A 113051-nucleotide genomic window follows, 5' to 3' on the forward strand; every position below is an offset into this window, starting at 1 on the left:
GCCCGCAAGGACGTCAACCCGGACGAAGCTGTTGCCATGGGTGCTGCCATCCAGGGTGCGGTACTGGCCGGCGACGTGAAAGACGTACTGCTGCTGGACGTCAGCCCGCTGACCCTGGGTATCGAAACCATGGGTGGCGTGATGACCGCGCTGATCGAGAAAAACACCACGATTCCTACCAAGAAATCCCAAGTGTTCTCGACTGCCGACGACAACCAGGGCGCAGTGACCATTCACGTCCTGCAGGGCGAGCGCAAGCAAGCCGCGCAGAACAAGTCCCTGGGCAAGTTCGACCTGGCCGACATTCCACCAGCTCCACGTGGCGTGCCGCAGATCGAAGTGACCTTCGACATCGACGCCAACGGCATCCTGCACGTAGGTGCGAAGGACAAGGCTACCGGCAAGACTCAGTCGATCGTGATCAAGGCCAACTCGGGTCTGTCGGATGAGGAGATCCAGCAGATGATCCGTGACGCTGAGGCCAACTCGGAAGAGGATCGCAAGTTCGAAGAACTGGCCACCGCCCGTAACCAGGGTGATGCGCTGGTGCACTCGACTCGCAAGATGGTGGCTGACGCCGGTGACAAAGTGACCGCGGAAGAGAAAACCGCAATCGAAGCCGCCGTGGTTGCCCTGGAAGCTGCCGTCAAAGGCGACGACAAGGCCGCCATCGACGCCAAGGTCGAAGAGCTGTCGAAAGTCTCGGCCCCGGTTGCCCAGAAGATGTACGCCGAACAGGCCCAGCCTGCAGAAGGCGCGGCACCGCACGCCGAGTCCGCTGAAAAAGCCGACGATGTCGTCGACGCCGAGTTCGAAGAAGTAAAAGACCACAAGTAATGGCTTGTTGGTCGGCCGGTTGACTGCCTTTGGGCGGTGACTGGTAGGATGTCGCCGCGCGGGAGCTTGCTCCCGCGTTGGCGTGTCTGGAGTCAGCGAAATTTTGACGGCGTACAAGCTCCGTTTGTGCGCTGGCGGTCGGGTCGGAGAAGCTCCTGCTTTCCGGCTGTGATGACCGCAATGGTCGGCCCGCAACCGGGTTGGCTTTCCAAGACCAGGATCGTTGAATTGACGTGAGTTGGGTCCGGGCCTGTATTGGGGCTCAGCGAGTTTGGCAGAGCTCAGGAGGGTTTGCCGGACGTCCTTAAGAGTGCAAAGACTTATGGCAAAGCGTGACTATTACGAAGTGTTGGGTGTGGAGCGTGGCTCCAGCGATGCGGAGCTGAAAAAGGCTTACCGTCGCTTGGCGATGAAGCATCACCCGGACCGTAATCCCGGCGACAAAGCGTCGGAAGACATGTTCAAGGAGGCCAACGAGGCCTACGAAGTACTGTCCGATTCCAGCAAGCGTGCCGCGTATGACCAGTACGGCCACGCTGGTGTCGACCCGAGCATGGGTGGCGGGGGGGGCGGCTTCGGCGGGCAGAACTTCTCCGATATCTTCGGTGACGTGTTCAGTGATTTCTTCGGTGGCGGTCGGGGCGGTTCCCGTGGCGGTGCGCAACGCGGCAGCGACCTGCGTTACACCCTGGAGTTGAACCTGGAAGAGGCGGTGCGTGGCACCACGGTGAATATCCGTGTGCCGACACTGGTCAACTGCAAGCCATGCGATGGTTCGGGCGCCAAGAAGGGGTCTTCCCCTGTCACTTGTCCGACCTGTGGCGGTATTGGTCAGGTGCGCATGCAGCAGGGTTTCTTCTCGGTGCAGCAGACCTGCCCGCGCTGCCATGGCCAGGGCAAGATCATTTCCGATCCGTGCGATTCGTGCCACGGCGAAGGTCGGGTCGAAGAGTACAAGACGCTGTCGGTGAAAGTGCCGGCAGGTGTCGATACCGGCGACCGTATTCGCCTGTCCGGCGAAGGCGAGGCGGGGACCCAGGGTGGCCCGACTGGCGACCTGTATGTGGTGATCAATGTGCGTGAGCACGCGATCTTCCAGCGCGACGGCAAGCACCTGTTCTGTGAAGTGCCCATCAGCTTCGTAGATGCGGCGTTGGGTGGCGAGCTGGAGATTCCGACCCTGGATGGTCGGGTCAAGCTGAAGATTCCCGAAGGAACTCAGACCGGCAAGCAGTTCCGGATTCGTGGCAAGGGCGTTGCTCCCGTGCGTGGCGGCGGTGCTGGCGACCTGATGTGCCGGGTTGCGGTGGAGACGCCAGTGAACCTGAGTCGTCGTCAGCGCGAGCTGCTGGAAGAGTTGCGTGGTTCGCTGGATGACGACAACTCTCACTCGCCGAAAACCACCGGCTGGTTCGAGGGCGTCAAGCGCTTCTTCGGTGACCTGTAAGGAGTAACGCATGCGACGTATAGCAGTGATGGGCGCCGCCGGGCGCATGGGCAAGACCCTGGTCGAGGCCGTGCAGCTGCGTTCGCCGCTCTCCGGGCTGACCGCGGCGATCGTCCGTCCGGGCAGTTCTCTGGTGGGGGCGGATGCGGGTGAGCTGGCATCCCTGGGGCGTCTTGGCGTGCCGATGTCCGACAGCCTGGAGAAGGTGGTTGATGAGTTCGATGTGCTGATCGATTTTACCTTGCCGGAAGTGATGCTCAAGAACCTGGCGTTCTGCCGCAAGGCAGGCAAGGCCATGGTGATCGGTACCACCGGCCTGGGTGCCAGGGAAAAGCAATTGCTGGCCGAGGCGGGCAAGGAGATTCCGATCGTCTTCGCTGCCAACTTCAGTGTTGGGGTCAACCTGTCGCTGAAGCTGCTGGATATGGCGGCTCGGGTGCTGGGTGATGATGCGGATATCGAGATCATCGAGGCGCATCACCGACACAAGATCGATGCGCCATCGGGCACCGCCCTGCGCATGGGTGAGGTGATCGCCAGCGCCCTGGGGCGCGATCTGCAGCAGGTCGCGGTGTATGGTCGTGAAGGCCATACCGGCGCCCGTGAGCGTGAAACCATCGGCTTCGCCACGGTTCGTGGTGGCGATGTGGTGGGGGATCACACCGTGCTGTTTGCCACAGAGGGCGAGCGCCTGGAGATTACCCACAAGGCCTCCAGTCGCATGACCTTCGCCAAGGGCGCGGTGCGTGCCGCGCTGTGGCTGGACGGGCGCGAGGCCGGCCTATACGACATGCAGGATGTGCTGGATCTGCGTTGAGATGCATCTGATGCAGGGTTGAAGCGCAATGCTTGGACCCTGCTTCAAACCGCCAAGCGATGACCTGTCGCATTCCTCTGCCTTTAGGGCTCATTAGCGGTGGACCGAAAAAGCCTTTTTCTGTAAGCTACAGCTTTAGTGTGTCCACTAAAAGCGCGCAGATAATTCGACGAAGAAGCGGGGTGACGTGTCTATACGTCATTCCGCTTTTTTGCAACCTGCGATCGCCCTTTCAGGCTCTATTTACGGGAGGTCTTCTTGACTAAGCCAGCCATACTCGCCCTTGCTGATGGCAGCATTTTTCGTGGCGAAGCCATTGGAGCCGACGGTCAAACCGTTGGTGAGGTGGTGTTCAACACCGCAATGACCGGCTATCAGGAAATCCTTACCGATCCTTCCTACGCCCAGCAAATCGTTACCCTGACTTATCCCCACATCGGCAACACCGGCACCACGCCGGAAGATGCCGAGTCCGACCGTGTGTGGTCGGCTGGCCTCGTCATCCGTGACCTGCCGCTGGTGGCCAGCAACTGGCGTAACACCCTGTCTCTGTCCGATTACCTGAAAGCCAACAACGTGGTGGCAATCGCTGGTATCGACACCCGTCGCCTGACCCGCATCCTGCGTGAGAAAGGTGCACAGAACGGCTGCATCATGGCCGGTGACAACATTTCCGAAGAAGCGGCGATCGCAGCAGCGCGCGGCTTCCCTGGCCTCAAAGGCATGGACCTGGCGAAAGTCGTCAGCACCAAGGAAAGCTACGAGTGGCGTTCGACTGTCTGGGATCTGAAGACCGACAGCCACGCCACCATCGAGGCTTCCGAGCTGCCGTATCACGTGGTTGCCTACGACTACGGGGTCAAGCTGAATATCCTGCGCATGCTGGTGGAGCGCGGTTGCCGCGTCACCGTGGTGCCTGCCCAGACCCCAGCGAGCGATGTGCTGGCTCTCAAGCCTGACGGTGTGTTCCTGTCCAACGGCCCAGGTGACCCCGAGCCTTGCGACTACGCCATCAAGGCGATCAAGGAAATCCTCGAAACCGAGATTCCGGTGTTCGGTATCTGCCTGGGTCACCAACTGCTGGCCCTGGCCTCTGGTGCCAAGACCCTGAAAATGGGCCACGGCCACCACGGTGCCAACCACCCGGTCCAGGACCTGGACAGCGGCGTGGTCATGATCACCAGCCAGAACCACGGTTTTGCGGTGGATGAAGCCACGCTGCCGGGCAACGTCCGGGCGATCCACAAGTCGCTGTTCGACGGCACCCTGCAGGGTATCGAGCGTACCGACAAGAGCGCGTTCAGCTTCCAGGGCCACCCGGAAGCCAGCCCGGGCCCGAACGATGTGGCGCCGCTGTTCGACCGCTTCATCAACGAGATGGCCAAGCGACGCTAAACGCTCGCCTTGAAAGTGTAGCGAGCAGCGCTTGAGGGCGGCCCCGGCAAATCCGGCGGAACCCCTCAGGCGCCTCAGAGAATGTTCAAGACGGCTTGCCGACTGACCTGCGGATTTGAGTGACAACCCATGCCAAAACGTACAGACATTAAAAGCATCCTGATTCTTGGCGCTGGCCCGATCGTGATCGGCCAGGCTTGCGAATTCGACTACTCCGGCGCCCAGGCTTGCAAGGCCCTGCGCGAAGAGGGCTACCGGGTCATCCTGGTGAACTCCAACCCGGCCACCATCATGACCGACCCGGCCATGGCCGACGCCACCTACATCGAGCCGATCAAGTGGCAGACCGTTGCCAAGATCATCGAGAAAGAGCGTCCGGACGCGCTGCTGCCGACCATGGGCGGCCAGACTGCGCTGAACTGCGCCCTGGACCTGGAGCGTGAAGGCGTCCTGGAGAAGTTCGGCGTAGAGATGATCGGCGCCAACGCCGACACCATCGACAAGGCTGAAGACCGTTCGCGCTTCGACGCTGCCATGAAGTCCATCGGCCTGGCGTGCCCGCGTTCCGGTATTGCCCACAGCATGGAAGAGGCCAATGCAGTCCTCGACAAGCTGGGCTTCCCTTGCATCATCCGTCCGTCCTTCACCATGGGCGGCACCGGTGGCGGTATTGCTTACAACCGTGAAGAGTTCGAAGAGATCTGCGCCCGCGGTCTGGACCTGTCGCCGACCAAGGAACTGCTGATCGACGAATCGCTGATCGGCTGGAAAGAGTACGAGATGGAGGTGGTCCGCGATAAGAAGGACAACTGCATCATCGTCTGCTCCATCGAAAACTTCGACCCGATGGGTGTGCACACCGGTGACTCGATCACCGTGGCTCCGGCACAGACCCTGACCGACAAGGAATACCAGATCCTGCGTAACGCCTCCCTGGCGGTACTGCGTGAGATCGGCGTGGAAACCGGCGGTTCCAACGTGCAGTTCGGCATCTGCCCGAACACCGGCCGCATGGTCGTGATCGAGATGAACCCGCGGGTGTCCCGTTCCTCGGCGCTGGCTTCGAAAGCCACCGGTTTCCCGATCGCCAAGGTTGCGGCCAAGCTGGCTGTCGGCTACACCCTGGACGAGCTGTCCAACGATATTACCGGCGGCAAGACCCCGGCGTCCTTCGAACCGTCCATCGACTACGTCGTGACCAAGCTGCCACGCTTCGCCTTCGAGAAGTTCTCCAAGGCCGACGCGCGCCTGACCACCCAGATGAAGTCGGTGGGTGAGGTCATGGCCATCGGTCGGACCTTCCAGGAATCCCTGCAGAAAGCCCTGCGCGGTCTGGAAGTGGGCGTTTGCGGCCTGGATCCCAAGCTCGACCTGAGCAGTCCGGAAAGCATGAACGTGCTCAAGCGCGAACTGACCGTGCCCGGCGCCGAGCGTATCTGGTACGTGGCTGATGCCTTCCGTGCTGGCATGACCGTCGAGCAGATCTTCGGCATGAACATGATCGATCCTTGGTTCCTGGTGCAGATCGAAGACCTGATCAAGGAAGAAGAGAAGGTCAAGACCCTGGGCCTGTCGGCCATCGACCGCGACCTGATGTTCCGCCTCAAGCGCAAAGGCTTCTCCGACCAGCGTCTGGCCAAGTTGCTGGGCGTGACCGAGAAGAACCTGCGCACACATCGTCAGAAGCTGGAAGTGTTCCCGGTCTACAAGCGCGTCGACACCTGCGCCGCCGAGTTCGCCACCGACACCGCGTACCTGTACTCGACTTATGAAGAAGAGTGCGAAGCCGCACCTTCGACCCGTGACAAGATCATGATTCTGGGCGGTGGTCCAAACCGTATCGGCCAGGGCATCGAGTTCGACTACTGCTGCGTACACGCCGCCCTGGCGCTGCGCGACGATGGTTACGAAACCATCATGGTCAACTGCAACCCGGAAACCGTTTCTACCGACTACGACACTTCGGATCGCCTGTACTTCGAGCCAGTGACCCTGGAAGACGTGCTGGAAATCGTCCGTGTCGAGAAGCCAAAAGGCGTGATCGTGCAGTACGGCGGTCAGACTCCGCTGAAACTGGCTCGTGCCCTGGAAGCCGCCGGCGTGCCGATCATCGGCACCAGCCCAGACGCTATCGACCGCGCCGAAGACCGTGAGCGCTTCCAGCAGATGGTCGAACGCCTGAACCTGCGTCAGCCACCAAACGCTACCGTGCGCAGCGAAGACGAAGCAATTCGTGCCGCCGCCAAGATCGGTTACCCGCTGGTGGTGCGTCCGTCCTACGTGCTGGGCGGCCGGGCGATGGAAATCGTCTACGAGGAAGATGAGCTCAAGCGCTACTTGCGCGAAGCGGTGCAAGTGTCCAACGACAGCCCGGTGCTGCTGGACCACTTCCTCAACTGCGCCATTGAAATGGACGTGGATGCGGTCTGCGACGGCACCGACGTAGTGATCGGCGCCATCATGCAGCACATCGAGCAGGCTGGCGTTCACTCCGGTGACTCTGCGTGCTCGCTGCCGCCGTACTCGCTGCCGGCGCACATCCAGGACGAGATGCGCGAACAGGTCAAGAAAATGGCCCTGGAACTGGGTGTGGTTGGCCTGATGAACGTGCAGCTGGCCCTGCAGGGCGATCAGATCTACGTCATCGAAGTGAACCCGCGCGCTTCCCGGACCGTGCCGTTCGTTTCCAAGTGCATCGGTGTCTCCTTGGCGATGATCGCTGCTCGTGTGATGGCCGGTAAGACCCTGAAAGAGCTGGGCTTCACCAAGGAAATCATTCCGAACTTCTACAGCGTCAAGGAAGCGGTATTCCCGTTTGCCAAGTTCCCGGGCGTCGACCCGATCCTCGGCCCAGAGATGAAGTCCACCGGCGAGGTGATGGGCGTGGGCGACACCTTCGGCGAAGCCTTTGCCAAGGCCCAGATGGGTGCCAGCGAAGTGCTGCCGACCGGCGGTACTGCGTTCATCAGCGTGCGCGACGATGACAAGCCTCTGGTTGCAGGCGTGGCCCGTGATCTGATCAACTTGGGCTTCGAAGTGGTCGCTACTGCGGGCACCGCCAAGCTGATCGAGGCGGCCGGTCTGAAAGTGCGTCGTGTGAACAAGGTGACTGAAGGTCGTCCGCATGTGGTCGATATGATCAAGAACGACGAAGTCACTCTGATCATCAACACCACCGAAGGCCGTCAGTCGATTGCTGACTCTTATTCCATTCGTCGTAACGCCTTGCAGCACAAGATCTACTGCACCACCACCATTGCTGCTGGCGAAGCTATCTGTGAAGCGTTGAAGTTCGGTCCGGAAAAGACCGTGCGTCGCTTGCAGGATCTACACGCAGGATTGAAGGCATGAATAAATACCCAATGACCGTCCAGGGCGCGCGCGCCCTGGAAGAAGAGCATGCTCACCTGACCAAGGTCGTGCGTCCGAAGCTCAGCCAGGACATCGGTACGGCCCGCGAGTTGGGTGACCTGAAGGAAAACGCCGAATACCATGCCGCTCGCGAACAGCAGGGCATGGTAGAGGCGCGGATCCGCGATATTGAAGGCCGCCTGCAGAACTCGGTGGTCATCGATGTCACGACCATTCCCCATACCGGCAAGGTGATCTTTGGCACCACGGTAGAAATCGCCAACGTCGAAACTGACGAAAGCGTCACCTACCAGATCGTGGGTGAGGACGAGGCTGACATCAAACTCGGTAAAATTTCCGTCGGCTCGCCGATCGCTCGCGCCTTGATTGCCAAGGAAGAGGGTGATGTGGTGGCGGTCAAAACGCCTGGTGGCGTTATCGAGTACGAGATTGTCGAAGTCCGTCACATCTGAAAGAAGGCGCCCGCTGCACGCGGGCGCCATGCTTTGGCAGCTGGCCCAGATGTTGTGGGTCGGCGGCTTGTGGTTGTTGCATCTCGGCTTGCTGCCCGCCCTGGGGCAGATTGGCCTTGCCCCCTTACTGATCGAAGAAATCTCGTCACTGCTCAGTGCGTTGCTGGTAGGTTTTTCGGCGGCGTGCCTGGTCCTGCAGATACTGGTATTGATCCAGTCCGAAGGGCTGAGGAGCTTGTGGCGGGATATTCGGGGGCAACTGCTATTGATGGCGATGTATGCGTGTGCGATGTATTTCGTCGTACGCATCTTGTTGCCGGAAGCTCAGCGCTGGCAGTTGTTCAGCTATCTGGTCCTGGGTTTTTCCGGGCTGGTACTGGTGTTGCAGCCAGTGCCGGGATGGGGTGGCAGGGTGCGCCAGGCACACCCTTGACCCGAGTCGACGTCAGTGGAAACGATGGACGTTCGACAATTGCTTGTTTACCTTGGCGTTCTTGCGGTAGATCAGCGCCATCTTGCCGATGACCTGCACCAGATCCGCTTTGCCGGCCTTGCACAATTGGGCAATGGCTTCCAGGCGCGACTCGCGCTCGAGGATGTTGAGCTTGATCTTGATCAGCTCGTGATCGCTCAAGGCGCGTTCAAGTTCGGCTAATACACCTTCGGTCAAACCGTTGTCAGCCACAGTCAATACTGGTTTCAGATGGTGGCCAATGGATTTGTACTGTTTCTTCTGCTCTTGAGTGAGCGGCATAATCTGACCCCTGCGTCTGATCTTGTAAAAAGCGGCGGCCAGTTTACCCGAGCGAGTCCGGGACCGCCCAGTTAATCACGACCCGTTTTATTTTGAGGTGGCCCGTGGCCCGTTCCAAAACTAGCCATAACTGGCTGAAAGAGCACTTCAACGACCCATTCGTCAAAATGGCGCAAAAAGATGGGTACCGTTCCCGTGCCAGCTACAAACTGCTGGAGATCCAGGAAAAGGACCGCCTTATCCGTCCTGGCATGAGTGTGATCGACCTGGGGGCCGCCCCGGGTGGCTGGTCGCAGGTGACCAGTCGTCTGATTGGTGGCCAGGGGCGCCTGATTGCCTCGGACATTCTGGAAATGGACAGCATTCCCGATGTGACCTTTATTCAAGGGGACTTCACTGAGGATGCAGTACTGGCGCAGATCCTCGAGGCGGTCGGAAATTCTGAAGTTGACCTTGTGATTTCCGATATGGCCCCCAATATGAGTGGGTTAGCAGCCGTGGATATGCCGCGAGCGATGTTCCTGTGCGAGTTGGCGCTGGATCTTGCTGGTCGGGTCTTGCGTCCAGGTGGTGATTTTCTGATCAAGATCTTCCAGGGTGAAGGCTTCGATGAGTACCACAAGAGCGTGCGGCAGATGTTCGAGAAAGTGCAGATGCGCAAACCGTCATCATCTCGTGACCGTTCTCGGGAGCAATACTTGCTGGGTCGCGGCTTCCGTGGTCGTAGTGAGTAAGTAAGAGTTTTGACTGGGGTGATAGGATTTTCGTATTTCGCCCCGTCAGATTAAGCGCATATTGTGTAGTCTAAGTTTCACATAGGGTTACAGACAGCGCCTGCCAGAGCTGTAGGTAATGTAGTAAGTTAGGCCGGTGAATATCATGCGAAGCGCGCGCCAGTAGCGGAGCTTGCTTCAGAGGGTAGTTAATTGAACGACATGGCAAAGAATCTGATCCTGTGGTTGATCATCGCCGCCGTCTTGGTGACGGTGATGAACAACTTCTCCAGCCCTAACGAGCCGCAGACCCTCAACTATTCCGACTTCATCCAGCAAGTTAAGGATGGCAAGGTCGAGCGCGTAGCGGTTGATGGCTACGTGATTACCGGCAAGCGCAACGATGGCGACAGCTTCAAGACCATTCGTCCTGCCATTCAGGACAATGGCCTGATCGGCGATCTGGTGGACAACCACGTGGTGGTCGAAGGCAAGCAGCCTGAACAGCAAAGCATCTGGACTCAACTGCTGGTGGCCAGCTTCCCGATCCTGGTGATCATCGCGGTGTTCATGTTCTTCATGCGCCAGATGCAGGGTGGTGCCGGAGGCAAGGGCGGGCCGATGAGTTTCGGCAAGAGCAAGGCGCGCTTGCTGTCTGAAGATCAGGTGAAAACTACCTTGGCTGACGTTGCCGGTTGCGACGAGGCCAAGGAGGAAGTAGGTGAGTTGGTTGAATTCCTCCGCGACCCAGGCAAGTTCCAGCGTCTGGGCGGTCGTATTCCTCGCGGCGTGTTGATGGTGGGCCCACCAGGTACCGGTAAGACGTTGCTGGCCAAAGCCATCGCTGGTGAAGCCAAGGTGCCGTTCTTCACCATTTCCGGTTCCGACTTCGTCGAGATGTTCGTCGGTGTGGGTGCCAGCCGCGTCCGTGACATGTTCGAGCAAGCCAAGAAGCATGCTCCTTGCATCATCTTCATCGACGAGATCGACGCCGTCGGTCGTCACCGTGGCGCCGGCATGGGCGGCGGTCATGATGAGCGTGAGCAGACCCTCAACCAGTTGCTGGTTGAGATGGATGGCTTCGAAATGAACGACGGCATTATCGTGATCGCCGCGACCAACCGTCCTGACGTACTGGACCCGGCCTTGCTGCGTCCGGGCCGTTTCGACCGTCAGGTCGTGGTTGGCCTGCCGGACATTCGCGGTCGCGAACAGATTCTCAAGGTGCACATGCGTAAAGTGCCAATGGGCGACGACGTCGCACCTGCGGTAATCGCCCGCGGTACCCCGGGTTTCTCCGGTGCCGACCTGGCGAACCTGGTCAACGAGGCCTCGCTGTTTGCGGCGCGTACCGGCAAGCGCATCGTTGAAATGAAGGAATTCGAACTGGCCAAGGACAAGATCATGATGGGCGCGGAGCGCAAATCCATGGTCATGTCCGAAAAAGAGAAGCAGAACACGGCTTATCACGAAGCTGGCCACGCCATTGTTGGTCGTGTCGTGCCCGAGCATGACCCGGTCTACAAGGTGTCGATCATTCCTCGCGGCCGGGCCTTGGGTGTCACCATGTTCCTGCCGGAAGAAGATCGTTACAGCCTCTCCAAGCGTGCCTTGATCAGCCAGATCTGCTCGCTCTACGGCGGTCGTATCGCCGAAGAAATGACCCTTGGCTTCGACGGCGTGACCACCGGCGCCTCCAACGACATCATGCGTGCCAGCCAGATTGCGCGGAACATGGTGACCAAATGGGGTCTTTCCGAGAAGCTTGGTCCGCTGATGTATGCCGAAGAAGAGGGTGAGGTGTTCCTGGGGCGCAGCGCGGGTAGCCAGCATGCGAGCCTGTCTGCGGAAACGGCGAAACTGATCGACTCCGAGGTGCGCAGCATCATCGATCAGTGCTACGGCACCGCCAAGCAGATCCTGACGGACAACCGCGACAAGCTGGACGCCATGGCAGACGCCCTGATGAAGTACGAAACCATCGACGCCGATCAGATCGACGACATCATGGCAGGGCGTACTCCACGCGAACCTCGTGATTGGGAGGGCGGCTCGGGTACTCCTCCTCCAGTAGTGCAGAATGAGCGTCCGGAAACACCCATTGGCGGCCCAGCAGCCGACCACTAAGGTTTTAAATGACTTCTGTTCCTTCCTCCACCCGGTTGCCTTGCGGCAACCGGGTTCTTGATTTGGCCCATGCACATGTCATGGGCATCTTGAATGTAACTCCCGACTCCTTCTCTGATGGTGGCCGCTTCAGCCAGCTTGATCTGGCTTTGCAGCATGCCGAGGCCATGGTTGCGGCCGGTGCTACGCTGATTGATGTCGGTGGCGAATCCACTCGCCCGGGTGCCCGTGCGGTATCGCCGCTGGAGGAGTTGGAGCGAGTCGCGCCTGTGGTCGAGCGCATCCACCGTGAGTTGGATGTGATCATTTCTGTTGATACCTCGACACCGGCGGTGATGCGTGAAACCGCTCGCCTCGGCGCAGGGCTGATCAATGACGTTCGTTCATTGCGCCGGGAGGGTGCCCTGGATGCGGCGGCGGCCACTGGCTTGCCGGTGTGTCTGATGCACATGCTGGGTGAGCCCGGTGATATGCAGGACAACCCGCATTATCAGGACGTGACCCGAGAGGTTGCCGAGTTCCTGGTTGAGCGCATGGCCCAGTGTGCGTCAGTGGGCATCGGTCCAGAGCGGATTGTGCTCGATCCGGGCTTTGGCTTTGCCAAGACCCTGCAACACAACCTGAGCCTGTTCAAGCATATGGATGCCTTGCATGCACTTGGGCGCCCGTTGTTGGTTGGGGTGTCGCGCAAGAGCATGATTGGCCAGGCCTTGAATCGCCCCGTAGGTGAGCGATTGCACGGCAGTCTGGCGCTAGCGGCCCTGGCAGTGGCCAAGGGCGCGAAAATTATCCGTGTCCATGATGTCGCCGAGACCGTGGATGTGGTGCGAATGATTGCGGCAGTGGAATCCGCCGAATAAGAATGATGGAGTACTTATGACTAAAAAATACTTTGGCACCGACGGCATCCGCGGCCGTGTAGGCGAATTCCCTATCACTCCTGATTTCATGCTCAAGCTCGGCTGGGCCGCCGGCATGGCATTTCGCAGCATGGGCGCCTGCCGCGTGCTGGTGGGCAAGGACACACGTATCTCCGGGTACATGTTCGAGTCTGCACTGGAGGCCGGGTTGTCTGCAGCCGGTGCCGATGTGATGCTCCTTGGGCCGATGCCGACTCCGGCCATTGCTTACCTGACGCGTACTTTCCATGCGGAGGCGGGGATCGTTATCAGTGCCTCGCACAATCCTCATGATGACAATGGCATCAAGTTCTTCTCGGGCGAAGGCACCAAACTGCCTGACGAGGTCGAGCTGATGATCGAGGAGTTGCTGGATGCGCCGATGACCGTGGTCGAGTCGAGCAAGCTTGGCAAGGTGTCGCGGATCAACGACGCATCAGGACGCTACATTGAGTTCTGCAAAAGCAGCGTACCATCGAGCACCAGTTTTGCCGGCTTGAAGGTCGTCCTGGACTGCGCTCACGGTGCCACCTACAAGGTCGCGCCGAGTGTATTCCGCGAGTTGGGCGCACAAGTCACGGTTCTGTCTGCGCAGCCTAATGGCTTGAACATCAACGAGAACTGCGGTTCGACTCATATGTCGCAATTGCAGGCGGCGGTCCTGGCCGAGCATGCGGACCTGGGAATTGCCTTTGATGGCGATGGTGACCGGGTGCTGATGGTCGATCAGACTGGTGCGATCGTGGACGGTGACGAGCTGCTGTTCATCATCGCTCGCGACCTGCATGAGCGTGACAAGCTGCATGGCGGCGTGGTCGGAACGCTCATGAGCAATCTGGGGCTGGAGCTGGCCCTGGCGGATTTGGGTATCCCCTTTGTCCGGGCCAACGTCGGTGACCGTTATGTGATCGCCGAGCTTTTGGAGCGCAATTGGCTGGTAGGTGGCGAAAACTCCGGGCACATCGTGTGCTTCCGTCATGCTACTACCGGTGATGCGATCATTGCCGCACTGCAGGTGCTGATGGCGCTCAAGGCTCGTGGTGAAAGCCTGGCCCAGTCCCGTCAGGGGTTGCGCAAGTGTCCTCAGGTGCTGGTCAATGTGCGCTTTGGCGGCGGTGAGAACCCGGTCGAGCATCCTGCGGTGAAAGAGGCTTGCGAGCGTGTCACGGCCGCTATGGCTGGGCGTGGTCGGGTTCTGTTGCGCAAGTCGGGTACCGAGCCTCTGGTGCGCGTGATGGTTGAAGGCGACGACGAAGCTCAGGTTCGCGCTTACGCCGAAGAGCTGGCGAAACTGGTTGCTGAAGTTTCTGCCTGATTTCGGCTTGCCAGTGTTGTTTTGGTTGGGTAACATCTGCGCCCACTTTGACCGACGAGGTACAGCATGCGTCGCCCTATGGTAGCTGGTAACTGGAAGATGCACGGTACCCGCGCCAGCGTCGCTGAGCTGATCAACGGCCTTCGTCATCTGGCCTTGCCAAGCGGTGTTGATGTCGCGGTATTCCCGCCTTGCTTGCATATCAATCAAGTGATTGATGGCTTGAAGGGTAAGTCGATTCAGGTCGGCGCGCAGAACTCTGCGGTGGAATCCATGCAAGGTGCATTGACGGGTGAGATCGCCCCGAGTCAGTTGGTGGATGCAGGTTGTTCCCTGGTGCTGGTTGGGCACTCCGAGCGCCGCCTGATCATGGGTGAGCGTGACGCGACTCTCAATCGCAAGTTCGCAGCGGCGCAGGCCTGTGGCTTGAAGCCGGTTCTGTGTGTAGGGGAGACCCTCGAGCAGCGCGAAGCCGGGAAGACTCTAGAGGTTGTCGGGCGTCAGCTGGGCAGCATCATCGAAGAGTTGGGTGTTGGTGCGTTCGCCAATGCTGTTATCGCTTACGAGCCGGTCTGGGCCATTGGTACCGGGCTGACTGCGACACCGCAGCAGGCGCAGGATGTGCACGCAGCTATCCGCGCGCAGTTGGCGGCAGAAAATTCTGAAGTGGCACGAGGTGTGCGGCTTCTATACGGCGGCAGCGTGAAGGCGGCCAATGCGGTCGAACTGTTCGGCATGCCGGATATCGATGGGGGGCTCATTGGTGGAGCTTCCCTGAATGCAGATGAGTTCGGTGCGATCTGTCGCGCCGCGGGAAACTGAAAAAATGCTGGAAACAGTCGTAGTCGTTTTTCATCTGCTGGGTGCCCTGGGCGTAGTTGCTCTGGTTTTGCTGCAGCAGGGTAAAGGTGCGGATGCTGGCGCGTCTTTCGGTGCAGGTGCTTCAAATACTGTGTTCGGAAGCCAAGGTTCCTCTACCTTTCTTAGTAAGTTTACTGCTATACTTGCCGCCGGTTTCTTCATAACCAGCTTGGGGTTAGGTTACTTTGCTAAAGAGAAAGCTCACCAGCTGACTCAAGTAGGTTTGCCAGATCCAGCAGTGCTTGAAGTACCAAAGCAAAAACCGGCTTCTGATGATGTCCCGGTGCTCCAAGAGCAAAAGTCGGCCAACAGCGCGACTGACGTACCTCCAGCTCCAGAGCAAAAGTAAGAAGAGTTTCACGCAGTAACGTAGTCTATGCCGAGGTGGTGGAATTGGTAGACACGCAACCTTGAGGTGGTTGTGCCCATAGGGTGTAGGGGTTCGAGTCCCCTTCTCGGTACCAATTATCAGGAGAGCCCGCTGTTGCGGGCTTTCTTGTAGGTGGAAGGTTACATTGACCCAAAAAGGGATCAGTCGTATACTTCCGCCCCAGCTTTGTCGCGGGGTGGAGCAGTCTGGTAGCTCGTCGGGCTCATAACCCGAAGGTCGTCGGTTCAAATCCGGCCCCCGCAACCAGTTTTAGCGGAGCCCCTTTTCAGGGGCTTTTTGTTAGCTGGACACTTTACAACGCCGCTATTCAACGGCGTTTCCGGGATGGGCGCTTCGCCCATTTTTTATTTGCACAAGCATGCACGAGGGGGTTCAGGTGTCGAGCAAGCTAGAACAGTTGCAGGCCTTGTTGGCCCCGGTGGTCGTGGCCCTTGGCTATGAATGCTGGGGTATTGAGTTTTCGGCTCAGGGTCGCCACTCATTGTTGCGCGTTTATATCGATAAAGAAGGCGGCGTGCTGGTGGACGATTGCGCCATCGTCAGCCGTCAGATCAGTGGTGTTCTCGACGTAGAAGATCCGATCTCCGTTGAATACACCCTTGAAGTTTCCTCTCCTGGCATGGAACGCCCACTGTTCACTCTTGAACAGTTTGCCAAGTATGTCGGTGAGCAAGTGAAGATCAAGCTGCGCTCGCCCTTCGAAGGTCGGCGTAATTTTCAGGGCCTTCTCCGCGGGGTGGAGGAACAGGATGTCGTGGTGCAAGTGGATGACCATGAGTTCCTGTTGCCGATCGATATGATCGACAAGGCCAACATAATTCCCAGTTTTGACTGAGACGCGGATCCCGCGGATCCAATGGCTTGCGAAAGGCGAGGCGTACGATGAGCAAAGAAGTACTGCTGGTTGTTGAGTCGGTATCCAATGAAAAGGGTGTACCGGCAAGCGTAATTTTTGAAGCGCTGGAGCTGGCCCTGGCCACTGCTACCAAGAAGCGTTTTGAGGACGAAGTAGACCTGCGTGTGGAAATCAATCGCCACACCGGTTCCTACGAAACTTTCCGTCGCTGGACGGTGGTCGAAGAAGCCGACCTGGATGATCCAGCGGTCGAGACCTGGTTGAGCAAGGCTCGCGAAACCCATCCCGACGCCAAAGTCGGTGATGTGATCGAAGAAAAGATCGAATCCATCGAGTTCGGCCGCATCGCTGCCCAGACCGCCAAGCAGGTCATCGTGCAGAAGGTTCGCGAAGCCGAGCGTGCACAGGTAGTTGATGCCTATCGCGAGCGCCTGGGGGAAATCATCTCCGGCACCGTGAAAAAAGTGACACGTGACAACGTGATCGTCGACCTGGGTAACAACGCCGAGGCGTTGCTGGCCCGTGAAGACATCATCTCCCGTGAGACTTTCCGGGTTGGCGTGCGCCTGCGCGCGCTGCTCAAGGAAATCCGCACCGAGAACCGCGGCCCGCAGCTGATCCTGTCGCGTACCGCGCCGGAAATGCTGATCGAGCTGTTCCGTATCGAGGTGCCGGAAATTGCCGAAGGCCTGATCGAAGTAATGGCCGCCTCCCGTGATCCGGGTTCGCGGGCCAAGATCGCAGTTCGCTCCAAGGACAAGCGCATCGACCCGCAGGGCGCGTGCATTGGTATGCGCGGTTCGCGCGTCCAGGCCGTTTCCGGTGAGTTGGGTGGCGAGCGTGTGGATATCGTCCTGTGGGATGAGAACCCGGCGCAGTTCGTGATTAACGCCATGTCGCCGGCCGAAGTCGCGGCAATTATCGTCGACGAAGATGCCCATGCCATGGACATCGCCGTTGGCGCAGACAATCTGGCTCAAGCCATCGGTCGTGGTGGTCAGAACGTGCGTCTGGCCAGCCAACTGACTGGCTGGACCCTGAACGTGATGACCGAATCGGACATCCAGGCCAAGCAGCAAGCAGAAACCGGCGACATCCTGCGCAATTTCATCGACGAGCTGGAAGTCGATGAAGAACTGGCACAGGTTCTGGTTGATGAAGGCTTCACCAGCCTGGAAGAGATTGCCTACGTACCGCTGGAAGAAATGCTCAACATCGACGGCTTTGACGAAGACATCGTCAACGAGCTTCGCGCTCGGGCCAAGGATCGCTTGTTGACTAAAGCCATCGCTACTGAGGAAAAGCTGGCAGACGCCCATCCGGCCGAAGACCTGCTCTCGCTTGAGGGTATGGACAAGGATTTGGCGATGGAACTGGCGGTGCGCGGCGTAATTACCCGCGAAGACCTGGCCGAGCAGTCTATTGACGACCTGCTCGACATCGACGGCATTGACGATGATCGTGCCGGCAAGTTGATCATGGCCGCCCGAGCCCACTGGTTCGAGTAATTAGGCGCGGCCTGAGGAGAGAAGTGCATGACGCAAGTCACGGTGAAACAACTGGCCGATGAGGTCAAAACACCGGTAGAGCGCCTGCTGCAGCAGATGCGTGAGGCAGGTCTGCCGCACACCGCCGCCGAGGAACATGTGAGCGACAGTGAGAAGCAGTCGTTGCTGACTCACCTGAAAAGCAGCCACAAGGCGAAAGTGGAAGAACCACGCAAAATCACTTTGCAGCGCAAGACCACCAGCACCCTGCGGGTTGCTGGGAGCAAGAGCATCAGCGTTGAAGTGCGCAAGAAGAAAGTCTTCGTACAGCGCAGCCCGGAAGAAATCGAAGCCGAGCGTCAACGTGAACTGGAAGAACGTCGCGCAGTAGAAAATGCTGCTCGTCAGAAGGCTGAAGAAGAAGCCAAGCGTCGCGCCGAAGAAGAAGCGCGTCGCCAGCCTGCTCCGGTTGCCGAGCCGGTGGCTGCGCAAGCAGCAGCTCCTGCTCCAGCGCCTGTAGTCGAGCCTGTGCAGGAAGCTCCGGTGGCCACTGCGGCTCCAGCAGCTGACGCGCGCAAGAAAGACGAACAGCGCCGTCCGGACAAGACCCGCAACGACGACAACCGTCGTGGTGGCGATGGCGAGCGCAAAAATGCTCCGCATCGTGCTTCGGTCAAGGAAAAGGCGCCAGCTCCGCGCGTTGCCCCACGTACCACCGACGAAGAAAGCGATGGCTTCCGTCGTGGTGGTCGCGGCAAGGCCAAGCTGAAGAAGCGCAATGCTCACGGTTTCCAGAGCCCAACCGGGCCAGTGGTACGTGACGTGCAGATCGGCGAGACCATCACTGTGGGCGAACTGGCCCAGCAGATGTCGGTCAAGGCTGCCGAAGTCATCAAGTTCATGTTCAAGCTGGGTACTCCAGCCACCATCAACCAGGTTCTGGACCAGGAAACTGCCCAGCTGGTTGCTGAAGAACTGGGCCACAAAGTGACCCTGGTCAGCGACACCGCCCTGGAAGATTCCCTGGCCGAGTCCCTGAAGTTCGAAGGTGAAGCGGTTGCCCGTGCGCCGGTCGTGACCGTAATGGGCCACGTTGACCACGGTAAGACCTCGTTGCTGGACTACATCCGTCGCGCCAAAGTGGCCGCGGGCGAGGCCGGCGGCATCACCCAGCACATCGGTGCCTACCACGTAGAAACCGAGCGCGGCATGGTCACCTTCCTCGACACCCCAGGTCACGCCGCGTTTACCGCCATGCGTGCCCGTGGTGCCAAGGCCACCGACATCGTGATCCTGGTGGTTGCAGCGGACGACGGCGTGATGCCGCAGACCGTTGAAGCCGTTCAGCACGCACAAGCTGCCGGCGTTCCGCTGGTGGTTGCGGTGAACAAGATCGACAAGCCGGGCGCCGACCTGGACCGTATCCGCAGTGAGCTTTCGGTTCACGGCGTGACGTCGGAAGACTGGGGTGGTGATACTCCATTCGTACCGGTCTCCGCGAAAATGGGTACTGGCGTCGACGACCTGCTGGAAGCTGTTCTGCTGCAGGCCGAAGTCCTGGAACTCAAGGCGACTCCTTCGGCCCCGGGCCGTGGTGTCGTGGTCGAGTCCCGCCTCGACAAGGGCCGCGGCCCGGTAGCTACCGTGCTGGTTCAGGACGGTACGCTGCGTCAAGGCGACATGGTGCTGGTCGGCTCGAACTATGGCCGCGTGCGCGCCATGCTCGACGAGAACGGCAAGCCAATCAAGGAAGCCGGTCCTTCCATTCCGGTCGAGATCCTCGGCCTGGACGGTACTCCGGACGCTGGCGACGAGATGAGCGTGGTTGCCGACGAGAAGAAAGCCCGTGAAGTGGCGCTGTTCCGCCAAGGCAAGTTCCGCGAGGTCAAGCTGGCCCGTGCTCACGCCGGCAAGCTGGAAAACATCTTCGAAAGCATGGGTCAGGAAGAGAAGAAGACGCTCAACATCGTCCTCAAATCCGACGTCCGTGGTTCGCTGGAAGCTCTGCAAGGCGCTCTGAACGGCCTGGGCAACGACGAAGTGCAAGTGCGCGTAGTGGGTGGCGGCGTCGGTGGTATCACCGAAAGCGACGCCAACCTGGCACTGGCCTCCAACGCTGTACTGTTCGGCTTCAACGTGCGTGCCGATGCCGGCGCACGGAAGATCGTCGAGCAGGAAGGTCTGGATATGCGTTACTACAACGTGATCTACGACATCATCGAAGACGTCAAGAAAGCCCTGACCGGTATGCTGGGCAGCGACGTTCGGGAGAACATCCTGGGTGTTGCCGAAGTTCGCGACGTGTTCCGCTCGCCGAAGTTTGGCGCGATCGCCGGTTGCATGGTCATCGAAGGTGTCGTGCACCGTAACCGTCCAATCCGCGTACTGCGTGAAGACATCGTTATCTTCGAAGGCGAGCTGGAATCCCTGCGCCGCTTCAAGGATGACGCCTCTGAAGTACGTGCCGGCATGGAATGCGGTATCGGCGTGAAGAGCTACAACGACGTCAAAGTCGGCGACAAGATCGAAGTCTTCGAGAAGGTCCAGGTTGCTCGCAGCCTCTAACTCGCGCACTTCAAGAGCCCTGATGGCCGCTCGCATGCAAATGCACGGCGCCCTCGGCGGCCTCTAAACGCAACGCCCGGTCTGGCTTCTGCCAGGCCGGGCGTTTGCCGCTTTCAGACCACACGGGTTTCACCGTGAGGCAGTAACAGGTAACAAGACATGGCAAAAGAATACAGCCGTACCCAACGTATCGGTGATCAGATGCAGCGCGAACTGGCGCAACTGATCCGTCGTGAAGTCAAGGATCCACGCGTCGGCCTGGTGACCATCACCGCCGTGGAAGTCAGCCGCGACGTCGGCCACGCGAAGATCTTCATCACCGTGATGGGCCAGGAAAACGCCGAACAAATTGCCCAGAGCATCAAGGTGCTGAACTCGGCGGCAGGTTTCCTGCGCATGCAATTGGCCAAGGAAATGAAGCTGCGTAGCGTGCCGCAACTGCACTTCCATTACGACGAGAGCGTCGCCCGCGGGGCGCACCTGTCGGCCCTGATCGAGCGTGCCGTGGCTGAAGACAGCCAGCATGGCGACGCGCCTGCCCCTGAAGACGCCAAGGAGTAAGCGGTGGCTCAGGTCAAGCGTATCCGTCGTAACGTCAGCGGCATCATCCTCCTGGACAAGCCGTTGGGCTTCACCTCCAACGCGGCGCTGCAGAAGGTCCGTTGGCTGCTCAACGCCGAGAAGGCCGGCCACACCGGTAGCCTCGACCCCCTGGCCACCGGCGTTTTGCCGCTGTGCTTTGGCGAGGCCACCAAGTTCTCGCAATACTTGCTCGATTCCGACAAGGGTTACGAAACCCTGGCTCAGTTGGGCAAGACCACCACCACCGCGGACGCTGAAGGCGAAGTTTTGCAGACCCGCGAAGTGACCGTTGGTCGTGCCGATATCGAGGCGGTATTGCCGGAATTTCGTGGCGAAATCAAGCAGATACCGCCGATGTACTCGGCCCTCAAGCGCGATGGCCAGCCACTCTACAAACTGGCTCGTGCAGGGGAAGTGGTGGAGCGCGAACCGCGTTCTGTTACTATTGCGCGCTTGGAATTGCTCGCCTTCGAAGGTGACACTGCTCGCCTGGCGGTGGACTGCAGCAAAGGCACCTATATCCGCACCCTGGTGGAAGATATCGGTGAAAAGCTCGGCTGTGGTGCCTACGTTGCAGAACTGCGACGGACCCAGGCCGGACCTTTCAGCCTGGCGCAGACGGTCACCCTGGAAGAGCTTGAAGCAGTGCACGCCGAAGGCGGCAACGAAGCGGTAGACCGCTTCCTGATGCCATCGGACAGCGGTCTGCTGGATTGGCCGCTGCTGCAGTTCTCGGAGCACAGCGCGTTCTACTGGCTCAACGGCCAGCCGGTACGTGCCCCGGATGCACCGAAGTTCGGCATGGTGCGGGTACAGGATCACAACGGTCGCTTCATCGGTATCGGTGAAGTGAGCGAAGATGGGCGCATCGCGCCGCGTCGACTGATTCGGTCAGAATGACCGGACGAGGGTGGCTGTTAACAGGCACGGTCACTACTCATTTATAGATACAGGGATTTGTCCCTGGCCTGTTGAAACTGTTCTTGAACAGTTTCCTGATATAAGGATTGCCCACATGGCACTCAGCGTTGAAGAAAAAGCTCAGATCGTAACCGACTACCAGCAAGCTGTTGGTGACACTGGTTCGCCAGAAGTGCAAGTTGCACTGCTGACCGCCAACATCAACAAACTGCAAGGTCACTTCAAAGCCAACGGTAAAGACCACCACTCCCGTCGTGGCCTGATCCGCATGGTAAACCAGCGTCGTAAGCTGCTGGACTACCTGAAAGGCAAGGACCTGAGCCGTTACAGCACCCTGATCGGTCGTCTGGGTCTGCGTCGCTAATCAGCGATTGCGCTATGAGGTTGGTTGTTTGCCATGCGTCAGCGGTTTTTCCGCCGGCGTATGGCAGGCTTCCAGCCTCAAGTTTTATCTGCTGCACTGTTTTACCTGGACAATAAAGGCTGGGCCGATTCCCCGCATTGCCCAAGAATTTCGCAAGAATCAAGTTTCCCCAAGAGCCACAAAGAAGGTAGGACACCGTGAACCCGGTAATCAAAAAATTCCAGTTCGGTCAGTCGACCGTAACCCTCGAGACTGGCCGTATCGCCCGTCAGGCCTCCGGCGCAGTATTGGTCACCGTTGACGACGACGTCAGCGTATTGGTGACCGTGGTTGGCGCCAAGCAAGCCGATCCAGGCAAGGGCTTCTTCCCTCTGTCTGTTCACTACCAGGAAAAGACTTACGCTGCCGGTAAGATCCCTGGCGGTTTCTTCAAGCGCGAAGGCCGTCCTTCCGAGAAAGAAACCCTGACCTCGCGTCTGATCGACCGTCCGATCCGCCCTCTGTTCCCAGAAGGCTTCATGAACGAAGTGCAGGTAGTCTGCACCGTGGTTTCCACCAGCAAGAAGACCGATCCGGACATCGCTGCGATGATCGGTACCTCGGCTGCCCTGGCGATCTCCGGCATTCCTTTCGACGGCCCGATCGGCGCCGCTCGCGTGGCATTCCACGAAAGCACCGGTTACCTGCTGAACCCGACCTACGAGCAACTGGCTGCTTCGAGCCTGGACATGGTCGTGGCCGGTACCGAAGAAGCCGTACTGATGGTTGAATCGGAAGCCAAAGAGCTGACCGAAGACCAGATGCTGGGCGCTGTACTGTTCGCCCACGACGAATTCCAGTCGGTGATCAAGGCTGTCAAAGAGCTGGCCGCCGAAGCTGCCAAACCTACCTGGGACTGGGCTGCTGCCCCAGAAGCCACCGAACTGCTGGGCGCTATCCGTGCCGAGTTCGGCGAAGCCATCTCCCAGGCTTACACCATCACCGTCAAGGCCGACCGTTACGCTCGCCTGGGCGAGCTGAAAGACCAGGTCGTCGCCAAGCTCTCCGGTGAAGAAGGCCAGCCTTCGGCGTCCGACGTCAAAGCCGCTTTCGGCGAGATCGAATACCGCACCGTTCGCGAAAACATCGTCAACGGCAAGCCACGTATCGACGGCCGCGACACTCGCACTGTACGTCCGCTGAACATTGAAGTCGGCGTACTGCCCAAGACTCACGGTTCGGCCCTGTTCACCCGTGGCGAAACCCAGGCCCTGGTGGTTGCGACCCTGGGTACTGCCCGTGACGCACAGCTGCTGGACACCCTGGAAGGCGAGAAGAAAGACCCCTTCATGCTGCACTACAACTTCCCTCCGTTCTCGGTGGGCGAGTGTGGTCGCATGGGCGGCGCTGGTCGTCGTGAAATCGGTCACGGCCGTCTGGCCCGTCGTTCGGTCCAGGCCATGCTGCCAGCCGCCGACGTGTTCCCTTACACCATCCGCGTAGTATCGGAAATCACCGAGTCCAACGGTTCCAGCTCCATGGCTTCCGTGTGCGGTGCTTCCCTGGCGCTGATGGACGCTGGTGTACCAATGAAGGCGCCGGTTGCCGGTATCGCCATGGGCCTGGTCAAGGAAGGCGAGAAGTTCGCAGTCCTGACCGACATCCTGGGTGACGAAGACCACCTGGGCGACATGGACTTCAAGGTAGCCGGTACCGCCAAAGGCGTCACCGCGCTGCAGATGGACATCAAGATCAAGGGCATCACCGAAGAGATCATGGAGATCGCCCTGGGCCAGGCCCTGGAAGCTCGCCTGAACATCCTCGGTCAGATGAACCAGATCATCGGTCAGTCCCGTACCGAGCTGTCGGCCAACGCTCCGACCATGATCGCGATGAAGATCGACACCGACAAGATCCGTGACGTCATCGGTAAAGGCGGCGCCACCATCCGCGCGATCTGTGAAGAAACCAAAGCTTCGATCGACATCGAGGACGACGGCTCGATCAAGATCTTCGGCGAAACCAAGGAAGCTGCAGAGGCCGCGCGTCAGCGCGTTCTGGGCATCACCGCGGAAGCCGAGATCGGCAAGATCTACGTCGGCAAGGTTGAGCGCATCGTTGACTTCGGTGCCTTCGTCAACATCCTGCCGGGCAAGGACGGTCTGGTGCACATCTCCATGCTGAGCGACGCTCGCGTTGAGAAAGTCACCGACATCCTGAAAGAAGGCCAGGAAGTGGAAGTGCTGGTACTGGACGTGGACAACCGCGGCCGTATCAAGCTGTCCATCAAAGACGTGGCAGCAGCCAAGGCTTCGGGCGTTTAATCACCCTTTAGCCTTACGCTGAACAAGCAGATGCCCCGACTGGTTCGGGGCGTTTTGCTATCTGCGATAAAAGCCGCTCGGTTGCCGGCCCGGGACGCTGGTGCTAGGTTTTAGCCCACGCCGGTGTAGCTCAGTCGGTAGAGCAGCGCACTCGTAACGCGAAGGTCGCAGGTTCGATTCCTGTCTCCGGCACCACATTTCGGGTTGAGAGCAGTTTATGGCTGTCTAAACCCACCCTCCCAACAAAGTTCGCCAGGCTTTGAATGAGCACCCTTGAAAGGCAGGAAACTACGAGGCACCCGCAAAAGTGTGCCCTGGAAGTTTCAGAGGTTCCCGGTGCTATTCAATTGAGCGCTCCTATAGTTGTTTGTGGGCGTGCGCCTCATTGTTTATGCGGATTTAGCAGCCAGAGAGACTTGTATCAACGAAGACTTTCCGCGCCTGTACTCAGCATCCTGTACCGAGTTTTAAGCGGTTTGCTCGGGGTTATCTGGTTTCGGTGTTTTTGTGTCTGGACGAGGTTAGTGCCCAGTTGCTCACACCTGTGCGGGTCATGAACCGGGTGGTAGCAGCCAGGGGCATTGCGCATAATGACGCCCGCAAATCATGGAGTGACCGGTGTGAAGAAGTGGAAGTTGGCTTTGGCCGGCGTAGTGTCGCTGTCCCTTGCAGCCTGTGAGAAAGGACCCTCTTATGAGTTTGAGGGGGAATATTTTGCCGCTGAAGGCGAAGACTGCACGACGCCAACGAATACCAAAGACCTGGAGCAATATTTCTTAAGAATAACCAAGCAGGTACAGGGTGGAAGTGTGTTGTATTCCGCTGAGTTTCCTGCTGCTTCAAGGGCTCGGCTGCCTGTTGTCAGCGCGCAAAGCGTTTCACCAGGCGATGATAATGAACTGACTTTCAATTTCACTGAGACCAAGGTGCCGGAGAGTCGTCCAGAGAGTCCGAGATTGAATTTCGTAGTTACTGTCATCCCTAATCAAAGCAAGGAAGGGTATCTATGGCTGACTAGAGCCGGGATCCTCATAGCCAAGGATGGAGAAGTAAAGGAGTTCGATATTCTCGATAATCTAAGAAGGCTTATCGATGTCGGGCAGACAGGAGCTTGCTTGAGAAAAGGAACAGCTACGGCTGTGGGGTCCTAGCTCCGTAACCTGGTGAAACACCGGCATGAAATATCGCTGCGGCTGCATTTGCGAAATCTCGTTCTCTGAGGGGTCTGCCGGGCTGGCGTCTGCCGATGGCTTGGAAAACCCGGAGTTTTTCTCCAATGGGTGCATCAGGTCATATAAATCGTGGACCAAAGGTCCTATATTCGGTCCCTGTCTGAGTACCAGCATGCTGTTTTCAGATGATCCAGAATGGTTCTGAAGGCCAGATAAATCGAAGTTCACAACGGTTTTTTGCGGCAGAGAGATCCCAACGATCCAGATCCATCTTCCATTCCCACGATCAGAGAGAACGAGATGATTCCTAAAGAGGCAAGAATCGACGTAGCGCTTGAAAGGTACCTGGCTGCCACGCCTTCCTTGCAAGAGGAAATCAGCGCCCTGAGCCCGGAAGAGCAGAAGCAGCAGGCGCAATGGGCGTTCGAGGACGAGGCGGAATCCCGCGGCATAGAGCCATGGGAACTGGTGCTCGATCTGGTGGCAGAAACACCGGAGGAACTGAAGGCCATGCGCCTGGAGGTGCATCAGGAAGTTGCTGAAGCGCTGGGCATGGACCTGGAGGACTATCTGCAGCTCAACGAGATCGACGGTTGAGCACGACGCCAGCCTGAACCAGGCTGGCGTTTTTCATGGCTCAGAGGCTCAAGCGCATGGACAGGTCCAGCGCTTTCACGTCCTTGGTCATGGCACCGATGGAAATGTAATCCACCCCGGTCTCGGCGATCGGGCGCAGGGTGCTTTCGTTGATCCCGCCACTGGCTTCCAGCTTGGCCTTGCCGGCGTTCAGGCGCACGGCCTCGCGCATGTCGTCCAGGCTCAGTTCGTCGAGCATGATGATGTCGGCCCCGGCGGCCAGGGCCTCCTTCAGTTCCTCCAGGCTTTCCACTTCCACTTCCACCGGCTTGCCCGGGGCGATCCTGTGGGCGGCGCTGATGGCCTGGGCGATACCGCCGCAGGCAGCGATATGGTTTTCCTTGATCAGGAAGGCGTCATACAGGCCGATGCGGTGGTTGTGGCAACCGCCGCAGGTGACCGCGTACTTCTGTGCCAGGCGCAGCCCCGGCAGGGTCTTGCGGGTATCCAGCAGCTTGACCTGGGTATCGGCGACAAAGTCCGCCAGGTACCGCGCGCGGGTGGCCACGCCGGACAGCAGTTGCAGAAAGTTCAGGGCACTACGCTCGCCGGTGAGCAGCGAGCGGGCTGGGCCTTCGAGGTGGAAAAGCACCTGGTTGGGCACCACCCGCTCACCGTCGGCCACTTGCCAGTGCACAGCGACCCGCGGGTCCAGCTGGCGAAAGACCGCATCGACCCAGGCGGTGCCGGCGACTACTGCGGCTTCGCGGGTAATGATGGTGGCCTTGGCCAGACGTTCGGCCGGGATCAGTTGCGCGGTGATGTCGCCGCTGCCGATGTCTTCCAGCAACGCACGGCGCACGTTGGCTTCGATTTCGGCGGTCAGGTCGGCGAGGCGTAGATTCGGCATAACGGGCTCCACAAACAAAGTGCGCCGATTATAGGGCCAGGGGATCAGCGAACCCAAGGTGGCAAATGCCTGCAAGGCATTGGCGAACCTGTCCTGGATGGCTTTGTCTGATGAATAGGAGTGACTTTTCTTGAGTCGCTAGGGGTTATTTCGGAGGAGGCCACAGAGTCTGCTGGCGCAAGAGGGGACTTTTACAAGATAATATGACTTGTAATTGACGTCATAGCTTTGACGTGTCTTTGGCTTCCCCCTAAATGAAGTGCAGTGGAGTGCATGCGCCTCCGCTGAGAGCCGGCTGTGAGCGTCGTCGGCTTGACTGAATCTTGATCTCGAACCGAAGAAACACCTTTCCAGGAGGCTTGGATGCACAACGACGGGAATGTAGTGCCTTTGCACAAGGCCGCTACAGATCAGGCGACCGCTTCGCCGCTTGCCCGCCTGCCTGTGATTCTGCTTCAGGTCCGAGACAAGGCCGCCCAGCAATTGCGCCACGGCTTGCAGGAACTGTTCGATAACGCTGATGACACCCTGTTCGAAATGGCCGATCGGGCCCGCAACAACGTCGAGCAAAACACCCTCTTCGAAGCCATGCGCGACCTGCGGCTGAAGCGCAAGAGCATCGAGCGCGGTTTCTTGGAGGCGTTCTTCCAGGCTTTTGCCTGCCTGGTGCAGTATGACCCGGCCCTGGCCATTCCCCATGCCGTGGTCTACGACCCATCACTGGATCCGTCCCACGATGACCTGGAAAAGACCGTCGCGGTGGATGCCATGGTGGCCAAGGTGCTCAACCGTGATGGCTTCGCCCTGGGGCAGTTGACGGAGCGCCTGAGTGTGCTGCTGGGACGGCGCCTGGTGGATGGGGACAACCCCCTGGGGCCGGCGCTGCTCTGCGAGTATTTCCTCCAGGCCGGGCGCAGCCTGGGGGTGGAAATCAAGGTCAAGCTGATCATCCTCAAGTTGTTCGAGCGTTATGTGCTCAGCGATGCCGAACAACTCTATGCCGAAGCCAACCAACTGTTGATCGCCACCGGGATCCTGCCGGAACTGATGCCTGCTCCGGCCCGCCGGGCGGCCGATCGAGCCCAGGCCGAGGCCCGTGCGGCAGCGACCGAGGGGGGCACGGCGAAATCCAGCCAGTCGCAGCTCGACGAGAGCGTGCAGGAAGTTTTCGCCGCCCTGCAGACCCTGCTGTTTCATGTGCGTGGCAGCGTGGCGCCGACCCTGGAGGCCAGCGCCGAAACCCAGCCGATTTCCACCCGCGACCTCATGCGCCTGCTGTCGCACCTGCAGCAATACGTGCCGGCGCCCAGCGCCCAGGACGATTTCGACCTGCGCAACCAGTTGGAACAATTGCTCACCCGGGTCAGCGTCAAGAGCGGCAAATCCCGGGTGGTGGATGTGGCCGATGAAGACGTGATCAACCTGATCGCCATGCTCTTCGAATGCATTCTCGATGACCGCAACCTGCCCGACTCGCTCAAGGCGCTGATTGGCCGCCTGCAGATTCCCATGCTCAAGGTGGCGGTGCTGGACAAGAGTTTCTTCAGCCGCGGCAATCACCCGGCCCGGCGCCTGCTCAATGAGATCGCCGCTGCAGCCATGGGCTGGGGCGGTTGCGATGACCACCAGCGTGACAGTCTGTACCTGCGGATCGAGCAAGTGGTGCAACGCCTGCTCAGCGAGTTCAGCGATGACCCGGCGATCTTCTCCGAGCTGCTGGCGGACTTCCTGGCCTTCACTGCCGACGAGCGGCGTCGCGCCGAGTTGCTGGAGCAGCGTACCCGTGACGCCGAGGAAGGGCGGGCCAGGGCCGAGCTGGCCCGGCGCCGGGTAGAGCAGGCCCTGAATGACGCCCTGCTGGGCAAGGTGTTGCCGCAGAAGGTGGTGGATTTTGTCCGCGAAGCCTGGAGCCAGGTGATGCTGCTCAGTTGCCTCAAGCACGGCGACGACTCGCCAGAGTGGCAAACTGCGGAGCAGACCCTGCTGGAGCTGATCTGGAGCGTGCAGCGCCATGAACAGCCGGATACTGCCATGCGCTTGCTGGCGCTGGTGCCGGGGTTGCTCAAGGGCCTGCGCGATGGTTTGAGCGCGGCGGCTTTCGATCCTTTCGCTACCAGCGAGTTCTTCAGCCAGCTGGAGCTCCTGCATTTGCAGGCATTCGAGCGCGAGGCTCAGGCCCCGCAACTGCAGGGTGCCGTCCTGGAAGCAGACCCTGCACACATGATCGTGGTGGCCGAAGAGATTGTCCTGCCCAGTGCTGAAGAGGGCCCGCTGGAAGTCGCGCCGCTGGCGTTGCCGGCCAACGACCCCAGCGTGCAATGGGTGGACCAACTGCGGCTTGGGGCCTGGGTCGAATTCCTGGAGGACGAGGACAACACCCTGCGCTGCAAACTGGCGGCGATTGTTCCCCATCCGGTGGCCAAATACGTGTTCGTCAACCGCACCGGCATGAAGGTGCTGGAGCGTACGCGCATGGGCCTGGCCCTGGAGTTCCAGCGCGGCGCAGTGCGCGCCCTGGATGACACCCTGCTGTTCGACCGCGCCCTGGAATCGGTGATCGGCAACCTGCAGCGACTCAATCACGGCAAGTGATCGCAACCCGAGGGGATAACGCGGCATACTGGACCACCCAAGGCTTTAGTTGAAGGAATCGGTATGCGGCTGGACCCTGCCACGGGGTGGTGTCATGGCGTACGGCATTGCCCGTCACCCAATTTCAATGAACGTCCGGCGGGCGAGATTTCCCTGCTGGTGATTCACAACATCAGCCTGCCGCCGGGGCAGTTCGGCACCGGCAAGGTGCAGGAATTCTTCCAGAATCGCCTTGATGTCACAGAGCATCCCTATTTTACCGGGATCGCCGATCTGCGTGTCTCTGCGCATTTTCTGATCGAGCGTGACGGCGCCATCACCCAATTCGTTTCCTGCCTGGATCGGGCCTGGCATGCCGGTGTCTCGAGTTTCCAGGGGCGTGAGACGTGCAACGACTTTTCCCTGGGCATCGAACTGGAAGGCACCGATGATCAGCCTTTCAGCGATGCTCAATATCACTCGTTGATCAGCCTGAGCAGGCAGCTGCGCCGGGCCTTCAGCGACATCACGCCACAACGGATCTGCGGGCATAGCGACATCGCGCCCGGGCGCAAGACCGACCCGGGCCCGGGATTCGACTGGGCACGCTTTCGTGCCGCCTTGGAGAAGGGGGAAGGACAATGAGTTTTCTGGTGTTGCTGTTGGCGGTGTGGATCGAGAAGTTCTCGGCCCTGCGCCAGCGGGTACAGCGTGATGGCTGGTGGCTGGGGGAATTGGCGCGTCTGGAGTCGAGCCCGCGTATGGCCGAGCATCCGTGGTGGCTGCTGATCGTCATGGTGTTGCTGCCGGTGGCGCTGCTCGGGCTGTTGCTGCTGGTGCTGGAGCCCATCGCCTATGGCTTGCTGGCGCTGCCGGTGCACCTGCTGGTGGTGATCTACGCCCTGGGTCGCGGCGACCTGCTGGGTGAACTGGGCCCGTTCCGTGACGCCTGGCGGCGTGAGGATCTGCAAGCGGCAGCCCATGTCGCAGAACGTGACCTGGGCATCTGCGCCGAAAATGGCGAACAACTGCTGGAGCGAGTGCAGGGCCACCTGCTGTGGCAGGCCTTCCAGAGTTTCTTCGCGGTGATCTTCTGGTACTTCCTGCTGGGGCCGGTAGCGGCCCTGAGCTATCGCCTGTTGGCTCTCGCCGCCGAACATGGCAAGAACCCCGCCCTGGTCGAACGCGCGGGGCAGTTGCGACATGCCTTCGACTGGTTGCCGGTGCGCCTGCTGGCGGCGAGTTTTGCCCTGGTGGGCAACTTTGTCGCAGTCGGCCGGGTGATGCTCCACGAGTTGCTCAACTGGCATATCGGTGCCGCGCAGTTGGTGGAAAAGGTCGGCCTGGTGGCCGCGGAAATCCCGCCGCCGGAAGTCGGGCCCGAAGGTATCAACAGCCTGGATCGTATCTGGGAGCTGTTGTTGCGGGCGGCGGTGCTCTGGTACGCCGGCTTTGCCCTGTGGACCGTCCTGGCCTGAGGTGAGCAAGGGCTGGCCCCAACCGCCCACCGAGGGTTTTCTGGCGCAGCGCATCGCAGAGAGTGCGACGGCTGCGCCGTCGATCGGCAGCAAGCTCCCTCGCTACAGCCCGCGAGCTGTCCCCTGGATGCCGCGCTGGCGGTTAACTTTAAGTTACAAAACCTCCCACGAAATTGAGCTATACAGACGGAGCGCCGAATAGTGGCTATCTGCTGCCTTCGCCTGCCTGCCAATAACAATAAAAGAAAAGGGAGACTTCTTTGTGAAGAGCTTGCTCTATCCCGCTGTCGCGCTGATGAACCGCCTGAGCTTCGGCATGAAGTTCAGCCTGATCAGCGTGCTGTTCTTTCTACCCATGCTGGTGACCAACTTCTATCTGGTGCGCGACTCCTACCGCGAATTCCAGGGCACCCGGGTCGAACTGCAAAGCCTCGACCTGCTGGGCAGCAGCCTGGCCCTGCGCCGAGACCTGGAAACCCTCAATAACCTGGTGCAGATCAACGCCAGCCTCGGTCAGTCCGGCAAGGCAGGGGACCTGGAAGGCAAGATCGTGGCTCTGGAGAAATCCGTGCTGGAACGCCTGCAGGCCTTGCAGGCGGTGACCACGGACCCACAGCAGGTGGAAGTCTTCAACGCCAAGCGCGATGAACTGATTGCCGCCTTCAAGACCCAGCAAGTGGAAAGCTCGCTGCTGAACAAAAGCGGCCTGATCGGCAAGTTGCTGGGCAGCGCGCAGTTGTTCAGCCAGATCATCGCCAGCCAGTCGGGCCTGAGTCGCGATGGCCAGGGTGACATTCGCCAGCTCAGCGAGCTGATCACCAGCGTCACCCCGCAGGTTACCCAGCTCCTCGGTGAAGGCCGGGCCATGGGCGCCTACTCCCTGGGCCAGGGGTTCCTCAATTCCTCGTCCAGCACGCGTTTCGACGAATTGCTGGTGCAAATCGAAAAGCTCCAGGCCGAATACGGGCTCAAGTTGCAGGATGCCCTGGGGGCCAGCCGCGCTGCCCACGATGCTCTCGACACGCTGGCCACGACCAGCAAGGGCAGCCTCAAGCAGGCCAGCGAGCTGTTCGAGGAGCAGGTGGTGATGGCCGATACCCTGGATGCGCCCTGGCAGGCCTTCTACGACCAGGTCAGCGGGCTGATGGCGCAGACTTACCAGCTCAATGAAGGCACCTTGAAATTCCTGGATGTCGAGTTGCAAAAGCGCCTGGAGCAGAATCGTCGCCACATGGTGCTGCTGGTGGCGGCCCTGGCCCTGGTGTTTCTCTCCATCGTCTACCTGTACGGCGGTTTCTACGCTTCCACCCGCACCACTCTGCGGCGCCTGGGGGTGATGATGGACAAGGTAGCGGCGGGGGACATGACCGTCAGCTTCACCGCCCACAGCCGCGACGAACTGGGGGAACTGGGCAGTGTGTTCAACGGCACCGTGCTGAAAATCCACGACCTGATCGAGCGGGTTGGCCACACCGTCAGTGAGGTGGAACGCCAGGCCGGGCAAGTGCAGAGTGTATCGGCCCAGAGCAATCAGGCCGTGGCTGGCCAGCGCACCCAGATCGAGCAAGTGGCCACGGCGATGAACCAGATGTCCGCCACCTCCCAGGAAGTGGCTCGCAGCGCCGCGGCGGCGGTCAGCAGCGCCCACAGCGTGAATGACGAAACCATCAGCGGCCGCGGGCTGGTGGAATCCCAGCAGGGCAGCATCGCCCGGCTGGCCAGCGAGATCGACCAGTCGGTGCTGGTGATCAACCAGCTGGCCAGCGACAGCCAGTCCATCAGCCGGGTCCTGGAGGTGATCAAGAGCATCGCCGAGCAGACCAACCTGCTGGCCCTCAACGCGGCCATCGAGGCGGCGCGCGCCGGTGAGCAGGGGCGGGGCTTTGCGGTGGTGGCCGATGAAGTGCGGACCCTGGCCAAACGCACCCAGCAGTCCACCGAGGAGATCGAGGACATGATCGGCAAGCTCCACGGTGGCGTCAGCGCGGCGGTCAAGGCCATGGGCAGCAGCCACGCCATGGCCAACGGTACGGTGGACCAGTCGGAAAAGGTCCAGCAGGCGTTGGAAAATATCCTTGGGGCGGTAGGCATGATCGTCGATCAGAACCAGCAAATCGCCGCGGCCGTGGAGCAGCAGACCGCGGTGGCCCACGACATCGACCAGAACATCGTCGAGATCAATCGTGCCGGTGAGCGCACTGCCGAGGGCGCGCACCAGACCGAAGATGCCAGCCGGCAGTTGTCGGCCCAGGTGGTGCAACTGAAGCAATTGATCGGCGCTTTCCGCGTCTGAGCAACGTGCACCGGCTCTCGGCGAGGCCCCGGAAACCAGGGGCTTCGCTGCTTTGCATACAATCGGTAGTAAATGAATGCTTTGTTTGTCGCGTGTTTCCTGTTTTCCTGCGCGTCTGATTTTTCAGCCCCGGTGATCCCGCAGGCTGTTCGACCAGTTGGCCATGTGCCTTGCATGGCCCTGAGGAAATACGTTGATGACTGCCACTTCTGGAATCCAGGGCCGTTGCGCCCATTGCCAGACCCTCCTTGAACTCGAACCCTGGCAACTCAATGCCATGGCGTTGCAGGAAGCCTTCAACTGCAACCATTGCCACAAACCGCTGAAGCTCAATTGCCCCGAACAGATCAAGCGCCTCAGGTCTCTGGGTTCGCTGGCCACCCTGCGCGCGACCATGATCGTGCTCTGTGCCACGGTGATATTGGTGACGCTGGTGCTGGAGTGGGTCGGGCTGGTAAGCCTGGCTCAGCAACTGAGCGTTTCGGCATTGATGCTGGTGAGCTACCTGTTGGTGATGATGGCTGCCCGCCGGCGCCAGCGCCGACCGTTGCAGCTACAGGCCGGCTGAAGACCAGCCGAACAGTTCGCAGGCGTTGCGGGTGCTGGCGCTGGCCAGTTGCTCGGAGGTGATGCCGATGATCTCTGCCAGGGCGGCGCAGATGGCCGGCAAATGCTGCGGGCTGTTGCGCTGGCCGGGAAACATGGCAGGCGCCATGTCCGGCGAGTCGGTTTCCAGCACCAGGGCGTGCAGCGGCAGCTCGGCGATCACCTTGCGCAGGCGCAGGGCCTGGGGCCAGGTCGCGGCGCCCCCCAGACCCAGCTTGAACCCCAGCTTGAGGTATTCCCGGGCTTCCTCGCGGCTGCCGGCGAAGGCGTGGATAATGCCGCCACGCTTGAGCTTGAAGCGCTTCAGGCTGGCGATCACCGCCGCGTGGCTGCGCCGGACATGAAGCAGGGCGGGCAACTGGAAATCTGCCGCCAGCTGCAATTGCGCTTCGAAGAGTGCCTGTTGGCGCTCGCGATCCAGGTGCGCAAGAAAGTAGTCCAGGCCGATCTCGCCCACCGCGCACACTTGCGGGTGCCCTGCCAGCCGGGTCAGCCAGTCACCCAGTTGCTGGAGATGTTCCGGGCGGTGATCGTCCAGGTACACCGGGTGCAGGCCAAAGGCCGCGTATAACCTGGCATCGTTCTGCACCAGGTCCCAGACCCGCTGCCAATTGGCCTGATAGACCCCCAGCACCACCATTCGCGAGACTCCCCGGGCGCGGCTGTCCGCCAGCAGCGCCTCACGGTCGTCGTCGAAATCCGGAAAATCCAGATGGGTGTGGCTGTCGATCAGCTCCACGGTTCAGCCCTGTTGGATACGCTGTTTGAAGGTCCGCGCGATGGCCTGAACGCCAGGCTGGTAATGCGCTTCTTCAATCGCCGCCAGGGCCAGTTGCAGGGCTTTTTCGGCGATCAGTTGATGCTGCTGGGCCATGGCATTGACCGGCAGCGGCAGGAAATCCAGCAACTGGGTGTCGCCAAAGGTGCCCAGGCGCAGTGGCCGGGATTTCAGCGGGAAGTCGTGCAAGGCATCGAATACCCCTTGCAGCAGGACATAGGAGGTGGTCACCAGGGCGTCTGGCAGATGGCCCAGGCGCTGCAGCAATTCCTCCATCAGCTGGCGGCCGCAATCGCGACTGAAGGCTTCGCCGTGCTCGATCAGCACCTCGCCGCCGAAACCCTCGAGGGCCTGGCGGAAACCGGCGGCACGCTCCTGGCTGATGCTCAGTTCCGGGCGCGCGCCGATCAGCACGATCTGCTTGGGCTCAGGCTCAAGCAGGCTCTGGGTCAGGTGCAGGCTGGCTTGCAGGTCATCGCTGATCACCGAGCAGAACAGCTCGGGCGGCATCACCCGGTCGATGGCGATGATCGGCAGGCCCTGGGCCTGCAACTGCTGGTAGCTGTCGTCTTCCGGCGGCAGGCAGCTGGCGACGAATAGCGCGTCGCAACGCCGGGCGCGGAACAGCTGGAGCAATTGTCGCTCGCTGTCCGGAGCGTCGTCGGAACTGGCGATCAGCAGCTGATACCCTCGGGCCCGGGCGCCTTGCTCCAGCAGCTTGGCGATGCGTGCGTAGCTGGGGTTCTCCAGGTCCGGGAGAATGAAACCCAAGGTACGGGTGTGCCGGCTGCGCAAGCCGGCCGCCTGGGGGTTGGGCGTAAAGCCGTGTTCTTCCACCACCGCCCGCACCCGTTCCACGGTGGCGTTGCTGATGCGTTGTTGTTCGGCCTTGCCGTTGATGACGTAACTGGCGGTGGTCACAGACACACCGGCCAGGCGAGCGATATCACTGAGTTTCAACCCGGGATTTCCTTGTTTTTGGTGCTTGCCCCGATATTTTCGCCAATCCTACCTGATCTGGGCAGGCGACCAACGTCGGAACCGGCAATCGACCAGAAGGACTTCAAGCGCTCGAGATTATGGAGTAACGTACCAAACTTGCTAGATTAAACGTTTCAGCAAGCGTATTTTCTAGGCCCAAGCCCGAACGGAAAACGCCCCTGCCAGGCACCGAGTCCCGTTTGTGGCAGTAAAGACGCCTACGCTGCTTACTTAAAACAATACCTAGCGCCGCCCCCTGCCGCGCTAAATAGGAGAAGCCATGCTCGAGCTCACTGTAGAGCAGATATCCATGGGCCAGTCGGCTGTGGATAAGTCCGCGGCGCTGCACTTGCTGGCCGACAAACTGGTGGCGGACGGCCTGGTGGCCGAGGGTTACCTGGCTGGTCTCCAGGCCCGCGAAGCCCAGGGCTCGACCTTTCTTGGCCAAGGCATCGCCATTCCCCACGGCACCCCGGAAACCCGCGACCAGGTCTTTGCCACCGGCGTGCGCCTGCTGCAGTTTCCCGACGGCGTGGATTGGGGCGACGGGCAGATCGTCTACCTGGCCATCGGCATCGCGGCCAAATCCGACGAGCACTTGCGACTCCTGCAACTCCTGACCCGCGCCCTGGGTGAAACCGACCTGGGCCAGGCCCTGCGTCGCGCCAGCTCCCCCCAGGCCCTGCTCAAGCTGTTGCAGGGCGCACCCCAGGAACTGGCGCTGGACGCACAGATGATCGGCCTCGGTGTGGCGGCGGAAGATTTCGAAGAGCTGGTCTGGCGCGGCGCTCGCCTGCTGCGCCAGGCCGAGTGCGTGAGCAACGGCTTTGCCGCGGTGCTGCAACAGGTGGAGGCGCTGCCCCTGGGTGACGGCCTGTGGTGGCTGCATAGCGAGCAGACCGTGCTGCGCCCGGGGCTGGCGTTCGTCACCCCGGACAAGCCCATCCGCTACCTGGGCCAGCCCCTCAGTGGCCTGTTCTGCCTGGCCAGCCTGGGGGAAGCCCACCAGGCCCTGCTGGAGCGCCTGTGTGCGCTGCTGATCGAAGGCCGTGGCCAGGAATTGGGCCGCGCCACCAGCAGCCGCGCGGTGCTGGAAGTGCTCGGCGGTGAGTTGCCGGCGGACTGGCCCAGCGCCCGTATCGCCCTGGCCAACGCCCACGGCCTGCATGCGCGCCCGGCCAAGGTGCTGGCGCAACTGGCAAAAAACTTTGAAGGCGAGATCCGCATCCGCATCGTCGATGGCAAGGATTCTGCGGTCTCGGTCAAAAGCCTGAGCAAGCTGCTGAGCCTCGGGGCCCGACGTGGCCAGGTACTGGAACTGATCGCTGAACCCAGCATTGCCGCCGATGCCTTGCCCGCGTTACTGGCAGCCATCGAAGAGGGCCTGGGCGAAGAGGTCGAGCCATTGCCGGCTGTCAGCACGCCTCGGCAAGCGCCACAAGAGGTCGTCGAGCCGCTCAGCGCCCCGGCCTCCGGCAGCCTGATCCAGGCCATCGCCGCTGCGCCCGGCATCGCCATCGGCCCGGCCCATATCCAGGTCCAGCAAAGTATCGATTACCCACTGCGGGGCGAGTCCACCGCCATCGAGCGCCAGCGCTTGCAGCAGGCCCTGGCCGAGGTCCGCGAGGACATCCAGGGGCTGATCCAGCGCAGCCAGGCCAAGGCCATCCGCGAAATCTTCATCACCCATCAGGAAATGCTAGACGACCCCGAACTGAGCGATGAAGTGGACACCCGCCTCAAGCAGGGCGAAAGCGCCGAAGCGGCGTGGATGACCGTGATCGAAAGCGCCGCCAAACAGCAGGAAGCCCTGCAGGACGCCTTGCTCGCCGAGCGCGCCGCCGACCTGCGGGACATCGGCCGCCGGGTGCTGGCGCAACTGTGCGGCATTGAAACCCCGGCCGAGCCGGACCAGCCCTACATCCTGGTGATGGACGAAGTCGGTCCCTCGGACGTCGCACGCCTCGATCCGACCCGGGTCGCCGGCATTCTCACCGCCCGCGGCGGCGCCACCGCCCACAGCGCCATCGTCGCCCGGGCCCTGGGGATTCCGGCCCTGGTGGGCGCGGGGGCCAGCGTGCTGCTGATCAAGTCCGGCACGTCCTTGCTGCTGGACGGCCAGCGCGGTCGCCTGCATGTCGACGCCGATAGCCACACCCTGCAGCGGGCCGCCGAGGAGCGCGACAACCGCGAGCAACGGCTCAAGGCGGCCGCCGAACAACGCCATCAACTGGCCCATACCGCCGATGGTCACGCGGTCGAGGTGTTCGCCAATATCGGTGAAAGCGCCGGTGTCGCCGCCGCCGTGGAAAACGGCGCCGAGGGCATCGGCCTGCTGCGCACCGAACTGATCTTCATGGCCCATCCCCAGGCCCCGGACGAAGCCACCCAGGAAGCCGAATACCGCCGTGTACTCGACGGCCTCGCCGGGCGTCCGCTGGTGGTGCGCACCCTGGATGTGGGCGGCGACAAACCGCTGCCTTACTGGCCCATCGCCAAGGAAGAAAACCCCTTCCTCGGCGTGCGCGGCATCCGCCTGACCCTGCAACGGCCACTGATCATGGAAGCGCAATTGCGCGCCTTGCTGCGCTCGGCGGACAACCGCCCGCTGCGGATCATGTTCCCCATGGTCGGCAGCGTCGAAGAGTGGCGCCAGGCCCGGGACATGACCGAGCGCCTGCGCCGGGAAATCCCCGTGGCCGACCTGCAACTGGGGATCATGATCGAAGTGCCGTCCGCCGCCCTGCTGGCGCCGGTGCTGGCCAAGGAAGTGGACTTCTTCAGCATCGGCACCAACGACCTGACCCAGTACACCCTGGCCATCGATCGTGGCCACCCGACCCTTTCCGCCCAGGCCGATGGCCTGCACCCGGCAGTGTTGCAACTGATCAACATCACCGTGCGTGCCGCCCACGCCCACGGCAAGTGGGTCGGGGTCTGCGGCGAGCTGGCGGCCGACCCGCTGGCGGTGCCGGTGCTGGTGGGCCTGGGGGTGGATGAACTCAGCGTCTCCGGACGCAGCATCGCCGAGGTCAAGGCGCGGATCCGCGAACTGCGCCTGGCCCAGGCACAAACCCTTGCTCAACAGGCCCTGGCCGTCGGCAGCGCCAACGAAGTGCGCGCCCTAGTGGAGGCCATGTAATGGCGAAGATTCTTACCCTGACCCTCAACCCGGCGCTGGACCTGACGGTGCAGCTGGCGCGCCTGGACACAGGGCAGGTCAACCGCAGCGACGCCATGTACACCCACGCCGCCGGCAAGGGCGTGAATGTGGCCCAGGTGCTGGCTGACCTCGGCCATCAACTGACCGTCAGCGGCTTTCTCGGGGAAAACAATCCACAGGCGTTTGACGCGTTGTTTGCCCAGCGCGGGTTTGTCGACGCCTTTATCCGTGTGCCCGGGGACACCCGCAGCAACATCAAGCTGGCCGAAAGCGACGGGCGCATTACCGACATCAACGGCCCTGGGCCCGAGGTCAGTGAAGCCGCGCAACAGGCCCTGCTTGAACGCCTGGAACAGATCGCTCCCGGGCATGACGCGGTGGTGGTGGCCGGCAGCCTGCCGCGCGGGGTCAGCCCCGAATGGTTCCAGGCCCTGCTGCTGCGTTTGAAAAACCTCGGTCTTAAAGTCGCCCTCGACACCAGCGGCGCCGCCTTGCGCGCCGGCCTGGCGGCAGGCCCCTGGCTGGTCAAGCCCAACACCGAAGAGCTGGCGGACGCCTTGGGCAGCCCGGTGGTTTCAGTGGCCGGGCAGGCCGAGGCTGCGCGCCAGTTGCACGCCCAGGGCGTCGAGCATGTGGTGATTTCCCACGGCGCCGAGGGGGTCAACTGGTTCAGCGCCGCGCCGTCCCTGCAAGCCTTGCCGCCCAAGGTCCGCGTGGTCAGCACCGTAGGCGCCGGCGACTCGCTGCTGGCGGGCATGCTCCACGGCCTGCTCAGCGCCCAGCCGTTTGAACAGACCCTGCGCACCGCCACGGCGATTGCCGCCATGGCCGTGACCCAGATCGGTTTCGGCATCAGCGACAGGGTGCAACTGGCCCGGCTGGAGCAGGGGGTGCGCGTGCATCCCCTCCTAGAACAATAAGAGGGTTGCCCATGAAGTTAGCCATAGTTACCGCCTGCCCCAACGGCATGGTCACCAGCGTGCTCTGCGCCCGCCTGCTGGACGCCGCGGCGCAGCGCCAGGGCTGGAGCACCAGCGTCGAAGTGCACGATGAAACGCACCCGGAACGCCAACTCTCGGCGGCCACCATTGAGGCCGCCGAGTGGGTGCTGGTGGTCAGCACCGGGCCTGTGGATATGTCGCGTTTTGTCGGCAAGCGGGTGTACCGCAGCAGCCCGTCCCAGGCCCTGCAGGATGTCGATGCAGTGCTGCGTCGCGGCGCTGAAGAGGCCCAGGTCCATGTCGCCACCGAGGCCAGTGCCGAGCCGGTGCTCGAAACAGGCAAACGCGCCCCGCGGCTGGTAGCGATCACTGCCTGCCCGACTGGCGTGGCTCACACCTTCATGGCCGCCGAGGCCCTGCAGCAAACCGCCAAGCGCCTGGGCTACGACCTGCAAGTGGAAACCCAGGGCTCGGTGGGCGCGCGCAATCCGCTGAGCGCCCAAGCCATTGCCGAGGCCGACGTGGTGCTGCTGGCGGCGGACATCGAAGTGCCCACCGAGCGTTTTGCCGGCAAGCGCATTTATCGCTGCGGCACCGGCGTGGCCCTGAAACAGTCCGAGGCGACCCTGAACAAGGCCCTGGCCGAGGGCCGGCTGGAGTCCTCCACAGCAGGCGCCCAGACACCGGCCAAACAGGAAAAGACCGGGGTCTACAAACACCTGCTGACCGGGGTGTCGTTCATGCTGCCGATGGTGGTGGCGGGCGGTTTGATGATTGCCCTGTCCTTCGTCTTCGGCATCACCGCCTTCAAGGAGGAGGGCACCCTGGCCGCGGCCTTGATGCAGATCGGCGGCGAGACCGCCTTCAAGCTGATGGTGCCGCTGCTGGCGGGTTACATCGCCTACTCCATCGCCGACCGCCCAGGCCTGGCGCCGGGAATGATCGGTGGCATGCTCGCCAGCACCCTGGGTGCGGGTTTTATCGGCGGCATCGTCGCCGGCTTCCTCGCCGGTTATGCGGCCAAGGCGATCAATAAATATGCGCGCTTGCCGCAAAGCCTGGAGGCGCTGAAACCTATCCTGATCATCCCGCTGCTGGCCAGCCTGTTCACCGGGCTGGTGATGATCTACGTGGTGGGCAAACCCGTGGCGGGCATGCTCGAAGCCCTGACCCACTTCCTCGACAGCATGGGTACCACCAACGCGATTCTGCTGGGAGTACTGCTTGGCGGCATGATGTGCGTCGACCTGGGCGGGCCGATCAACAAGGCGGCCTATGCGTTCTCGGTAGGGCTGCTGGCGTCCCAGAGCTATGCACCGATGGCCGCGACCATGGCGGCGGGCATGGTACCGCCCATTGGCCTGGGCATTGCTACCTTCATTGCCCGACGCAAATTTGCCCAGACCGAACGCGAAGCCGGCAAGGCCGCCCTGGTATTGGGTCTGTGCTTTATCTCCGAAGGCGCAATCCCGTTTGCCGCCAAGGACCCGTTGCGAGTGATCCCGGCGAGCATCGCCGGCGGCGCCCTGACCGGGGCTTTGTCGATGTACTTCGGCTGCAAACTGATGGCGCCCCACGGCGGCCTGTTCGTCATGCTGATCCCGAATGCCATCAACCACGCCCTGCTGTACCTGCTGGCGATTGTCGCGGGCAGCCTGCTGACGGCGGTGGTCTATGCGCTGGTGAAACGACCAGAGACCGTCGAACTGGCCCTGGAACCGGCCAAGGCGGCCTGACCTCCACGGCACATCCGTTGCGGCGCAATCCCGCAACGGCACCCGTTGTAGCCGCTGCCGCAGGCTGCGAACGCTCTGGGCGGCAGTCCGTCGCAGGAGACGCAGCGATTCCAAACCTGCCCGAGGTTCGTCGGGAAATCGCCAAGCAAGGCCCTTCGGTCCTTTTCGCAGCTTCGCAGGCTCAGCAGCGGCTACAGGGATTACCTGGCTTCGTGTAGCCGCTGCCGCAGGTTGAGAACGACCTATCTGCATTACGGCCTTCAGCTCCTTGTCACACCCCCTTCATCCCCACTGTCTAAGGTGTGCTTTTTGACCATTGTCAGGGAGTCACCATGAGCGAGTTCAACCTCGGCCGTCGTCGGATCATGCAAATCGCCGGGGCGGGGCTGTTGATGCCGAGCCTGGCGCCCGCGGTGATCGCTTCGGTCAAGGATCGGCCGCAGCTCACCGACGGGGTGCAGTCCGGGGATCTGCTGGGGGATAAGGCGATGATCTGGAGCCGCAGCGATCGTCCGGCGCGGATGGTGGTGGAGTGGGACACGCGAAGCATGTTCAGCAACCCCCGGCGCTCTGTTTCGCCCCTGGCCGATGCCCGCACCGACTTCACGGCGCGGGTGGAGTTGACCGGGCTGCCGGCCAATCAGGCGATCTTCTATCGGGTGACCTTCGAGGATGCCCAGTCCGGCGCGGCCAGCGAGCCCTGGTTCGGCCATTTGCGCAGTGCGCCTTCGCAACGCCGGGACATCCGTTTTGTCTGGAGCGGCGACACGGTAGGGCAGGGCTTCGGCATCAACCCGGATATCGGCGGCATGCGCATCTACGAGGCAATGCGCCTGCGCCTGCCGGACTTCTTTATCCACAGCGGCGACACCATCTACGCCGACGGCCCGGTGCCGGCGCAGTTGACCGTGGAAGACGGGCGCATCTGGCGCAACCTCACCACCGAGGCCAAGAGCAAAGTGGCCGAGACCCTCGACGAATACCGGGGCAACTACCGCTACAACCTGATGGACGAAAACCTGCGCCGCTTCAACGCCGAGGTGCCGCAGATCTGGCAGTGGGACGACCATGAGGTGGTCAATAACTGGTCGCCGAGCAAGCAGCTGGACGAACGTTACGTGGTCAAGGACATCCAGACCCTGGTGGGCCGCGCGCGCCAGGCCTGGCTGGAGTATTCGCCCATGCGCCGGCAGAGCGCCGATGGCGGCGGGCGCATCTATCGCAAGCTCAGCTATGGGCCGTTGCTGGATGTGTTCGTGCTGGACATGCGCAGCTATCGCGGCCCCAACGATGACAACCTCGGCGGCGAGAAACCTTTCCTCGGCCGCGAGCAACTGGATTGGCTGAAGCGTGAGCTCAAGGACTCCTCGGCCCAGTGGAAAGTGGTGGCGGCGGACATGCCCATTGGCCTGGGCGTGCCCGATGGCGAAGTCAGCCCCGGGGTGGCGCGCTGGGAAGCGATCGCCAACGGCGACCCGGGCTCGGCCCAGGGCCGCGAGCTGGAGATTGCGGAGCTGCTGGCGTATTTGCGCAAGCATCAGGTGCGCAACCATGTGTGGCTGACGGCGGACGTGCACTATTGCGCGGCCCACCACTACCACCCGGATCGGGCGGCGTTCCAGGATTTCGAGCCGTTCTGGGAGTTTGTCGCCGGCCCCCTGAACGCCGGGAGTTTTGGGCCCAATGTGCTGGACAAGACCTTCGGCCCGGAAGTGGTGTTCCAGAAGGCGCCGCCAGCGCAGAACACTTCACCCTTTGCCGGCTTCCAGTTCTTTGGCGAAGTGCAGATCGATGGGCAAACGGCGGAGCTGAAGGTGATCCTGCGGGACCTGGATGGCGTGGCGGTGTACGAGCACAACCTGCAACCGGCGTAACCATCCCCGCCAACGCCCCGTCCCGTAGGAGCCGGCTTGCCGGCGAAGAGGCCCTTGAGCCTTGCGCTGTTCTGAAGGGCGCCTTCGCTGGCAAGCCAGCTCCTACGGAGGGTGCGGCACGATTGATGTAGGAGCCGGCTTGCCGGCGAAGCGTCTGACGCCTCAGTAAACGTCGCGGCGGTAGCGGCCCTCTTCGATCAGGCGTTCGACGTGGTCTGCTCCCAGCAGTTCGTTGAGTACCTGGTCCACTCCCGACGCCATGCCCTGCAAGCTGCCGCAGATGTAGATCGCGGCGCCATCGTCCAGCCATTTTTTCAGCTCGTCCGCCGCCTGGCGCAGGCGGTCCTGGACGTAGATCTTCTCGGCCTGGTCCCGGGAGAACGCCAGGTCCAGGCGGCTCAGGTCGCCCCGGGTGCGCCATTCCTGCAGTTCATCCTTGAAGTAGAAATCATGCTCGGCATTGCGCTCGCCAAAGATCAGCCAGTTGCGTTGCTGGCCCTCGGCGATGCGGGCCTTGAGCAGGCTGCGCAAGCCCGCCAGCCCGGTGCCGTTGCCCAGCAGAATCAGCGGGCAAGGTTCGGCCGGCAGGTGGAAGCCGCTGTTGCGCCGCACCCGCAGGCTGATGCTCGAACCCACCGCAGCATGCTCAGTGAGCCAGCCGGAACCGATCCCCAGGCTGCCGTCGGCGTGGCGTTCCTGGCGTACCAGCAGCTCCAGGCAACCGTCGGCGGCAATCGAGGCGATGGAGTATTCGCGCATGCTCAGGGGCACCAGGGCATCCACCAGGGCCTGGGCGTGCAGGCCCACCAGGTGGGTGCGGTTTTCTGGTAGCTGGCGGCTGCCCAAGGCTTGTTCCAGGCTCTCTTCCAGGCCGTCGAGCTGGACCCTGGCCTCGCCGGAAAGCCCCAGGCCGTCGAGGAAGTATTCGACCAGCCACGGGCTGTTGCGCGGCATGACTTCCACCAGGTCGCCAGCCAGCCAGCTGCTGGCGCTGGGGGCCAGCAGTTGCAGCAGGTAGACCCCGGAGCCGCTGCTGTCGGGGTTGAGCAGGGTACGGCTCTTCAGGGTCCAGTTGTCGAAGGCCGGGGCCTGCCACAGGTCTACCGGGGCATGCCCGGTGAGTTGGCCCAGTTGCTGCTGCCAGTGGCGCAGGGCGTAGCTGTCGCCGCTGTCCACCTCGATGGGGGCGAACAGGGTGCTGCCGCCCTGGTTCGACAGCCAGTCGTGCAGACGTCGGGCAAAGCCGCAGAAGTGCTGGTACTGGCGGTCACCCAGGCCGAGCACGGCGTACTGCAAACCTGCGAGCGGCAGCTCGCGGCCCAGCAGTTTGCGTTCGAAGCCCCGCGCGCTGTCCGGGGCTTCACCGTCGCCGAAGGTGCTGACTACGAACAGCGCGCGTTGGGCGCTGCGCAGATCCTGCTCGCTGAGGCTGGCCAGCGACTGGACCCTGGCGCTGACCCCGGCAGCTTGCAATTGCCCGGCAGTCTGCCAGGCCAATTGTTCGGCAAAGCCGCTTTGGCTGGCGAAACCGATCAGCCACGCCGAGCCATCGTCGGCGGCGCTTTCCAGGCCTTGGCGAGCGTTCTTGATCTGGCGCTTTTTGCGGCGCCGGTCCAGGTACAGCAGCCAGCCGGTGACGAAGAACAGCGGCATGGTCAAGGAGGCCAGGGTCAGCAGGATGCGCCCCACCAGGCCGAAGTAGCTGCCCACGTGCAGTGCGTAGACGCTAGTGAGCAACTGCGACTTGAAGCTCTTGTCGGCGTAGCGATCATGACGGCTGATGACCCCGGTGGCGGGGTCCAGGGTCAGTTGGTTCAGCGCTCGATCGTGGGGCGAATCCTTCAGCAGGTAGAACACCGTCGCCGGCTGGCCGGCCACGGCGGGCATGCGGATGTTGTAGCCGCTGAGGTCCTTGCCGGCAGCGCTGTAGATACTGCTCCACATGGCATTGTAGTCCGCCACGGGGGCGGGGCCCTTGGGCGGTGGGCCGCCGCGACCACCTCGCTGGCGTTCACTGTGTGGCGCGTCGGAGAGCAGTTTGGTCAGGCCCTCTCTGTACCAATCGTAGGACCAGTACAGGCCGGTGAGGGCGAACAGCAGATAGAACAGCAGGCACCAGGTGCCGAACACCGCGTGCAGGTCCCAGTTGAAGCCGCGGCCTTTCTTGGCCCAGTCCAGGGTCAGCCACACGCGCCAGTTGCCGACCTGGCGCGGCCAGCGCAGGTACAGGCCGGACAGGCAGAAGAAGATCAGGATCAGGGTGCAGGCGCCGGTGATCTGGCGGCCGGTGTCGCCGATGGCCAGGAAGCGGTGCAGTTGCAGCATGAAGCCGAAGAAGTCCTGGCCGACGGCGTCGCCCATGAACTCGCCGGTATAGGGGTCGAAGTAGCGCATCTGGCCACGGCGTTCCCCCGGCGGCGGGGTGAAGAACACCCGCGCGGCGTTGCCGCTGTCGGTCTCGACCCAGAGCATGGACACCGTCTTGCCTTCGGCGGCCTGGATTTTTTCCACCAGTTCGGCGGGCGGCAGTACCCCGGCGGGGAGCTTGTCGACTTGCAGCACCGATGGATTGAGGGCGCGCAGGATTTCGTCCTGGAACGACACGGTCGCCCCGGTGATGCCCATCAGGGCCAGGATCAGCCCCGCGCTGATGCCGAAGAACCAGTGCAGCTGGAACAGGGTTTTCTTCAACACATCGACCGCCTTGTACGTCCAGAGAGGTGAAACACGGCGCGCATTATGCCGTGGGTTGTCGAGAAGCATTCTTTCTTACACGCAAAAGCCCCAGGCATTGAAATGCGCGGGGCTTGGCTGCCTGTGGCCGGGGCCACAGGAGGGGCTGCGTTGGATCAGAAGTGGAAGTTGGCACTCATCAGGGCGGTACGGCCGGCCGCCTGGTTGGCGAAGTGCGACGCGTAAGCCTTGTCGTAGTAGGTCTTGTCGGTCAGGTTCTGTACGTTCAACTGCAGGTCGACGTTCTTGGTCAGCTTGTAGCTGGCCATGGCGTCGTAGCGGGTGTAGGACGGTACGTACACGGTGTTGCCGGTGTCGCCGTAGACATCGTCGACGTAGAACGCACCGCCACCGACGGTGAGTTTCGAGGTGATGGCGTAGGTGCTCCACAGGCTGAAGCTGTTCTTCGGCGTGTTGGGCATTTCATTGCCTTTGGCCGAGGCCGCACCTGCGGTGATCACGCCGTTACGACCGGTCAAGCCTGGATCAACCAGCTCGCTCTTGAGGTAGCTGTAGCCAGCGAAGACTTGCCATTTGTCGGTGATCTTGCCGCTGGCGCCCAGTTCCAGGCCGTCGACACGGGATTCACCGGCGTTCTGGTAGGTCAGTGCGTCCACGAGGACTCGGGTGTTTTTCTTCTCGGTGCGAAATACCGCAGCGGTGAGGGACAGGCGGTCGTTGAGCACGTTCCACTTGGTCCCCAGTTCATAGTTGACCGTCTCTTCAGGTTGCAGGTCGCTGGTACTGGCGCCGGCAGCCAGGGGGTTGCCCTCGGCACCTTCACCCACCAGGGCGCCGGCCGGGGTGGCCGAGGTGGCGTAGGAGGCGTAGACACTGCCGTTGTCGGTCGGTTTCCAGACCAGGCCGGCCTGCCAGTTCCAGAACTGGCTGTCGTCTTTGAGCTTGCTTCTGGCCTTGACCGTGGCAGTGGGGACCGCGTTGGTGTTGGCAACGGTGTCGAAGGTGTCGTAGCGCAAGCCGACGTTCAGCAGCCATTGCGGGTCCAGCTCGATGGTGTCGAAGACGTAGGCGGCACGGCTGGTGGCCTTGGTGTTGGTGCCGTTGTAGTTGCGTGCAACGCTGCCGGTCCAGGCGTCGTCCGGGTTCGGATTGCCCAGCGAGGTGCAGCTGCCGCCGCTGTTGCCCACTTTGTTCGCGGTACAGGTCGGGTTGCTGTTGGGGCTGACGGTATAGCTGCTGACACGGGTTTCTTCGCCCGTGAACTCAAGTCCGGTGGAGTAATTGTGCTTGAAGCCCAGTGCGTGGAATTCGCCAAACAGATCGGTCTGGTTGGTGGTGGTTTCCGTGGTCGAGACGCGGCTGTTGGCGCGACGCCATACGGTGCCGTAGCGGTTGACGTTGAACTTGCTGTCGTCCGGCTGGGTGAGGACATAGTCCTGCCCGGTGCTGCCGTGACGCAGAGTGTTCTTGAGCGTCATGGTGTCGCTCAAGTCATGCTCGATGGAGAAGGTGCTGATGTCCGCGCGGGTCTTGCGGAAGTCACGGTCCTTCAGGCCGTAGAAGTTGTTGCTGTCACCGCCGTCGGTGGGCTTGTCGTGACCATGGGCCGTGGCGCTCGCCGAGCTGTAGCCGTAGGGAATGCCCGAATCCGGCAGGTCGTCGCTTTCCATGTGGTAGTAGCTGAGGTTGACCCGGGTCGGGGTGCCCAGGCCGAAGGTCAGCGATGGTGCCACGCCCCAGCGGTCGTAATTGACGGCGTCGCGGCCAGCCACATTCTGTTCGTGGCTCATCAGGTTCAGACGGAACGCGGCACCCTCGAGGAACTGCCGGTTGACGTCCAGGGTGTAGCGCCGGGTCTGGTCGGAACCGTAGGTGAATCCACCGTTGAGGAAGTCTTGCTGCTTGGGCATCTTGCTGGTCAGGTTCAGGCTGCCGCCCGCGGAACCACGTCCACCAAAGGCCGAGTTCGGACCTTTGCTCACTTCAATGGTTTCGATGTCGAAGATCTCGCGGCTCTGGCCACCGGTGTCACGCACACCGTCGAGATAGGTGTCGCCCTGGGCGTCGAAACCACGAATGAACGGACGGTCACCTTGAGGGTTGCCACCTTCGCCGGCACCGAAGGTGATGCCCGGTACCGTGCGCAGTGCATCTTGCAGGGAGGTAGCAGCGGTGTCCTTGAGGACTTGCTGCGGAACCACAGTGACCGAGCGCGGTGTATCCACCAGTGGCGCGGTGTATTTCTGCGAGGAAGCTTTTTCCACTTGATAAGAGGTGTTGTCCTGGGCCTCACCGGTAATGCTGGTGGCATCCAGGGCAATGGCTTTGCCCGAGGTCTTCTGGTTGGTGTCTTGCGCGGCCTGGACCATATGGCCCGCGGAGCCGGCGGTAATCGCCACGCCAATCGCAGACGCCAGCAGGCGTGGTGAACTGACAGCGGATGGTGGTTGTTGGCGTGACATGGTGATTCCCCTCCCCAAGGATTTGAGGCCGCGGAATATAGGGGAAAGAAACAATTGTTATCAATTGCGAAACATTACTATTCGCACTGAATTTACATTCTTTACAATTTATCCTTACGGTTTTTGCGTTCTCATTCGTCTGTCGGGTTTTACACAGTCAATAAGAATCAATATCATTGACGGCCTTTCGCTCTGCAGGTACCTGGCCATGTTGCTGCACATCCCTGGCGTGTTCACCCGTGACGAGGTCGGGCGCATCCGTGAAGCCCTGGAACAGGCGGACTGGGCGGACGGCAAGATCACCGCCGGTTACCAGTCGGCCAAGGCCAAGCACAACCTGCAATTGCCGGAAGGCCACCCGCTGGCCCAGGAGATCGGCGCGGCGATGCTCGATCGCCTGTGGCAGAACCCGCTGTTCATGTCCGCCGCCTTGCCGCACAAGGTGTTTCCGCCGCTGATCAACTGCTACACCGCCGGCGGCAGTTTCGATTTTCATATCGACAACGCGGTGCGCCAGCCCAAGGGCAGTCCGGAGCGGGTGCGTACGGACCTGTCGTCGACCCTGTTCTTCAGCGACCCCGAGGATTACGAAGGCGGCGAGCTGGAGATCCAGGACACCTTCGGCCTGCAGCGGGTCAAGCTGCCGGCGGGGGACATGGTGCTGTATCCAGGCACCAGCCTGCACAAGGTCAACCCGGTGACCCGGGGCGCTCGCTACGCCTCATTCTTCTGGACCCAGAGCCTGGTGCGCGAAGATAGCCAGCGCGCCTTGCTGTTCGAGATGGACGGCGCGATCCAGGAGCTGACCCGGGACGTGCCCGACCATCCTTCGCTGGTCCGCCTGACCGGCACCTACCACAACCTTTTGCGTCGCTGGGTCGAGGTGTAAGCCGTGACTTTTCAACTTCGTCGCGAGGAGCTCCTCGACGGCGCGCAACTGAGCGCCATGCTTGAGGAGAGCCCGGCCCGCGCCGCCCAGGCGGTGCTGGCCGCTGCTTCCGAGGGGCTGCTGGACGCCCAGGCGCTGCTGGGGCAGATCCTCCTCGACGGTCGCGGCATCCAGCAGGATCAACCCCTGGCGGTGCGCTGGTTCGAGATCGCCGCACAACGTGGGCACCTGATGGCGCGCAACATGCTCGGGCGCTGCCATGAGCACGGCTGGGGTTGCCCGGCGGATGCCGCCAGCGCGGCCGGGCACTATCGCCTGGCTGCCGAAGCGGGGCTGGACTGGGGGCTGTACAACTACGCCAACCTGTTGGCCACCGGTCGCGGCGTGGTGCAGAACCATGCCTTGGCCCTGGCCTGTTACCGTCGTGCGGCGGACCTTGGCCATGCCAAATCGATGAACCTGCTGGGGCGCTACCTGGAGGAGGGGCTGGTGTGCCAGGCCGACCTTGAAGCGGCGCGGGACTGGTACCGGCGCTCGGCCGAAGGCGGGGATTTTCGCGGGCAGTTCAGCCATGCGGCAGTGCTGGCCGATGCCGGGCGTATCGACGAAGCCGTGGCGTGGCTGCAACGGGCTCTGGCCGGTGGCAACCTGAATTTCCTCCGGGTGGCATGCGCCGCGCTGCTCAAGGCCACGCACCCCGAGATTCGCGACCTGGCCCAGGCCTATCAGCGGCGCGCAGCGCAATTGGGTGACGAACGGGATGGAGAGCGGCTTGCTGTGTTGTCTTAAATCACTATGATTCAAAGCTAATCGCTTTTAATCATTCTGATGCAGGTCTTGCCTCATGCCCGCGACAAAAGTACTGACCGCTCACATTCCCTTGGACCTGGCTGACAAGGTCGATCAACTTGCTTCTCGCCTGGAACGCTCCCGGGCCTGGGTCGTGAAGCAGGCGTTGGTGGCCTGGGTTGACCAGGAAGAAGAGCGCCGTCGACTGACGCTTGAGGCCTTGGCAGATGTCGATGCTGGAAGGGTTGTCGATCATCAGTCAGTGTTGGCTTGGGCGCAGAGTCTGTCTGGCGACAACCCTCTGCCCTTACCAAAATGAGACAGCTGAAATGGACGAGCAAGGCCCTATCCGATCTGGCTCGGCTTTTTGAGTTTCTCGCCCAGGCCAATCGTTCTACTGCTGCTCGGACCGTGCAATCGCTGGTGCAGGCTCCAGATGCTCTTCTATCTAACCCTCGATTGGGAGAGCAGTTGGAGGAATTCAAGCCGAGGGATGTTCGACGATTGCTGGTGGGGCATTACGAGATGCGTTATGAGATTCAAGGCATGGCCTTGTCCATCCTGCGTATTTGGCATGTCCGGGAAGATCGTTGAATCACTGAACCGCGCGCACAAAAAAGCCCATGACAAGTCATGGGCTTTTTCTTGCAGCTAGCTGCCGTCTTTAAACGTAGAAGGCCTTCAGCGGCGGGAAGCCGTTGAATTCCACCGCGCTGTAGCTGGTGGTGTAGGCGCCGGTGGACAGCCAGTACAGGCGGTCGCCGATGGCCAGGTTCAGTGGCAGGCCGTACTTGTAGTTCTCGTACATGATGTCGGCGCTGTCGCAGGTCGGGCCGGCGATCACCACTTCTTCCACTTCACCTTTCTTCTCGGTCCAGATCGGGAACTTGATGGACTCGTCCATGGTTTCGATCAGGCCGGAGAACTTGCCCACGTCGGTGTACACCCAGCGCTCGACGGCGGTGCGGGATTTGCGCGCCACCAGTACTACTTCGCTGACCAGGATGCCGGCGTTGGCGATCAGCGAACGGCCTGGCTCGAGGATGATTTCCGGCAGGTCGTCGCCGAAGTCTTCCTTGAGGAAGCGGATGATTTCCTCGGCATAGGTTTCCAGGCTGTTGGTGCGGGTGATGTAGTTGGCCGGGAAGCCGCCACCCATGTTGATCAGCTTCAGCTCGATACCGTCTTCTTCCTTGAGGCGCTCGAAGATCACCTTGACCTTGGCAATGGCGGCGTCCCAGACGCTGATGTCGCGCTGTTGCGAACCCACGTGGAACGACACACCGTAAGGCACCAGGCCCAGGTCGCGAGCGAGGATCAGCAGGTCCATGGCCATGTCGGTCTGGCAGCCGAACTTGCGCGACAGCGGCCAGTCGGCGGTGGTGGAGCCTTCGGTGAGAATGCGCACGTAGACTTTCGAACCCGGTGCGGCCTTGGCGATGTTGCGCAGGTCGGCCTCGGAGTCGGTGGCGTACAAGCGCACTCCCTTGTCATAGAAGTAGCGGATGTCCTTGGACTTCTTGATGGTGTTGCCGTAGCTGATGTTGGCCGGGTTGACGCCGCGGCCCAGCACCTTGTCCAGCTCGTAGATCGAAGCGATGTCGAAGCTGGAGCCTTTTTCGTGCAGCAGGTCGATGATCTCGACGGCCGGGTTGGCCTTGACCGCGTAGTAGACCTTGGCGAATTCGAAACCGGCGCGCAGGTCGTCGTAGGCCTGGGAGATCATCTGGGTGTCGATGACCACGAACGGGGTTTCTTGCTGGTCGGCGAAAGACTTCATTTTCTGAAAGGTTTCGCGCGCGAAATAGTCTTCGACGTTAATCGACATGCGTTGGGAACTCCTACTGGCAAACGTTGGTAATCAATGGGTTTAAGGACATGTCATTGATGACAGTGCCTTGTGAACGTCCTCCGTATCCCCACTTTGGTTCGCCTACTTCCCAAGGCATGTCGCCGAAAGCAAAAAGGCCATGGGAAATCTGCCCTTGGCCTTGCTGTCTCGTCGTCAGTACTTGAGCCGGATGGATCGTTTCCAGCATGGACGTTCGGCGCGAACTTTAGGCGGTGAGGGGGCTGAGATCAACAAAAAATGTCGCGTTTTTGCACTTGTCTGACGTGCGTTATCGACACCTCTCTTTGTAGCCGACACAGATGACGGACAGATGTTCCCGAAGAATTCTCGAGTGTTAAAAATACCTGCACGTTCGACGCTTTTGCGTGCCAAGTAGCTGGGAAGTATGAAAGCGTCAACATCGGCGACGTTAGCGGCGAGAGGGCGGTTTGAGGGGGATTTTGGCTGTTTCGGAGGAGGGCGCCGGACAGCTCTGACCGGGGCGGCTGTTGATATTTTTTTCCGGCGTGTGGGTGGGCCAAAAACACCTGGTGGCGAGGGCGCTTGCTCGCGCCGGATGCGCAGCAGCCCCATTCTTTTTGCAAAGAGGGGCCGCTTCACGGTCCCGCGGGAGCAAGCGCCCTCGCCACAGGTTGGTTATTGGCTATTTATTGATCAGGCGACCACTGTTTCAGCCGGCGAGACGATATTGGTCTTCATCCCCCGCGAACGCCCGGAGCTCAGGTAGGCGGCGATGGATTCCTGAGTCACCTCGCCCAGGAACACCCGCTCGGCATCCATCACCGGCAGCCACGAGCGGTTGAACTCGTACATGCGCGACAGAAGAATCCGCAGGTGTTCGTCGTAGGCGGCTGTAGCGTTGAACTCTCGCAGGAACTGGGCGCAGGTGCCGGTCTGACGGTGCAGGTCGCGACGACGTACATAACCCAGAGCCTTGTTCTCGGCACAGGTCACCACCACATAGCGCCGGTCGTGTTCGTCCATCAGTTCCAGGGCGTCGGCTACCGGGGTTTCCGGGCTGACCGACGGGGCGTTGTCCGCGGCGTCTTCGGCCTTGACCAGCAACAGGCGTTTCAAGGTGCTGTCCTGGCCGACGAAGTTGCTGACGAAGTCGTCCGCCGGGTGCGCCAGCAGGGTGTCGGGGTGATCGATCTGCAGCAACTTGCCGGCACGGAAGATGGCGATCTTGTCCCCCAGCTTGATGGCTTCGTCGATGTCATGGCTGACCATGATCACGGTCTTGTTCAGCGCCCGCTGCATCTCGAAGAATTCATTCTGAATCATCTCGCGGTTGATCGGGTCCACCGCGCCGAAGGGTTCGTCCATCAGCAGCAGCGGGGCGTCCGCCGCCAGGGCGCGGATCACCCCGATGCGCTGTTGCTGGCCACCGGACAGTTCCCGTGGGTAGCGATGCAGGTACTGCTTGGGTTCGAGCTTGATCATGCTCATCAGCTCGCGGGCCCGGTCGTGGCATTTCTGCTTGTCCCAGCCCAGCAGGCGTGGCACTACCACGATGTTTTCCTCGATGGTCATGTTGGGGAACAGGCCGATCTGCTGGATCACGTAGCCGATGTTGCGGCGCAGGGTCACTTCGTCGAGATCGGTGGTGTCCTCGCCATTGATCAGCACCTTGCCCGAGGTGGGCATGATCAGGCGGTTGATCATTTTCAGCGTGGTGCTCTTGCCGCAGCCGGAGGGCCCGAGGAACACGCAGATCTCGCCTTCATTGACGGTCAGGCTTACCGAGTCGACGGCTTTGACATCCTTGCCGTTGCTGCGAAAGGTCTTGGTCAGGTTTTGAAGTTCGATCATTTCAGGAGTCCTTTTGGAGTCAGCGAGCGTTGCAGCCATTGCAGAAGCAGGTCGGCGAAGATGGCCAGGAGACTGACCAGCACGGCGCCGACGATCAGCATCGACATGTCGCTGCGGCTGATGGAAGCAAGAATGAGTACGCCCAGGCCGCCCGCGCCGATGGTGGCGGCGATGGTCATGACGCCGATGTTCATCACCACGGCGGTGCGTACCCCGGCGAGGATCACCGGCACCGCGATCGGCAACTCGACCATGCGCAGGCGCTGGCCGAAGGTCATGCCGATGCCGCGGGCGGCTTCACGAATGCCCGGTTCGACGCCGGTCAGCGCCAGGTAGGTGTTGCGCATGATCGGCAGCAGAGAATAGAGGAACACCGCGGTGATAGCCGGCAGCGGGCCCAGGCCCTGGCCGAACTTGGAGTAGAACGGCAGCAGCAGGCCGAACAGGGCGATGGACGGAATGGTCAGCAGCACGGTGGCGCTGGCCTGCAGTGGGCCGGCAAGGGTCGGGAAGCGGGTCATCAGCACGCCCAGGGGCACACCGAAGACGATGGCCAGGGTGACGGCGATGCCCACCAGGGTGATGTGCTGCCAGGTCAGGTGCAGGACCTGGGCCCAATCGAGATGGGAAAAGGCGTTCAGGAATTCCATGTCTTCTCCTCTTTAATTGATCGGGTGCTGGCGCAGGAAATCTGCGGCCACGGCGGATGGGCTTTCATGGTCGACATCGACCCGCGCATTCAACTGGCGCATGGTTTCGTCGTCGAACAGGGCTGCCAGTGGCTTGAGGTCGGTGGCCAGTTGCGGGTGGGCGTCGAGATAGACCTGGCGCACCACGGGCGCTGCGGTGTAGTCCGGGAAGTAGTGCTTGTCGTCTTCCAGCAGTTTGAGCTTGAAGGCGTTGAGGCGCCCGTCGGTGGTGTACACCAGACCGGCAAACACCTGGCCATTGCGCAGGGCGGTGTAGACCAGGCCGGCGTCCATCTGCCGGGTGTTCTTGCGGGTCAGGGCCATGTCATAGAGCTTGACCATCCCGGCCATGCCGTCGGAGCGGTTGGCGAACTCGGTGTCCAGGGCCACCAGGCGGTTTTCCTTGGTGTTTTCGGCCAGGGCCAGGGTCAGGTCGCTGATGCTATTGATCTGCGGATGTTCCTTGGCCACGTTCTCTGGCAGCGCCAGGGCATAGGTATTGCTGAACTTGGACGGTGACAGCCAGACCAGGCCTTTTTTCGCATCGAGTTCTTTCACCCGGGCGTAGGACTGTTCGCTGTCGAGTTTCTCGTCGATGTGGTTGTAGGCCACCAGCGAGACTCCGGTGTATTCCCAGATCAGGTCCAACTGGCCACTTTCCTGGGCACTGCGGGCCAGGTTGCTGCCCAGGCCCCCGGTGACGCGGGTGTCGTAGCCCTTGCTGCGCAAGTACTGGGAGGTGATCTCCGCCAGCAGGGTCTGTTCGGTGAAGACCCGGGCGCCGATGCGGATCAGCGGTTTTTCCACGGCGTGGGCCAATGTGCTGAAAAGCAGGGCGCAGCCGAGTATCAGGCTTAATTTCTTCATGTCGGTTCCTTGGCTCTGACGGGCTTAAGACGGGCGCAGACCACGTTCCAGCCAAAGTCGGCTGGCCAGGGTCACCAGGCCATCGAGGAGCAAGGCCAGCAGCGCGGTGCAGGCGGCGCCGAGCAGCAGTTGCGGCTGATTGTTCAGGGCGATGCCGGGGAAAATCAGGCTGCCCAGGCTGTTGGCGCCGATCAGGAAGGCCAGGGGCGCGGTGCCGACGTTGATCGCCAGGGCCACCCGCACGCCGCCGATGATGATCGGCACGGCATTGGGCAATTCGACTTTCCACAGCACCTGGCGTGGCGTCATGCCGATGCCGACCGCGGCCTCCTTGAGGGAGCCCTGGACGTTCTTCAGGCCTTCATAGGTGTTGCGCACGATGGGCAGCAGGGAGGCGAGGAACAGCGCGAAAATGGCCGGGCCACTGCCGATGCCGAGGATCCCCAGAGCGATGGCCAGGACGGCCAGGGGAGGGACGGTGTTACCGATGTTGAACACTTGCATGAAGCGTTCGGCGCGTCCGACCATGCTCGGGCGGCTGAGGACGATGCCAGCGGGGATCCCCACCACCAGCGCGGCTAGCATTGAAGCCAGGACCAGGAACAGATGAGCTTGCAGGTAGAACAACAGATCGTCGCGGTAGTGTTCGATCGTAGTGATGCCGATCCAGTGGACCAGCAGGGCCAGGAGGGCGATTACCGCAGCGCCTCCTATCAGCCCTTTGCCATAGCGAATAGCCACAGGCGGACTCCTTTTTTGTCGGTCGGCGGGCACTTTCCCGTGTGGCAGGGCCATTCCTGGCTGCCGGGAAAATACGCGCGAAAAGCAGCTCGTCGAGCGCCGGCAGAGCGGCGGGTGAACGGGCCATGAGCGCAGCTTCGTCAAGCTAACTTGCTGATATTTCAGCCCCTGACGACAGTGCGTGACAGGGGAGTGGACGTCTCCACGTTTTAAAAGGTTCCATAATTGGCAGCATTTAGCCACCGCTAATCTGCCGTCCGGTCGCCCGGGCGACGGGGTGAGCTGTGGCCCGCAAGGCTATGTCTGGGCTATAATCTGCGCCCTTTTTTGATCACCGCCAGGCGATTTCCCATGACCCAACAGGCCGCCGAAGTCGCGAAACGCCGCACTTTCGCCATTATTTCCCACCCGGATGCGGGTAAGACCACCATCACCGAGAAGCTGTTGCTGATGGGCAAGGCCATTGCGGTGGCGGGTACCGTCAAATCGCGCAAGTCCGACCGCCACGCCACTTCCGACTGGATGGAGATGGAGAAGCAGCGGGGTATTTCCATTACCACGTCGGTCATGCAGTTCCCCTATCGCGAACACATGATCAACCTGCTGGACACCCCCGGCCACGAAGACTTCTCGGAAGACACCTACCGCACCCTGACCGCGGTGGACTCGGCGCTGATGGTGCTCGACGGCGGTAAGGGCGTAGAGCCACGGACCATCGCCCTGATGGACGTCTGCCGCCTGCGCGATACGCCCATCGTCAGTTTCATCAACAAACTCGACCGGGACATTCGCGACCCGATCGAACTGCTGGACGAAATCGAAGCGGTCCTGAAGATTAAGGCCGCGCCTATCACCTGGCCGATCGGTTGCTACCGCGACTTCAAGGGTGTGTACCACCTGGCGGGCGACTACATCATCGTCTACACCCCGGGCCACGGCCACGAGCGCACCGAAACCAAGATCATCGAAAAGCTCGACTCCGCCGAAGCCAGGGCCCACCTGGGTGACGAGTACGAGCGCTTCATCGAGCAGCTGGAACTGGTGCAGGGCGCCTGCCACGAGTTCAACCAGCAGGAGTTCCTCGACGGCCAGCTGACGCCGGTGTTCTTCGGGACCGCGCTGGGCAACTTCGGTGTCGACCACGTGCTCGACGCCGTGGTGGACTGGGCGCCGCTGCCGCTGGCCCGCGTTGCCAACGAGCGCAGCGTGGCCCCCCAGGAAGAGAAGTTCTCGGGCTTCATCTTCAAGATCCAGGCGAACATGGACCCCAAGCACCGCGACCGCATCGCCTTCATGCGTATCTGCTCGGGCAAGTACGAGAAAGGCATGAAGATGCGCCACGTGCGCACTGGCAAGGACGTGCGCATCGGCGACGCCCTGACCTTCTTCTCCTCCGAGCGTGAGCAACTGGAAGAGGCCTATGCCGGCGACATCATCGGCCTGCACAACCACGGCACCATCCAGATCGGCGACACCTTCACCGAAGGCGAGGCGCTGGGCTTCACCGGTATCCCGCACTTCGCCCCGGAGCTGTTCCGCCGTGTGCGTCTGAAGGACCCGCTCAAGTCCAAGCAACTGCGCCAGGGCCTGCAACAGCTGGCCGAAGAAGGCGCGACCCAGGTGTTCTTCCCCGAGCGCAGCAACGACATCATCCTCGGCGCCGTGGGTGTGCTGCAGTTCGACGTGGTGGCCAGCCGCCTGAAGGAGGAATACAAGGTTGAGTGCTCCTACGAGCCGATCACCGTGTGGTCAGCCCGCTGGATCGAATGCAGCGACAAGAAGAAGCTCGAAGAGTTTTCCAACAAGGCGGTGGAAAACCTGGCCCTGGACGGCGGCGGCCACCTGACCTACCTGGCGCCGACCCGGGTCAACCTGGCGCTGATGGAAGAGCGCTGGCCGGACGTGAAATTCCGCGCCACCCGCGAACACCACTAAGTTCGCCGGTCACCCCCGAGCCCCGCTGTGCAGACAGCGGGGCTTTTTTTTGCGCGCAGGATTGGCCTGCCGCCGCCCCGTAGGCGCCGGCTTGCCAGCGAAGGCGGCGGACGCTGTTGTGCCTGGCTTGCGGGTTTCTTCGCCGGCAAGCCGGCTCCTGCGGGGTGTGGTGTTTTCAAGGGAGCGCCGTTAGTCGGAAGGGCTTTGGCGGCTCGGGAATCGATAGGGAGCTATCTGGAAAAGCCGGGATATCACGACTAGGTTTCAGACAGTGCTGTGGCCGCCGCAAGGCTGGCGCGCAGCCATCGATGATTCACCTATGAAAGGATGGAATCGGCTATGAGAATTTTCCAACGCGTTGTGCTGTTGATCAAAGTGCTGGTGATGCTGTCGCTCGGAACCTCGGCGGCCTGGGCCCACAACCTGATGCAGGTGAGCGAGCCGGGTTACTCCTCGAGCCAGAGCGCACCGGTGCAGATGCTTGCCAAGTCCGAATCGGAGCCGGGCGATGAGGGCCAGGGTGGCAGTTCCGGCGATGACGACCAGACCACCGACGAGGATGACGGCGACAGCCAGGGCTAAAAGAAACCCCCGACGACGGACTGATGCGCAATCCGTCGCCGGGGGCGGGTCGAACAAGGTTCAGGCGCTCCCGGAGGCATCCGGGAGCGCCTTTTTCATGGCCGCTACAGCACGAATTGCTCGGCGTAGTGGCAGGCCACCTGGCGGCTGTCGAGCTGGCGCAGGGCCGGCTCTTCAGTGCTGCAGCGCTCGGTGGCATAAGGGCAGCGCTTGTGGAAGGCGCAGCCCGGTGGTGGGTTCAGCGGGTTGGGCAGCTCGCCGACGATCTTGATCTTCGGCTTGTCCGGGTCCGGGTGGATGGTTGGTGTCGCCGACAGCAGGGCCTGGGTGTAGGGGTGCAGGGGGCGGGTGTAGATGTCCTCCTTGGGGCCCATTTCCACCGGCCGGCCGAGGTACATCACCAGCACCTGGTCGGCCACGTGGCGCACCACTGCCAGGTTGTGGGAAATGAACACGTAGGCGGTGTTGAATTCCTGCTGCAGGTCCATGAACAGGTTCAATACCTGGGCCTGGATCGATACGTCCAGGGCCGAGGTCGGTTCGTCCGCCACCAGCACCTTGGGCTGCAGCATCATTGCCCGGGCCAGGGCGATACGCTGGCGCTGCCCCCCGGAGAACATGTGCGGGTAGCGCTGGTAATGTTCGGGGCGCAGGCCTACCTGCTTCATCATCGCCTGGACTTTTTCCCGGCGTTCGGCGGCCGACAGCTTGGTGTTGATCAGCAGCGGCTCGGCCAGCTGGTCACCGATCTTCTGCCGCGGGTTGAGCGAGGCATAAGGGCTCTGGAACACCATCTGCACGTCTTTGCGCAGTTGCTTGCGCTGGGCCTTGTCGGCACCGGCGACTTCCTGGCCGGCGATCTTCAGCGAGCCGGAAGACGGTTCCTCGATCAGGGTCAGGGCCCGCGCCAGGGTGGATTTGCCACAGCCGGATTCACCCACCACTGCCAGGGTCTTGCCGGCTTCCAGCTCGAAGGACACGCCGTTGAGTGCGCGCACGGTGGCGTGGCCCTTGAACAGGCCACGGGACACTTCGTAGTGACGGGTGAGGTCGCGGGCGGTAAGAACGACGGCCATTACGCCACCTCCTGATTCAGCGGGTAGAAGCAGCGCACCAGGCTGGCGGCTTTCGGGTCGAGGCTGGGGCGCTGGGCGCGGCAGTTGTCTTGCACGTAGGGGCAGCGCGGCGACAGCAGGCAGCCTTGAGGCCGGTCGTAGCGCCCGGGGACGATGCCCGGCAGGGTCGACAAGCGAGTGGCGCCGAGGCTGTGCTCGGGAATCGCCGCCAGCAGCGCTTCGCTGTAGGGGTGCGCGGGAATGTCGAACAGCTCCGGTACCTGGCCCACCTCAACCGCCTGGCCGGCGTACATCACGCACACCCGCTGGGCGGTTTCGGCGACCACGGCGAGGTCGTGGGTGATCAGCACCAGGCCCATGTTCTGCTCTTTCTGCAGGTTCAGCAGCAGGTCCATGATCTGCGCCTGGATGGTCACGTCCAGGGCGGTGGTGGGTTCGTCGGCGATCAGCAGCTTGGGCTCGCCGGCGATCGCCATGGCGATTGCCACCCGCTGGCTCATGCCGCCGGACAGTTGGTGCGGGTAGGCGTCCATGCGGCTGGCGGCGCCGGGGATCTCGACCTTTTCCAGCAGTTCGATGGCGCGCTTGCGTGCGGCCTTGCTGGACATCTTCAGGTGCAGGCGCAGCACTTCCTCGATCTGGAAGCCCACGGTGTAGCTGGGGTTCAACGCGGTCATCGGGTCCTGGAAGACCATGGCCAGGTCCTTGCCGACGATCTGCCGGCGCTGGCGCGCGCTGAGCTTGAGCATGTCGCGGCCGTCGAAGCTTAGGGCATCGGCGGTGACGATGCCGGGGTGCTCGATCAGGCCCATCAGGGCCATCATGGTCACCGATTTGCCGGAGCCGGACTCGCCGACGATGGCCAGCACTTCGCCCTTGTCGACCTTGAGGTCGAGGCCATCGACCACCGGCACCGCCGTGGCGTCGCCGAAACGGACATTGAGATTCTTGATTTCTAGCAGTGACATGGGAATCTCCTCAGGCGGCGTTCTTGAGTTTCGGATCCAGCGCATCGCGCAGGCCGTCGCCCATCAGGTTGATTGCCAGCACGCTGAGCAAAATGGTCAGGCCCGGCAGGCTCACGACCCACCAGGCGCGTTCGATGTAGTCCCGGGCCGAGGCCAGCATGGTGCCCCACTCCGGAGTCGGCGGTTGCACGCCCAGGCCGAGGAAGCCCAGGGCGGCGGCGTCGAGGATCGCCGAGGAGAAGCTCAGGGTGGCCTGGACGATCAGCGGTGCCATGCAGTTGGGCAGCACGGTGATGAACATCAGGCGTGGCAGGCCGGCACCGGCCAGGCGCGCGGCGGTCACGTAGTCGCGGTTGAGTTCGCCCATCACTGCGGCGCGGGTCAGGCGTACATAGGACGGCAGAGACACCACGGCAATGGCGATCACGGTATTGATCAGGCCTGGGCCGAGGATGGCGACGATGGCCACGGCCAGCAGCAGCGAGGGCAGGGCCAGCATGATGTCCATCAGGCGCATGATGGTCGGGCCCAGCAAACGCGGGAAGAAGCCGGCGAACAGCCCGAGGAGGATCCCCGGGATCAGCGACATCACCACCGACGACAGGCCGATCAGCAGCGACAGGCGCGAACCCTGGATCAGGCGCGAGAGCAGGTCGCGGCCCAGTTCATCGGTGCCCAGCAGGAACTGCATCTGGCCGCCTTCGAGCCAGGCCGGAGGGGTCAGCAGGAAGTCGCGGTACTGCTCGCTGGGGTTGTGCGGCGCCACCCAGGGCGCGAACAGTGCGCAGAACACGATCAGCAGCATGAACAGCAGGCCGGCCACCGCGCCCTTGTTGCGGGAGAAGTGCTGCCAGAATTCTTTGTAGACGGACGGATAGAGCAGGCTTTGATCGACTGCTACTGAGGAAGTTGGAGTGCTCATTAGTCTTGATCTCAGCGCTGATGACGGATGCGTGGGTTGGCAAAGCCGTAGAGGATGTCCACCACGAAGTTGACCATGATCACCAGGCAGGCGATCAGCAGGATGCCGTTCTGCACCACGGGATAGTCCCGGGCGCCGATGGCTTCGATCAGCCACTTGCCGATGCCCGGCCAGGAAAAGATGGTTTCGGTCAGGACCGCACCGGCCAGCAGGGTGCCGACTTGCAGGCCGACCACGGTCAGCACCGGAATCAACGCGTTGCGCAGGCCGTGGACGAACACCACCCGAGCCGGCGACAGGCCCTTGGCCTTGGCGGTACGGATGTAGTCCTCACGCAGCACTTCGAGCATCGAGGAGCGGGTCATCCGCGCGATCACCGCCAGCGGAATGGTGCCCAGCACGATGGCGGGCAGGATCAGGTGCTGCAGGGCGTCGAAGAAGGCGTCGGTGTCTTTGGCCAGCAGGGTGTCGATGAGCATGAAGCCGGTTTTCGGCTCGATGTCGTAGAGCAGGTCGATACGCCCGGAAACCGGGGTCCAGCCCAGGCTTACCGAGAAGAACATGATCAGGATCAGGCCCCACCAGAAGATCGGCATCGAATACCCCGCCAGCGAGATCCCCATTACCCCATGGTCGAACAGCGACCCTCGCTTCAAGGCGGCGATCACCCCGGCCAGCAGGCCGAGCACGCCGGCGAACAGCAGGGCGGCCATGGACAGTTCCAGGGTCGCGGGGAACAGCGAGGTGAATTCGCTCCAGACGCTGGTGCGGGTGCGCAGGGACTCGCCCAGGTCGCCGTGGGCCAGCTTGCCGATGTAGTCCAGGTACTGGGCGTACAGCGGCTTGTTCAATCCAAGGCGTTCCATTGCCTGGGCATGCATCTCAGGGTCGACCCGACGCTCGCCCATCATGACTTCCACGGGGTCGCCGGGAATCATGCGTATCAAGGCGAAGGTCAGCAAGGTGATGCCGAAGAATGTGGGTATCAGCAACCCCACACGGCGGGCAATAAAACTAAACATCTTCTGAAGTACCTCAATCAGCCGGTTAGGCGTTCCCGCCATCCTTGGGGTCAAGGACGGCGGGCGTTTCTTATTACTTCACTTGGGTGGTAGCGAAGTTGTTAGTGGTCAGGGGGCTAATGTGATAACCCTCGACGTTCTTGCGCATGGCGGTGAACATTTTCGGATAGGCCATGGGGATCCACGGTTGATCCTGTTCGAAAACCAGCATGGCCTTTTCATAGAGCTCGGCGCGTTTGGCGGGTTCAGCGTCGGAGCGTGCTTCGTCGATCAGATCCTGGAACGTCTTGTTGCACCAGCGGGCGTAGTTTTCGCCGTTTTTCGCCGCGTCACAACTCAGGTTCGGGGTCAGGAAGTTGTCCGGATCGCCGTTGTCCCCGGCCCAGCCCGCCGACACCATATCGTGTTCGCCGTTTTTCGCACGCTTGAGCATCTCGCCCCACTCCATCACGCGGATGTCGAGCTTGAGGCCCACCTTGGCCAGGTCGGCCTGCATCATCTGTGCGCCGAGCATCGGGTTGGGGTTGGTCGGGCCGCCGCCGTTGCGGGTGAACAGGGTGATAACCGTACCCTCCGGTACGCCGGCTTCCTTGAGCAGCGCGCGGGCCTTGTCCAGATCCCGGGGCGGGTTCTTCAGGCTGTTGTTGAAGCCCAGCAGGGTCGGCGGATACGGGCCGGTGGCCACCAGGGCGTTGCCCTTGCCGTACAGGCTGTTGACGTAGGCTTCCTTGTCGAAGGCGATGTCGATGGCCTTGCGCACTCGCACGTCGCTCATGTACTTGCGCGTGGTGTTCATGGCGATGTAGCCGGTGGTCATCGCGGCTAGCTCGTCGACCTTGAGATTGGCGTCGGCCTTGATGCTGGGGATGTCATCGGGCTTGGGGTAGAGGGCGATCTGGCATTCGTTGGCCTTGAGTTTCTGCAGGCGCACGTTGTTATCGGTGGTGATCGCCAGCACCAGCGGGTCGGCCGGCGGCTTGCCGCGGAAGTAGTCCGGGTTGGCCTTGAAGCGTACCTGGGCGTCCTTGGCATAGCGGGTGAATATGAACGGGCCGGTGCCGATGGGCTTGCTGTTGAGCTCAGAGGTCTTGCCTTCCTTGAGCAGCTTGTCGGCGTATTCGGCCGGGAAGATCGACGAGAAGGCCATGGCCACGTCGGCGAGGAAAGGGGCTTCGCGGCGGGTCAGGGTGAAGACCACGGTGTGGTCGTCGATCTTCTCGACGCTTTTCAGCAGTTCCTTGAAGCCCATGCTTTCGAAATAGGGGAAGCCCACGCTGGACTTGTCATGCCAGGGGTGCTTCGGGTCAAGCTGGCGCTGGAAGCTCCAGAGCACGTCGTCGGCGTTCATCTCGCGCGTCGGGGTGAAGTAGTCGGTGCTGTGGAATTTGACGCCCTTGCGCAGATGGAAGGTGTATTGCAGGCCGTCGGGGCTGATGTCCCAGGATTCGGCCAGGGCCGGCTCGATGTCAGTGGTGCCGGGCTTGAAGTCCACCAGGCGGTTGAAGATGGTTTCCGCCACTGCGTCGGCCGTGACTGCAGTCGTGTACTGGACCATATCGAAGCCTTCCGGGCTGGCTTCGGTACAGACCACCAAGGGTTTGGCTGTGGCGCCCAGGGCGACGCTCAGCAGGGCGGCGCCAACGGCCGCTTTCAGGGGAAGCATTTTCATCAGGAACCCTCTGCAATCGATTGAACCAGATTAGCTTGAATGGCGGATTCGTCATGAATCCGCCCTTCAACTGGTGGGTTAGAGAATATTGAATGGGATGGTGGTAACCAGTCGGAATTCATTGATGTTGCCGTCGGCCTGGTTCTCGCTGGCGCGGTGCGTGGTGTAGGTGGCACGGATCGCGGTGGCTTTCAGCGGGCCGCTCTGTACGGCGTAGGAAGCACCGATGCCGTATTCGTAGTGGTGCTCGCCGTCCATGGTGCGTACGCCATAGACCGTACCGTCTGCCTTGACGCCGCTGTAGGCGGTGCCGTTGTAGTGGGTACCGTCGATGCCCCAGCCACGGGCCTGGTAGATGTTGAACTTGAGGCCGGGCACGCCGTACTCGGCCATGTTCAGGCCGTAGGCGATCTGGAAGGATTTCTCGTTCGGGCCGTTGAAGTCCGAGAGCAGGGAGTTGGCCAGGTAGATGCCGTTGGTTTCGTGCAGGTAGTCGAAGTACTCGTTACCGTTAATTTCCTGGTACGAGAAGGTCAGGCTGTGGGCCTGGTGGGTCAGGCCGAGGGACAGCGAGTAGGTGTCGTTGTCGATTTCGCCCATCTTCTTCTTGCCGGTATCGACGGTCTTGTAATAGTTCAGGCCGGTGGTCAGGCTCAGCACCGAGCTGTCGCCCAGCTCGTGGGTGGCGCCGAAGTAGTACTGGTTCCAGAAGTCTTCCACCTTGGAGGCGTAGAGGCTGGTCTTCAGGCTTTTCAGCGGCTGGTAGTTGGCGCCGACCAGGCTTACGCGATCGGTCTCGGCACCGTTGCTGTTGTACTCGGAGCTGAACTTGGACAGGCTCTGTTCGGTCCGTGGCGATACCCGGTCGAAGCTGCCGGCGTCGAACGACAGGTTGTTGAACTCTTCGCTGTGGATACTCACCCCTTCAAAGCTCGAAGGCAGCGGACGGTTGCCGATGACGTCGACGATCGGCGTGCTGAAGTTCTGCCGGCCGGCGGTCAGGGTGGTGTTGGACACGCGGAACTTGACGTTGGCCAGGCCCAGCTTGCTCCACTGGCCCACGGCGTCACCGTCGGAGTGGGTCAGGGTGCGGTTGTTCTTGCCGGCGATGTCCTTGCGGTCACGATCCAGAGCAATAGCGTTGTAGGCGGCGACTTCCGTGCTGACGCCAACGGTGCCTTCAGTGAAACCCGAGGTGTAGTTGAGGATGGTGCCCTGGACCCAGTTGATACGGCGCGGGGTCGAGGTCTCTACACCATTGTGGTTGTACGAAAAACGGTCGTTACGACGTTTCAGCTCGTTGGCGTACCAGTTGCGCGTGGTACCCGACAGGCTCTGCCCTTCGATAAAACCCTTGGTCTCAGCCTGGGCACTGGTGGCGTTCAGTTCAGTCGGGACGAAGTCCTGGCTGACGTTCTCCGCATAGGCCGAGGCGGTGATGCTACTGATAGCCAAGGCTAACAATACGCTGCTGCTCAGTTTCATGGGTGAAGCTCCTTTGTTTTCTTTTTTAAATGCCGGTTTTTTTGGGCCGGCTGGTTTTTGGAACTCATTCAGGGCATCGCAAACGTTTGCATGCGGCTTGATCGCCGAATTCAGGCAAAGCGTCTGCGTGAGGGCGAAAATCGCCCCCAGGGTTTTGGCTCATCGGTTATGGGGCTAGGCTGACACCCGAAAAGGCGTTGCGGCCGAAAGGACTGACCTTGAAACCTTCGACTTTCGCGCTCAGCGGCTGGTTGATCGTCGAGTGGGCCACCGGTGTGATAGGGACCTGTTGCTTGAGCAGTTGCTGGGCCTGTTTGTACAGCAGGCTGCGCTGTTCACGGTCGGTGACGACCTTGGCCTGCTTGATCAGCTTGTCGTACTGCGGGTTGCACCACATGGAGTAGTTGTTGCCGCCAATGGCGTCGCAGCTGTACAGCGTGCCCAGCCAGTTGTCCGGATCACCGTTGTCGCCGGTCCAGCCGATCAGGCTGATGTCGTGTTCGCCGTTCTTGGTGCGCTTGATGTACTCGCCCCACTCGTAGCTGACGATCTTCACCTTGAGGCCGATCTTCGCCCAGTCGGACTGCAGCATCTCGGCCATCAGCTTGGCGTTGGGGTTGTAGGGGCGTTGTACCGGCATGGCCCAGAGGGTGATTTGCGTGCCTTCCTTGACCCCGGCGGCCTTGAGCAGCTCCCGGGCTTTTTCCGGGTTGTAGGCGGCGTCCTTGATGGTTTCGTCGTAGGACCACTGGGTCGGTGGCATGGCGTTGACTGCCAGCTGCCCGGCACCCTGGTACACGGCGTTGAGGATGCTTGGCTTGTTCACCGCCATGTCCAGCGCCTGGCGCACTTCGAGTTGGTCGAAGGGTTTGTGCTGCACGTTGTAGGCGATGTAGCCCAGATTGAACCCGGGCTTTTCGATGACTTGCAGTTTCGGGTCGTTTTTCAGCGTGTCGATATCGGCGGGGCGCGGGTGCAGGGTCACCTGGCATTCGCCGGCCCGCAGCTTTTGTACCCGTACCGAGGCGTCGGTGTTGATGGCGAAGATCAGCCGGTCGAGCTTGACCCGGCTTGGGTCCCAGTAGTGCGGGTTGGCGCTGTAGCGGATCTGCGAGTCTTTCTGGTAACGCTGGAACACGAAGGGCCCGGTGCCGATGGGTTTCTGGTTGATCTGGCTCGGGGTGCCGGCCTGGAGCAGTTGCTCGGCGTATTCGGCGGAAAGGATCGCGGCGAAGCTCATGGCCAGGTTCTGGATGAAGGCCGCGTCCACGGTATTGAGGGTCATGACTACGGTCAGCGGGTCGGTCTTTTCGACCCGGGCGATGTTCTTGTTCAGGCTCATGCCGTTGAAGTAGGGAAACTCCGTCGGGTAAGCCTTGCGGAACGGATGTTCGGCGTCGAGCATGCGGTTGAAGGTGAACAGTACGTCGTCGGCGTTGAGGTCTCGGCTCGGCTTGAAATAGGGCGTGCTATGGAACTTCACCCCTTCGCGCAGGTGAAAGCTGTAGGTGAGGCCGTCCTCGGAAATGTCCCAGCTCTTGGCCAGCGCTGGCAGCACGTTGGTGGCGCCTCTTTCGAACTCCACCAGGCGGTTGTACAGCGGCTCGGCGGCATCGTTGTCGGTAGCAGTGGTGTATTGGGCGGTGTCAAAGCCCGCCGGGCTGCCTTCGGAACAGAACACCAGGCTGCGTTCGGCGGCGGTGCCGAACGAACTGGCGGCCAACAGGCCGCTGCCCAGCAGGGCCGGGAAAATCCAGGAATGACGCATGACCGTACTTCTCCATTTTTGTTGTGATGAACAATGGGCCATGACTCCTTCCTGGAGCCTGTACAGGCCATTGATGCCAAACCACTACGTGCGGCAGGTGCCCGTTGGCAGACGCAGCTTCGCCTTGCACCGACCTTGAGGGTCGAGGGCCGGGCGGTAACTGCGTCGAACCTGAAATGCCTGTAGGAATCGGCTCTGAATTCGCAAGACAGTGCGCCAGTGGCGGGTCGTTGCGCAGTAGAGACCGAGCTCCAGCGGGCCGGGCTGGTAAAGCAACGGCGACGTCATGGACGTCGCCGTTGCAGAGCCTTATTTGCCGATGCTGACGCCGTAGAAGGAGTTCAAGCCAAAGGGGCTGATTTTGAAATCCTGCACGTTGGCGCGCATGGGTTGGAACACCGTCGAGTGAGCGATAGGTGTCATCGGTACTGCATCTTTGAGGATGTGTTGCGCCTGCTTGTACAGCTCGGTGCGCTTGGCTACATCAGAGGTAGCCTTGGCTTGCTTGATCAGGGCGTCGTAAGGCTTGTCGCACCATTTCGAGAAGTTGTTGCCGTTCATTGCATCGCAACCGAACAGGGTGCCGAGCCAGTTGTCGGGGTCACCATTGTCGCCGCTCCAGCCGATGATCATCGCCTGGTTCTCGCCGCCCTTGGAGCGCTTGATGTACTCGCCCCACTCGTAGCTGACGATGTTCACTTTCAGGCCGATCTTCGCCCAGTCCGACTGCAGCATTTCGGCCATCAGCTTGGCGTTGGGGTTGTAGGGACGCTGTACCGGCATGGCCCACAGGGTGATCTGGGTGCCTTCCTTGATGCCGGCTTCCTTGAGCAGCTCCTTGGCTTTCTCGGGGTCGTACTTGGCGTCCTTGATGGTGGTGTCATAGGACCACTGGGTTGGAGGCATGGCGTTGACCGCCAGCTGGCCGGCGCCCTGGTACACCGAATCGATGATCTGCGGCTTGTTCACCGCCATGTCCAGCGCCTGGCGCACCTTGAGGTCGGCCAGCGGGTTGGCATCGGTACGGCCCTTGAGGACCGGCATCACGTTGTAGGCGATGTAGCCGAGGTTGAAGCCTGCCTGTTCAGGCATCTTCAGGGTCTTGTCTTCCTTGAGGGCCTTGAGGTCGGCCGGACGCGGGAAGAGGGTGACCTGGCATTCGTTCTTCTTCAGCTTCTGGATACGCACCGAGGGGTCGGTGGTGATGGCGAAGATCAGGTTGTCGATCTTCACGTCTTCAGGCTTCCAGTAGTCCTTGTTGCCGGTGTAGCGGATGTTCGAGTCTTTCTGGTAGCTCTTGAACACGAAGGGGCCAGTGCCGATCGGCTTCTGGTTGATGTCGCTGGCCTTGCCTTCCTTGAGCAGCTTGTCGGCGTATTCGGCGGACTGGATCGAGGCGAAGCTCATGGCCAGGTTCTGGATGAAGGCTGCGTCCACGGTCTTGAGGGTGAACTTGACGGTCTTGTCGTCGACTTTCTCGACCTTGGTGATGTTGGTGTCCATCCCCATGTCGGTGAAATACGGGAATTCGGTGGGGTAGGCCTTACGGAACGGCATGTCCTTGTCGATCATGCGGTTGAAGGTGAACAGCACGTCGTCGGCGTTGAAAGTACGGGTCGGGGTGAAGTACGGCGTGGTGTGGAACTTGACGCCTTCGCGCAGGTGGAAGGTGTAGGTCAGACCGTCGTCCGAGATGTCCCAACTGGTGGCCAGGCCCGGAATGACCGCGGTGCCGCCACGTTCGAACTGGCTGAGGCGGTTGTAGAGAGTTTCGGCTGAGGCGTCGAAGTCGGTTCCGGTGGTGTACTGGCCAGGGTCGAAACCGGCCGGGCTCCCTTCAGAGCAGAACACCAGGTTAGTCGCCGCTTGGGCGAAGGGTGCGCTGGCGAGCAAGCCGGCGCTGACTAATAACGGAAGGACTGCTTTCTTGAACATGGTGGCCTCATGATTTGTTGTCATTTTTGGTGTAGAGGGCGACCTTGTGAGTCGACCCGCCGATACTTATGCAGCCCTCATACCCAATGCAAGATGCAGGGCTGCCACAAGTCTCAAAGAGTGGAACGAACGTACAGGAATGACGCATTTGTATAAATCTTGACGCATTTGATCGTTTGCGCCGGTGTTTTGTGGTGCATGCGCTGCCTTTTCACGGGGCAATCGAAGCCCATCGCGCCCACTCTTGGTGCGGTGCTGGCTGGTGTGCCGGGTGATGCTTGGCCCAGGCGCCCGGCCTTGTCTGACCGGATGGAGATGGGCGGCTGGGTGAGGGAGGCCGTGGAGAACGGATGCCCGCAATTTTGCTGGCGATGGCGCGTGCTCGGCACATCGTCGCAGGTGCTGAATTCGGGGCTCGCAGTGAGGTTGTCACTGTGGAGGTCGCTGCGGGTTTGTGACGGCGTAGTGCCGCGGATCAGACCAGTTGTCTGCCAAACCTGGAGCGGAAAGGTCTTATCCATGCAAACCTCATTTTTTCTTTTTCTAGGGCATATCTGAGGATTGGCCTTGTGGGCCATGGAAACTCGCCTTCTTATGGGGAGTGGATGCAGCCCCATGGACCCTGTGCGGCGACGGCGATCGCTTTGTTGTGTTGTTGATAGTCGATTCGCCGATGCCGAAATTAAGTCATGCTGAAATCGTGGTCAACGAAAATTAAGCGTGACTAACATTTCTCCTTGTGCACAGGTTTGTCCCAGGGGTTCGACTGACGGCCGTGCGCTGGGCTCAGGCCGCGGAATGGTCGTCGAACAGGCCCATGGTGGTGACGGTCAGGACTTCTGCCGGGCCATTGCCGACGTTGGCCAGGCAATGAGTCTTGGTGGCGTCGAAGTGCACCGAGTCACCGGCACTCAGGGGATATTGACTGCCCTCGATGGTGTAGACGATCTGTCCTGAAAGCACGTAGGAGAACTCCGAGCCGTCATGGGAAATCAGCTCGGACTGGTAGCCCACCGGTATGTTCATCTTGACCGCGTTGATCAGGTTTCCGGGAAAGGAGCTGGACAGGCGCTCGTAGGCCAGTGGCTGGCCTTCGATGGTGTAGCGCACCCGCTTGCCGTCGTGGGAGTCGGGTTGCGCCTGGATCGGCTGGTCGAACAGGGCGTTCAGCGGAACGTTCAGAGACTTGGCGATATTGACCAGGGAAGAGATCGATACACCCGTGAGATTACGCTCTGCCTGGGAGAGGAAGCTGGCGGTCAGACCGGATTCGCTGGCGATCTGGCGCAGGGTTTTCTTGGCGGCGCGGCGATAGCGACGCAGGCGTTCGCCGATGCGATCTGCGGTCATTGAAGAGACTCTTATAGGAAAGAAGCAGTATACCCGGCGGACGTCAGCAACATCTGAGCCGCTGCGTACCGCGGGGCATAACTCTAACACCACAGAGCCGGGTTCCCCCGGGTCCGGGTTGAAATAGCCGGTAACGAAAAACGGCGATAACCTTGATGCCGAAGGTTATCGCCGTTGGAAGACGCAGGGATAAGGTCAGGGCATCAGCACTTCGATGGCGCCGTCGGCGGTCATGCTGACCTGGCTGGTGCCGGCCTCGACTTCTGGTGTCACTGGGGCCGAATCCATGCTGGCGGCCTTCATCATCATCGGCGCACGCATGTAAGGCTGTGGATAGCCATTGCTGTTGAGGTTCAGGTTGACGATCTTGTAGCCCTTGCCGCCCAGGGCCTCGGTGGCCAGTTGGGCACGGGCCTTGAAGGCCTTGACCGCATCCTTGAGCAACGCGTCTTCGCTGGCCTTGCGGGTCGGGTCGGCGATGGCGAAGTCCATGCCACCCATCTTCAGGTCGCCCAGCAGTTCACCGGTGAGCTTGGACAGCGCGGCGAAGTCGGAGCTTTCCAGGCGCAGTTCGGCGCGCTCACGCCAGCCTGTGATCTTCTGGCCCTTGCCGTCGTAGATCGGGTAGCTGTTGCGGCTGCCCTGGCGCAGGGTCACGTCCTTGACCTGGCGCGCCTGGTCCAGGGCCTTGTTCATGGTGGTGGTGATTTCTGCGGCGAGCTTGGCCGGGTCGGTGTTCTGCGATTCGCTGTAGAGGGTCACGATCATCAGATCCCGAGCCACTTCCTGGCTGACTTCGGCGCGCAGGGAAATCTGGTTGTAGTGCAGTTCATCGGCGGCCAGGGCGGGCAGGCTGGTGAGGGTGCCGGCGCTGAGAGCGAGAAGGGCGACGCTGCGACTGAAATGCTGCATGAAAACTCCTTGAGTGCGGTCCGCAGGATAAGGTCAGAGCCTGGGTGAAACCTTCAGACTGTGGTTTTTATTCCTCGTTGCGGCCAATTACAACTTTGATACACATGATCGCCATGGTTCGTCCGCGGCCGCTCAAGGCAGTGTGGCGCTTTGCCGCAGTTTTGCCTGTGCCGGGGGCTGCTTGGTTATACTCCCGGCGATTGCCCTGGAGCGCTCATCAGGAGAGCTCATGCTCGCCCCCGTAAAATTGCTGTCCGCAACCCGTCAGAACCTCTGGCGCCTGACCTTTATCCGTACCCTGGTGCTGGCCGCTCAGGCCGGTTCGGTGGGGCTCGCCTACTGGCTGGACCTGCTGCCGCTGCCCTGGTTGCAACTGGGCGTGACCCTGATGTTTTCCATGGTGTTGTGCGCTTTCACCGCGATCCGCCTGCGCACCTCGTGGCCGGTGACGGAGCTGGAGTACGCCCTGCAACTGGCCTGTGACCTGTTTATCCACAGTGTCCTGCTGTACTTCTCCGGTGGTTCCACCAACCCCTTCGTCTCCTATTACCTGGTGCCCCTGACCATCGCCGCGGTGACCTTGCCGTGGCGCTACTCGGTGGTCCTGTCGGGTATCGCCCTGACGCTCTATACCCTGTTGCTGGCGCGTTTCTACCCGTTGCAGACCTTCCCCATCGCCCGGGAGAACCTCCAGGTCTACGGCATGTGGCTGAGCTTTGCCCTGGCTGCGGCGGTGATCACCTTCTTCGCTGCACGCATGGCAGAAGAGCTGCGCCGCCAGGAAGAACTGCGGGCGATCCGGCGCGAAGAGGGGCTGCGCGACCAGCAATTGCTGGCAGTGGCGACCCAGGCCGCCGGCGCCGCCCACGAATTGGGCACGCCCCTGGCGACCATGAGCGTGCTGCTCAAGGAAATGCGCCAGGACCATCCCGACCCGCTGCTGCAGGATGACCTCGGCGTGCTCCAGGACCAGGTCAAGCTGTGCAAGGAAACCCTGCAGCAACTGGTGCGCGCGGCCGAGGCCAATCGCCGCCTGGCGGTGGACATGCAGGAAGTCACCCAGTGGCTGGACGAAGCCTTGAACCGTTGGCACCTGATGCGCCCGGAAGCCAGCTACCGTTTCCATCTGTTGGGCGAGGGGCCGGTGCCGCGCCTGGCGCCGCCGCCGGACCTGACCCAGGCCCTGCTCAACCTGCTGAACAATGCCGCCGATGCCTGCCCCGAAGGCCTGGAAGTACGCCTGGACTGGGACGCGGAAAACCTCACCATCAGTATTCGTGACCACGGTGCCGGAGTACCCTTGGCCATCGCCGAACAGATCGGCAAACCGTTTTTTACCACCAAGGGCAAAGGCTTCGGCCTGGGCCTGTTTTTGAGCAAGGCCAGCGTGACCCGCGCTGGAGGCTCAGTGAAACTCTACAGTCATGAGGAAGGCGGAACGCTCACCGAGCTGCGCCTGCCCCGTGCCGCCCGAGGAGACGACCATGAGTGAAGAGATCCAAGTCGAAGGCGAGGAACTGCCGCACCTGTTGCTGGTGGATGATGACGCCACCTTTACCCGCGTGATGGCCCGTGCCATGAGCCGCCGCGGTTTTCGCGTGAGCACCGCCGGTTCCGCCGAGGAGGGCCTGGTCATTGCCCAGCAGGACCTGCCGGACTACGCCGCGCTGGACTTGAAGATGGATGGCGACTCCGGGCTGGTGCTGTTGCCCAAGCTGCTGGAGCTGGACCCGGAGATGCGGGTGCTGATTCTCACCGGCTATTCGAGCATCGCCACCGCGGTGGAAGCGATCAAGCGTGGCGCCTGCAACTACCTGTGCAAGCCGGCGGATGCCGACGATGTACTGGCCGCGCTGCTCTCCGAACACGCCGATCTCGACACCCTGGTGCCGGAAAACCCGATGTCGGTGGACCGCTTGCAGTGGGAACACATTCAGCGCGTGTTGACCGAACACGAAGGCAACATCTCCGCCACTGCCCGGGCCCTGGGCATGCACCGCCGTACCTTGCAGCGCAAATTGCAGAAGCGTCCCGTGCGTCGCTGAACCGCGACTGAACGAATGTCCGCTGGGCGTCGTGAAAAAGCGAGCCGATCTACTATGATCGGCTCAACGCTTGCCCTTCTTCCTATCGAGCCTCAACGATGAATCAGAACGCTGAATACTCCGCGGTCAACGATGCCGTGCGCGGGCAATTCTTTCGCCGGGTCTGGGCCATGATCACGCCGTACTGGCGCAGTGAGGAAAAGGGCAAGGCCTGGCTGTTGCTGGTTGCGGTGATCGGCCTGTCGCTGTTCAGCGTGGCCATCTCGGTGTGGATCAACAGCTGGTACAAGGACTTCTACAACGCCTTGCAGAAAAAGGACGAAGCGGCGTTCTGGCACTTGATCCTGTATTTCTGCGGAATTGCCGCGGTGGCGATCCTGGGGGCGGTGTATCGTCTGTACCTGACCCAGATGCTGACCATCCGCTGGCGGGCCTGGCTCACCGAGAAGCACTTTGCCCGCTGGCTGGGCCACAAGAACTACTACCAGCTGGAGCAGGGCGGCTACACCGACAACCCGGACCAGCGGATTTCCGAAGACCTCAACAGCTTTACCAGCAATACGCTGTCCCTGGGCCTGGGGCTGATCCGCAACATTGTCAGCCTGGTGTCCTTCTCGATCATCCTGTGGGGGGTGTCCGGCAGTATCGAGGTGTTCGGCTACACCATTCCCGGCTACATGTTCTGGTGCGCGCTGGTCTATGCCGCTGTCGGCAGCTGGCTGACCCACTTGATCGGGCGCCGCCTGATCGGCCTCAACAACCAGCAACAGCGCTTCGAAGCCGACCTGCGTTTTTCCATGGTGCGGGTACGGGAGAATGCCGAGAGCATTGCCCTGTATGACGGCGAGAAGAACGAGAACCAGCGTCTGAGCAGCCGTTTCGGCAAGGTCTGGCACAACTTCTGGGACATCATGAAGGTCTCCAAGCGCCTGACCTTCTTCACCGCCGGGTATGGCCAGATTGCGATCATTTTCCCCTTTATCGTGGCTGCCCCGCGGTACTTTTCCGGCAAGATCGAGCTGGGTGAGCTGATGCAGATCAACTCGGCATTCGGGAACGTTCAGGAGAACTTCAGCTGGTTCATCAGTGCGTATTCGGACCTGGCGGCCTGGCGCGCCACCTGTGATCGTCTGCTGAGTTTCCGCCAGGCCATGAGTGATAACGAAGAACGGACCCCGGCTATCGACGTGCAGCATCAGGGCGAACAATTGTGCGTACGAGACCTGGGCCTGGACCTGGCCGATGGCCGGCATCTGCTGGCCGGCGCCGAAATGACCGTGAACCCAGGTGAGCGGCTCATGCTCAGCGGCCGTTCCGGCAGCGGCAAGAGTACCTTGCTGCGGGCCATGGGCCGGCTGTGGCCGGCCGGGCACGGGAGCATCCTGCTGCCGAACCAGCGTTACCTGTTCCTGCCGCAAAAGCCCTATCTGCCCATTGGCAGCCTGCGCGAAGCCTTGAGTTATCCACAGTCTGGCGACAGCTACCCCCAGGAGCGTTATGCACAGGTCCTGGAAACCTGCCGCTTGCCCCATCTGGTGGCGCGCCTGGACGAGAGCAATCACTGGCAGCGCATGTTGTCGCCGGGCGAGCAGCAGCGCCTGGCCTTTGCCCGGGCCCTGCTCTATGCACCGCAGTGGCTGTACATGGATGAGGCCACTTCGGCCATGGACGAAGAGGACGAAGCCACCTTGTATCAGGCGCTGATCGATCAGTTGCCGGGCCTGAGCATTGTCAGCGTCGGCCATCGCAGCAGCCTCAAGCGCTTCCATCCACGGCTCGTTCGTATCGAGCAGGGGCATCTGCAAGAGCAGACTCTTACGGCCTGACGGAGGGCCGAGCGCTAGCCTCAAGCCCAGCGCCCTTGCACCGCCGGTGCAAGGGCGCTGGGCCGTTTCGCGAGCGAGCCGTTCCTACAGACCGCGATCAGGCCTGGTGCAGGATCGAACGGTCCACACGTACGGCCAACTGGCCGCTGCCCGGCTTCGCGTTGAAGGCCACGTTGCCATGTTCATCCACGCTGGCTCGGGCGATCGGGGCGCCGTTGAGCAGCAGCTCCAGTGGTGCATCCTTGAGAGACTGGCCGGAGGCCAGTTGCAGTTTCAGGTTGATAGCCATGGTGATCTCCTTATCAGGCGTTGCTGTCGATGAAGTGGCTGGCGTTCTTGTCGATGGAGCCGACCAGCTCCGGTGAACCACCACGGAACTGGCGGAACACATTGCGCCCGGTGGCGCTGCTGTTGCTGGTACCGGCCGGAATGCTCAGGGTTGGCTGGAAGCTGTCGCTCAGTTCCACATAGGCCGACCAGGGGCCGATGTAGGACTCGTTCAACCCGTTGGTTTCGCTGAGGGCGTAGCGCACCGCGTGGCCTGGCAGCCAGTTGGGTTCCCTGGGGCTGTGGCTCTGCCAGCCATCGGCGAGGATCACCGGAACCGCGCTGGGGGTTTCCAGGTAGCCGGTCGGCTTGTTCGGGCTGTAGTTCTGCAGCAGCAGGTAGGTGCTCCAGCCCCACCAGTTGTCGATGGTCTTGCTGTCATTGAGGTTGTTGACGTCGCTGCGGCGCAGGACCTTGTCGCCACTCATCACGAACAGTGGCGAGAAGTTGCCGGTTTTCGCGGCATTCAGGTCCGGCAGGGTTTTCAGGGCTGCGTAGCTGGCGGGTGCGGGGAGGTTGCCGCTGAGGTAGCTGGCGAAGATTTCGTCTGCCGAACTCTGCACAGCCATCTTCACTTGCTGGCGATTGCGATGGTCGACGCTGTCGAAGTAGCGCTTGTCGCCATAGGCGTGCCAGCGATCGCCCTGGGCGTTGCTGACATTCAGGCCGAACTTGCTGTCCTCGTCATGCATGAAGCGGGTAATCAGCGAACCCAGGTCGCTGGGGGTGACGACCGCCGCCACCTGTTTGCGCGGCACCCGTACGTGGCCGGAGGAAAACAGATCGGTGAGGAAATGGTCGGCGAAGGCGTTCATTGCGTAAGCCAGTTCCAGTTGCTTGTCGTCCGCGCTCTTGCCCGCCAGTACCGCTTGCTGCAGCGCTGCGGTATGCCCTGCGGTGTAGGCAGCCAGGGCCCACTCGCCGAAGTGATCGGCGTTGTTGGCCGCCAGCTTCAGGTAGCGCCCCAGGGGGAACAGGGCGGATACCACGCTGCCGCCGCCGGTAATCTTGTTCCACTCCTCGGACAGGGTATCGCCCAGGGCGTCATAGGCTTCATGGGGCTGCTTGCCGTCGCGGATCGCCTGGTTGGCGGCGACGATTTCCTTTTGCATCACTGCAAGGATCTGCCGGGCTTCGTCTTTCGCGGCCGGCAGTACCGCAAGGGAGTTGAACGCCGCGATAAAGCGCTGTACTCGATCACTGGGGGTTGTGCCTTCGCAGATCGGCTGCTCGGGAATGCCATAGAAGTCGCCCCCCAGGGCCACCACCTGGCCGTAGGTCAGCGCCAGGCCGTTAGGCAGGTGCAGTTCGACCTGCCACGCCGGGATGGCCGGTGCATCCTTGACGAAGCGCAGCAGGGTGCTGTCGCCGATGGCTGTGTGTTCGCCGCCCTCGAAACGCAGCTGTGGCTGGCCCTTGGTGGTTTTTTGTGCAGAACGAGGCAGGTCTTCCGGGCGGTGGTACTTGATGGTGTGGTGGCCATCGGCGACCAGTACCAGGGTGTCGCCATCGCCGGAAATGGCGATGCCTTGTTCACTGAACAGGCGGTCCAGGTCGGCGACGATCTTGCCCGCGTGTTGTGGCTGTTGCTGCTTCTGTGCAGAGAGTCCTGACATTTCTAGCTCCTTGATATGTCATGGGGATATTTCCTTATTTAACTGTATGCATATACAGTTAAATCGAGCATAGAGGAAAACGTTTTCCCGTCAAGAAGCGAATGCACCGCTGCAGCATTTTTTCTTTCGCCCCGCAATGGAGCCGCAGGCTGGGTACTGCGTGGGGCAGGCAGATCCCATGGAAGCGAGGCTCCAGACGCCAGCGTGCGGATTGAATTATTATTAGCGCCCTAACGACAGGCTCAAGGTCCACCCGCCCATGCTGGCTATTTTTCTCGAAACCCTGACGATCACGGCGCCGGTCTTTGCCATGTTGCTGCTCGGCCTGTTGCTCAAACGGGTGGAATGTATCGACGACAACTTCATTCATACGGCCTCGGCCCTGGTGTTCAACGTCACCATGCCGGCGCTGCTGTTTCTCGGCATTGTCCATGCCGACCTGCATTCATCGTTGAAACCCGGGGTGCTGATCTATTTCTCCTTGGCCACCCTGGCGTGCTTTGGGCTGGCCTGGGGCTGGGCGATCTGGCGTTGCCCCAAGGCCGACCGCGGGATCTATACCCAGGGCGCGTTTCGCGGCAATAACGCGATCATCGGCCTGGCCCTGGCTGCCAGCATGTACGGCGATTACGGCATTTCCCTGGGCGCAGTGCTCGCAGCCCTGGTGATCCTGTTCTACAACACCCTCTCGACCATCGTCCTGGCGGTCTACAGCCCGGTGATCAAGTCCGATCCCTGGAGCATCTTCAAGAGCGTTGTCAGCAACCCGCTGATTGTCAGTGTGCTGGTGGCCGCACCGTTCGCCTACTGGCAGATCGGCATTCCCAACTGGCTGGAAACTTCGGGGCGCTACCTGGCGCAGATGACCCTGCCCCTGGCGCTGATCTGCATTGGCGGCACCTTGTCCCTGGCAGCCTTGCGCAACAGCGGCGAGCTGGCGATGAGCTCCAGTTTGCTGAAGATGGTCAGCCTGCCGGCCCTGGCGACCCTGGGGGCCTGGCTGTGCGGGTTTCGCGGGGCGGAGTTGGGGATCCTGTTCCTGTACTTTGGCAGCCCCACCGCGGCGGCCAGTTTTGTCATGGCCCGGGCGGCCAATGGCAACCACGAACTGGCTGCGGCGATCATCGTCATCACCACGGTGATGGCGGCGGTGACCACCAATATCGGGATTTTCCTGTTGCAGTGGGGTGGGTGGATCTAGGCTTTGCCGCGAGCCGGCTCCTGCACGGCTATTGCGTAGGAGCCGGCAGCAGGTTCACTGCGGTTGCTGATAGGTGTCTATCACTTCCTGGGCCGCGCGAAACGCATCGATGGCCGCCGGCACTCCGGCATACACCGCGCAATGCAGCAGCGCTTCACGAATCTCTTCGACACTGCAGCCGTTGTTCAGTGCGCCGCGCACGTGGCCCTTGAGTTCCTGTGGGCACTTGAGTGCGGTCAGGGTCGCCAGGGTGATCAGGCTGCGGGTCTTGAGCGGCAGGCCCTCACGGTTCCATACACCGCCCCAGGCATGCTCGTTGACGAAGTCCTGCAAGGGCTGGGTGAATTCGGTGGCGTTGCCCAGGGCGCGATCGACGAACGCATCGCCCATGACCTGGCGACGCATCTGCAACCCGCTTTTCTTGTTCTCGCTCATGGTGCTTCCTTCTTGTGTTGGCGGCGCCAGGCTCGCAGCGAACTGAACAGCAGGAACGCCACCAGCGCTGGCAGGACGAAAAACAGCATCAGGTGTTCCAGCTTGCCGGCCAGAGGCATGCCAGTGGTGAAGGACACCACATGCAGCCCGTAAGCCAGGTACAAGCCCAGAAACAGCAGGCCTTCGGCCCGGGTCACGCGGTATCCGGAATAGAACACCGGCAGGCACAGCACGGCCACGCCGAGCATGACCGGCAGGTCGAAGTCCAGGGCATTGGGCGAGACCGAAAGAGGTGTCGGTGCCACCAGGGCGGTGAAGCCCAGCACTCCCAGCAGGTTGAACAGGTTGCTGCCGATGATGTTGCCCACGGCAATCTCGCGCTGGCCGCGCAGGGCCGCCAGCAGCGAAGTGGCGAGTTGGGGCAGGGAGGTGCTGACGGCGATCACGGTCAGGCCCATGACCCGCTCGGAAAGCCCCAGGTCGTCGGCCACGGAGACGGCGGCGCCCAGCAGCAAGTGCCCGGCGAAGACCAGCAGGCCGAGGCCGAGCAGGACCATCAGCAGGCTGCTGATGCGCGGTGCCCAACTGCGCTGGCCGGCTGGTGCGGGTGAGTGGGGGCGGTGCGAATGGCGGGACTGGCGCAACAGCAGGCCCAGGTACAGCACCAGGGCTGCCAGCAGGATCAGGCCGTCGCTGGGGCTGAGTTGTTCGTTGTAGGCCAGCACGAACACCAGCAGGCTGGCGCCGATCATCAGCGGGATGTCCAGGCGCACCAGTTGCCGCGAGACCCGCAGCGGGATGATCAGCGCGGACAGGCCGAGGGTCACCAGGATGTTGAAAATGCTGCTGCCGATCACGCTGCCCACGGCAATGTCGGTGTTGTCGGCCAGGGTCGCCTGCAGGCTGATGGCCATTTGTGGCGCGCTGCTGCTGAAGGCGACGATGCTCAGGCCAATGATCAGTGGACGCATGTGCAGGCGTGCAGCCAGGCGGATGGCCGCGCGCACCAGCAGTTCGGCGCCGGCGATCAGCATCACCAGGCCGCTGATGAGCTGGATCAGGCTGAGCAGGGGCAGTTCGGCAAAAGCGGTAATGGCGTGGGCTCCCGGGGTCAGTCGCTGAGGGCTTGGACGCGGACTTTGGCAGTTCCGCTGCGCAGCATGTGCAGTTGTTGGGCGGCGGCGCGGGACAGGTCGATCAGGCGGCCTCGGGTGTGCGGGCCTCGGTCGTTGATACGTACCACGACGCTCTTGTCGTTGCCCAGGTTGGTGACCTGTACCCGGGTGCCGAATGGCAGTTCGCGGTGGGCGGCGGTCAGGCCGTTCTGGTCGAAGGGCTCGCCACTGGCAGTGCGATTGCCGTGGTGCCGAGCGCCGTAATAGGAGGCGGTGCCGGTTGCGTCATAACCCCGGGGGTCGATGACGTGGCTGGTGGCGCAGCCAGTGAGCAGAGCGAGCAGGGCGCTAGTGGCAACCAGACGCTTCATTCGGGAGCTCCGATGGTTGATGTGGCGAGGGAGCGTACTCCCGCTGGTCTGTCTGGCAGACCGCAAGCCGACGGCGATGTTCCTTGCTGGAGCGGCGCCGGCCGGTTTGCAGTCGCTGTCGGACCGAGCGGGAGCACGCTCCCTCGTCACGCGCAAGCGGCCGGGGCCGCTTGCGGTTAAACCCCGATCAGCCCTCGAGCTTGCTCTTCAGCAGCTCGTTGACCTGTTGCGGGTTGGCCTTGCCTTTGGATGCTTTCATCGCCTGGCCGACGAAGAAGCCGAACATCTTGCCGCGCTTGGCCTCATCGGCGGCACGGTACTGTTCGACCTGTTCGGCGTTGGCTGCGAGCATCTCATCGAGCACCGCAGAGATCGCGCCGCTGTCGGTGACTTGCTTGAGGCCACGCTTGTCGATGATCTCGTCGGCATTGCCTTCGCCATTGGCCATGGCTTCGAACACGGTCTTGGCGATCTTGCCGGAGATGGTGTTGTCCTTGATCCGCAACAGCATGCCGCCCAGTTGTTCGGCCGAGACCGGGGCTTCGTCGATTTCCAGGCCCTGCTTGTTCAGCAGGCTGCCCAGCTCGACCATGACCCAGTTGGCGGCGAGCTTGGCGTCACCGGCGATGCTGGCGACCTTCTCGAAGTAGTCCGCCTGCTCACGGCTGGTGGCCAGGACGCTGGCGTCGTAGACCGACAGGCCGAACTGCTCCTGGAAGCGCTCGCGTTTCTGTGGTGGCAGCTCAGGCAGGGTGGCGCGTACCTGGTCGAGGAAGGAATCCTCGATGACCACGGGCAGCAGGTCCGGGTCGGGGAAGTAACGGTAGTCGTTGGCTTCTTCCTTGCTGCGCATCGGACGGGTCTCGTCCTTGTTCGGGTCGTACAGGCGGGTCTGCTGGATCACCTTGCCGCCGTCCTCGATCAGCTCGATCTGGCGACGGATCTCGGAGTTGATGGCCTTCTCGATGAAGCGGAACGAGTTGACGTTCTTGATCTCGCAGCGGGTGCCGAACTCGACCTGGCCCTTGGGGCGGATCGACACGTTGCAGTCGCAACGCAGGGAGCCCTCGGCCATGTTGCCGTCGCAGATGCCCAGGTAGCGCACCAGGGCGTGGATCGACTTGACGTAGGCCACGGCTTCCTTGGCGCTGCGCATGTCAGGCTCGGAAACGATTTCCAGCAGCGGCGTGCCGGCACGGTTCAGGTCGATGCCGGTGGCGCCGTTGAACTCTTCGTGCAGGCTCTTGCCGGCGTCTTCTTCCAGGTGCGCGCGGGTGATCCCGACGCGTTTCATGGTGCCGTCTTCCAGGGGGATGTCCAGGTGGCCCTTGCCGACAATAGGCAGTTCCATCTGGCTGATCTGGTAGCCCTTGGGCAGGTCCGGGTAGAAGTAGTTCTTGCGGGCGAACACGTTGTGCTGGCCGATCTCGGCGTCAACCGCGAGGCCGAACATCACCGCCATGCGCACCGCTTCCTGGTTCAGCACTGGCAGCACGCCGGGCATGCCCAGGTCGATCAGGCTGGCCTGGGTGTTGGGCTCGGCACCGAAGGCGGTGGAGCTACCGGAGAAAATCTTCGATTGAGTGGTGAGCTGGGTATGAATCTCCAGCCCGATCACGACTTCCCATTGCATGTGTGTCTCCTCAGAAGCCGGTTGGGGTGCGGGTGTGCCAGTCAGTGTTCAACTGATACTGGTGCGCAACGTTGAGCAAGCGGCCTTCCTGGAAATACGGAGCGAGCAGTTGCACGCCGACCGGCAAGCCGTCGACGAAGCCGGCCGGCATCGACAGGCCCGGCAGGCCCGCGAGGTTGGCGGTGATGGTGTAGACGTCTTCCAGGTATGCAGCGACCGGGTCGCTGCTCTTGGCGCCGAGCTTCCAGGCCGGGTTGGGCGTGGTCGGGCCGAGGATGATGTCGACTTCGTTGAACGCGCTCATGAAGTCGTTCTTCACCAGGCGACGGATTTTCTGCGCCTTGAGGTAGTAGGCATCGTAGTAGCCGGCGGACAGTGCGTAGGCACCGACCATGATCCGGCGCTGCACTTCGCTGCCGAAGCCTTCGCCGCGGGAGCGCTTGTACAGGTCTTCCAGGTTTTCCGGGTTCTCGCAACGGTAGCCGAAGCGCACGCCGTCGAACCGCGACAGGTTGGAAGAGGCTTCCGCCGGGGCGATCACGTAGTACGCGGGGATGGCGTGCTGCATGTTCGGCAGGCTGATTTCCTTGATCACCGCACCGAGCTTTTCCAGCTCCTTGATGCTGTTGTGGATCAGCTCGGCGATGCGCGGGTCCAGGCCGGCGCTGAAGTATTCCTTCGGCACGCCGATGCGCAGGCCCTGCAGCGAGCCGTTGAGGCCGGCGCTGTAGTCCGGCACCGGTTCATCGATGCTGGTGGAGTCGTTCGGGTCGAAGCCGGCCATGCCTTGCAGCAGGATCGCGCAGTCTTCGGCGGTGCGCGCCAGTGGGCCGCCCTGATCGAGGCTGGAAGCGTAGGCGATCATGCCCCAGCGGGAAACGCGACCATAGGTCGGCTTCAGACCGGTGAGGTTGGTGAAGGCGGCGGGCTGGCGGATCGAGCCGCCGGTGTCGGTAGCCGTGGCGGCTGGCAGCAGGCGCGCAGCGACCGCGGCGGCGGAACCACCGGACGAACCGCCGGGTACGTGTTCGAGGTTCCACGGGTTTTTCACCGCGCCGTACCAGCTCGACTCGTTGGCCGAGCCCATGGCGAATTCGTCCATGTTGGTCTTGCCCAGGGTCACGGCCCCGGCAGCGGCCAGCTTGGCGACCACGGTGGCGTCGTAGGGCGCCTTGAAGTTGTCGAGCATCTTCGAGCCGCAGCTGGTGCGGATGCCCTGGGTGCAGAACAGATCCTTGTGGGCGATCGGCGCGCCCAGCAGGGCACCGCTCTCACCATTGGCGCGACGCTCGTCGGCGGCCTTGGCCTGGGACAGTGCCAGGTCCTGGGTGAGGCTGATGAAGCTGTTGATCTGCGGATCCAGCTGGGCGATGCGCGCCAGCAGGGTCTGGGTCAGTTCTACAGAAGAGAATTTCTTGTCGGCGAGGCCGCGGGCGATCTCGGCCAGAGTCATGTGATGCATTGCAGGCTCTTTCCCTTTAGTCGATGACTTTCGGAACCAGGTACAGGCCGCTTTCGACCGCTGGTGCGATGGACTGATAGGCCTCGCGATGATTGGACTCGGTCACAACGTCTGCGCGCAGGCGCTGGCTGGCTTCCAGGGGGTGGGCCAGGGGCTCGATACCGTCGGTATCGACTGCCTGCATTTCATCCACCAGCCCGAGAATGCTGTTCAGGGCGGAGGTGATGTGTGGAAGATCGCCTTCATTGAGCTTGATGCTGGCCAAATGAGCGATTTTTTCCACGTCGGAGCGTTCAAGCGCCATGGGATTCTCCAGTGGAAAACAAAAACGGATTTCGTCCGCGTGTTAGATTGTCGGAACACTACCGCATTTCTACGGTCTTATGGCCGCGATTGTGGGGGTTGGTGCACAGAAAAGCGGCCAATTTAACATATTGGCGCCTTGCCCAAAATCCCTGTCGTTGTTAGAGTTTGCCGCACTTTTTTACCCACGCGTTGCCTAGGGTCCCTTTCCCATGTTCAAGAAACTGCGTGGCATGTTTTCCAGCGATCTTTCCATTGACCTGGGCACTGCCAACACCCTTATTTACGTGCGCGAGCGCGGTATTGTCCTGAATGAACCATCGGTTGTGGCCATTCGGACCCACGGTAATCAGAAAAGTGTTGTCGCGGTTGGTACTGAGGCCAAGCGCATGCTCGGTCGTACCCCGGGCAACATCGCAGCCATTCGTCCGATGAAAGACGGCGTGATCGCCGACTTCAGCGTTTGCGAAAAGATGCTGCAGTACTTCATCAACAAGGTTCACGAAAACAGCTTTCTGCAGCCCAGCCCACGTGTGCTGATCTGCGTTCCATGCAAGTCCACCCAGGTTGAGCGTCGCGCCATCCGTGAATCGGCCCTTGGCGCCGGTGCCCGTGAAGTGTTCCTGATCGAAGAGCCGATGGCCGCTGCGATCGGTGCCGGCCTGCCGGTTGAAGAGGCCCGCGGTTCGATGGTCGTGGACATCGGTGGTGGTACCACTGAAATCGCCCTGATCTCCCTGAACGGTGTGGTCTACGCCGAATCCGTACGGGTTGGCGGCGACCGTTTCGACGAAGCGATCATCACCTACGTGCGTCGCAACTACGGCAGCCTGATCGGTGAGTCCACCGCCGAGCGCATCAAGCAGGAAATCGGCACCGCCTACCCGGGCGGCGAAGTGCGTGAAGTCGACGTCCGCGGCCGTAACCTGGCCGAAGGCGTGCCACGTGCCTTCACCTTGAACTCCAATGAAGTGCTGGAGGCTCTGCAAGAGTCTCTGGCAACCATCGTTCAGGCGGTGAAAAGCGCCCTGGAGCAATCGCCTCCGGAACTGGCCTCGGACATCGCCGAGCGCGGCCTGGTGCTGACCGGTGGTGGCGCGCTGCTGCGTGATCTGGACAAGCTGCTGGCCCAGGAAACCGGCCTGCCGGTGATCGTTGCCGAAGACCCGCTGACCTGTGTCGCTCGCGGCGGTGGCCGTGCATTGGAAATGATGGACAAACACACCATGGACCTGCTCTCCAGCGAATAACTTCGCCGGTTGCATCTATGCTGTTGCGCTCACAGGCAGCACTTTGCAGTGCTGCCTGTGGCGTTTATCTTCTGTCAATCTGCATCCAGGCCGGTTTGATGCCGTATGAATAAACACAACATTTGCCTGGGAGGAGCGGCTTATTAAACCGCTTTTCGCCAAAGGCCCCTCATTAGGCGTGCGCCTCCTGGTGCTGGTCGTTCTCTCGGTCGCACTGATGGTGGTCGATGCCCGCTTCACACTGCTCAAGCCAGTGCGTAGCCAAATGTCGCTGGTGTTGATGCAGTCCTACTGGATCACCGACCTGCCGCAGCGGCTATGGCAAGGCGTGGCCAGTCAGTTCGGCAGCCGTACCGAGCTGGTCGCTGAAAACGAAAAACTCAAGACCGAAAACCTGCTGCTGCAGGGGCGCATGCAAAAGCTCGCGGCCCTCACCGAGCAGAACGTGCGCCTGCGCGAGTTGCTCAATTCCTCGGCACTGGTCAACGAGAAGGTTGAAGTGGCCGAGTTGATCGGCATGGACCCGAACCCCTTTACCCACCGCATCATCATCAACAAGGGTGAGCGCGATGGCGTGTTCCTCGGCCAGCCGGTGCTCGATGCCCGTGGCCTGATGGGCCAGGTGGTGGAGTTGATGCCCTACACCTCCCGCGTACTGCTGCTCACTGACACCACCCACAGCATTCCGGTGCAGGTCAACCGCAACGGCCTGCGCGCCATCGCCAGCGGCACCGGCAATCCGGAGCGCCTGGAGTTGCGCCATGTGGCCGACACCGCGGATATAAAGGAAGGCGATCTGTTGGTCAGCTCCGGTCTGGGCCAGCGTTTCCCCGCCGGCTACCCGGTGGCCACGGTCAAGGAAGTGATCCACGACTCCGGCCAGCCGTTCGCCATTGTGCGGGCGGTACCCACCGCTGCGCTGAATCGCAGCCGCTACCTGCTGCTGGTATTCAGCGATCCGCGTACCGCCGAAGAGCGTGCCAACGACGCCGCCCAGGCCCAGGAAGCCCAGGACCAGCAGGGCGCCGGCGCCGCGCCAGTGGTCCCGGCCACCGTGCCCAAGCCGGCCGCGGCGGCAAACGCCGGGGCTGCGCCCGCCACTGCGACTCCTGCTGCGCCGGCGACCCCGGCCAAACCCGCGGCTCACGCTCCGGCCAAGCCGGTCCATAAACCTGTGGTGAAACCGGCCGCTGCCAAACCACCGGCAGCAGCACCGGCTACCACCGGAGGAAGAGAATAATGGCGGGTAGCACCTATTCGCGAAATGGCTGGATCGTCTGGTTGACCTTCCTTATCGGGCTGCTGCTGAGCGTCTCGCCCTTGCCGCAGTTCATGGAGATCCTGCGTCCGCTGTGGCTGGCGCTGTTGCTGGCGTTCTGGGCCCTGGCCCTGCCGCACAAGGTCGGCATGGTCACTGCCTGGTGCCTGGGGCTGGCAGAGGATGTGCTCTATGGCACGCTGCTGGGGCAGAATGCCCTGATCCTGACGCTGATCACCTTCCTTGTACTGTCTCTGCAACAGCGCCTGCGGATGTTCCCGATGTGGCAGCAGAGCCTGGTGATCCTGGTGATCTTCGGCCTGGCGCAGTTGGTGCAACTCTGGCTCAGCGCCCTGACCGGCAACCGCCAGCCGACCCTGGCCCTGGTGCTGCCGGCCCTGGTCAGTGCCTTGTTGTGGCCCTGGGTCAGCTTCGGCCTGCGCGGCTTGCGTCGACGTTTCAAAATCAATTAATTCGGTCAGGCATTGGCCCGCACCTCGACAGGGAGATGTCTTGATGAATCCGCTTTACCTCGCTTCCGGTTCGCCTCGTCGGCGTGAGTTGCTGACGCAGATCGGCGTGCCGTTCACCGCCATCAGTGCGGACATCGATGAAACCCCGCTAGCCGATGAGTCACCTGCCGCCTACGTCGAGCGCCTGGCCCGAGGCAAGGCTGCGGCGGGGCGCGGGCTGATCACCAGCAGTGAATCCCAGGCCCCGGCCTGTGTGCTGGGGGCCGACACCGCGGTAGTGCTCGATGGGCGGATTCTCGGCAAACCGCTGGATCAGGCTGATGCGTTGCAGATGCTCATGGCGCTTTCGGGGCGTGAGCATGAAGTGTTCACCGCCATTGCCCTGCTTGACGGTGAACGCTGCGAGTCGCGAGTGGTGCGCAGCCTGGTACGTTTTCGCCCGATCTCGCCTGCAGAGGCCGCGCTCTACTGGGCCAGCGGCGAGCCCTGCGACAAAGCCGGTGGCTATGCTATCCAGGGACTGGCAGCGGTGTTTGTCGCCGGCCTCAATGGCAGTTATTCCGCGGTGGTCGGCTTGCCGGTGTGCGAAACCGCAGAACTGCTCGGGCATTTCGGCATACCCTGTTGGCAAAACCTTCCAGTGCGCTAAAGCGCCGTACCCGATTGCTGCGGCCCTCTATGAACACGCCTGAACGAGACACTGCCATGAGTGAAGAGATTCTGATCAACATCACGCCGATGGAATCACGCGTGGCGGTGGTCGAAAACGGAGTGCTGCAAGAGGTTCACGTCGAGCGCACCCAGCGCCGGGGGATCGTCGGCAACATCTACAAGGGCAAGGTGGTGCGGGTCTTGCCGGGCATGCAGGCGGCCTTCGTCGACATCGGCCTGGACCGGGCGGCGTTTATCCACGCCTCGGAAATTTCCACCCGCGAAGGCACTGCGGTAGAGAGCATCAGCGCTCTGGTGCACGAAGGGCAGAGCCTGGTGGTGCAAGTCACCAAGGACCCCATCGGTTCCAAGGGCGCGCGCCTGACCACTCAGTTGTCGATCCCTTCCCGCTATCTGGTGTACATGCCGCGTACCGCCCATGTCGGTATCTCGCTGAAGATCGAGGACGAAGCCGAGCGTGAGCGTCTGAAGCAGGTCGTCAGTGATTGCGTGGCCCAGGAAGGCATCAAGGAGGCCGGTGGTTTTATCCTGCGCACCGCCGCCGAAGGCGCCGGGGCCGATGAGATCATGATGGACATCCGTTACCTGCGCCGGCTCTGGGACCAGATCGGCGCGCAGATCAAGACCATCGGCGCGCCCAATGTGATCTACGAGGACCTGGGCCTGGCGCTGCGCACCCTGCGCGACCTGGTGAGCCCGAAGATCGAGAAGATCCGCATCGACTCCCGGGAAACCTTCCAGAAGACCACGGTGTTCGTGGCCGAACTGATGCCGGAAATCGCCGACCGCCTGGAGCACTACCCCGGCGAGCGGCCGATCTTCGACCTGTACGGCGTCGAGGACGAAATCCAGAAAGCCCTGGAGCGCAAGGTGCCGCTCAAGTCCGGAGGCTACCTGGTGGTAGACCCGGCGGAAGCCATGACCACCATCGACGTCAACACCGGAGCCTTCGTCGGTCATCGCAACCTTGAGGAAACCATCTTCAAGACCAACCTCGAGGCGGCCACCGCCATTGCCCGGCAACTGCGCCTGCGCAACCTGGGCGGGATCATCATCATCGACTTCATCGACATGGAAGATGAAGAGCACCAGCGCCAGGTATTGCGCACCCTGGAAAAGCAGCTGGAGCGTGATCACGCCAAGACCAACATCATCGGCATCACCGAGCTGGGCCTGGTGCAGATGACTCGCAAGCGTACCCGCGAGAGCCTGGAGCAGGTGCTGTGCGAGCCTTGCAGCAGTTGCCAGGGGCGGGGCAAGTTGAAAACCCCGGAAACCGTCTGTTACGAAATATTCCGAGAAATCCTCCGCGAGGCCCGGGCTTATCAGGCAGAAGGATATCGGGTGCTGGCCAATCAGAAGGTGGTCGACCGGCTGCTGGACGAAGAGTCGGGCAACGTGGCGGAGCTGGAGGGTTTTATCGGCCGGACCATCAGGTTCCAGGTCGAAACCATGTATTCCCAGGAACAATACGACGTGGTGCTGCTCTGATTCCGCGTGTTCTACATCCGTGGAAATGGCTGGCTTCAGCTTTTTGCATGACTTTTACCCTGGGAGCCAACTGAAATGGAGCGGCTGATGCGCCTGTTCACCACGCTGATTCGCTGGGGGCTTGGCTTCTGTGCGCTGGCGCTGGTGGCGACTGCCTTGTATGTCAGTCTGGGCCGGGAACTGACCCCGCTGGTGGCCGAGTACCAGCCCGAGGTCGAGGCCAAGGTGCAGCAGGCCGTGGGCTTGCCGGTGCATATCGGTAGCCTGGAGGGGCGCTGGAGCGGCTTGTCGCCGATCCTGCTGGCCCACGACGTGCAGGTGGGCGAGGGCGCCAATGCGCTGCGCCTGGATCAGGTGAGCGTGGCGCCGGATATGCTCGGCAGCCTGCTGGCCCGTGACCTGCGGATCGGCCGCCTGGAGCTCAGCGGCCTGAGCCTGAGCCTGAAAGAGGGCGCGGACGGCCAGTGGCAGCTTGAAGGCCTGCCGGTGCAACAGGACCAGCCGATGGACCCCCAGCAGTTGCTGGGCCGCCTGCAACAGGTTGCCGAGCTGGCGCTGCTGGACAGCCAGGTCACCTTGCAGCCTCTGGACCACCAGCCCGTGGCGCTGACCTACGTCGGGCTCAATCTGCGTAGCGGCACCAGCCGCCAGCGCCTGGACCTGCGCCTGACCCTGCCGGACGGCCAGCCCCTGGCAATGAACCTGCGGACCAGGATGCGGGCCGAGGCCTGGCGCGATGCCCAGGCCGACTTGTACCTGAGCCTGCCGCAAAGCGACTGGTCGCGTTGGGTGCCGGCCCGGCTGACCCGGGAGTGGAAACTCTCCGAGCTCAAAGCGGGTGGCGAGCTGTGGCTGAAGTGGGCCAAGGGTGGGGTGCAAAACGCCACGCTGCGCTTGAATGCCCCGCAATTCACCGGGGCCTATGCCGAGCGCACGCCGGTGTCCCTGAGCAACCTGGCGTTGAATGCCTACTTCCAGCGTGACGAGCAGGGCCTGCAGGTGCAGCTTGACTCCCTGGCGCTGAACCTCGGCGAGACCCGCTGGGAATCCCGTGTGCAGGTGCAGCAGCGCAACGCGACCGAGCAGCAGGAAGAACTCTGGCATGTGCAGGCCGACCGCCTGGACCTGAAGCCGATCACCCCGATCCTCGATGCCCTGGCCCCCTTGCCGGAAGGCCTGGCCACGGCCATCGACCGACTGAAAGTCACTGGCGGCCTGCGCAACGTGCTGCTCGACTATCGTCCCCAGAACAGTGGCGACCAGCGCCTGAGCTTCGCCGCGAACCTCGACCGGGTTGGCTTCGACGCCTATCACGGTGCTCCGGCAGCGCGAAATGTCAGCGGCAGCATCAGCGGCGACCTGGGCAAGGGCGAGCTGCGCATGGACAGCAAGGATTTCTCCCTGCACCTGTACCCGATCTTCGCCAAGCCCTGGCAGTACATCCAGGCCAACGCCACCCTGACCTGGAAGCTCGACAAGGAAGGCTTCACCCTGATTGCCCCCTACCTGAAGGTGCTGGGCGAAGAGGGCAAGATCGCCGGCGACTTCCTGATCCGCCTGCATTTCGACCACAGCCAGGAAGACTACATGGACCTGCGAGTCGGCCTGGTGGACGGCGATGGGCGCTACACCGCCAAGTACCTGCCCCAGGTGCTCAACGCCGGTGTGGATGAATGGCTGCGCACGGCGATCCTCAAGGGCGCGGTGGACCAGGGCTTCTTCCAGTACCAGGGTTCGCTGAACCATGACGCCGTCGAGGCCGCCCGCAGCATCAGCCTGTTCTTCAAGGTGCATGACACCGAGCTGGCGTTCCAGCCGGGCTGGCCGCACCTGACCAAGGTCAGCGGCGATGTGTTCATCGAAGACAGCGGCGTGCGCATCGTCGCCAGCAAAGGCCAGTTGCTGGACACCAAGGTGCGGGATGTCTTCGTCAACATTCCCCATGCTGCCAGCGGGCAGGACAGCCACATGTACATCGATGGCGCCTTTGCCGGTGGCCTGGGCGATGGCGTGAAAATTCTCCAGGAAGCGCCGATCGGCACCGGCTCGACCTTTGCCGGCTGGCATGGCGAGGGCGATCTGCAAGGCAAGCTGGATCTGGATATTCCCCTGGTCAAGGGCCAGGAGCCGAAGATCGTGGTGGCGTTCAAGACCGACAAGGCGCGCCTCAAGCTCAGTGAGCCTGAGCTGGAACTGACCCAGCTCAAGGGTGATTTCCGCTTCGATAGTGCCAAGGGCCTGAGTGGCGAGGGCATCAGTGCCCAGGCGTTCGAGCGGCCGGTCACGGCGCAGATCTTCGCCGATGGCAAGCCGGGCAAACCCAACACTCGAGTGGTTGCCAAGGGCCAGGTTGCGGTCAAGAAACTTACCGACTGGTTGCAAGTCGGCCAGCCGTTGCCGGTGTCCGGCGAGGTGCCCTACCAGTTGCAACTGAACCTGGACGGAGCCGACAGCCAGTTGATGGTCAGTTCCAGTCTCAAGGGCGTAGCGGTGGACCTGCCGGCGCCGTTCGGCATGGCGGCCAGCACCGGGCGCAACAGTGTATTTCGCATGACTCTGCAAGGGGCCGAGCGGCGCTACTGGTTCAACTACGGCGAACTGGCCGACTTCACCTTTGCGGCGCCCAGCGGCAAGCTCGCCGAGGGGCGAGGCGAGCTGTTCCTCGGTGATGGCGCGGCCTTGCTGCCGCCGGGTAAAGGGCTGCGGATACGAGGGATTCTCTCCGAGCTGGATGTGGAACCCTGGAAAGCCCTGGTGGATCGCTACGCCGGGCAGGACCCGGGAGGCAGCGCCAAACAGTTGCTCAGCAGTGCGGACTTCAAGGTTGGCAAGCTCAGTGCCTTCGGCACCACCCTGGACCAGGTCAACCTGTTGCTGGCGCGCAAGCCCGCTGCCTGGGAGTTGCAGATCGACAGCCAGCAGGCCAAAGGCAAGGTCGGGATTCCCGATGCCAAGGCGGCGCCGATGGCCATCGACATGGCGTACGTGCGCCTGCCGGCTGCCGATCCGGCAGCGCAGGCCGATGAAAATGCGCCCGACCCCCTGGCCTCGGTGGATCCGAAGAGCGTTCCGCCCCTGGATATTTCCATTGCCCAGCTGTTCCAGGGCCAGGACCTGATCGGCCGCTGGGCGCTCAAGGTGCGGCCGACGTCCAGGGGCATGGTCTTCAATGGCCTGGACCTGGGCCTCAAGGGCATGCAGTTGCAGGGCGAGGGCGGCTGGGAAGGCCAGGCCGGTGCCAGCAACAGTTGGTACCGGGGCCGCATTGGCGGCAAGAACCTGGCGGACGTGCTCAAGGGCTGGGGCTTCGCCCCGACCGTGACCAGTGAAGATTTTCACCTGGACGTCGATGGCCGCTGGCCGGGCTCGCCGGCCTGGGTGGGCTTGAAGCGCTTCTCCGGCAGCCTGGACGCTACCCTGCGCAAGGGCCAGTTCGTCGAAGTCGAGGGCGGGGCCCAGGCCTTGCGGGTGTTCGGCCTGCTCAACTTCAACTCCATCGGTCGCCGCCTGCGCCTGGACTTCTCCGACCTGTTCGGCAAGGGCCTGAGCTATGACCGGGTCCGGGGCGTGCTGGCGGCGAGCAATGGCGTTTACGTCACTCGCGAGCCGATCACCCTGACCGGGCCGTCGAGCAACCTGGAGCTCAATGGCACCCTGGACATGGTGGCCGACCAGGTGGACGCCAAGCTGCTGGTGACCCTGCCGGTGACCAACAACCTGCCGATTGCCGCGCTGATTGTCGGTGCGCCGGCGGTGGGCGGGGCGTTGTTCCTGATCGACAAGCTGATCGGTGACCGCGTGGCGCGCTTCGCCAGCGTCAAATACAACGTCAAAGGCCCATGGAAAGAGCCGAAAATCACCTTCGACAAACCGTTTTGAGAATCCTCGATTCGCGCCTATGGAGTAGCATGGCGGCCTACCCTACAAGGAGTTCGCCATGTCTCTTGCGGTGATTCAAATGGTCAGCCAGAGCAATGTCCTGGCCAATCTGCAGCAGGCTCGGAGCCTGCTCGAACAGGCTGCTGCCGGCGGTGCAAAGCTGGCCGTCCTGCCGGAAAACTTCGCCGCCATGGGGCGCCGCGACATGGCGGCCATTGGTCGCGCCGAAGCGCTGGGCGAAGGTCCGATCCTGCCATGGTTGAAACAGGCCGCCCGCGACCTCAGGTTATGGATAGTGGCCGGCACCTTGCCGTTGCCCCCCGTCGATCAGCCCGAGGCCAAGTCCAATGCCTGTTCGTTGCTGGTGGATGACCAGGGGCAGTTCGTGGCGCGCTACGACAAGCTGCACCTGTTCGATGTCGATGTGGCGGACAATCGCGGACGCTACCGTGAATCCGATGACTATGCTCATGGAGACCGGGTGGTGGTGGCGGATACTCCGGTGGGGAGGGTCGGTCTTACAGTCTGTTATGACCTGCGCTTTCCCGAGCTGTACAGCGAGTTGCGCGCCGCTGGCGCCGAGTTGATCACCGCGCCTTCGGCGTTTACCGCGGTCACCGGTGCGGCTCATTGGGAGGTGCTGATTCGCGCCCGTGCCATCGAGACCCAGTGCTATGTGCTGGCGGCGGCCCAGGGCGGCGTGCATCCCGGCCCGCGGGAAACCTACGGCCATGCGGCGATCGTCGACCCCTGGGGGCGGATAGTGGCGCAACAGGATCAAGGTCAAGGCGTGCTGCTGGCCGAGCGCGACAGCAGCGAACAGGCGTCCATCCGGGCGCGGATGCCGGTGTTCAGTCACCGGCGCATTTTCTCGCAAGGCGTGCAACGGCTTGCATAAGTACGACGAATTTAAGGCCAAAACATATGAGCGGGTTGTTGTCCTCTGTCAGTGAACATCTACTAGCCCCGGGCGGCGTGACCATCGAAAGCTTGCAAGGCGTGCTGGGGGATCTGGCCGGCCCGGGCATCGATGCCGCCGATCTGTATTTCCAGGGGCAGATTTCCGAGTCCTGGTCCCTGGAAGACGGAATCGTCAAGGAAGGCAGTTTCAACCTCGACCAGGGGGTTGGGGTGCGTGCGCAATCCGGTGAGAAGACCGGCTTCGCCTACAGCAATGCCATCACCCTGGAAGCCCTGGGCCTCGCCGCCCGGGCGGCGCGCTCGATTTCCCGGGCCGGGCAAAACGGCACCGTGCAGGCGTTCTCGACCCAGGACGTGGCGCAGCTGTATGCGCCGGACAACCCCCTGGAAGTCATCAGCCGGGCCGAGAAGGTCGAGCTGCTCAAGCGCGTTGACGCCGCAACCCGCGCCCTGGATCCGCGCATCCAGCAGGTCAGCGTGAGCATGGCCGGGGTCTGGGAGCGGATCCTGGTGGCCTCTACCGATGGCGGCCTGGCGGCGGACGTGCGGCCGCTGGTGCGTTTCAACGTCAGCGTCATCGTCGAGCAGAACGGTCGCCGCGAGCGCGGTGGCCATGGCGGCGGCGGGCGTACCGACTACCGCTATTTCCTCAGCGAGGATCGGGCCATGGGCTATGCCCGTGAAGCCCTGCGCCAGGCGCTGGTCAATCTGGAAGCGATTCCGGCGCCGGCCGGAACCCTGCCGGTGGTGCTGGGCTCCGGCTGGTCCGGAGTGCTGCTGCACGAAGCCGTGGGCCACGGCCTGGAGGGCGACTTCAACCGCAAGGGCAGTTCGGCCTACAGCGGTCGCATGGGCGAAATGGTGGCTTCCAAGCTCTGCACCATCGTCGACGACGGCACCCTGGCCGGGCGCCGTGGTTCCCTGAGCGTGGACGACGAAGGCACCCCCACCGAATGCACCACGCTGATCGAGAACGGCGTGCTCAAGGGCTACATGCAGGACAAGCTCAATGCCCGGCTGATGGGCGTGGCCCGCACCGGCAACGGTCGCCGCGAGTCTTATGCGCACCTGCCGATGCCGCGCATGACCAACACCTACATGCTGGGTGGCGAAAGCGATCCGGCGGAAATCATCGCTTCGGTGAAGAAGGGCATCTATTGCGCCAACCTCGGTGGCGGCCAGGTGGATATCACCAGCGGCAAGTTCGTGTTCTCCACCAGTGAGGCCTACCTGATCGAGGACGGCAAGATCACCGCCCCGGTCAAGGGCGCGACCTTGATCGGCAACGGTCCGGAAGCCATGAGCCGGGTATCGATGGTGGGTAATGACCTGTCCCTGGACAGTGGCGTCGGCACCTGCGGCAAGGATGGGCAATCGGTGCCAGTGGGCGTCGGCCAGCCGACCCTGAAGATCGATGCGATCACCGTGGGTGGCACTGGGGCATAAGGAGGGAGGGTGCCGGGTGAGCTGCAGGGCAGCTCACCCGTGGCAAGGCTCAGCGCAGGCCGCGTTGAGTCTCGTCCAGCTCGCGGATGTACTTGAAGATTTTACGGCTTGAGGCCGGTGCCTTGTTATGCGCCAGCTCATGCTGGGCCTGACGGATCAGGGAGCGCAGTTGCTGGCGATCGGCGTCCGGGTATTCGCCGACGAACTTTTCCAGCACGTCATCGCCGCCGCCGATCAGGCGGTCGCGCCAACGCTCCAGGTTATGGAAGCGTTCGTTGTACTGCCGGGTGGAGGCATCGAGTTGGTCAAGCAGTTGCAGAATCGCGTCGGTGTCCTGGTCCCGCATCAGCTTGCCGATGAACTGCAGGTGGCGCTTTCGGGCGATATGGGCGACGTGCTTGGGGGCATCCGCCAGGGCCCGGCGCAAGGCGTCGGTCAGGGGCAGTTTGTTCAGCAAGTCGGGCTTGAGAGTGGTAAGGCGCTCGCCGAGATCAACCAGAGCATGCAGCTCGCGTTTGACCTGGGATTTGCTTTTCTCCCCATCGAGGGAGTCGTCGTAAGAATCAACCATGGTGGCAGTCCGCAAAGAAACGCCGCCATGATAACCAGTCGAGGGCCGCTTGTCCGGCCCGGTCGCTCGCCGGCCTTAATCGAAAGCAGAATTTGAGTGGAGAACAGCATGAGTGCAGCACAAAGCGTCGGCCCACAGGCTTTGCCGGCCCTGCAGGAGCAAGTCGAGCAGATCATCGCCGAGGCCAAGCGCCAGGGGGCCAGCGCCTGTGAAGTGGCGGTGTCCCTGGAGCAGGGGCTGTCGACTTCGGTGCGCCAGCGGGAAGTGGAAACCGTCGAGTTCAACCGCGACCAGGGCTTTGGCATCACCCTCTACCTGGGCCAGCGCAAGGGTTCGGCCAGTACGTCTGCCAGCGGCCCCGAGGCCATTCGCGAAACCGTGGCGGCGGCCCTGGCGATTGCCAAGCACACCTCCGAAGACGAAGCCTCGGGCCTTGCCGAGGCGGCCTTGATGGCCAAGGACCTGCAGGACTTCGACCTGTTCCACGCCTGGGACATCACTCCCGAACAAGCCATCGAGCAGGCTCTGACCTGTGAGGCTGCGGCCTTTGCTGCCGACAGCCGGATCAAGAATGCCGACGGCACCACCCTCAGCACCCACCAGGGCTGTCGGGTGTATGGCAACAGCCACGGCTTCATTGGTGGTTATGCGTCCACCCGCCACAGCCTGAGCTGCGTGATGATTGCCGAGGCGAATGGCCAGATGCAGCGCGACTACTGGTACGACGTCAATCGCCAGGGCCAGTTGCTGGCCGACCCGGTGAGCATTGGCCAGCGTGCCGCCCAGCGCGCGGCCAGCCGGCTAGGTGCCCGTCCAGTGCCGACCTGTGAGGTGCCGGTGCTGTTTTCCGCAGAACTGGCCGGTGGCCTGTTCGGCAGTTTTCTAGGGGCGATTTCCGGTGGCAACCTGTACCGCAAGTCGTCCTTCCTCGAAGGCGCCCTGGGTCAACAACTGTTTCCGCAGTGGATGACCATCGATGAGCGCCCGCACCTGATGCGCGCCATGGGCAGTTCGGCTTTCGACGGCGATGGCCTGGCCACCTACGCCAAGCCGTTCATCCAGGACGGTGAGCTGGTGTCCTATGTACTGGGCACCTATTCCGGACGCAAGCTGGGCATGCCGAGCACCGCCAACGCCGGTGGCGTGCACAACCTGTTCGTCACCCATGGCGACGAAGACCAGGCCGCGCTGCTGCGGCGCATGGGCCGTGGCCTGCTGGTGACCGAGCTGATGGGCCATGGCCTGAACATGGTCACCGGGGACTACTCCCGCGGTGCGGCGGGTTTCTGGGTCGAGAACGGCGAGATTCAGTTCGCGGTGCAGGAAGTGACCATTGCCGGCAACCTGCGGGACATGTTCAAGCAGATCCTCGCAGTGGGTAACGACCTGGAGCTGCGTAGCAACATCCGCACCGGCTCGGTGCTGATCGAACGCATGACCGTCGCCGGCAGCTGACCGCGCCCAGCTTCACCCCCAACGCGCCACCTCCCCGAGGTGGCGCGTTTTTTATGGCCGCCATTTTTGTAGGAGCTGGCTTGCCAGCGAAAGCGTCCTGACATCCGGCACCAGGCTCAAGGGCTCATTCGCCGGCAAGGCGGGCCCTATAAGAGTTGGACAAAAATCATACAAGTCAGATTGATTTGATTCTCAATATCATTTAATAATGAAAATCATTATTCGATGAGCCTAGGTCATGAGTTCTGCCTTGCACGAGCAGCCTTACCTCGAAAGCTGGCGCTGGATGAGCCGCCAGATCCGTTGCGCACTGGAACCGGACGAACCCCGTCTGATCGAGCATTACCTCGCCGAAGGCCGCTACCTGGCCTGCTGTACCGCGATGTCGGCCTGGACCGTCGCTGAAACTTCCTTCCGTTTATTGATCGATACCGCAACCGATACAGCGCTGCCCTGGCATTGGCGCAGCCAGTGCCTGGACCAGGCCTGGCGGCCGTTGCGCGACATGGAGCGGTTGTCTTTGTGCAATTGCCGGCTCAAGCGCTGGCAGAGCCACGCCTGGCAGTTGGCGACCTGCTCGCTGCTGCCTTCCATTCCCCTGATAGAACTGGTGCAAGGATTTCCCGATGAGTAATACCCGTATCGAACGCGACAGCATGGGCGAACTGCAGGTACCGGAACTGGCCCTGTACGGCGCCCAGACCCAGCGTGCGGTGGACAACTTCCCCATCAGCGGGCAACGCATGCCGGCAGCCTTCATCCGTGCGCTGATCCTGGCCAAGGCGGCTGCGGCCAAGGCCAACGTCGAACTGGGGCAGATCAGCGAAGCCCAGGGCAAGGCCATCGTCGATGCCGCCCAGGGTCTGCTGGAAGGTGATTTCATGCAGCACTTCCCGGTGGACATTTTCCAGACCGGCTCTGGCACCAGTTCCAACATGAACGCCAATGAAGTACTGGCAACCCTGGCCAGCCGCCTGCTGGGTGAACCGGTCAACCCCAATGACCATGTCAACTGCGGCCAGAGCAGCAACGACATCATCCCTACCACCATTCATGTCAGCGCCGCGCTGACCCTGCATGAGCAACTGCTGCCGGCCCTGGTGCATCTGGTGGAGGTCATCGAGCGCAAGGCGGTACAGGTGCACCCCTTCATCAAGACCGGCCGCACTCACCTGATGGACGCGATGCCGGTGCGCATGAGCCAGGTGCTGGAGGGCTGGGCGCAGCAACTCAAGGCCAATATCAGCCACCTGCAGGATCTGCTGCCGAGCCTGCAATCCCTGGCTCAGGGCGGTACCGCTGTGGGTACCGGAATCAATGCGCATCCCGAGTTCGCTGCGCGTTTCAGCCAGCAGTTGAGCAAGCTGACCCAGGTGCAATTCACCCCGGGCAAGAATCTTTTCGCCCTGATCGGCTCCCAGGACACTGCGGTGACGGTATCCGGCCAGCTCAAGGCTACCGCGGTGTCGTTAATGAAGATCGCCAACGACTTGCGCTGGATGAACTCCGGCCCGCTGGCCGGGCTCGGCGAGATCGAGCTGGAAGGTTTGCAGCCCGGTTCGTCGATCATGCCCGGCAAGGTCAACCCGGTGATTCCTGAAGCCACCGCGATGGTCGCCGCCCAGGTCATCGGCAACGACAGCACCATCACTGTGGCCGGGCAATCGGGCAACTTCGAGCTCAACGTGATGCTGCCGATCATTGCCCAGAACCTGCTGAGCAGCATCGAGTTGCTGGCCAACTCCAGCCGCCTGCTGGCGGACAAGGCCATCGCCAGCTTCAAGGTCAACGAACCCAAGCTCAAGGAAGCGCTGTCGCGCAACCCGATCCTGGTCACGGCGCTGAACCCGATCATCGGCTATCAGAAGGCTGCGCAGATCGCCAAGACCGCCTACAAGCAGGGGCGCCCGGTGATCGACGTGGCCCTTGAACATACCGATCTGCCACGCAGCCAGCTGGAGGTCCTGCTGGACCCGGAAAAGCTCACTGCCGGCGGCGTGTAACCCACCGACACCGCTTTGGAGGCTCACCATGGAGCACTGGAAACGCACGATCGAAAGGGCCAATCGCCTCTTTATGCAGGGCGAGCTGGTGGATGCTCGCGAGTTCTACCTGCAGGCGCTGGCCCTGGCGCAGGTGCTGTTCGAGCGCTGGTCGGATGCCGACGAAGCGGTGGCGGCCTGTGTGATTTCCCATCACAACCTGGCAGACCTGCACCTGCGCCTCAATCAGCCGGAGGAGAGCGCGGAATACCTCTGCGCCATCCATCAGCGGTTGCTGCAGACCATGCAGGACAGCCGCTTGCCCACAGCCCTGCGGGAAGCGGCCTTGCGCCAAAGCAGCAAGACCTACGTCGAACTGCTGAATTTCATCGGTGATCACGGCGAATACCCGCGCACTCACCGTTTGCTGGACAGCAACGTCGCGGGCCTGTCAGCCGACAGCCCGCAACCAGACAGCCCCTCTTATGGAGCCCATTGATATGTCCTTTACCTTGCCTGCACTGCCTTACGCCTACGACGCCCTGGAACCGCACATCGATGCGCAAACCATGGAAATCCACTACACCAAGCATCACCAGACCTACATCAACAACCTCAACGCCGCCGTCGAGGGGACCGAATGGGCAGGGTGGGAGGTGGAAAAGCTGGTAGCCAGCGTTCAGCAACTGCCGGAAAAACTGCGTGCTGCGGTGATCAACCAGGGTGGCGGGCATGCCAACCATTCGCTGTTCTGGGCGGTGATGACACCCGCCGGTGGCGGTCATCCCCAAGGCGCCCTGGGGCAAGCCATCGAGCAGCAACTGGGTGGTTTCGAGAGCTTCAAGGAAGCGTTCACCAAGGCCGCACTCACCCGTTTCGGCAGTGGCTGGGCCTGGCTCAGCGTGACACCGGAGAAGAAACTGGTGGTGGAAAGCAGCGGTAACCAGGACAGCCCGCTGATGAACGGCAATACGCCGATCCTCGGTCTGGATGTGTGGGAGCACGCCTACTACCTGCGCTACCAGAACCGCCGCCCGGAATACATCAACGCCTTCTACAACGTCATCAACTGGCCGGAAGTCGCTCAGCGCTACCAGGCCGCGATGGCTTGATACCTTTCCATCAAAACAAGATCTAAGGCCGACTATGGGCACTGAAACACTGGCAATCAGCAGCGGGCGAATGTTTCGTTATGCCTTCGGTTCGCTGTTGCTGTTGGCGGGCACGGCGTTGCTGGTGGCTCAAGGGTTGAGCTGGCTGAACCTGGAGCCGCGCTTGCTGCGCGCCTTGCAGGGCGGTTCGATCTGCGCGCTGGGCACGGCGCTGGGGGCGGTCCCGGTGCTGGTGATCCGGCGGATGCCGGTGGCGGTGAGCGACACCCTGCTGGGTTTTGGTGCCGGAGTGATGCTGGCGGCCACGGCATTTTCGCTGATCGTCCCCGGCATCGCTGCGGCCCAGGACCTGGGCTTGTCTGCCTGGGGCTCCAGCGGCCTGATCTGCGCCGGCATCATGCTCGGGGCCTTTGGCCTGTTCCTGGTGGATCTCAAGGTCTCGGGGGGCAGCCCGGAGGTGCTGGTGGGCACGCCAGAGCATCCGGTGATTGCCCCGCGTATCTGGCTGTTCGTCTTCGCCATCATTGCCCACAACATTCCTGAAGGGATGGCGGTGGGGGTGTCGGCCGGAGGCGGCATGCCGGATGCGGACAGCCTGGCCATGGGCATTGCCCTGCAGGATGTGCCGGAAGGCCTGGTGATTGCCCTGGTATTGGCGGGGGCGGGGATGTCGCGGGTCAAGGCATTCCTGATTGGTGCGGCTTCAGGTCTGGTGGAACCGGTCTTTGCCTTGCTCTGCGCCTGGCTGGTGAGCCTGGCGCAGGTATTGCTGCCCTTGGGCCTGGCCCTGGCGGCGGGGGCGATGCTGCTGGTGGTCACTCATGAAGTGATTCCGGAGTCGCGTCGCAATGGCCATGACAAGCTTGCCAGCCTTGGCCTGTGTATCGGTTTCTGCCTGATGATGGTCATGGATACGGCACTCGCCTGAGAGCCGTATGGTGAGGGGCCCGCCCGGGTCTACTCGCCTTCGTCGAAGAAGTTGTTGATCAGTGCCACCAGCGCATCCATCGCTTCCTGTTCCTGCTCGCCTTCGGTCTTCAGGTGGATCCTGGTGCCCTTGCCGGCGGCCAGCATCATCATGGCCATGATGCTTTTGCCGTCGACCATGGAGTCCGGGGTCCTGCCGGCGCGGATCTGGCAGGGAAACTGCCCGGCCACGCCGACGAACTTGGCCGAGGCACGGGCATGCAGGCCCAGTTTATTGATGATCTCGATTTCCAGAGCTGGCATCGCGGGGTAGATCCTTTCAGCTAAGGTCGCGGTGGCGAACCTGGACGTTCTTCAGGGATTTTTGCAGGACCTGGCCCAGGCGCTCGGTTAGGTACACGGAGCGGTGGTGCCCGCCGGTGCAGCCGATGGCGATGGTCACATAGGCGCGGTTGCTGGCGGCAAAGCGTGGCAGCCATTTGAGCAGGTAGCTGGAGATGTCCTGGAACATTTCCTCGACATCGGGTTGCGCCGCCAGATACTCGGCCACGGGCGCATCCAGGCCTGATTGGGCGCGCAACTCGGGCTTCCAATACGGGTTGGGCAGGCAGCGCACGTCGAACACCAGGTCTGCATCTACCGGCATGCCGCGCTTGAAGCCGAAGGACTCCACCAGGAACGCGGTACCGGGTTCCGGCTGGTTCAACAGTCGCAGCTTGATGGTGTCGCGCAGCTGGTAAAGGTTCAGGTTGGTGGTGTTGACCTTGAGATCGGCCAGGTCGACGATCGGCCCCAGCAGTTGGGTTTCATCGTGGATGGCTTCGGCCAGGGAGCGGTTGGCGCTGCTCAGCGGGTGGCGCCGACGGGTCTCGGAGAAGCGCTTGAGCAGGGTCTCTTCGTCGGCATCCAGGTACAGCACATCGCACTGGATATGCCGGCTGCGCACTTCTTCCAGCAATTCGGGGAAGCGCGACAGATGACTGGGCAGGTTGCGGGCATCGATGGACACCGCCACCAGCGGTTGCGCCAGTTCGGTGTGGATCAACGCACGTTCAGCCAGTTCCGGCAGCAAGCCGGCTGGCAGGTTGTCGATGCAGTAGTAGCCGTGGTCCTCGAGAACATCGAGGGCGGTGCTTTTACCTGAGCCGGAGCGGCCGCTAACGATGATCAAACGCATGATTACTGACCGTTTTGCTCGTCCAGAACGACCTGATACAAGGCTTCGTTGCTGGTGGCGCTGCGCAGTCGGTCACGGACTTCCTTGCGATCGAGCATGCTGGCGATCTGCCGGAGCAGTTCCAGGTGTGCATCGGTCGCGGCTTCCGGAACCAGCAGGACGAACAGCAGGTCGACCGGTGCGCCATCAATGGCGTCGAAATCGATCGGAGCGTCCAGGTGCATCAGCGCACTGATGGGCGACTCGCAGCCTTTGAGGCGGCAGTGGGGAATGGCGATGCCGTTGCCAAAACCGGTGGAACCGAGTTTTTCACGGGCAATCAGGCTCTCGAAGACATCCTGCATCTCCAGATCAGGCACTTCACGGCTGATCAGGTTGGCAATTTGTTCGAGGGCGCGTTTTTTACTGCCGCCCGGCACGTTCACCAGGGAACGGCCGGGGGTCAGGATGCTTTCAAGTCGGATCATGGGAGGGGAGTGTTAGCGACCCGTGCCTTGGAGAAGGTGGAGTTGCTTTTCCTTATGCTTTTTCAGTTGGCGGTCAAGCTTGTCCGTGAGCAGGTCGATTGCGGCATACATATCGTCATGTTCTGCGTTGGCAACGACCTCCCCACCGTGGATGTGCAGGGTGGCTTCGATTTTCTGCTTCAGCTTCTCGACAGCCATGGTGACCTGCACATTGGTAATCTTGTCGAAGTGCCTCTCCAGCCGGTCGAGTTTTTCGCCGATGTAGACGCGCAGGGGTTCAGTCACTTCGAGTTGGTGTCCACTGATGTTGACTTGCATACAGCTTCTCCTTCGTTGCCAGTGCATAACGCGGCAGGCTGGGTTGCCTGCCACCTAGACTACGTTTGAAAACGACACCGGGCCCTTTTCAAACACACTCTGAAACGCTGTGGCCAGCCCTGCGGCTACATCAACCGCTTACGTTCGCTGGAAGGCGCGATCCCAAGGGATTCGCGGTACTTGGCGACGGTACGACGGGCTACCTGAATGCCTTGTGCCTCCAGTAAACCAGCGATCTTGCTGTCACTCAACGGCTTTTTCTGATTTTCCGCGGCCACCAATTTTTTGATGATCGCGCGGATCGCCGTGGACGAGCATTCACCGCCTTCCGAAGTGCTGACGTGGCTGGAGAAAAAGTATTTCAGCTCATATATGCCCCGTGGGGTATGCATGAATTTTTGCGTGGTCACCCGGGAAATCGTCGATTCGTGCATGCCCACCGCCTCGGCGATATCGTGCAGAACCAGCGGCTTCATCGCTTCATCGCCATATTCGAGAAAGCCGCGCTGGTGCTCGACGATCTGGGTGGCGACCTTCATCAGGGTTTCATTGCGGCTTTGCAGGCTCTTGATGAACCAGCGGGCTTCCTGCAACTGGTTGCGCATGAAGGTGTTGTCGGCGCTGGTGTCGGCGCGGCGTACAAAACCGGCGTACTGGGCGTTGACCCGCAGGCGCGGCACGGATTCCTGGTTCAGTTCCACCAGCCAGCGTTCGTTGTCCTTGCGCACTATGACGTCCGGGACCACGTATTCGGCTTCGCTGGATTCGATCTGCGAACCGGGGCGGGGGTTGAGGCTCTGCACCAGCTCGATGACCTGGCGCAACTCATCTTCCTTGAGCTTCATGCGCCGCATCAGCTGGCTATAGTCGCGGCTGCCCAGGAGGTCGATGTAGTCACTGACCAGGCGCTGGGCCTCGCCCAGCCAGGGCGTTTTCGCCGGCAGCTGGCGCAGTTGCAGCAACAGGCACTCGCCCAGGTTGCGGGCGCCGATGCCCGCGGGTTCGAATTGCTGGATGCGGTGCAGGACGGCTTCTATCTCGTCCAGTTCGATGTCCAGTTCCGGATCGAAGGCTTCGAGGATCTCCTCGAGGGTTTCGTCCAGGTAGCCCTGATTGTTGATGCAGTCGATCAGGGTCACGGCGATCAGGCGGTCGGTGTCCGACATCGGCGCCAGGTTCAGTTGCCAGAGCAGGTGGCTCTGCAGGCTCTCGCCCGCGGAAGTGCGGGTGGTGAAGTCCCACTCGTCGTCATCGCTGCTGGGCAGGCTGCTGGCGCTGGTCTGGTATACGTCTTCCCAGGCGGTGTCGACCGGCAGTTCGTTGGGGATGCGCTCGTTCCACTCACCGTCCTCGAGGTTGTCCACCGTGGGGGCGGTTTCCTGGTAGGAGGGCTCCTGGATCTCGGTATTGGGTTTGGACTCGGTGTTGTCGGCCAGGGGGTCGCTGTTGTCGAAGTCGTCGCCTTCTTCCTGGCGTTCGAGCATCGGGTTGGACTCCAGGGCTTCCTGGATTTCCTGTTGCAGGTCCAGGGTCGACAATTGGAGCAGGCGGATGGCCTGTTGCAGCTGCGGTGTCATCGTCAGCTGCTGGCCCATTCTAAGGACTAGCGATGGTTTCATGGCAGGGGCTTAACACCTTATTTGCCGGCGCACATGCGCCATCCACTACAGGGCGCCGGAGCGCCAAACATAAGCAAATTATATGCCTGAAACTGAAGTGTTTGCCTAGAGCGCTGTAACAATAAAGTTTGTAGGGTTTTATTGTTCCCGGCGCCCTGGCGTCCAGCCCAACACATCAGCCCTTACAGGCGGAACTCATGGCCCAGATAGACTTCCTTGACCAGTTCGTTGGCCAGGATGGTCTCGGAGTCGCCTTCGGCGATCAGTTGCCCGTCGTTGACGATGTAGGCGGTCTCACAGATGTCCAGGGTTTCCCGGACGTTGTGGTCGGTGATCAGCACCCCGATGCCCTTGGCCTTGAGGTGGTGGATGATCTGCTTGATATCGCCCACCGAGATCGGGTCGACACCGGCGAAGGGTTCGTCCAGCAGGATGAACTTGGGCGCGGTGGCCAGGGCCCGGGCGATCTCCACACGGCGCCGCTCACCACCAGACAGGCTCATGCCGAGGTTGTCGCGGATGTGGTTGATGTGGAATTCCTGCAGCAGGCTTTCCAGTTCCTGGCGACGGCCGGCCTTGTCGAGCTCCTTGCGGGTCTCGAGGATGGCCATGATGTTGTCGGCCACCGACAGCTTGCGAAAGATCGAGGCTTCCTGGGGCAGGTAGCCGATACCGGCGCGTGCGCGACCGTGCATCGGTTGGTGGCTGACATCCAGGTCGTCGATCAGGACGCGGCCCTGATCGGCCTGGACCAGGCCGACGATCATGTAGAAGCAGGTGGTCTTGCCGGCGCCGTTGGGGCCGAGCAGGCCGACGATCTGACCGCTGTCGATGGACAGGCTGACATCACGCACGACCTGGCGGCTCTTGTAGCTCTTGGCCAGGTGCTGAGCTTTCAGAGTTGCCATTACTGGGCCTTTTGCTCGTCGGTTTTCTTTTTCGGCTGGATGACCATGTCGATCCGCGGACGCGGCGCGGTAACCGAGCTGCCATTGGCGCGACCGGCGTTGGCAACCTGCTTGACGGTGTCGTAGACGATCTTCTCGCCTTCGGTGGTATTACCGTCGTTGATGACCTTGGCCTTGTCGATCAGCACGATGCGGTTCTGCTGGGCATGGTACTGGATGGTCACGGCGTAGGCCTGGACCGGTTTCGGGTCGGTCTGCTTCTGCAGTTGCTCGAAGTAGGCGAGGTTGCCCACCGAGGTCACCACGTCGATTTCACCGGTCTTGGACCGGGTGATGGTCACGGTGTTACCGGTGATCTTCATCGAGCCCTGGGTGATGATGACATCGCCCTTGTAGGTGGCCACGCCGTTTTTGTCGTCCAGCTGGGCGTCGTCGGCCTGGATGCGGATCGGCTGTTGGCTATCGTTCGGCAGAGCCCAGGCGCTCACGCTTCCCAGTGCTGCGCCCAGACTGAGCAAAATAGGGAGGGTTTTAACGAGCCTCATACTGTCCTCTTACGTTCGATAGCAGGTTCATCCTGCCGTCTTTCAAATACGCTTTCATTCCCTTGGCCGTAGTCACGCCGCCGGCGCCGTCGATTCTAACGGCTTGCTCGGTCTGCGCATATTGCTTCTGCGGGAATACTGTCATGCGGGTCGTGGTGATCAGCAGGTTGCGGTTGTGCTCGTCGGTGCGGGAAACCCGTACCGAATCGATCAGCTCGACCTCGGTGCCGTCCGGGTTGACCTCGCCGCGTTCGCTCTGGACATGCCAGGGGAACGTGGTGCCACGGTACATCTGCAGGTCCGGCTTGGTCAGCAGGGTCACTTCGCTGGCCTTGACGTGCTCGACCTTGTCCGAGGTCATTTCGTACTGCAGTTTGCCGTCGGGCAGGTACTGCACGCTGCGGGCGTTGATCACGTAGTAGTCAATGGCGCTTTCGTCGACCTGGGCCACCGGCTTGTCGAGGAAGCGTTCCGGGCTGATGTTCCAGTAACCGACCGCTGCGAACAGCAGGGCGATGGTCCCGAAGATCAGGATGTTGCGAATCTTTTTGCTCAGCATGGGAAGGCTCTATAAGTAAGCGGCATTGGCTGCTTCAAGGCGGTCCTGGGCACGCAGGATCAGTTCGCAGAACTCGCGGGCGGCACCTTCGCCGCCGCGGGCCACCGTGACGCCGTGGGCGTGTTCGCGGACAAACGCTGCGGCATTGGCCACCGCCATGCCCAGCCCCACGCGGCGGATCACCGGCAGGTCGGGCAAATCGTCGCCCAGATAGGCGACCTGTTCATAGCTTAGGCCCAGTTGGCCAAGAAGCTCGTCCAATACCACCAGCTTGTCTTCGCGGCCCTGGTACAGGTGGGGAATCCCCAGGTTCTTGGCTCGGCGCTCTACCACCGGGGTCTTGCGCCCGCTGATGATCGCCGTCTGCACGCCGGCCGCCATGAGCATCTTGATGCCCTGGCCGTCCAGGGTGTTGAAGGTCTTGAACTCGCTGCCGTCTTCGAGGAAGTACAGGCGCCCGTCAGTCAGCACGCCGTCGACATCGAATACCGCCAGCTTGATGTTTTTACCGCGTTGCAGCAGGTCGGCACTCATCACATCACTCCCGCGCGCAGCAGGTCGTGCATGTTCAAGGCGCCGATCGGCCGGTCTTCCTTGTCCACCACCACCAGGGCGCTGATCTTGTGGTCTTCCATGATTTTCAGGGCTTCGGCGGCCAGCATGTCGGCACGTGCGGTCTTGCCATGAGGGGTCATCACCGAATCGATGGTGGCATGGTGTATATCGATGGCCCGATCCAGGGTGCGACGCAGGTCGCCGTCGGTGAAGATCCCGGCCAGGCGGCCGTCGGCCTCCAGGATCACGGTCATGCCCAGGCCCTTGCGGGTCATTTCCATGAGCGCATCCTTGAGCAGGGTGCCGCGTTGCACCTGTGGCAGATCACTGCCTTCGTGCATGACGTTCTCCACCTTGAGCAGCAGACGACGGCCCAGGGCACCACCCGGGTGGGAGAAGGCAAAGTCCTCGGCAGTGAAGCCGCGGGCTTCCAGCAGTGCCACGGCCAGGGCGTCGCCCATGACCAGGGCGGCGGTGGTCGAGGAGGTCGGTGCCAGGTTCAGCGGGCAGGCTTCGTGCTCGACGTGGACGTTGAGGTTGACGTCAGCCGCCTTGGCCAGCGGCGACTCGGGGTTGCCGGTGAGGCTGATCAACTGGATGCCCAGACGCTTGATCAGGGGCAGCAGGGTGACGATTTCGTTGGTGGAGCCGGAGTTGGAGAGGGCCAGGATCACGTCATCGCGGGTAATCATGCCCATGTCGCCATGGCTGGCTTCGGCAGGATGGACGAAGAAAGCCGTGGTCCCGGTGCTGGCCAGGGTAGCGGCAATCTTGTTGCCGACGTGCCCGGACTTGCCCATGCCGACCACCACTACGCGGCCTTTGCTGGCCAGAATCATCTCGCAAGCGCGTACGAAATCTGCGTCGATATGGGGCAGCAAGCCTTCTACTGCCTGTAGTTCGAGGCGGATGGTGCGTTGTGCTGATTGAATCAGGTCGCTGGATTGGCTCATGTCTGAAATCGTATAGCCCGATGAAAAGGCGGCGATTATAGCGGTAATGAACAAATCCCTCACGCAAGTTCGTCAGGCTTTGTCTACCGGGCGCGAGGAAAGTCTGGTTTTTGCCTGTCGTCGACCTGAACGGGGGTGGCGTCGGCCTTGGGGGCTCCGTATCAGCAGTGATATAGTTCGCCGCCAGTTCGGCCTGCCCAGGGGCATGTACTCCCGGCAGGGAGCCAAGCGTCCGAGTGATAGGCTGCATCGCAAGGAGTTTAGATGAGTGCCGATAACGCCTACGCGGTCGAGCTGAAGGGACTGTCCTTCAAGCGCGGTACGCGCAGCATTTTCAATAACGTGGATATCCGTATTCCGCGGGGCAAGGTCACCGGCATCATGGGGCCTTCCGGCTGTGGGAAGACCACCCTGTTGCGCTTGATGGGCATGCAGTTGCGGCCCAGCAGCGGCGAGGTGTGGGTCAATGGCCAGAATCTGCCGAGCCTTTCGCGCAGCGATCTGTTCGACGCGCGCAAGCAGATGGGCGTGCTGTTCCAGAGCGGCGCACTGTTCACCGACCTGGACGTGTTCGAGAACGTGGCCTTTCCGCTGCGGGTGCACACCCAACTGCCGGACGAAATGATTCGTGACATCGTCCTGCTCAAGTTGCAGGCGGTGGGCTTGCGCGGCGCGGTCGACCTGATGCCCGACGAGCTGTCCGGCGGCATGAAGCGCCGGGTCGCCCTGGCCCGGGCGATTGCCCTGGATCCGCAGATCCTCATGTACGACGAGCCTTTCGTGGGCCAGGACCCCATTGCCATGGGCGTTCTGGTGCGCCTGATCCGGCTGCTCAACGATGCCCTGGGCATCACCAGCATCCTGGTTTCCCACGACCTGGCGGAAACCGCGAGCATTGCCGACTACCTCTATGTAGTGGGCGATGGCCAGGTGTTGGGCCAGGGAACTCCCGAAGAGCTGATGGACTCCGATAATCCGCGTATCCGTCAGTTCATGAAGGGCGATCCCGACGGCCCGGTGCCGTTTCACTTTCCAGCGACGGACTACCGCGCAGATCTTCTGGGGAAGCGCTGATGCGCAAAATATCGCTAATCGAGAGGGTTCGCCTCTTCGGTCGCTCAGGCATCGATGTCCTGGCGGTACTGGGGCGTTCCACGCTGTTCCTGTTCCATGCGTTGCTGGGCCGCGGTGGCATCGGCGGCAGCTTTGGCCTGCTGGTCAAGCAACTGCACTCAGTGGGCGTGATGTCCCTGGTGATCATTGTCGTGTCCGGGATCTTCATCGGCATGGTGCTGGCGCTGCAGGGCTTCAATATCCTTTCCAGCTACGGTTCGGAGCAGGCGGTGGGGCAGATGGTGGCCCTGACCCTGTTGCGGGAGCTGGGGCCGGTAGTGACTGCGCTGCTGTTCGCCGGGCGTGCCGGTTCGGCGCTGACCGCGGAAATCGGCAACATGAAGTCCACCGAGCAGCTCTCCAGCCTGGAGATGATCGGTGTCGACCCGCTCAAGTACATCATTGCGCCGCGCCTGTGGGCCGGCTTCATTTCCCTGCCATTGCTGGCGATGATTTTCAGCGTGGTGGGCATCTGGGGCGGTTCGTGGGTCGCTGTCGACTGGCTGGGAGTCTACGACGGCTCCTACTGGGCGAACATGCAGAACAGCGTGACCTTCAGTGGTGACGTGCTCAACGGTGTGATCAAAAGTATTGTTTTTGCGTTTGTAGTGACCTGGATCGCCGTTTTCCAAGGCTATGACTGTGAGCCCACTTCAGAGGGGATCAGCCGTGCCACTACCAAGACCGTGGTGTATGCCTCGTTGGCCGTACTCGGCTTGGACTTTATTCTGACCGCCTTGATGTTTGGAGATTTCTGATGCAAAACCGCACCCTGGAAATCGGTGTCGGCCTTTTCCTGCTGGCCGGCATCCTGGCTTTGCTGTTGCTTGCCCTGCGAGTCAGTGGCTTGTCTCCAACCGCGAGCACCGATACTTATAAACTTTACGCCTACTTCGACAATATCGCCGGTTTGACGGTCAGAGCCAAAGTGACCATGGCCGGCGTGACCATCGGCAAGGTCACGGCGATCGATCTGGACCGTGACAGCTTCACTGGCCGGGTAACGATGCAATTGGAAAAGCGCGTGGATAATCTGCCGACTGACTCCACTGCATCTATCCTGACTGCTGGCCTGTTGGGTGAGAAATACATCGGTATCAGCGTGGGCGGGGAAGAAGCCTTGCTCAAGGATGGTGGAACCATCCACGACACCCAGTCGTCGCTGGTATTGGAGGACCTGATCGGTAAATTCCTGCTCAATACCGTTAGCAAAGACGCCAAATGAGGAGTTTTTCGATGATCTCTATCTTGCGACGTGGCCTGTTGGTGCTGCTGGCGGCTCTGCCGTTGCTGGCCAACGCGGCAAGCACGCCTTCCGCGCATGATCTGGTGCAGGACACGACCACCCGTCTGCTCGCTGACCTGGCGGCCAATAAAGAGAAGTACAAGCAAAGCCCGAACGACTTCTACAATGCCTTGAACAGCATCGTCGGTCCTGTGGTGGATGCTGATGGCATTTCCCGCAGCATCATGACCGTCAAGTATTCGCGCAAGGCCACGCCGGAGCAGATGGTGCGCTTCCAGGAAAATTTCAAGCGCAGCCTGATGCAGTTCTATGGCAATGCCTTGCTGGAGTACAACAACCAGGGCATCACGGTTTCTCCGGCCAAGGATGAAAGCGGCACCCGCACCAGCGTCGATATGCAGGTCAAGGGCAACAACGGCGCGATCTACCCAGTGTCCTACACCCTGGAAAAGATCAACGACGAGTGGAAAGTGCGTAACGTGATCATCAACGGCATCAATATCGGCAAGCTGTTCCGTGATCAGTTCGCCGACGCGATGCAGCGCAATGGCAACAACCTGGACAAGACCATCGACGGCTGGGCCGGTGAGGTGGCCAAGGCCAAGGAAGTGACCGAAGACGCTGCACAAAAGGCTGCGCAATGAGTGAATCGGCCGTGCGCCTCGGTGACGCCGGGGAACTGTTGATCAGCGGCGTGCTGGATTACCGCAGCGGCCCGGGCCTGCGCAAGCAGGGCCAGGCGCTGATCAAATCGAGCCAGGCACCGGCGCTGGTGCTCGATTGCTCGGCGGTGGAGAAGTCCTCCAGCGTCGGACTCGCGCTGCTGCTGGCCTTCATGCGTGATGGCCAGGCACTGGGCAAGGCGGTGAGCGTTCGTGCGCTGCCCGAGGACATGCGCGAGATCGCCGAGGTCTCCGGAGTCACCGAAATCTTCGCCCATCCCCAATAACCCACATCTCTATATAGAAGCCCCCCGTCAGAGTCCTGCTATGCGGGGTTCGCAGGCGCGGGGCTTTTTTGTATGATGTCCGACCCGCGCGCACAGGGCGCCGATTGAGGTTGAGCATGCAGGCCAACGAAGTGAAGAGCTTTCTTGAGGGAAAGCTGCCCGGAGCTCAGGTAGAAGTTGAGGGCGAAGGCTGCAACTTTCAGCTGAACGTGATTAGCGACGAACTGTCGGCCTTGAGCCCGGTGAAGCGTCAGCAGAGCATCTATGCCCATTTGAATCCATGGATTGCCGATGGCAGCATCCACGCGATCACCATGAAATTTTTCAGCCGCGCGGCCTGGGCCGAGCGCACCTGAGCCCAAGGGCGTCGAGACTGTTATGGATAAATTGATTATTACCGGCGGCGTTCGCCTTGATGGCGAGATCCGCATTTCCGGGGCCAAGAACTCCGCGCTGCCGATTCTGGCGGCAACCCTGCTGTGCGATGGCCCGGTCACCGTGGCCAACCTGCCGCACCTGCACGACATTACCACCATGATCGAGCTGTTCGGTCGCATGGGCATCGAGCCGGTGATCGACGAGAAACTCAGCGTCGAAATCGACCCGCGTACCATCAAGACCCTGGTGGCACCCTACGAGCTGGTGAAAACCATGCGCGCCTCGATCCTGGTACTGGGCCCGATGGTTGCCCGTTTCGGCGAAGCCGAAGTGGCCCTGCCTGGCGGTTGCGCCATCGGCTCGCGTCCGGTGGACCTGCACATCCGCGGCCTGGAAGCCATGGGCGCGGTGATCGACGTCGAAGGCGGCTACATCAAGGCCAAGGCGCCTGAGGGTGGCCTGCGCGGCGCGAATTTCTTCTTCGATACCGTGAGCGTGACCGGTACCGAGAACATCATGATGGCTGCAGCCCTGGCC

The 113051-nt window shown here is 61.8% G+C and carries 103 protein-coding genes, 3 tRNA genes and 1 pseudogene (2 of these 107 running past the window's edge); 66 read left to right on the forward strand and 41 right to left on the reverse strand.

Annotated elements, in window-relative coordinates:
- From dnaK to AC1RGE_RS11505, 7 genes are all read left to right on the forward strand, one after another.
- Positions 1-837, forward strand: the end of a protein-coding gene (dnaK, locus tag AC1RGE_RS11475) for a molecular chaperone DnaK (RefSeq protein ID WP_011059188.1). The gene continues 1080 nt to the left of window position 1, outside the view; 837 of the gene's 1917 nt are visible here — the last part of the coding sequence; its start codon lies off the left edge, out of view; its stop codon occupies positions 835-837.
- Between the two features lie 322 nt (positions 838-1159).
- Positions 1160-2284 carry a molecular chaperone DnaJ gene (dnaJ, locus tag AC1RGE_RS11480; RefSeq protein WP_011059189.1) on the forward strand — a complete coding sequence of 375 codons (1125 nt, stop codon included), beginning with the start codon at positions 1160-1162 and terminating at the stop codon, positions 2282-2284.
- 10 nt (positions 2285-2294) lie between these two features.
- Positions 2295-3101, forward strand: a complete 807-nt coding sequence (dapB, locus tag AC1RGE_RS11485; RefSeq protein WP_011059190.1) for a 4-hydroxy-tetrahydrodipicolinate reductase — start codon at positions 2295-2297, stop codon at positions 3099-3101.
- A gap of 258 nt (positions 3102-3359) precedes the next feature.
- Complete coding sequence (gene carA / locus AC1RGE_RS11490) at positions 3360-4496, forward strand: glutamine-hydrolyzing carbamoyl-phosphate synthase small subunit (RefSeq protein WP_011059191.1); 1137 nt, start codon at positions 3360-3362, stop codon at positions 4494-4496.
- 129 nt (positions 4497-4625) lie between these two features.
- On the forward strand, positions 4626-7847 hold the full coding sequence (gene carB / locus AC1RGE_RS11495; protein ID WP_492584324.1) for a carbamoyl-phosphate synthase large subunit: 3222 nt from the start codon (positions 4626-4628) through the stop codon (positions 7845-7847).
- Positions 7844-8320 carry a transcription elongation factor GreA gene (gene greA / locus AC1RGE_RS11500; protein WP_011059193.1) on the forward strand — a complete coding sequence of 159 codons (477 nt, stop codon included), beginning with the start codon at positions 7844-7846 and terminating at the stop codon, positions 8318-8320. Before carB ends, greA begins: the two co-directional genes overlap by 4 nt.
- Before the next feature lie 28 nt (positions 8321-8348).
- Entirely contained in the window at positions 8349-8753 is a 405-nt protein-coding gene (locus AC1RGE_RS11505) for a hypothetical protein (protein WP_011059194.1), read from the forward strand.
- Positions 8754-8765: 12 nt separating this feature from the next.
- On the opposite strand, the gene AC1RGE_RS11510 is transcribed toward AC1RGE_RS11505, so the two are convergent.
- Positions 8766-9074, reverse strand: a complete 309-nt coding sequence (locus tag AC1RGE_RS11510; protein ID WP_015634115.1) for a YhbY family RNA-binding protein — start codon at positions 9072-9074, stop codon at positions 8766-8768.
- Positions 9075-9178: 104 nt separating this feature from the next.
- On the opposite strand from AC1RGE_RS11510, the gene rlmE reads away from it, so the two are divergent.
- The 18 genes from rlmE (at position 9179) to AC1RGE_RS11600 (ending at position 26227) form a co-directional block, all read left to right on the forward strand.
- Complete coding sequence (rlmE, locus tag AC1RGE_RS11515; protein WP_011059196.1) at positions 9179-9808, forward strand: 23S rRNA (uridine(2552)-2'-O)-methyltransferase RlmE; 630 nt, start codon at positions 9179-9181, stop codon at positions 9806-9808.
- A 201-nt stretch (positions 9809-10009) separates the two neighbouring features.
- Complete coding sequence (ftsH, locus tag AC1RGE_RS11520) at positions 10010-11914, forward strand: ATP-dependent zinc metalloprotease FtsH (protein ID WP_011059197.1); 1905 nt, start codon at positions 10010-10012, stop codon at positions 11912-11914.
- Between the two features lie 8 nt (positions 11915-11922).
- Entirely contained in the window at positions 11923-12774 is an 852-nt protein-coding gene (gene folP, locus AC1RGE_RS11525) for a dihydropteroate synthase (protein ID WP_169893953.1), read from the forward strand.
- A 16-nt stretch (positions 12775-12790) separates the two neighbouring features.
- Positions 12791-14128: a phosphoglucosamine mutase gene (gene glmM / locus AC1RGE_RS11530; RefSeq protein WP_492584326.1), complete on the forward strand. Its 1338-nt coding sequence runs from the start codon at positions 12791-12793 to the stop codon at positions 14126-14128.
- 66 nt (positions 14129-14194) lie between these two features.
- The gene (tpiA, locus tag AC1RGE_RS11535) at positions 14195-14950 is read left to right on the forward strand and encodes a triose-phosphate isomerase (protein WP_015634119.1); all 756 of its coding nucleotides are present in this window, start codon (positions 14195-14197) and stop codon (positions 14948-14950) included.
- Positions 14951-14954: 4 nt separating this feature from the next.
- Entirely contained in the window at positions 14955-15338 is a 384-nt protein-coding gene (secG, locus tag AC1RGE_RS11540) for a preprotein translocase subunit SecG (protein ID WP_015634120.1), read from the forward strand.
- A 29-nt stretch (positions 15339-15367) separates the two neighbouring features.
- A tRNA-Leu gene (locus tag AC1RGE_RS11545) sits at positions 15368-15453 on the forward strand.
- A gap of 96 nt (positions 15454-15549) precedes the next feature.
- Positions 15550-15626 (forward strand) — tRNA-Met (locus AC1RGE_RS11550).
- Between the two features lie 130 nt (positions 15627-15756).
- Positions 15757-16215, forward strand: a complete 459-nt coding sequence (gene rimP / locus AC1RGE_RS11555) for a ribosome maturation factor RimP (RefSeq protein ID WP_041120545.1) — start codon at positions 15757-15759, stop codon at positions 16213-16215.
- 47 nt (positions 16216-16262) lie between these two features.
- Positions 16263-17744, forward strand: a complete 1482-nt coding sequence (gene nusA, locus AC1RGE_RS11560) for a transcription termination factor NusA (RefSeq protein ID WP_011059201.1) — start codon at positions 16263-16265, stop codon at positions 17742-17744.
- A gap of 27 nt (positions 17745-17771) precedes the next feature.
- Positions 17772-20288 carry a translation initiation factor IF-2 gene (gene infB, locus AC1RGE_RS11565; protein WP_011059202.1) on the forward strand — a complete coding sequence of 839 codons (2517 nt, stop codon included), beginning with the start codon at positions 17772-17774 and terminating at the stop codon, positions 20286-20288.
- Between the two features lie 159 nt (positions 20289-20447).
- Complete coding sequence (rbfA, locus tag AC1RGE_RS11570; protein ID WP_011059203.1) at positions 20448-20849, forward strand: 30S ribosome-binding factor RbfA; 402 nt, start codon at positions 20448-20450, stop codon at positions 20847-20849.
- A gap of 3 nt (positions 20850-20852) precedes the next feature.
- Positions 20853-21770 carry a tRNA pseudouridine(55) synthase TruB gene (gene truB, locus AC1RGE_RS11575; RefSeq protein ID WP_011059204.1) on the forward strand — a complete coding sequence of 306 codons (918 nt, stop codon included), beginning with the start codon at positions 20853-20855 and terminating at the stop codon, positions 21768-21770.
- A gap of 115 nt (positions 21771-21885) precedes the next feature.
- Complete coding sequence (gene rpsO / locus AC1RGE_RS11580; RefSeq protein ID WP_011059205.1) at positions 21886-22155, forward strand: 30S ribosomal protein S15; 270 nt, start codon at positions 21886-21888, stop codon at positions 22153-22155.
- 197 nt (positions 22156-22352) lie between these two features.
- A complete protein-coding gene (pnp, locus tag AC1RGE_RS11585) occupies positions 22353-24458 on the forward strand; it encodes a polyribonucleotide nucleotidyltransferase (protein WP_015634122.1) in 2106 nt (701 codons plus the stop codon).
- A gap of 119 nt (positions 24459-24577) precedes the next feature.
- Positions 24578-24653: transfer RNA gene (locus AC1RGE_RS11590), tRNA-Thr, on the forward strand.
- Positions 24654-25078: 425 nt separating this feature from the next.
- On the forward strand, positions 25079-25609 hold the full coding sequence (locus AC1RGE_RS11595; RefSeq protein ID WP_492584328.1) for a hypothetical protein: 531 nt from the start codon (positions 25079-25081) through the stop codon (positions 25607-25609).
- A gap of 321 nt (positions 25610-25930) precedes the next feature.
- Positions 25931-26227: a DUF6388 family protein gene (locus tag AC1RGE_RS11600; protein ID WP_015634123.1), complete on the forward strand. Its 297-nt coding sequence runs from the start codon at positions 25931-25933 to the stop codon at positions 26225-26227.
- Positions 26228-26267: 40 nt separating this feature from the next.
- Here AC1RGE_RS11600 and nadC read toward each other — a convergent pair whose 3' ends face one another.
- Positions 26268-27116 (reverse strand): carboxylating nicotinate-nucleotide diphosphorylase, encoded by an 849-nt coding sequence (nadC, locus tag AC1RGE_RS11605; RefSeq protein ID WP_015634124.1) that lies wholly within the window; start codon positions 27114-27116, stop codon positions 26268-26270.
- A gap of 363 nt (positions 27117-27479) precedes the next feature.
- Here nadC and AC1RGE_RS11610 point away from each other — a divergent pair, with 363 nt between their 5' ends.
- The 6 genes and pseudogenes from AC1RGE_RS11610 to AC1RGE_RS11635 all read left to right on the forward strand — a co-directional run bounded on the left by AC1RGE_RS11610 (position 27480) and on the right by AC1RGE_RS11635 (position 34026).
- Entirely contained in the window at positions 27480-29708 is a 2229-nt protein-coding gene (locus AC1RGE_RS11610) for a DUF1631 domain-containing protein (protein ID WP_019095646.1), read from the forward strand.
- 63 nt (positions 29709-29771) lie between these two features.
- Positions 29772-30332, forward strand: coding sequence for a 1,6-anhydro-N-acetylmuramyl-L-alanine amidase AmpD (gene ampD / locus AC1RGE_RS11615; RefSeq protein ID WP_492584330.1), 561 nt, complete (start codon positions 29772-29774; stop codon positions 30330-30332).
- The gene (ampE, locus tag AC1RGE_RS11620; protein WP_492584332.1) at positions 30329-31165 is read left to right on the forward strand and encodes a regulatory signaling modulator protein AmpE; all 837 of its coding nucleotides are present in this window, start codon (positions 30329-30331) and stop codon (positions 31163-31165) included. Before ampD ends, ampE begins: the two co-directional genes overlap by 4 nt.
- 1231 nt (positions 31166-32396) lie before the next feature.
- A pseudogene (locus tag AC1RGE_RS11625) lies at positions 32397-32600 on the forward strand (HAMP domain-containing protein); the annotation flags it as partial.
- Between the two features lie 153 nt (positions 32601-32753).
- Positions 32754-33458 (forward strand): methyl-accepting chemotaxis protein, encoded by a 705-nt coding sequence (locus tag AC1RGE_RS11630; protein WP_404940408.1) that lies wholly within the window; start codon positions 32754-32756, stop codon positions 33456-33458.
- Positions 33459-33654: 196 nt separating this feature from the next.
- Positions 33655-34026, forward strand: a complete 372-nt coding sequence (locus AC1RGE_RS11635) for a hypothetical protein (RefSeq protein WP_492584334.1) — start codon at positions 33655-33657, stop codon at positions 34024-34026.
- On the opposite strand, the gene AC1RGE_RS11640 is transcribed toward AC1RGE_RS11635, so the two are convergent.
- Together AC1RGE_RS11640 and cra are read right to left on the reverse strand one after the other, a co-directional pair.
- Positions 34012-34803: a TatD family hydrolase gene (locus AC1RGE_RS11640; RefSeq protein ID WP_103289872.1), complete on the reverse strand. Its 792-nt coding sequence runs from the start codon at positions 34801-34803 to the stop codon at positions 34012-34014. The genes AC1RGE_RS11635 and AC1RGE_RS11640 overlap by 15 nt on opposite strands.
- A 3-nt stretch (positions 34804-34806) precedes the next feature.
- Positions 34807-35802 (reverse strand): catabolite repressor/activator, encoded by a 996-nt coding sequence (cra, locus tag AC1RGE_RS11645; RefSeq protein ID WP_011059214.1) that lies wholly within the window; start codon positions 35800-35802, stop codon positions 34807-34809.
- A gap of 301 nt (positions 35803-36103) precedes the next feature.
- Between cra and ptsP the strand changes: the two genes are divergently transcribed.
- The 4 genes from ptsP to AC1RGE_RS11665 all read left to right on the forward strand — a co-directional run bounded on the left by ptsP (position 36104) and on the right by AC1RGE_RS11665 (position 43537).
- On the forward strand, positions 36104-38965 hold the full coding sequence (gene ptsP / locus AC1RGE_RS11650; RefSeq protein WP_492584336.1) for a phosphoenolpyruvate--protein phosphotransferase: 2862 nt from the start codon (positions 36104-36106) through the stop codon (positions 38963-38965).
- The gene (pfkB, locus tag AC1RGE_RS11655) at positions 38965-39906 is read left to right on the forward strand and encodes a 1-phosphofructokinase (protein WP_011059216.1); all 942 of its coding nucleotides are present in this window, start codon (positions 38965-38967) and stop codon (positions 39904-39906) included. The genes ptsP and pfkB overlap by 1 nt, the downstream gene beginning before the upstream one ends.
- Positions 39907-39917: 11 nt before the next feature.
- Complete coding sequence (locus AC1RGE_RS11660; protein WP_019095651.1) at positions 39918-41663, forward strand: PTS fructose-like transporter subunit IIB; 1746 nt, start codon at positions 39918-39920, stop codon at positions 41661-41663.
- Between the two features lie 332 nt (positions 41664-41995).
- Positions 41996-43537: an alkaline phosphatase D family protein gene (locus AC1RGE_RS11665; RefSeq protein WP_077933342.1), complete on the forward strand. Its 1542-nt coding sequence runs from the start codon at positions 41996-41998 to the stop codon at positions 43535-43537.
- 162 nt (positions 43538-43699) lie between these two features.
- Here the strand turns inward: AC1RGE_RS11665 and AC1RGE_RS11670 are convergent, their stop codons facing one another.
- The gene (locus AC1RGE_RS11670) at positions 43700-46231 is read right to left on the reverse strand and encodes a PepSY domain-containing protein (protein WP_492584338.1); all 2532 of its coding nucleotides are present in this window, start codon (positions 46229-46231) and stop codon (positions 43700-43702) included.
- Between the two features lie 155 nt (positions 46232-46386).
- Complete coding sequence (locus AC1RGE_RS11675; RefSeq protein WP_072443001.1) at positions 46387-48693, reverse strand: TonB-dependent receptor; 2307 nt, start codon at positions 48691-48693, stop codon at positions 46387-46389.
- A gap of 208 nt (positions 48694-48901) precedes the next feature.
- On the opposite strand from AC1RGE_RS11675, the gene AC1RGE_RS11680 reads away from it, so the two are divergent.
- Genes AC1RGE_RS11680 through AC1RGE_RS11695 form a run of 4 tightly spaced genes read left to right on the forward strand, consistent with a single transcriptional unit; the run spans position 48902 to position 50965 of the window.
- Entirely contained in the window at positions 48902-49582 is a 681-nt protein-coding gene (locus tag AC1RGE_RS11680; protein WP_011059221.1) for a Fe2+-dependent dioxygenase, read from the forward strand.
- Between the two features lie 3 nt (positions 49583-49585).
- Complete coding sequence (locus AC1RGE_RS11685; RefSeq protein WP_065364618.1) at positions 49586-50371, forward strand: tetratricopeptide repeat protein; 786 nt, start codon at positions 49586-49588, stop codon at positions 50369-50371.
- 55 nt (positions 50372-50426) lie between these two features.
- Positions 50427-50690, forward strand: a complete 264-nt coding sequence (locus AC1RGE_RS11690; RefSeq protein ID WP_047283908.1) for a CopG family ribbon-helix-helix protein — start codon at positions 50427-50429, stop codon at positions 50688-50690.
- Positions 50687-50965: a type II toxin-antitoxin system RelE/ParE family toxin gene (locus tag AC1RGE_RS11695; protein WP_072443006.1), complete on the forward strand. Its 279-nt coding sequence runs from the start codon at positions 50687-50689 to the stop codon at positions 50963-50965. Before AC1RGE_RS11690 ends, AC1RGE_RS11695 begins: the two co-directional genes overlap by 4 nt.
- A 70-nt stretch (positions 50966-51035) precedes the next feature.
- Here AC1RGE_RS11695 and AC1RGE_RS11700 read toward each other — a convergent pair whose 3' ends face one another.
- The 5 genes from AC1RGE_RS11700 to AC1RGE_RS11720 form a co-directional block, all read right to left on the reverse strand.
- Entirely contained in the window at positions 51036-52199 is a 1164-nt protein-coding gene (locus AC1RGE_RS11700; RefSeq protein WP_015634137.1) for a type III PLP-dependent enzyme, read from the reverse strand.
- A 678-nt stretch (positions 52200-52877) separates the two neighbouring features.
- Entirely contained in the window at positions 52878-54035 is a 1158-nt protein-coding gene (locus AC1RGE_RS11705) for an osmoprotectant ABC transporter ATP-binding protein OsmV (protein WP_015634138.1), read from the reverse strand.
- Complete coding sequence (locus tag AC1RGE_RS11710) at positions 54032-54685, reverse strand: ABC transporter permease (protein ID WP_011059225.1); 654 nt, start codon at positions 54683-54685, stop codon at positions 54032-54034. The genes AC1RGE_RS11705 and AC1RGE_RS11710 overlap by 4 nt, the downstream gene beginning before the upstream one ends.
- Before the next feature lie 12 nt (positions 54686-54697).
- A complete protein-coding gene (locus AC1RGE_RS11715) occupies positions 54698-55591 on the reverse strand; it encodes a glycine betaine ABC transporter substrate-binding protein (RefSeq protein ID WP_072443008.1) in 894 nt (297 codons plus the stop codon).
- A 24-nt stretch (positions 55592-55615) separates the two neighbouring features.
- On the reverse strand, positions 55616-56332 hold the full coding sequence (locus AC1RGE_RS11720) for an ABC transporter permease (RefSeq protein WP_011059227.1): 717 nt from the start codon (positions 56330-56332) through the stop codon (positions 55616-55618).
- Positions 56333-56683: 351 nt separating this feature from the next.
- Here AC1RGE_RS11720 and AC1RGE_RS11725 point away from each other — a divergent pair, with 351 nt between their 5' ends.
- Entirely contained in the window at positions 56684-58267 is a 1584-nt protein-coding gene (locus tag AC1RGE_RS11725; RefSeq protein ID WP_011059228.1) for a peptide chain release factor 3, read from the forward strand.
- A 339-nt stretch (positions 58268-58606) separates the two neighbouring features.
- On the forward strand, positions 58607-58849 hold the full coding sequence (locus tag AC1RGE_RS11730; RefSeq protein WP_015634142.1) for a hypothetical protein: 243 nt from the start codon (positions 58607-58609) through the stop codon (positions 58847-58849).
- 104 nt (positions 58850-58953) lie between these two features.
- Here the strand turns inward: AC1RGE_RS11730 and AC1RGE_RS11735 are convergent, their stop codons facing one another.
- The 11 genes from AC1RGE_RS11735 to AC1RGE_RS11785 form a co-directional block, all read right to left on the reverse strand.
- Positions 58954-59925, reverse strand: coding sequence for a peptide ABC transporter ATP-binding protein (locus AC1RGE_RS11735; RefSeq protein ID WP_011059230.1), 972 nt, complete (start codon positions 59923-59925; stop codon positions 58954-58956).
- The gene (locus AC1RGE_RS11740; RefSeq protein WP_011059231.1) at positions 59925-60893 is read right to left on the reverse strand and encodes an ABC transporter ATP-binding protein; all 969 of its coding nucleotides are present in this window, start codon (positions 60891-60893) and stop codon (positions 59925-59927) included. Before AC1RGE_RS11740 ends, AC1RGE_RS11735 begins: the two co-directional genes overlap by 1 nt.
- A gap of 10 nt (positions 60894-60903) precedes the next feature.
- On the reverse strand, positions 60904-61815 hold the full coding sequence (locus AC1RGE_RS11745; RefSeq protein WP_011059232.1) for an ABC transporter permease subunit: 912 nt from the start codon (positions 61813-61815) through the stop codon (positions 60904-60906).
- An 11-nt stretch (positions 61816-61826) separates the two neighbouring features.
- Positions 61827-62837: an ABC transporter permease subunit gene (locus AC1RGE_RS11750; protein WP_011059233.1), complete on the reverse strand. Its 1011-nt coding sequence runs from the start codon at positions 62835-62837 to the stop codon at positions 61827-61829.
- Between the two features lie 73 nt (positions 62838-62910).
- Positions 62911-64506, reverse strand: coding sequence for an ABC transporter substrate-binding protein (locus tag AC1RGE_RS11755; RefSeq protein WP_011059234.1), 1596 nt, complete (start codon positions 64504-64506; stop codon positions 62911-62913).
- A 78-nt stretch (positions 64507-64584) separates the two neighbouring features.
- Complete coding sequence (locus AC1RGE_RS11760; RefSeq protein WP_492584340.1) at positions 64585-65991, reverse strand: OprD family porin; 1407 nt, start codon at positions 65989-65991, stop codon at positions 64585-64587.
- Between the two features lie 166 nt (positions 65992-66157).
- Complete coding sequence (locus AC1RGE_RS11765; RefSeq protein ID WP_011059236.1) at positions 66158-67759, reverse strand: ABC transporter substrate-binding protein; 1602 nt, start codon at positions 67757-67759, stop codon at positions 66158-66160.
- Between the two features lie 309 nt (positions 67760-68068).
- On the reverse strand, positions 68069-69694 hold the full coding sequence (locus tag AC1RGE_RS11770) for an ABC transporter substrate-binding protein (RefSeq protein WP_011059237.1): 1626 nt from the start codon (positions 69692-69694) through the stop codon (positions 68069-68071).
- 113 nt (positions 69695-69807) lie between these two features.
- Positions 69808-70215: a hypothetical protein gene (locus AC1RGE_RS11775; protein ID WP_019096050.1), complete on the reverse strand. Its 408-nt coding sequence runs from the start codon at positions 70213-70215 to the stop codon at positions 69808-69810.
- A gap of 265 nt (positions 70216-70480) precedes the next feature.
- Positions 70481-71044 (reverse strand): helix-turn-helix domain-containing protein, encoded by a 564-nt coding sequence (locus AC1RGE_RS11780; RefSeq protein ID WP_015634148.1) that lies wholly within the window; start codon positions 71042-71044, stop codon positions 70481-70483.
- 195 nt (positions 71045-71239) lie between these two features.
- The gene (locus AC1RGE_RS11785; RefSeq protein ID WP_011059238.1) at positions 71240-71956 is read right to left on the reverse strand and encodes an SIMPL domain-containing protein; all 717 of its coding nucleotides are present in this window, start codon (positions 71954-71956) and stop codon (positions 71240-71242) included.
- Positions 71957-72185: 229 nt separating this feature from the next.
- On the opposite strand from AC1RGE_RS11785, the gene AC1RGE_RS11790 reads away from it, so the two are divergent.
- The 3 genes from AC1RGE_RS11790 (at position 72186) to AC1RGE_RS11800 (ending at position 75827) form a co-directional block, all read left to right on the forward strand.
- Positions 72186-73448: an ATP-binding protein gene (locus AC1RGE_RS11790; RefSeq protein ID WP_011059239.1), complete on the forward strand. Its 1263-nt coding sequence runs from the start codon at positions 72186-72188 to the stop codon at positions 73446-73448.
- A complete protein-coding gene (locus AC1RGE_RS11795; protein WP_011059240.1) occupies positions 73441-74001 on the forward strand; it encodes a response regulator transcription factor in 561 nt (186 codons plus the stop codon). The genes AC1RGE_RS11790 and AC1RGE_RS11795 overlap by 8 nt, the downstream gene beginning before the upstream one ends.
- A gap of 98 nt (positions 74002-74099) precedes the next feature.
- The gene (locus tag AC1RGE_RS11800) at positions 74100-75827 is read left to right on the forward strand and encodes an ABC transporter ATP-binding protein/permease (RefSeq protein WP_011059241.1); all 1728 of its coding nucleotides are present in this window, start codon (positions 74100-74102) and stop codon (positions 75825-75827) included.
- A 97-nt stretch (positions 75828-75924) separates the two neighbouring features.
- On the opposite strand, the gene AC1RGE_RS11805 is transcribed toward AC1RGE_RS11800, so the two are convergent.
- Positions 75925-76116 carry a hypothetical protein gene (locus AC1RGE_RS11805; RefSeq protein ID WP_011059242.1) on the reverse strand — a complete coding sequence of 64 codons (192 nt, stop codon included), beginning with the start codon at positions 76114-76116 and terminating at the stop codon, positions 75925-75927.
- Between the two features lie 13 nt (positions 76117-76129).
- Complete coding sequence (locus AC1RGE_RS11810) at positions 76130-77770, reverse strand: phospholipase (RefSeq protein ID WP_492584342.1); 1641 nt, start codon at positions 77768-77770, stop codon at positions 76130-76132.
- Positions 77771-78029: 259 nt separating this feature from the next.
- Between AC1RGE_RS11810 and AC1RGE_RS11815 the strand changes: the two genes are divergently transcribed.
- On the forward strand, positions 78030-78971 hold the full coding sequence (locus AC1RGE_RS11815; RefSeq protein WP_492584344.1) for an AEC family transporter: 942 nt from the start codon (positions 78030-78032) through the stop codon (positions 78969-78971).
- 54 nt (positions 78972-79025) lie between these two features.
- Here AC1RGE_RS11815 and AC1RGE_RS11820 read toward each other — a convergent pair whose 3' ends face one another.
- The 6 genes from AC1RGE_RS11820 to gatC all read right to left on the reverse strand — a co-directional run bounded on the left by AC1RGE_RS11820 (position 79026) and on the right by gatC (position 84291).
- Positions 79026-79406 carry a carboxymuconolactone decarboxylase family protein gene (locus AC1RGE_RS11820; RefSeq protein ID WP_011059245.1) on the reverse strand — a complete coding sequence of 127 codons (381 nt, stop codon included), beginning with the start codon at positions 79404-79406 and terminating at the stop codon, positions 79026-79028.
- Complete coding sequence (locus AC1RGE_RS11825; RefSeq protein ID WP_026020272.1) at positions 79403-80467, reverse strand: calcium/sodium antiporter; 1065 nt, start codon at positions 80465-80467, stop codon at positions 79403-79405. The genes AC1RGE_RS11820 and AC1RGE_RS11825 overlap by 4 nt, the downstream gene beginning before the upstream one ends.
- Positions 80468-80517: 50 nt before the next feature.
- The gene (locus AC1RGE_RS11830; RefSeq protein WP_015634153.1) at positions 80518-80892 is read right to left on the reverse strand and encodes a septal ring lytic transglycosylase RlpA family protein; all 375 of its coding nucleotides are present in this window, start codon (positions 80890-80892) and stop codon (positions 80518-80520) included.
- Positions 80893-81079: 187 nt separating this feature from the next.
- Positions 81080-82525 (reverse strand): Asp-tRNA(Asn)/Glu-tRNA(Gln) amidotransferase subunit GatB, encoded by a 1446-nt coding sequence (gene gatB / locus AC1RGE_RS11835; protein ID WP_011059248.1) that lies wholly within the window; start codon positions 82523-82525, stop codon positions 81080-81082.
- Positions 82526-82535: 10 nt separating this feature from the next.
- Positions 82536-83987: an Asp-tRNA(Asn)/Glu-tRNA(Gln) amidotransferase subunit GatA gene (gene gatA / locus AC1RGE_RS11840; RefSeq protein WP_053149031.1), complete on the reverse strand. Its 1452-nt coding sequence runs from the start codon at positions 83985-83987 to the stop codon at positions 82536-82538.
- 16 nt (positions 83988-84003) lie between these two features.
- A complete protein-coding gene (gene gatC / locus AC1RGE_RS11845) occupies positions 84004-84291 on the reverse strand; it encodes an Asp-tRNA(Asn)/Glu-tRNA(Gln) amidotransferase subunit GatC (protein ID WP_011059250.1) in 288 nt (95 codons plus the stop codon).
- A 211-nt stretch (positions 84292-84502) separates the two neighbouring features.
- Here gatC and mreB point away from each other — a divergent pair, with 211 nt between their 5' ends.
- The 8 genes from mreB to tldD all read left to right on the forward strand — a co-directional run bounded on the left by mreB (position 84503) and on the right by tldD (position 95680).
- The gene (gene mreB / locus AC1RGE_RS11850; RefSeq protein ID WP_002555108.1) at positions 84503-85540 is read left to right on the forward strand and encodes a rod shape-determining protein MreB; all 1038 of its coding nucleotides are present in this window, start codon (positions 84503-84505) and stop codon (positions 85538-85540) included.
- A gap of 142 nt (positions 85541-85682) precedes the next feature.
- Positions 85683-86780, forward strand: a complete 1098-nt coding sequence (gene mreC / locus AC1RGE_RS11855; protein ID WP_072443017.1) for a rod shape-determining protein MreC — start codon at positions 85683-85685, stop codon at positions 86778-86780.
- Entirely contained in the window at positions 86780-87271 is a 492-nt protein-coding gene (gene mreD / locus AC1RGE_RS11860) for a rod shape-determining protein MreD (protein ID WP_011059252.1), read from the forward strand. The genes mreC and mreD overlap by 1 nt, the downstream gene beginning before the upstream one ends.
- 43 nt (positions 87272-87314) lie before the next feature.
- Positions 87315-87920 carry a Maf family protein gene (locus AC1RGE_RS11865; RefSeq protein ID WP_011059253.1) on the forward strand — a complete coding sequence of 202 codons (606 nt, stop codon included), beginning with the start codon at positions 87315-87317 and terminating at the stop codon, positions 87918-87920.
- Positions 87921-87976: 56 nt separating this feature from the next.
- Complete coding sequence (rng, locus tag AC1RGE_RS11870; RefSeq protein WP_011059254.1) at positions 87977-89434, forward strand: ribonuclease G; 1458 nt, start codon at positions 87977-87979, stop codon at positions 89432-89434.
- Positions 89435-89509: 75 nt separating this feature from the next.
- Positions 89510-93313, forward strand: a complete 3804-nt coding sequence (locus tag AC1RGE_RS11875; RefSeq protein ID WP_492584346.1) for a YhdP family protein — start codon at positions 89510-89512, stop codon at positions 93311-93313.
- 58 nt (positions 93314-93371) lie between these two features.
- Positions 93372-94211: a carbon-nitrogen hydrolase family protein gene (locus tag AC1RGE_RS11880; RefSeq protein ID WP_492584348.1), complete on the forward strand. Its 840-nt coding sequence runs from the start codon at positions 93372-93374 to the stop codon at positions 94209-94211.
- 26 nt (positions 94212-94237) lie between these two features.
- The gene (tldD, locus tag AC1RGE_RS11885; RefSeq protein WP_011059257.1) at positions 94238-95680 is read left to right on the forward strand and encodes a metalloprotease TldD; all 1443 of its coding nucleotides are present in this window, start codon (positions 94238-94240) and stop codon (positions 95678-95680) included.
- A 49-nt stretch (positions 95681-95729) separates the two neighbouring features.
- On the opposite strand, the gene yjgA is transcribed toward tldD, so the two are convergent.
- Positions 95730-96251, reverse strand: coding sequence for a ribosome biogenesis factor YjgA (yjgA, locus tag AC1RGE_RS11890; RefSeq protein ID WP_011059258.1), 522 nt, complete (start codon positions 96249-96251; stop codon positions 95730-95732).
- 108 nt (positions 96252-96359) lie between these two features.
- Between yjgA and pmbA the strand changes: the two genes are divergently transcribed.
- The 6 genes from pmbA (at position 96360) to AC1RGE_RS11920 (ending at position 101728) form a co-directional block, all read left to right on the forward strand.
- Positions 96360-97706, forward strand: coding sequence for a metalloprotease PmbA (gene pmbA / locus AC1RGE_RS11895; RefSeq protein ID WP_210482619.1), 1347 nt, complete (start codon positions 96360-96362; stop codon positions 97704-97706).
- A 238-nt stretch (positions 97707-97944) separates the two neighbouring features.
- Positions 97945-98340 (forward strand): hypothetical protein, encoded by a 396-nt coding sequence (locus tag AC1RGE_RS11900; protein ID WP_011059260.1) that lies wholly within the window; start codon positions 97945-97947, stop codon positions 98338-98340.
- Entirely contained in the window at positions 98333-99709 is a 1377-nt protein-coding gene (locus AC1RGE_RS11905) for a class II fumarate hydratase (RefSeq protein WP_011059261.1), read from the forward strand. The genes AC1RGE_RS11900 and AC1RGE_RS11905 overlap by 8 nt, the downstream gene beginning before the upstream one ends.
- A 28-nt stretch (positions 99710-99737) precedes the next feature.
- Entirely contained in the window at positions 99738-100187 is a 450-nt protein-coding gene (locus AC1RGE_RS11910; RefSeq protein WP_011059262.1) for a DUF2753 family protein, read from the forward strand.
- A gap of 1 nt (position 100188) precedes the next feature.
- The gene (locus AC1RGE_RS11915) at positions 100189-100800 is read left to right on the forward strand and encodes a superoxide dismutase (protein WP_011059263.1); all 612 of its coding nucleotides are present in this window, start codon (positions 100189-100191) and stop codon (positions 100798-100800) included.
- A gap of 34 nt (positions 100801-100834) precedes the next feature.
- The gene (locus tag AC1RGE_RS11920; protein WP_011059264.1) at positions 100835-101728 is read left to right on the forward strand and encodes a ZIP family metal transporter; all 894 of its coding nucleotides are present in this window, start codon (positions 100835-100837) and stop codon (positions 101726-101728) included.
- A 29-nt stretch (positions 101729-101757) separates the two neighbouring features.
- Here AC1RGE_RS11920 and AC1RGE_RS11925 read toward each other — a convergent pair whose 3' ends face one another.
- From AC1RGE_RS11925 to AC1RGE_RS11970, 10 genes are all read right to left on the reverse strand, one after another.
- Entirely contained in the window at positions 101758-102030 is a 273-nt protein-coding gene (locus AC1RGE_RS11925) for an HPr family phosphocarrier protein (RefSeq protein ID WP_011059265.1), read from the reverse strand.
- Positions 102031-102046: 16 nt separating this feature from the next.
- Positions 102047-102904: an RNase adapter RapZ gene (gene rapZ / locus AC1RGE_RS11930; RefSeq protein WP_011059266.1), complete on the reverse strand. Its 858-nt coding sequence runs from the start codon at positions 102902-102904 to the stop codon at positions 102047-102049.
- Between the two features lie 2 nt (positions 102905-102906).
- Positions 102907-103371 carry a PTS IIA-like nitrogen regulatory protein PtsN gene (gene ptsN / locus AC1RGE_RS11935; RefSeq protein ID WP_011059267.1) on the reverse strand — a complete coding sequence of 155 codons (465 nt, stop codon included), beginning with the start codon at positions 103369-103371 and terminating at the stop codon, positions 102907-102909.
- A gap of 12 nt (positions 103372-103383) precedes the next feature.
- The gene (hpf, locus tag AC1RGE_RS11940; RefSeq protein WP_011059268.1) at positions 103384-103689 is read right to left on the reverse strand and encodes a ribosome hibernation-promoting factor, HPF/YfiA family; all 306 of its coding nucleotides are present in this window, start codon (positions 103687-103689) and stop codon (positions 103384-103386) included.
- 125 nt (positions 103690-103814) lie between these two features.
- Entirely contained in the window at positions 103815-105308 is a 1494-nt protein-coding gene (locus tag AC1RGE_RS11945) for an RNA polymerase factor sigma-54 (RefSeq protein ID WP_011059269.1), read from the reverse strand.
- 182 nt (positions 105309-105490) lie between these two features.
- Positions 105491-106216 carry an LPS export ABC transporter ATP-binding protein gene (gene lptB, locus AC1RGE_RS11950; protein WP_011059270.1) on the reverse strand — a complete coding sequence of 242 codons (726 nt, stop codon included), beginning with the start codon at positions 106214-106216 and terminating at the stop codon, positions 105491-105493.
- Complete coding sequence (gene lptA / locus AC1RGE_RS11955) at positions 106216-106761, reverse strand: lipopolysaccharide transport periplasmic protein LptA (RefSeq protein WP_011059271.1); 546 nt, start codon at positions 106759-106761, stop codon at positions 106216-106218. Before lptA ends, lptB begins: the two co-directional genes overlap by 1 nt.
- Complete coding sequence (gene lptC / locus AC1RGE_RS11960) at positions 106748-107320, reverse strand: LPS export ABC transporter periplasmic protein LptC (protein WP_011059272.1); 573 nt, start codon at positions 107318-107320, stop codon at positions 106748-106750. Before lptC ends, lptA begins: the two co-directional genes overlap by 14 nt.
- 9 nt (positions 107321-107329) lie before the next feature.
- Positions 107330-107854 (reverse strand): KdsC family phosphatase, encoded by a 525-nt coding sequence (locus tag AC1RGE_RS11965; RefSeq protein WP_011059273.1) that lies wholly within the window; start codon positions 107852-107854, stop codon positions 107330-107332.
- Positions 107854-108828, reverse strand: coding sequence for a KpsF/GutQ family sugar-phosphate isomerase (locus AC1RGE_RS11970; RefSeq protein ID WP_011059274.1), 975 nt, complete (start codon positions 108826-108828; stop codon positions 107854-107856). The genes AC1RGE_RS11965 and AC1RGE_RS11970 overlap by 1 nt, the downstream gene beginning before the upstream one ends.
- Before the next feature lie 264 nt (positions 108829-109092).
- On the opposite strand from AC1RGE_RS11970, the gene AC1RGE_RS11975 reads away from it, so the two are divergent.
- The 7 genes from AC1RGE_RS11975 to murA all read left to right on the forward strand — a co-directional run.
- Entirely contained in the window at positions 109093-109902 is an 810-nt protein-coding gene (locus AC1RGE_RS11975) for an ATP-binding cassette domain-containing protein (protein WP_011059275.1), read from the forward strand.
- Complete coding sequence (mlaE, locus tag AC1RGE_RS11980) at positions 109902-110699, forward strand: lipid asymmetry maintenance ABC transporter permease subunit MlaE (RefSeq protein WP_011059276.1); 798 nt, start codon at positions 109902-109904, stop codon at positions 110697-110699. Before AC1RGE_RS11975 ends, mlaE begins: the two co-directional genes overlap by 1 nt.
- Positions 110699-111166, forward strand: coding sequence for an outer membrane lipid asymmetry maintenance protein MlaD (gene mlaD, locus AC1RGE_RS11985; RefSeq protein WP_011059277.1), 468 nt, complete (start codon positions 110699-110701; stop codon positions 111164-111166). Before mlaE ends, mlaD begins: the two co-directional genes overlap by 1 nt.
- An 11-nt stretch (positions 111167-111177) precedes the next feature.
- Positions 111178-111831: an MlaC/ttg2D family ABC transporter substrate-binding protein gene (locus AC1RGE_RS11990; protein ID WP_011059278.1), complete on the forward strand. Its 654-nt coding sequence runs from the start codon at positions 111178-111180 to the stop codon at positions 111829-111831.
- Positions 111828-112136: an STAS domain-containing protein gene (locus AC1RGE_RS11995; RefSeq protein WP_011059279.1), complete on the forward strand. Its 309-nt coding sequence runs from the start codon at positions 111828-111830 to the stop codon at positions 112134-112136. Before AC1RGE_RS11990 ends, AC1RGE_RS11995 begins: the two co-directional genes overlap by 4 nt.
- Before the next feature lie 116 nt (positions 112137-112252).
- Complete coding sequence (locus AC1RGE_RS12000) at positions 112253-112492, forward strand: BolA family protein (RefSeq protein WP_011059280.1); 240 nt, start codon at positions 112253-112255, stop codon at positions 112490-112492.
- Between the two features lie 22 nt (positions 112493-112514).
- On the forward strand, positions 112515-113051 hold the beginning of the coding sequence (gene murA / locus AC1RGE_RS12005; RefSeq protein WP_011059281.1) for a UDP-N-acetylglucosamine 1-carboxyvinyltransferase. Its footprint extends 729 nt past the window's final position; 537 of the gene's 1266 nt are visible here — the first part of the coding sequence; the start codon lies at positions 112515-112517; the stop codon falls past the right edge of the window.

It is taken from the genome of Pseudomonas sp. GW823-FHT02C05 (genome assembly GCF_058797595.1).

What these genes read in the sequence shown, in the direction of transcription:
- dnaJ (WP_011059189.1), top strand. Translation starts at nt 1,160, where the DNA reads ATGGCAAAGCGTGACTATTACGAAGTGTTGGGTGTGGAGCGTGGCTCC.
- dapB (WP_011059190.1), top strand. Translation starts at nt 2,295, where the DNA reads ATGCGACGTATAGCAGTGATGGGCGCCGCCGGGCGCATGGGCAAGACC.
- carB (WP_492584324.1), top strand. Translation starts at nt 4,626, where the DNA reads ATGCCAAAACGTACAGACATTAAAAGCATCCTGATTCTTGGCGCTGGC.
- greA (WP_011059193.1), top strand. Translation starts at nt 7,844, where the DNA reads ATGAATAAATACCCAATGACCGTCCAGGGCGCGCGCGCCCTGGAAGAA.
- AC1RGE_RS11505 (WP_011059194.1), top strand. Translation starts at nt 8,349, where the DNA reads ATGCTTTGGCAGCTGGCCCAGATGTTGTGGGTCGGCGGCTTGTGGTTG.
- AC1RGE_RS11510 (WP_015634115.1), bottom strand. Translation starts at nt 9,074, where the DNA reads ATGCCGCTCACTCAAGAGCAGAAGAAACAGTACAAATCCATTGGCCAC.
- ftsH (WP_011059197.1), top strand. Translation starts at nt 10,010, where the DNA reads ATGGCAAAGAATCTGATCCTGTGGTTGATCATCGCCGCCGTCTTGGTG.
- folP (WP_169893953.1), top strand. Translation starts at nt 11,923, where the DNA reads ATGACTTCTGTTCCTTCCTCCACCCGGTTGCCTTGCGGCAACCGGGTT.
- glmM (WP_492584326.1), top strand. Translation starts at nt 12,791, where the DNA reads ATGACTAAAAAATACTTTGGCACCGACGGCATCCGCGGCCGTGTAGGC.
- tpiA (WP_015634119.1), top strand. Translation starts at nt 14,195, where the DNA reads ATGCGTCGCCCTATGGTAGCTGGTAACTGGAAGATGCACGGTACCCGC.
- secG (WP_015634120.1), top strand. Translation starts at nt 14,955, where the DNA reads ATGCTGGAAACAGTCGTAGTCGTTTTTCATCTGCTGGGTGCCCTGGGC.
- nusA (WP_011059201.1), top strand. Translation starts at nt 16,263, where the DNA reads ATGAGCAAAGAAGTACTGCTGGTTGTTGAGTCGGTATCCAATGAAAAG.
- infB (WP_011059202.1), top strand. Translation starts at nt 17,772, where the DNA reads ATGACGCAAGTCACGGTGAAACAACTGGCCGATGAGGTCAAAACACCG.
- rbfA (WP_011059203.1), top strand. Translation starts at nt 20,448, where the DNA reads ATGGCAAAAGAATACAGCCGTACCCAACGTATCGGTGATCAGATGCAG.
- rpsO (WP_011059205.1), top strand. Translation starts at nt 21,886, where the DNA reads ATGGCACTCAGCGTTGAAGAAAAAGCTCAGATCGTAACCGACTACCAG.
- AC1RGE_RS11600 (WP_015634123.1), top strand. Translation starts at nt 25,931, where the DNA reads ATGATTCCTAAAGAGGCAAGAATCGACGTAGCGCTTGAAAGGTACCTG.
- nadC (WP_015634124.1), bottom strand. Translation starts at nt 27,116, where the DNA reads ATGCCGAATCTACGCCTCGCCGACCTGACCGCCGAAATCGAAGCCAAC.
- AC1RGE_RS11610 (WP_019095646.1), top strand. Translation starts at nt 27,480, where the DNA reads ATGCACAACGACGGGAATGTAGTGCCTTTGCACAAGGCCGCTACAGAT.
- ampD (WP_492584330.1), top strand. Translation starts at nt 29,772, where the DNA reads ATGCGGCTGGACCCTGCCACGGGGTGGTGTCATGGCGTACGGCATTGC.
- ampE (WP_492584332.1), top strand. Translation starts at nt 30,329, where the DNA reads ATGAGTTTTCTGGTGTTGCTGTTGGCGGTGTGGATCGAGAAGTTCTCG.
- AC1RGE_RS11630 (WP_404940408.1), top strand. Translation starts at nt 32,754, where the DNA reads ATGTCCGCCACCTCCCAGGAAGTGGCTCGCAGCGCCGCGGCGGCGGTC.
- AC1RGE_RS11635 (WP_492584334.1), top strand. Translation starts at nt 33,655, where the DNA reads ATGACTGCCACTTCTGGAATCCAGGGCCGTTGCGCCCATTGCCAGACC.
- ptsP (WP_492584336.1), top strand. Translation starts at nt 36,104, where the DNA reads ATGCTCGAGCTCACTGTAGAGCAGATATCCATGGGCCAGTCGGCTGTG.
- pfkB (WP_011059216.1), top strand. Translation starts at nt 38,965, where the DNA reads ATGGCGAAGATTCTTACCCTGACCCTCAACCCGGCGCTGGACCTGACG.
- AC1RGE_RS11660 (WP_019095651.1), top strand. Translation starts at nt 39,918, where the DNA reads ATGAAGTTAGCCATAGTTACCGCCTGCCCCAACGGCATGGTCACCAGC.
- AC1RGE_RS11665 (WP_077933342.1), top strand. Translation starts at nt 41,996, where the DNA reads ATGAGCGAGTTCAACCTCGGCCGTCGTCGGATCATGCAAATCGCCGGG.
- AC1RGE_RS11675 (WP_072443001.1), bottom strand. Translation starts at nt 48,693, where the DNA reads ATGTCACGCCAACAACCACCATCCGCTGTCAGTTCACCACGCCTGCTG.
- AC1RGE_RS11680 (WP_011059221.1), top strand. Translation starts at nt 48,902, where the DNA reads ATGTTGCTGCACATCCCTGGCGTGTTCACCCGTGACGAGGTCGGGCGC.
- AC1RGE_RS11690 (WP_047283908.1), top strand. Translation starts at nt 50,427, where the DNA reads ATGCCCGCGACAAAAGTACTGACCGCTCACATTCCCTTGGACCTGGCT.
- AC1RGE_RS11695 (WP_072443006.1), top strand. Translation starts at nt 50,687, where the DNA reads ATGAGACAGCTGAAATGGACGAGCAAGGCCCTATCCGATCTGGCTCGG.
- AC1RGE_RS11700 (WP_015634137.1), bottom strand. Translation starts at nt 52,199, where the DNA reads ATGTCGATTAACGTCGAAGACTATTTCGCGCGCGAAACCTTTCAGAAA.
- AC1RGE_RS11705 (WP_015634138.1), bottom strand. Translation starts at nt 54,035, where the DNA reads ATGATCGAACTTCAAAACCTGACCAAGACCTTTCGCAGCAACGGCAAG.
- AC1RGE_RS11710 (WP_011059225.1), bottom strand. Translation starts at nt 54,685, where the DNA reads ATGGAATTCCTGAACGCCTTTTCCCATCTCGATTGGGCCCAGGTCCTG.
- AC1RGE_RS11715 (WP_072443008.1), bottom strand. Translation starts at nt 55,591, where the DNA reads ATGAAGAAATTAAGCCTGATACTCGGCTGCGCCCTGCTTTTCAGCACA.
- AC1RGE_RS11725 (WP_011059228.1), top strand. Translation starts at nt 56,684, where the DNA reads ATGACCCAACAGGCCGCCGAAGTCGCGAAACGCCGCACTTTCGCCATT.
- AC1RGE_RS11730 (WP_015634142.1), top strand. Translation starts at nt 58,607, where the DNA reads ATGAGAATTTTCCAACGCGTTGTGCTGTTGATCAAAGTGCTGGTGATG.
- AC1RGE_RS11735 (WP_011059230.1), bottom strand. Translation starts at nt 59,925, where the DNA reads ATGGCCGTCGTTCTTACCGCCCGCGACCTCACCCGTCACTACGAAGTG.
- AC1RGE_RS11740 (WP_011059231.1), bottom strand. Translation starts at nt 60,893, where the DNA reads ATGTCACTGCTAGAAATCAAGAATCTCAATGTCCGTTTCGGCGACGCC.
- AC1RGE_RS11745 (WP_011059232.1), bottom strand. Translation starts at nt 61,815, where the DNA reads ATGAGCACTCCAACTTCCTCAGTAGCAGTCGATCAAAGCCTGCTCTAT.
- AC1RGE_RS11750 (WP_011059233.1), bottom strand. Translation starts at nt 62,837, where the DNA reads ATGTTTAGTTTTATTGCCCGCCGTGTGGGGTTGCTGATACCCACATTC.
- AC1RGE_RS11755 (WP_011059234.1), bottom strand. Translation starts at nt 64,506, where the DNA reads ATGAAAATGCTTCCCCTGAAAGCGGCCGTTGGCGCCGCCCTGCTGAGC.
- AC1RGE_RS11760 (WP_492584340.1), bottom strand. Translation starts at nt 65,991, where the DNA reads ATGAAACTGAGCAGCAGCGTATTGTTAGCCTTGGCTATCAGTAGCATC.
- AC1RGE_RS11765 (WP_011059236.1), bottom strand. Translation starts at nt 67,759, where the DNA reads ATGCGTCATTCCTGGATTTTCCCGGCCCTGCTGGGCAGCGGCCTGTTG.
- AC1RGE_RS11770 (WP_011059237.1), bottom strand. Translation starts at nt 69,694, where the DNA reads ATGTTCAAGAAAGCAGTCCTTCCGTTATTAGTCAGCGCCGGCTTGCTC.
- AC1RGE_RS11775 (WP_019096050.1), bottom strand. Translation starts at nt 70,215, where the DNA reads ATGGATAAGACCTTTCCGCTCCAGGTTTGGCAGACAACTGGTCTGATC.
- AC1RGE_RS11780 (WP_015634148.1), bottom strand. Translation starts at nt 71,044, where the DNA reads ATGACCGCAGATCGCATCGGCGAACGCCTGCGTCGCTATCGCCGCGCC.
- AC1RGE_RS11785 (WP_011059238.1), bottom strand. Translation starts at nt 71,956, where the DNA reads ATGCAGCATTTCAGTCGCAGCGTCGCCCTTCTCGCTCTCAGCGCCGGC.
- AC1RGE_RS11790 (WP_011059239.1), top strand. Translation starts at nt 72,186, where the DNA reads ATGCTCGCCCCCGTAAAATTGCTGTCCGCAACCCGTCAGAACCTCTGG.
- AC1RGE_RS11795 (WP_011059240.1), top strand. Translation starts at nt 73,441, where the DNA reads ATGAGTGAAGAGATCCAAGTCGAAGGCGAGGAACTGCCGCACCTGTTG.
- AC1RGE_RS11800 (WP_011059241.1), top strand. Translation starts at nt 74,100, where the DNA reads ATGAATCAGAACGCTGAATACTCCGCGGTCAACGATGCCGTGCGCGGG.
- AC1RGE_RS11805 (WP_011059242.1), bottom strand. Translation starts at nt 76,116, where the DNA reads ATGGCTATCAACCTGAAACTGCAACTGGCCTCCGGCCAGTCTCTCAAG.
- AC1RGE_RS11810 (WP_492584342.1), bottom strand. Translation starts at nt 77,770, where the DNA reads ATGTCAGGACTCTCTGCACAGAAGCAGCAACAGCCACAACACGCGGGC.
- AC1RGE_RS11815 (WP_492584344.1), top strand. Translation starts at nt 78,030, where the DNA reads ATGCTGGCTATTTTTCTCGAAACCCTGACGATCACGGCGCCGGTCTTT.
- AC1RGE_RS11820 (WP_011059245.1), bottom strand. Translation starts at nt 79,406, where the DNA reads ATGAGCGAGAACAAGAAAAGCGGGTTGCAGATGCGTCGCCAGGTCATG.
- AC1RGE_RS11830 (WP_015634153.1), bottom strand. Translation starts at nt 80,892, where the DNA reads ATGAAGCGTCTGGTTGCCACTAGCGCCCTGCTCGCTCTGCTCACTGGC.
- gatB (WP_011059248.1), bottom strand. Translation starts at nt 82,525, where the DNA reads ATGCAATGGGAAGTCGTGATCGGGCTGGAGATTCATACCCAGCTCACC.
- gatA (WP_053149031.1), bottom strand. Translation starts at nt 83,987, where the DNA reads ATGCATCACATGACTCTGGCCGAGATCGCCCGCGGCCTCGCCGACAAG.
- gatC (WP_011059250.1), bottom strand. Translation starts at nt 84,291, where the DNA reads ATGGCGCTTGAACGCTCCGACGTGGAAAAAATCGCTCATTTGGCCAGC.
- mreB (WP_002555108.1), top strand. Translation starts at nt 84,503, where the DNA reads ATGTTCAAGAAACTGCGTGGCATGTTTTCCAGCGATCTTTCCATTGAC.
- mreD (WP_011059252.1), top strand. Translation starts at nt 86,780, where the DNA reads ATGGCGGGTAGCACCTATTCGCGAAATGGCTGGATCGTCTGGTTGACC.
- AC1RGE_RS11865 (WP_011059253.1), top strand. Translation starts at nt 87,315, where the DNA reads ATGAATCCGCTTTACCTCGCTTCCGGTTCGCCTCGTCGGCGTGAGTTG.
- rng (WP_011059254.1), top strand. Translation starts at nt 87,977, where the DNA reads ATGAGTGAAGAGATTCTGATCAACATCACGCCGATGGAATCACGCGTG.
- AC1RGE_RS11875 (WP_492584346.1), top strand. Translation starts at nt 89,510, where the DNA reads ATGGAGCGGCTGATGCGCCTGTTCACCACGCTGATTCGCTGGGGGCTT.
- AC1RGE_RS11880 (WP_492584348.1), top strand. Translation starts at nt 93,372, where the DNA reads ATGTCTCTTGCGGTGATTCAAATGGTCAGCCAGAGCAATGTCCTGGCC.
- tldD (WP_011059257.1), top strand. Translation starts at nt 94,238, where the DNA reads ATGAGCGGGTTGTTGTCCTCTGTCAGTGAACATCTACTAGCCCCGGGC.
- yjgA (WP_011059258.1), bottom strand. Translation starts at nt 96,251, where the DNA reads ATGGTTGATTCTTACGACGACTCCCTCGATGGGGAGAAAAGCAAATCC.
- pmbA (WP_210482619.1), top strand. Translation starts at nt 96,360, where the DNA reads ATGAGTGCAGCACAAAGCGTCGGCCCACAGGCTTTGCCGGCCCTGCAG.
- AC1RGE_RS11900 (WP_011059260.1), top strand. Translation starts at nt 97,945, where the DNA reads ATGAGTTCTGCCTTGCACGAGCAGCCTTACCTCGAAAGCTGGCGCTGG.
- AC1RGE_RS11905 (WP_011059261.1), top strand. Translation starts at nt 98,333, where the DNA reads ATGAGTAATACCCGTATCGAACGCGACAGCATGGGCGAACTGCAGGTA.
- AC1RGE_RS11910 (WP_011059262.1), top strand. Translation starts at nt 99,738, where the DNA reads ATGGAGCACTGGAAACGCACGATCGAAAGGGCCAATCGCCTCTTTATG.
- AC1RGE_RS11915 (WP_011059263.1), top strand. Translation starts at nt 100,189, where the DNA reads ATGTCCTTTACCTTGCCTGCACTGCCTTACGCCTACGACGCCCTGGAA.
- AC1RGE_RS11920 (WP_011059264.1), top strand. Translation starts at nt 100,835, where the DNA reads ATGGGCACTGAAACACTGGCAATCAGCAGCGGGCGAATGTTTCGTTAT.
- AC1RGE_RS11925 (WP_011059265.1), bottom strand. Translation starts at nt 102,030, where the DNA reads ATGCCAGCTCTGGAAATCGAGATCATCAATAAACTGGGCCTGCATGCC.
- rapZ (WP_011059266.1), bottom strand. Translation starts at nt 102,904, where the DNA reads ATGCGTTTGATCATCGTTAGCGGCCGCTCCGGCTCAGGTAAAAGCACC.
- ptsN (WP_011059267.1), bottom strand. Translation starts at nt 103,371, where the DNA reads ATGATCCGACTTGAAAGCATCCTGACCCCCGGCCGTTCCCTGGTGAAC.
- hpf (WP_011059268.1), bottom strand. Translation starts at nt 103,689, where the DNA reads ATGCAAGTCAACATCAGTGGACACCAACTCGAAGTGACTGAACCCCTG.
- AC1RGE_RS11945 (WP_011059269.1), bottom strand. Translation starts at nt 105,308, where the DNA reads ATGAAACCATCGCTAGTCCTTAGAATGGGCCAGCAGCTGACGATGACA.
- lptB (WP_011059270.1), bottom strand. Translation starts at nt 106,216, where the DNA reads ATGGCAACTCTGAAAGCTCAGCACCTGGCCAAGAGCTACAAGAGCCGC.
- lptA (WP_011059271.1), bottom strand. Translation starts at nt 106,761, where the DNA reads ATGAGGCTCGTTAAAACCCTCCCTATTTTGCTCAGTCTGGGCGCAGCA.
- lptC (WP_011059272.1), bottom strand. Translation starts at nt 107,320, where the DNA reads ATGCTGAGCAAAAAGATTCGCAACATCCTGATCTTCGGGACCATCGCC.
- AC1RGE_RS11965 (WP_011059273.1), bottom strand. Translation starts at nt 107,854, where the DNA reads ATGAGTGCCGACCTGCTGCAACGCGGTAAAAACATCAAGCTGGCGGTA.
- AC1RGE_RS11970 (WP_011059274.1), bottom strand. Translation starts at nt 108,828, where the DNA reads ATGAGCCAATCCAGCGACCTGATTCAATCAGCACAACGCACCATCCGC.
- AC1RGE_RS11975 (WP_011059275.1), top strand. Translation starts at nt 109,093, where the DNA reads ATGAGTGCCGATAACGCCTACGCGGTCGAGCTGAAGGGACTGTCCTTC.
- mlaE (WP_011059276.1), top strand. Translation starts at nt 109,902, where the DNA reads ATGCGCAAAATATCGCTAATCGAGAGGGTTCGCCTCTTCGGTCGCTCA.
- mlaD (WP_011059277.1), top strand. Translation starts at nt 110,699, where the DNA reads ATGCAAAACCGCACCCTGGAAATCGGTGTCGGCCTTTTCCTGCTGGCC.
- AC1RGE_RS11990 (WP_011059278.1), top strand. Translation starts at nt 111,178, where the DNA reads ATGATCTCTATCTTGCGACGTGGCCTGTTGGTGCTGCTGGCGGCTCTG.
- AC1RGE_RS11995 (WP_011059279.1), top strand. Translation starts at nt 111,828, where the DNA reads ATGAGTGAATCGGCCGTGCGCCTCGGTGACGCCGGGGAACTGTTGATC.
- AC1RGE_RS12000 (WP_011059280.1), top strand. Translation starts at nt 112,253, where the DNA reads ATGCAGGCCAACGAAGTGAAGAGCTTTCTTGAGGGAAAGCTGCCCGGA.